The organism is Stygiolobus azoricus (genome assembly GCF_009729035.1).
Lineage (GTDB): Archaea > Thermoproteota > Thermoprotei_A > Sulfolobales > Sulfolobaceae > Stygiolobus > Stygiolobus azoricus.
Map to the genome: position 1 here is coordinate 173,015 of NZ_CP045483.1, position 113,047 is coordinate 286,061.

Below are 113,047 nucleotides of genomic sequence, written 5' to 3' on the forward strand. Positions count from 1 at the left end.
AAAGTTAGAAAAAACAATAGAGGAAACCAAAAAGCAAATAGAGGACTATGAGAAAAAAGCTGAAGAGCTAAGAAGCATTGCACAAATTATAGTGGATAACTATGAGACTGTTAACTCCCTTCTTAGTCAGTCGGGTAAGCGAAATCCCTTCAAGACCACCATTAATGGAATGGAAGTGGAACTGGATCCTAGTCTCTCGGTATATAAGAATTCTTCTAAATACTTCGATATGGCTAAGGAGTACGTGGAAAAAGCTAAGAAAGCAAGGGAAGTTTTAGAGGATTTACAAAGAAAGATGCGAGATCTGGAAAATCAAATCCTTGAAAGGAAGGAAGAGATAATTGTAGCCTCAAGAAAGAAGGAATGGTACGAAAAATACCATTGGACTATAACAAGGAATGGTTTTCTAGTAATTGCCGGAAGAGACGTTGACCAGAACGAAAGTATAGTCAGAAAACTGTTAGAGGACAAAGATATCTTCTTCCATTCTGACATTCAAGGAGCTGCTGCCACTGTTCTGAAAACGAGTGGTAAAGAGCCCAAAGAGGAGGACTTACTTGATGCTGCCACAATTTCGGCTTGCTACTCTAAAGCCTGGAAAGCTGGTATGGCTGCCATAGACGTTTTTTGGGTATACGGAGAACAAGTTAGCAAGACCCCACCAAGTGGTGAGTACCTTAAGAAAGGATCCTTCATGATCTACGGTAAAAAGAACTATATAAAGAACGTTAAATTACAACTCGCTATAGGCTTGATAAAGAGCGAAGAAGGTTTAAAAGTTATGACGGGTAGCATCGATAATGTATCTTCGAAGACGGACACTTACGTTGTAATTTCTCCAGGCGAGGACGATCCCTCTAAACTAGCTGATAAGATAATAAAGTACTTCTATGAAAAGTTCGGTATTAAAGGTCTTAGAGCTTTAAAAGAGGACATTATCAGGGAAATACCTGGTAAGTCAAGGCTTCTTATGAAAAAAATTAAAGCATGAAGATATAATATTTATTGTTACCAGTTATGCCTTCTTTAACATTAGCCGAGCGAGCCTCTCTTGTAGGCCCCTTAGATTATAAAATTCTCAAAACCATTTATTCTCTTCATAGGAACCACGAGTGGATTATGACATCAGAGTTGGTAGAGGAAACAGGGTTAAGGTTAAACGAACTCCAGCCAGTTTTGCTAAGACTGTATAACCTCAGGTTACTCTCAAAACAGATAATAAGTGGTGAGTACAGTTACAGAATTACTTTTACAGCTTTAGATATATTAGCAATAAAGAAACTTTACGTGGAGAAAGTCCTTAAGAACCTTGGGATAGTAATAGGGGTCGGAAAAGAGAGCGAAGTGTACGTAGGTTATAACTTTAACGACGAACCGCTTATAGTCAAATTCCACAGGGTCGGTAAGAGAAGTTACAAGAACATCAGAAAGATCCGGAACATCCAAAAAGATAAAGACTGGACGGTAATTTCAGTAGAGAACGCAGAAAGGGAATACCAAGCCCTTGACTGCGTTAAGAAAAATTATGGTTATGTTCCACAACCTTACGGAAAAGCTTATAACGCCGTGGCTATGGAACTAGTGGAAGGCAGAGAGTTATACAAGAGTGAATTGACAAACCCAGAAGAAATATTAGATCAGATACTGTCGACAATTAGAATAGCGTATAATGAATGTAAAATGATTCATGGCGACTTAAGTGAATATAATGTACTTGTAAAGGACGGAACAGCTTACGTAATCGATTGGCCGCAATGGTCAAGCCCCGAGAATGAGGACTTACTCATAAGAGATATAGATCATATTCTTGCATATTTTTATAAGAAGTATGAAATAGATAAAGATGTAGATGCTGTCATAGATTATATAAAGGGGAAACCATGAAGGTAATGGGAATTGATATTGAGCCAGGCCAAAGCCCGTCTTCCTTGAAACCCCCCACATATTCTGTGATTATCATAAATGAAAAAGGTGAAGTAGAATACAAGGCAGAATCATCTCCTCTCACAAAAATATTAAGGTTAGCTTGGGAATTAAGACCAGATAAAATAGCAGTAGATAATGTTTATGAGCTAGCACCAGACGAGAAAAAACTTGTTAAAATCTTATCACTTTTACCGGACAAACTAGAAGTTATACAAGTTACTTACGTCAACAACACGTTTAAAGATATCAGAGACGTAGCAAGAGAGGCTGGACTCGAAGTTCAAGGAAAACCAACACCGTTAAGAACAGCTTATCTAGCAGCTGTTCTAGCCCTAAAGGGTATAGGGACTCCCATTAGGATTAGGGAGAATAAGACGAAGATTATAATTTCCAGAGGCAGGGCTGTAGGACCCGGAGGGATGAGCAGTAATAGATATAAAAGAAACTTAAGGGGGCTCATTCTCAGAGTAGCTAAAAGAATTAAAGAACAACTAGATGCACACGGGTTTGATTACGATTATTCAATAAAGAGAAGCAAAAACGGAATAGAAAAAGCTGTATTTACGGTGTATTCGCCCAGAGAGAGTTTATACGGGATCGTAAGGAAAATGAAGGGCCACGACCTAAGAGTTGAGATAAAGCCAGTTTATAAATCAAAAATCGAGTTTGGAGACACAAAAAAGGAAACTAAGCCCGTCATAGTAGGCATAGACCCCGGGATAGAAGTGGGGATATCAATAATAGATTTGCACGGAAACCCCTTGTTTATGACGTCTAGGAGAAACATAGACAGAGAAGACGTAATAGACATTATAAGAAAATACGGAAAGCCCGTTTTAATAGCAACTGATGTAAATCCGGTGCCCGACAGTGTAAAGAAAATTTCAGCAGTGCTAAACTCTAAGTTGTTTGTCCCAGACAGAAGACTCAGCATGGATGAGAAGATGTTAATTGTCGATAAATTCTCTACTCAACACGGATTGAAAATCGACGACCCACACGTAAGGGATTCCCTAGCGGCTGCTTTGAAGGCATATTATGAGATATCCCACAAGCTAAATCAGGCTAGAGGATTACTAAGGAGAATGGATATAGACGTAGATGAGGATCGGGTACTGGAATGTATTATTGAAGGTAAAACTATGGATGAGTGTGTAGAAAAAGAAATTGAAAAAGAGATAGAATTCACGAAAAACGAAATCTCTCAACCTAATTTTACTCCGCATCAAACTAACTACTACACCAAAGTGAACTCTCTTGAGGAAGAGAATATGCAATTAAAGAGAGATATTGAAAGACTTAAAAGAAAGATCAGGGAAATGACATTTCAGAATGTATTATTACAGAAAAGGATTGATGAAATCAAAACAATGTACAATAAGGAACTTCAAAAGGAAAGAAAGATTTACGAGTTGAAGCTGGAGATAGAGAACTATATCAAACTTATAAATACCATGAGAAATCAGATAGAAGAAAAAGAAAAAGAAATCAAGAGTTTACTCGAGATAATAGAAGGTTTAATTAACTCTAGATTACTAGTGGTAAGTTCTGATCAATTACCTCCTTACATAGAGGTAGATACTAATGAAAAAAGAGTATACTTTCATAGTCAACAAGTAGATAATTCTATAGTGAAGTTATTTTTAGGGGATAAAGTAATCGTTGAAAAAGAGACACTAAGAGATTTGGAAATACTTAATAAGGAAAAGTTACTCGCAGAGAGTGAAAAACTTGACCTAAAGAGAATCCTTGAAGACTATAGGAGAAATCGTTTCAGAACAAAGTGACTTTACCCTCTAATATCAGATCGGAGATCTTGACAATATTGCCAAGCATTTCATCAGTGATCCCTTCGATCTCTCTCTTCATATTATCGTTAATTTTACCGTCCTCAGTCATAACCTGAACGTTAGCTATTAGAGGGTCGTCTATAGGTCTTCCTATTTGACCTAACACTTCTACTTGGACACTCTTTACACCTTTTACCTCTTGAGATACTTTCTGTGCAATTAGGTTCGCAACGATGTTGTAAAGTTTGCCTACGTGATTCACGGGGTTCTTTCCTGCAGTAGCTTCCAAAGACATAGGACGCATGGGCGTTATTAATCCGGTAGCCCTGTTTCCTCTTCCCGTCATTCCATCATCTCCGTGCTCCGCTGAAGTCCCAGTCACGGTGAGATATACTATACCTCTATCTATCTTATCACCAGTGTTTATGTTCACTTTCACATCATAATTAGGAACTAACTTTGCTGCCAAATCTAGAATTTGATTCTTAGCTTCTTCTTTAACGTTTATATACTGATTTATGTCTTCTACAAGTTGGCTTATAACTGCCATAGCCACGGTTAATTCTATCCTATTGCCTTTTCTTAATCCCATCACCTTTATGTCTTCTCCTATCTCAGGGATCTTAGCTTTAATTTCCTTAGAGTTCAACAGTCTTTCAGTATTGAATACTAGATTTTCCAGTTTAGAATAAGGTGCAAATCCAACTCCAAAACTTGTATCATTAGATAAAGGCACTTTCTTACTAGCTTCGAATATCCCAACTAGATCCGTAGAACCTTTCCCTATTTTGTAATCAACTACTACATGTTTTTCTGGGTCTAGATATCTGAAGTGATCTTTAATCCATTCCTTAACACTTTCAATTATAATTGTTCCTACTGGTATACTCTCTGTTCCGTGCTCCGTCTTGACTTCAGTAGTTGCTCTACCTGATACTACAATGTATATAGGATGAAGAACTTCTCCGCCCTTAAACTTAGGTGCTGCTTGACCGCCTACGAGCAAAGTCTTATCTAAATTGTGATGTAAAATTACTCCGTAGTTCTTGAGGTAATAAAGAGAAAGTTTTCTGCTGGCTTCCTCTGATGCCGAATCCGCTATGTAGTCCGGATGACCTACTCCTTTTCTTTCTACTAATTCTACATCTAAAGAGTCTATATCAGCCCAGTGGCTTAATTGAACGTTTATGTTCCTCATTATACCTTATCCTCACACCAAATAGCTTATAAATTTACTTTTCCTTTCCCATTATCACTTCGTAGTCAACACTGATAAAGAGAATGTTACTACCTCTGATTAAAACTCTACCATATTTTGCAACAGGGTCTGATGTACCTTCTTTAGTCTCTATACAGTCCCTTAATACTAGGTTCATGGTACCGTCACTCTGTTCCAATCTACCGATATATTCAGAACCGTTCTTCAATTTCACTAATACAACTTTATTCATAGCTGTTTTTAGACTCTTTAACGGATTTTCCATCTTCGCTTGCACGATAAGTCTCCTCAATTTGAAATTGTGTTACTAGCTAATATAAAAGGGTTCTCATCTCTTTTACCTTACGTTTTTTAAGGGAAATGATGTCAAGATTAATAATGTGGAATTAATAATCTCAGAACCTGAAGAAATTGTAAAGATATCAAAGACATTAAGCGTAATGGCAAGAATAAATATACTAAAACTTACAAGCGAGAAGCCGTTAGATATAACTGAATTAAGCGAAATACTGCACATGAGTAAGGGGAATATAAGTAATCATGTTGCTGAGCTAGAAAATGCCGGCCTTGTGGAAGTTAAATATGAAAACGGGGTTAAAGGAATAAGAAAAATCGTGAAACCTAAATACCAAAAAATAACTATAATTTTACTCGATGCCAGCACTAGCCTTGAGAAAACTAACGAAAACGGGTGAAGGTGCTAACGGTCTACTTCTGTATTCAGGATGCCCTTGTAGTCCGACGAAGAACTTATGATCCTTAAGCTCGATCATCTCCACCAGACCGTTTTCACTGATTCCCGAAATAACCATCCCGTTCTTTTGGAGTTCGTCTACATATTCAGGGTTGACTTCGTATCTATGCCTATGTCTTTCATAAGCGACTGTTGAACCGTAAATCTTGTTGGCTAACGACCCTTCCTTAATTATAACCTTCTGTAATCCTAATCTCATCGTTCCACCAACTTGCACCACTTTCTTTTGTTCATCTAGAAGAGTTATCACCGGATAAGGTGTTTTAGGATCGACCTCTGTAGTGTGAGCCCCCTTCAAACCCATTATATTCCTAGCGAACTCCACTACAGCTAATTGCATCCCATAGCATATTCCCAAAAACGGAATGTTATTCTCTCTTGCAACCCTTATAGCAGATATCTTACCTTCCACTCCCCTCGCTCCAAAGCCTGGCAATACTATTATACCGTTAACCTTCTTAAGTTTCTCCAGTTCTTGTGGATAACTTTCTAGATCGGTGGATTCTATCCATAATAATACAGGCTTTAACTTCAGTTTAGCCGCGGCGTGATATATTGCCTCCTTTATGCTTATGTAACTGTCTTTCAATTTCGTATACTTACCGACAAGAGCTATTGTGACCTCTCTCTTACCCTCTTTAAGGTCTGAGATGAACTTCTTCCAATCTTCCAGATTGGGCTGACTATCTTTAAGCTGAAGTTTCTCTAGAATTCTACTTGGTACTCCTTGATTCTCGAGTATTAGGGGTACTTCATACGTCATGGAAACATCGTAGTTAGAGAAAATATTTTCGGGTCTTACATTTGTAAATAGTGCGATCTTTTTCCTAGTTTCTTCGTCTAATGGTACTACAGACCTTGCAACTATAATATCTGGTTGTATTCCTATCCTGCGTAATTCTTGTACACTGTGCTGAAGTGGTTTCGTTTTGAGCTCCTCTGTGGCTCTCAAATATTCTACGAGAGCTACGTGTACAAATACTACGTTATGTTCAGCCTCCTCAATTTTCAACTGCCTAACTGCCTCAAGAAAAGGCAGACTCTCTATATCACCTACAGTACCTCCTATCTCTACTATTGCGACTTCCGCATTAGCCTTTTCAGCAGCTTTCCTTATCATCGATTTTATCTCGTCCGTAACGTGCGGGATTATCTGAACTGTCTGACCTAAGTATTTTCCCTCTCTTTCCTTTCTGATAACCTCGAAATAAACCTTGCCTGCAGTTATGTTGTTGTATTTGCTCATATTTATTCCGACAAACCTTTCATAATGCCCTAAATCTAGGTCAGTCTCTGCTCCATCATCAGTTACGAATACTTCACCGTGCATATATGGGTTCATAGTACCTGCATCTACATTCAGATATGGATCGACCTTTACTAACGTGACATTATATCCTCTGGCCTTTAGTAGAAGCCCTATAGAGGCTGACACCGTACCCTTACCAACGCTTGACAGAACGCCTCCGGTGACTATAATAAACTTCGTCAAACGGAAATCACAGCTAATATTCTACAAACACCAGTTTTAAAGCTCATTTGTCTTATTTCTAATGGGTAATCTATACGGGGAATAATATGGAATTACTTGAAAAACTAAAAAATTCTAGATTTTTACAAGTAGCATTAGATTTTTTAAAAATAGATGATGCCTTAAAAGTAGCATTAGATGCGATAAAAGGAGGGACAGATATATTAGAGTGTGGAACTCCACTACTAAAGGCTGAAGGTATTACTGCGCTTAAAAAACTTAATGAAATCGGTAAAGGGAAAATCGTTCTAGCGGATACTAAGACAGCAGATGCTGGTGATGTTGAAGCTGAAATAGCTAGGTTGGGAGGCGCAAAAATAATGACTGTCCTCGGAATTATGGATGATGCTACAATAGAGAGTGCAGTGAAGAAAGCTCATGAATACGGTATCTTAGTGCAAGCAGACTTAATAAACGTTAAGAACGTTAGGGACAGAGCTCAGGAACTCAAGAAACTAGGTGTGGATATAATAGGACTACACGTTGGTTTAGACGTACAAAAGAAAAGGGGCATTAGTGTTTCAGACCTTAAAAAAGAGATCAAAGAGGTATCGGAATTGGGAGTAGTAGTTTCAGTAGCTGGAGGCTTAAATAAGGATAGGATACAAGAGTTGCTTGACTTACCGATTAACATCTTTGTTGTAGGTGCAGCAATAACCAGAGCAAGCAATCCTTATAACGTGACATTAGATATAGTTAAGATAATAAGGCAGAAGTGATAGTATTAGAAGAGGAGAATTATATGTCTCAGCCTGGCGGTCAGACAAAGTCTAAGGACGTAAAGCTTGTGACGAAGCAAGTAATAACTCCTGACGTTCTTAAAGAAGACAAAAGAAAGATCAAACTATTATACATTATTAAGGTTTTAGGTGGTGCATCGGAGAAGGCTCTAGTTACTGCATTAAATGAAATGAAGGAGAAAGGGTTAGATTTAGGATATCAGTTCAACGTCATTGGCGGAAACATTTTCAGTCCTATGGTTAAAGAAGATATTACTTCTTTATTATACTTAGGATATGTAGAGAACGATCCAGTCAGCAAGAAGTTAAAAATTACCAATAATGGACTAGAGTTTCTAGACAATCAAACTATAGAGGAAGATTTCAAGAATAACCTTAACCAATTAATAAATGATATAAAACTTAAGGTTCAAGCGATAGATGAAGAAAATAGATTAAAGAATAGAAGAAATAATAGAAGATACTAAACCGAAATTCTACCTTATTTATTTTTTGTTTTTAATTCACCTTTGTTAAAGGATATTAAAATAATAGATAGATATTTCACATCGTCATAAAGCTTCCTCTTCTGCCAGTCTGCTGTTGGTTCTCGTCACTCAGTGGTCTGTTCCATATAAGTGGGTCTAGCTTTCCTTCTTTGCTTAACTTAATTACTAAGTCTCTAAACTCACTTGTATGCCTTATGTCCAGTTCGAGAAGCGTTTCTAAAAGCTTCCATGTAGTCTTCATTACATCCTCTAACATCTCCTTAGGCATATGCCTTATAATTTGCGGATCTTGTAACCATTGATCGAAGGCTTTTATAGTCCTCATTATATGTTGGAATGCTACTCTAGTGGCTAATATTAAGTCAAGTCTGTCAATATCACCTGACTCATATTTTTTCTCCATTTCTTTCACGGTATTCAATAAATTCTTTTGCATCTTAATCCATTCGTCAAGATTTGAGAGATATCCGTTTTCCAAACGGCTACACCAATATTACTTATGTTACTACAAATTAATAAGCATATGTCAAATACTCTCTTTAATGTTATAAGGTAGACCTTCCAACAAGATTTCTCTAGGAATTTTATCCTTATATTTCTTTAAAAATTCTACATCTTCACTTTCTCTTCTTAACTTATCTGGTAACATCCTCGGTATTTCGTCAATAACTGGATACCATCTCTTACATTGAGGACAGTAAAGAATCCCATCAACGATCTCTTTCTTGAAACACTCCTCACAAGGAAGTTCTTCCTTAGCATCCTTAACGTTAACTTTCTTATATGCACAATATATTTCGCACAAGGGCTTTTTCTCATCTCCTAAATTTCTCTCAACTTGTTTCTCAGAAAAAACGTAGTACGTAAGAGGAAAATGTTTACAAATAGGACAAGCTAAAAGGTCTAACAGCCTATACTTCATCCGCTTTCAACTATACTCTTTAACTCTTGAGCTAAATTATTTGCTTTTTCCTCATCTTTAGCCTCTACTAGAATCCTTATTATAGGCTCTGTACCGCTCTTCCTTACTAAGAACCAGTAATCGTTTGTTATCACCTTAACACCGTCAATAGTCAACACCTTTCCTTTTCCATGGTATATTGAGATTAACTTAGAATAGAGGGCGTTAACATCATATCCAGGCTTTAACTCCACTTTAGTCTTTACTAAGTAGTACTTAGGCAATCTATCAAAGAGTTCGGCTGAACTAACGTTCTCCTCAGCCATCAGCTCTAGCATTAACGCGAAACTCATAGCACCGTCTCTAACGTACTGATGAGGAGGATACATAAAGCCGCCGTTCTCCTCAAATCCGGCTAAAGCCTTCTCATCCTGGACTCTATGTGCAATATCTACACTACCTACCTTAGTCCATATTACTTCAATCCCGAACTTAGATAGATATTCCTCAACAAGACTGGAACTAGAAACAGCTGTAACTACCTTATTACTGGCTCTAGGATTCTTAACGTGAGCCCAATACGAGAGTAGAGCCGCGCTCCTATCTCCCCACTGTATCCTACCTTCTGAGTCAATAAATATAGCCCTATCAGCATCACCGTCATGAGTTACGGTTAAGTCTGTCTTCAACGTTTTAGCTACGTTTGCCGTCTCCTTTAATGAATCAAATGTAGGCTCAGGTTGTCTAGCCGGAAACAACGGGTCAATATTACCGTTCAGAGTGTATATTTTACAGCCTAATCCTCTGGCAACTAAAGGAGTAGAAAGTCCTCCTACACTGTTAGCAGAGTCGATGAGAACCGTGTAGTGCTTTTTAGCTACTTTTTCTGTATCAACATGGCTAAGGACTCCCTTTACGTAAATATCTATGACTCTATCCTCTCTCTTAACCTCGTTAGTTAAAGCACTCCATTCTTGCGTGTTGAACCTCTCACTGAAGTATATTTCTTCTATTTCATTCTCCTTCTCTCTTCTTACTTCAATACCATCACGATCTATAACCTTTATTCCATTATAGGGAGCCGGATTATGGCTCGCAGTTATTATTACTCCACCGTCGTATCCTAAGGTCTTAACAGCGTATTGTAGTGCAGGAGTTGCTGCCATTCCACCATCATAAACTTGGACACCTACACTAAGTAACCCAGCTTCCACAACCCTCATTAACATGTCTCCGCCAGCTCTTGCATCCCTTCCTATGAGAATTTTGCTTCCCTTACCAAAATAAGTACCTATAGCCTTAGCTAATCTAAGCGCTAATTCAGGTGTTAGCTCCTTGTTAACTATTCCTCTGACTCCATCAGTACCAAATAACTTACCCATAGTAAAAGTTTCCCTTAATTTTATTTTAATTTTGTCATAACAACTTGAGCCGATAAGATGTAAAGAATGTGAATAAATTTCTAAGCAAAGCTGTCAGGTAGGACATGAACCAGTTGGATATGCCATATTTATTACGTTTTGAATCATATCCGAGGCTTGAATTATCTGAGGGAAGCTATCAAGATTCTGACAGATGTACTGAGGTGAATAACCTTCTAAAGTAGTAGGATTTATTATAGGAGTGTCTACGATGTAAGTCCCATTAGGACCTGATATCAAGATAGCGAAATTTAGGTGAGGGGGTTTACATATAATGCTGCTGGCTTACTGTAATTGCTTACTGTAACGTTGACTTCGTAGTGTATTATAATACTTGCTACTTGAGTCGCATTAGGAACTCCCATAGCTTCCAGCTCTTCTGTCAGTATTTGCTCTCCTTCAGGTATTAAATCGTTGGTAGGAATTGGAGTGCCATTATATGAAGCATTAAGATACTCGTTATAAACATAAGCTACGTAAAACTCTAACTCTCCTTGTGGCTTAAATCCAGTGAATATCAGACCGGGTATATTAGCAGGAGAATGATCGGGATCTGAATAATGAAATTCGAACGATACATTACCATATAACATTATATATCGCCCACGATGCAGCAGCTCCTACCGGGCAACCATACCAAGATTGTACAACAACAATTACCTTACCTGGTGGTGCATAGTCCTGATCATTAACCTTCACGAACGTTCCTGCGGGGATAGTATTTTGTAAGAGAGACAACTTTGACGCTAGAGTTAATGAAGAAGATATATTGTTACTGAAGTGCGATAATACAAGAACTCCACCTATTATTATTACCAAAACTAATAATCCAGTTAATATTTTTTATTCATCGATACTATCAATGAATATGGTTTTATAAATGTTACTATAAATTAATTTTATAATGAAATTATATTGAAGAACAGTTTCAACTCAAATACTTATTGACCCTGTTTGGAGAGTGTATTAGTTGTGGAAATAGTAGATATTAACGTACATCTAGGGCTTAAACTCTATCCCACCAGTGCAGAATATCCTTTACGTAACTTTGTCTTAAATCCTGCATATAAATACGGTTGTGAGTGTTGCGTAGATGGGTTCTATCAACAGTATATGAAATATCCTAACAAACCTAGGCTGGGAATTTATAACGTACGGTGCAGAATTCCTCCTCAAGTCGAGATTTATAGACAGATCGAGAGAGGGACTTTAGGCTTAATACTTAACCCTATAAACCACTCCTTTAGCTTAAAAGATGAAAGAGTCCTTGAAGTAATCAAGATTGTGGAAAAGGAAGACCTACCCCTTCTCGTATATACGGGTAGGGGTTACGGCAATCCCTGTCACTTAAAACCATATTTGTCACGAGTACCTTATCTTATTCTCATACATTCTGGATATCCTAATTACATCAAAGAAGCTATGGAACTAGCAAAAGAAGAAAAAGTGTTTTTCGAAATTTCTACGGTACCTCCTGAGATAAGTATCGTTTTTAAAGGCAAAAGAATTTACGGCAGTAACTACCCTTATACACCTATTGACTTAAAGACAATTGGATTTACATAGGCTGGACGAGAAGGAAAAGAGTCTATATGCCAAGAAAATTTTCAAGATCTAATTAGACTACTCGTGATTAAAAGCCAACCTCTCACCTTATCTGATACAATTTATGTCTTATCTCTTTAAGCTGCCACTATAGTAGAAAAAATACATTACTTTAACAGAATCTAAACATATATACTACTCTCTAGAATGTTATATATATGGGAATTCCGTTCTTCGGACAACAACCATCATTTGGTTCTGCACTTTGTGGGGCTGAATCCTTTTTCATAACAATAGAAGTCTTTCTATATTCATTTATCAATTAATTTCGTGAAGAGGATGATGAGAACTAAGGAGGTTTACCAACCCGATGGGGGCAATGCCCCAAGGGTTAGAGAGATAAGCGGAGATGTGAGCCCAGTGCCGTTGGGCTCGAAGGAGACCCATGACCCACCTGGTAGGTGGTTGAGGGCTAAGTCCCTACACTTGATCATGAACATAAAATGATTGAAATGAGGGTGTAGGGGCAAACGGGTCTTAGGGATATCCCCCTAAAATGGGGCTCGGGCCGGGACTTGAACCCGGGACCTACGGGTCCACAGCCCGTCGCTCTAACCAGGCTGAGCTACCCGAGCCACTTTGTGTCCCAGCCAATTAGAGTTTAACGAGTTGTAGAATTTAAACTTAAAGCTGAATAACATTCCATAAACTACGTTATGACAAGGAGAACAATTTTCCAACGTTATATAGAATGAATCTAAAAAGACTCAATTATTTCTACCCTTTCTTTTCATATATTCCTCTTTTATCTTGTCTAATAAAATTCTTGCTATTACGCTCTTGTAATCCTTACCTAACTTCTCGATCTTGTCGTTACTGATAATGATGACTTCATTGAACTCAGACGAGAAAGCTATATCTTTTCTACTAGCGTTATTCGCAACGATCATATCGAATTTATGCCTTTCTTTCTTTAACTTAGCTTTCTCTATTAATTCTTCGTCATCCTTAGCAGTTTCTGCCGCAAAACCCACTAAGAACACATCGTATTTCCTAATCGTTGAAGAGATCTTAGGAGTTTTTTCCAATTTTATCTCCGGAACTACAGTATGACTGTCAATCTTGCTTTCTGCAGTGCTCACCGGTCTGAAGTCCGCAGGGGCACCTGCTAGGATTACTATATCGTAACCCTCCTTGACTAATTTTTCCACTTCCTCTGCCATCTCCGACGTTGTAGTTACTGGTATAGTCCTAACATACGGTTTATGATGCGTAGACAAAGGCCCGTGGACTAATACTACGTCAGCTCCCCTGAAGTAAGCCTCGTTAGCTATATCAACTCCCATAGTCCCGCTACTGGGGTTTGAGATAAATCTCACCGGGTCAAAGAACTCTCTGGTCGGTCCAGCGGTAACTACAATTCTAAAACTTGTCAAGTCTTTACCCCTAAGCATATAAGTGACTATATACTGAGTTAGATATTCTACTTCTGGGTAGTGTGCTAAGTCCTTGATTATCATAGGTTCTATTACTTCTACACCGAATGATTTCAGCTTTTCCAAATTGTCCCTTAACTGAGGGGAATGATACATTGGTAAGTGCATTGCTGGGACTATTACTACCTTCTTCTTCATTCCTATGAAGTTCAGAGCCGTAAGTGTTACTGAAGTGTCCACTATCCCGTTAGCAATTTTTGAGATTGTGTTAGCCGTTGCAGGGGCTATAATAAATGCGTCGAAGTCCTCTGCCAACTCTACGTGTTCCAGTTCACCACCTATTTGTGTTATAACATCATTACCTGTGGCCCAATGGAACATAGTAGGTGAGATAAGCTTACTCGCATCTTCGCTCATTATCACCTTTACTTCGGCTCCCCTTCTCATTAAGCTCCTAGCCAGATCTAGAGACTTATAAATTGATACACTTCCGGTAACGCCAAGCAAAAGCTTCTTACCTTTAAGTTCTTCCGATATCTCTCCGATAATCTTCTTGGATGGGTGTACCATTAAGTGTCAGACATAAATTTAAACTACGGATAAAAACCTTATATTATGGAGTTTGCCGAAACGAAGAAATACGGAGCTTTTATAGTTAGATTGGCAAGAATGACAGATATAGACCAGATTGTAAAGATCAACAGACTCACCCTCCCAGAAAATTACCCATACTACTTCTTCGTAGAACATTTAAAGGAATACGGTGGTGCGTTTTATGTTGCCGACATAAACGGAGAAGTAGTAGGATATATCATGCCCAGAATAGAGTGGGGATTTAGCAACGTTAAGCAGATACCTACCTTAGTCAGGAAGGGTCACGTAGTTTCAGTAGCGGTATTGGAAAAATTCAGGAAAATGGGAATCGGTACGGCGCTCTTACAGAACTCCATGAAGGCCATGAAGGATGTATACGAGGCTGAAGAGGTCTATTTAGAAGTGAGGGTGACAAACGCGCCAGCAATTTCGCTTTATAAAAAACTAGGGTTTTCCGAAGTAAAGGTGTTAAAGCACTATTATGCAGATGGAGAAGACGCTTATTTAATGGCTCGCCCTCTCTAGCTCTACTGAATTATTAGACGAATCGAAAATTAGATAATAACCTTCTTCCAGACTACCTGCTGAATATACTCTTGTTTTTACTACATTATACTCCTTCTGAGATCGTAAATGACCGTGAATAAGTAGTTCTGGGGATTCTGAGAGTATTTTCCCCAGAATCACTTGTGAACCGTAGGATGTCCTAGGTTGGAAGTGGGTTATAACAATCTTAGTAGAGAAGTCTATAGATAAATTTCCAAAGGTTTTAGTGATCAGCTTGTTCTTCTGCCTCAGGTACTTTTGAGTTGTTACGTTATCCATTTCACCGAGTATTCCGTAATAGTTAGATATGTACTGAGGGCATTCTACATCTCCTAAGCCTATTATGTAATCTACACTTAACAAATTAAGGAACTCTATCACATCCCCTTTGCATGGAGTTAAAGTAATTAACGCCATTTTTGCCATACCACTCACCTAGTTTGAAAAAAGCAATCCCCACAGCCACTATATCTGCTGTAGAGCCCGGGTTATATCCATTTTCCAAAAGGAACCTATCTAGTTCATTTATTAATTTCGGATTTTCTAAAGCTTCACATGACATTTTAGAAACTGTTATAGCAACCCTTCCCCCATGCTTTCTCCATATTAGCCCGTCAGGGACTTGACATAGGACTGATAGAAAACCTTCGAGTACACCTTTTTCCATTCCCAGTTTTTCGATCTTATCGACAACTAACCTAGAGTACTTATAATCTTCGAGCATATTTTTGACTGCACTATCTGAGGATGAGTGTAGTAAGACTTCGTAAAGGGAGACTTTTCCTATAGTTCTATAGTCGAAACCGCTGTCTATCTTGCCCAAGTAACTTAATCCTAATATTTGCAACGACTTTGAGAAATAAATGGAGTCATTCTCGTCTAAACTCCTGATGGTTACCGAGGCTTTTTTTAGCGTCTCATCTAGGGATCTGGAAATAGAGGAATAAGCTATAGGGATCATTTGGATAAACGTGCCTAAAATAGCGAAATTTACTCCCAATTCCATACTTTTTAGTACAGCCTTGTATAAAGAATCAAACAAAGGTTTCTCTCTCCTAAGTCCCCGTTTACACAATTCTTTATAATACTCCTTAGATACTAGTGCAGAAAGTACTAAGTCCTTAAAGCTTACAGATTTAATGTCCCTCCGTCTCGACGCATTACCAGGTTTATCATAAAATGCTTCTTCTACAGTAGACGAAGAAAGGATGAAAGAGATAGAGTTACAAAATTCTTCTAATGTACCCAGGGACATCCCTATCACCTACAACTATGATGGGTTTTTCACATTCAACTAGCATCCCCTTAGCTTCAATTTTCCTCGATTTAAAGAGGAGTGTGGAGTATATCCCCTCGTAAGACACTAAAATTTCTGGTTTCAGTCCCACTTCTCCTGAGACCACGTTGACGTTGTGCAAAATAACTTTAGACGGGTAAAATAGTACGTCACAACTCCCCTTTTCAATCTCAGCCGTTATTGTAATCTCCCCCTTTCTTTTGCATACTTCTTTACAAGGCCTCTCCGGTCTTGGATCCACAAAGAGGATAGAGAATTTTATTCCTTTTATAGCCCCCCGAGTCCTTTTATCATATAATTGCTTAGAAAAGTCTAAAGTTAGCCCGTAATTACGTGAGGTCTCAACGATCCAATCTCTATCTTCCTCAAATCCCTCAAAGTTATTCATAACATACAGAGCGTCTTCACAACCATATATTACTATATCGAGGTCCGAGTTTTCATGGTTGATCCCCGCTAAAAAGCTCCCCGTTATTCCTAATTGCCTTACTCCTAAGGCTGTATAAAGTTCGAGAAATGAGATTTCATGTTTAGAACCAGACGTGTGTTTAATTAATTCTAACGCTTTTTCTTCTGGTTTCAAATGCTTTGAAACATTGGAAAGTCTTAATACAGGGAAAGTTACACCGTAGCATGGTTCCATGAGGAACTCTTGACTTAGTTTAAGCATGTTATTTACACCGTAATATTTCAGCACTCTTTCGTATCCTTTCCATAATCCCTTTCCCGTATAGACGTACTTTATCATGGCATAGATATAACCGTAAGGGTTTACATTAGAGAATACTAAGTATATGTTTCTCTCCTTGTCCACTACAATGTCTTTATCAAGGAAATAATCTCTTCCCATCCTTTCAACCTCACGTAATCTATTGGTGTGCCTGAGCTTTCGAGGAAGTCAACATAATCTCTGAATATCCCTCCGAATAAAGAATTAGCTATATATGCCGAACCTACAGCAGACTCCTTAAATTTGAAGTTATGCTTAATTCCGAAAGGTACTTCCCACTTTTTACTACCAGATATTATGATCGGTATGTTATAATGAGCAGAATACCACTCCGAGAGTATTTGTAAGAGTTTTAATCCCAAAGCCCAATTTCCTCGAGTATATATAGTTTCTTTGCTTATCTTTGAGTATTTGCATAATAAGTAAGCCACTTCACCATCTAGGAAACCAGCCGAGTTTAATCCAGGCAATATGCTTCCTCCTAACCCGTCTATAACTCTCCCGTCAATTATTACTAGAAATGACGAAAAAGAAGAACCTACTTCAACTAAGACAAAACTATCGTACATGGTTCTATAGAAGAAAGCTGAAGCAACTTTATCAGCAGTCCCCATGTCTACGAGGTTAATTTTCTTGCTCTCATCTACGCTCTTCAACTCTATAACTCCAGGTACGGTAAAGGCGTTATGTAATAACTTAGCTGAAATTATAAAATTTCGTAGAGGACCTTCAATCTCAGGGTCTTTTAGGGTCATGAGGAAAATGTCTTTATCAGTGATTTCTGAAACCCTCTTAAACGGCAACCCGTGTCCTGAAGGTAGTGCTACTCCATAAGGTCTAAGGTCGGATATAGCTTTGACCAGAGTACTTGATGCTTTACTGACTAGCTCTGTAGGAAAGGAGAAAAACTTTATTATCCTCCCCATTTCGTCGACAAAGGCGAATTCATACGTCCTACTACCGGGGTCAACTCCAGCAAAAATCATTTCGTAACCCTTACAACCGTACCATCCCTCTTAACCTTTAAACTTACATTAAATATCTTAGCTAAGGATTCAGTTACATTTGCGAAATATATAGCACTCTTTTCGTTTTTAAAAGAGTAGGTAAAAGAGTTTTCATCATCAGTAGAAGAGTCTTTATCATTCGGTGCTATTGGTAGGAGTTTCCCATCAATGAAGCTCACCAATATATTCAGAATACTAATAATGTCGTATTTCTTTACCTCTAAATAAGTCCCCAAAATAGCTGCGAGAGTTTCTGGTGGTACATCGGAATTAATCCGTAAGACTTCACCTTGTTTTAATACATTATAAAGTTCTAACTCAGTTAAGAATAAAGATATATTTACCCCAGAATTTATTAACCTAATATAAATTGTTATTGCCTCATTTGTAGCATCGTAAATAGTCTTTCCACTTTTATTACAGTATTTCCTAATTTTATCATATAACTCATCATCCATAAAACACGGTTTTCTTCCCATATGTATACAAATGTATATCCATTAATATAAACGTTATATATCATAATAGTTATGATCACCTAAATAATTATAGAAAATTTTATACTTTGCTCTAAAAATTGTTGACCTTCAACTTTAAATCCTAAACGTGTGAAGAAATTCCTCAGGATCTCACCAATTCTTATCGTAAGGTCTTTAGTTGACCCTTGTATCATAACTGCTACAGAGAATCTATTTTCGTTAAGATTTCCTTGATCCTTATTAACTATTATTAGGGAAGAGATATCCATTAGTATGGGGGTTTTATCAAGCAAATTTCGAATATCAGCCTCAGTTATTATATCTTTTTGCATAATCAGTTCTTTAATACTATCAGCATATTCTGACGTAACGATGTCATACCATGAGAAAATTTCATCAATCATATTCTTGTCTAATTTACTGAAAACTGATAGTGGAACACGTAAGTATCCTTGTCTATTCTTTTTAGTTATATAAGCAAATAATAGGTAATTCGCAAGGTACTCTACGATATCTATATCGCGGGTGGCCTTAAAAGAGTATGTTGTTTGCTTAACAATATTACTGAGGTAAAGAGTACGTACCTCCACTTCCTTTCTGCTTTTACCATCAAGTGAAGTATATTTCAGATTAAGTTGTAAACGTATGAGTTCTTCCATCTCGTCTAAGGAACGTAGGGCATCTTTGTAAATGGATGTGAGTACCTTCTCGTCATCTTTCTTAGGCTTATTATTTTTCTTCGCCACGTTATCATGAATTAACGGTTTTTAGTATTAAAACATTTTCGTTAACTGCTTATATTTTTCAACAGATTGAATAATAGCTTTAATATATTTATTATAAGATCTCGTTTGTTTGATCAGGTGTAGATCTATTACTATTCTTATCTTAGTAAGTAGATAAATAGTTCTTCAGTGGCTGCCCACAGTAAATGTCACTCGTCCATTCGGCTCTTTGTCATCATAAGTAGCGGGGAAGGTAGCGGCGCCAGGATTTGAACCTGGGATCTCGGGGTGTCTCAGGTTGAGACCCTATGAGCCCCGCGGGATACCTGGCTACCCTACGCCGCTACTATTTCCCCGCTAATATCTCTTTCATGTGATATGTAATTAAAGCTTTCTATGAAGTAATACGATGAAAACTACAAAAATTTGAAATAACGCCGGGGGCGGGATTTGAACCCGCGTGCCTCAGAGAGGCAGTAGGTCGCACGCCTCTGAACGCTGGAAATGGTCTCGAGCCTACCCCCTTGGTCCGCTCGGGCACCCCGGCATTTATTACTTTTGTGTATGAACTTAAAAGTTGTACGGTAGGGTAAAAATTGTAAATTCTTTTTAGAAAATTAAACAGATATGGGAAAGTTAACACAATTCATGCTGGTACTGCTATGGGCTCTTTTTCCGTAGATACCCTTTTTTCGTTCTCAAGTTTAACCCTAATGTGCTTAGGTATGCTGAAGATCATCTCGTGAGTCTCACCGTCATAGAACTTCAGTTCGCCATTAATCTTCTCTTTTATCAGCTCGTCAACTTGCTCAGCAGTGAGCGAGGAAGGACTGCGATAATCCGAAGCATATACGAATCCCCATAGGCTGTCAAATCCTGGTATATAAACTATGGAAGCACTGACGTACTTAAACACGTTTCTCAACGTGTTATAAATAGCCGAGAACGTGTCCAAACTAAATGAAGGAGAAGTAGCTTGAGTCACTAAACCTCCATTTTCCTTTAGAATTCCCTTTACTTGTTTGTAAAACTCCACAGTGTAAAGGAGCTGAGAAGGAGAATCCTTAATTGGGTCCGTAAGGTCTAAAATGACGGCGTCAAACTTCTGATTTGTCTCTTTCACGAATTTATAACCATCTCCTATAATTAGTTTGCTCTTTGGATTGTCAAAACTACCTTGGTGCCATTCGTGAAGATACTTTTTGGCAAAGTCTATTACTACGGGATCAATATCCACCATCACAGCACTATTTACACTTTTATGCTTCAAAACTTCTCTAAGTGTAGCCCCCTCCCCCCCACCTAATATTAATACCTCTTTAGGGTTATCTAGAGTTATTAAAAGAGGGTGAACTAAAGTCTCGTGGTAAATGTACTCGTCTGAAACAGTAGACTGTACTTTACCGTCAATTATCAGGCTTTTTCCGAACCTGAAAAGCTCTACCAAGAGAACTCTCTGGAACTCGCTCCTTTCCTCCGCGATAACCCTCTTTATAGCGTGAGCGTGATACTCATAAGGAGTTTGCCATTCTATGTGCCAGTGCCATTCATACATTATACTAATCTCACTCCGTTTACCTTCTTGTTTTGCCAACTATATCTCCTGATTTTCTTAGTCTTCCCGAAGCCGCAAGCTGCACAGTATCCTTTTCTGGCGTTAAACGAGTTTCTACCGCATCTTCTGCATCTAATATGAGTAGCTCCTTTATTCATCTTACCGAATGAGGGTGTACCTTTCATTACCTTTCACAATCTGATTAACTAACTTGTTTATAACTTTATTTGCTTAGCTTTAAAAACTAGTAGCTCAACTAATTTTAGATACTCAATGTTTAAAGACAAAGATTTTGTCTATATTGACTACGTAGCAAAGATAAAAGATACTGGAGAAATATTCGATACAACTATTGAAGAGGAAGCTAAAAAAGCTAATATTTATGATAATGAAAAAATTTACAAACCAAAACTCGTGATTCTGGGTGAAGGAGCTGTAATAAAAGGTCTTGAGGATGCCCTATACCAAATGAGTGTGGGAGAAGAAAAAGAAATAGAAATACCACCGGAAAAAGCTTACGGTGAGAGAGATCCAAATAAAGTAAAAACGATGTCATTAGGGGAGTTGAGGAAACAAGGTATTAGACCTTATCCTAACATGATGTTAAGGATGAGTAACGGGAGTATCGCCGTAGTAAAAAGTGTCACTGGAGGTAGAGTTGTCCTAGACTATAATCATCCGCTAGCTGGAAGGACATTAATATACAAGATAAAGGTCGTAAAAGTAGCGGAAACAGAACTAGATAAAGTAAAAGCACTTTTGGAAAGATACTTCGGTAGCTCTAACGTAGACAAGTTTACTGTCGAGATAAGTAATGATAAGAAAGAAGTTAAGATAACTGTTCCCAAGGAACTTTACTTAGTGGAGGATCTGCAGTCAAGGATTTACGTTACTGCAAAGGATATAATAACCTACGTATTGCCTGACGCTAACGTGTTATTCATAGAGACCTTTAACAAATCTAACTTCAGCTAATTACACCAGTTTCCTTAGCAATTTTTTCAGCCGAACTCCAACTTAACCCTCTGTCTCCCAGAATAGTGTATCTCTCAGGTCTTATGCTATGAGCGATTGTTAATGCCTTTATAACACCTTCATCAGGGATTCCTATTTCTTTGGCTTTAGTAGGTAAGCCTACTCTTTTCATAGCTCTTTTAATCTTCCTCCAGTTGATTCCATGAACGTAAGCCATTAGAATAGTCCCTATAGCAACTAACTCGCCGTGGAGACCCTTTCCTGGGTATAACATCTCTATCGCATGAGCGAATAAGTGCTCAGAACCACTTGCAGGTCTAGTACTACCTGCCATCCCCATGGCTACTCCGCTACTTATAAGTGCTTCAACTAGGACTCTAACACCAGCCCTTATATCCTTGTTAAGGAGCTTCGTGCAGGACAGCGCATGCTTTGCAGATAGTAAAGCTAAAGAGGCAGTATAATCACCGTAATATTCTCCGGTAATCTTGGAAGATAATTTCCAATCCCTTACTGCAATGAATTTACCAAGAGTATCTCCTACTCCTGCGTTTATGAGCCTTCTAGGAGCTGATGAAAGTACTTGAATATCAGCTATGATACTCAAAGGTCCTTTTGCCTTAACTGATATGGGCTTCCCTAACCCTTTTATTGAAGCAAAAGGTGAAGTTATGCCATCGTGAGATGGGGCTGTAGGTATACTAATGAATTCTTTATCTATCCTAAATGCAACGTATTTGGCGACGTCTATTACACTACCCCCACCAATACCTATTATAGTATTAGCCTTGAACTGCTTTGCAAATTCACCTACTCTATTCACTTCCTCTATGTCAGCACTTTGGACTTCTATCACTTCATGCTTAAAATCTCCTATTGACTCGAGAAGTTTTGACGCTGCACTTTTCCTAACTATAGGACCTGTAACTATTAGAAAGGGATCGGATAGATTTAGAGAAGTCAAATATTCCCTAACGTTTAAAATAACGTCATTGCCTATATAAACTCTCTTCGGTAGATCAATTACATGTTCTTTACTTTCCACAATTGTACATAACAAGAATTTAAATATTAAAAGTTGCTATACATGAGCTTGTAAGTCTACTTCTTTAGAGTTGGTGAATACTGTGAGTTCAGTTAGATTAAATATAATATCAGCAATATATGGAAATCTACCTAAAGAAGTCAACATAACAAAAATCGAGTTCGAGGGGCCTGAGATCGCAGTCTACGTAAGGAACCCTTCAGTGCTTGCTGATAAAGGTGAAATAGTAAAGAAGATAGCTAAAGATATAAAGAAAAGAATAGTTATCAAAGCTGATGAAAAAGCTAGAAAAGATAAGAAAGAAACAGAAGAAATTATAAGGAATTTAGTACCGAAAGAAGCTGAAATTGTGAACATAAAGTTTGATGACGAGTTAGGTGAAGTTTTAATAAAGGCAAAGAAGCCTGGACTCGTAATAGGAAAAGGAGGAACACTTCAGAACAAAATCTTTTATGAAACTTATTGGAGACCTGTTATTGTCAGGGAACCTCCAATAAAATCTAGGACTATAGACAGTATCCTCACCCATATATACAACGAAACCGAATACCACGCAAAAATCCTGAAAGTTTTTGGAGAAAGAATACACAGGGAGTTGTTGTTCAAAGATAGATACGTTAGAATAACTGCATTAGGCGGATTTTACGAAGTAGGTAGATCAGCAGTTTTAGTAGAGACTCCTGAAAGCAAAATCCTATTGGACGTGGGACTAAACCCTAGTGTTACGGGAGGAGAGAAGTTCTACCCGAGGATTGATATTGACCAAGTGAGGTTGGAGGATATTGATGCCGTAGTGGTAACTCATGCTCACTTAGATCATTGTGGAATGGTTCCTCTCCTATTCAAGTACGGCTATAATGGGCCAGTGTACACTACTGCGCCTACAAGGGATATAATGGCTTTAATGCAATTAGACGCATTAGACGTGGCTGAGAAGGAAGGTAGACCAACGCCCTACACTGCTAAGGAAGTAAGAAAGGAACTACTCCACACGATAACTTTAGATTACGAGGAAGTAACAGACATAGCCCCAGACGTTAAGCTTACGTTCTACAACGCTGGACATATCATAGGTTCAGCTATGGCTCATCTACACATAGGAGAAGGGACGCATAACATAGTTTATACTGGTGACTTCAAATATGCAAAGACTAAATTACTTGATAAAGCTAATGACGAGTTTTTAAGAGTAGACACTATGATAATGGAAACAACTTACGGTGCACAAGAACAAGAAGGAAGGGAAGAGGCGGAAGAGAAGTTAATCAACATAATAAATGGCACGTTAAATAGGGGTGGTAGAGTGCTAATTCCAGTTCTGGCGGTAGGTAGAGGGCAAGAGATAATGTTAGTGTTGAATGAGGCGATGAAAAACAAGAAGATACCAGAGGTACCAATATACGTTACTGGATTAGTTGACGAGATCACAGCAATACATAATGCATATCCTGAAATGTTAAGCAGAGAAGTCAGGGAGGCAATACTTTACAAAGATGAAAACCCTTTCACATCTGAGTTCTTCCATAGGATAGAAGGATTTAGAGAAGATATTGCCCAAGGAGAACCTTCAATAATTTTAGCTACTTCTGGAATGCTAAACGGCGGTCCTGCAGTAGAGTTTTTCAAAACTATGGCACCAGACAGTAAGAACTCAATAATCTTCGTAAGTTATCAGGCTGAAGGAACCTTAGGTAGAAAGGTTAGAGATGGGGTAAAAGAAATTCAGATTATAGATAGAGATGGAAGAGTAGAAAATATAAGGATAGAGATGGAAGTAAATCATGTTGAAGGATTTTCAGGGCACTCTGACAGAAGGCAACTCTTGTACTACTTACGTAACTTAAGTGCTAAGCCTAGGAATCTAGTACTAAATCACGGCGAACCTAATGCTATAGAATCTTTCAGAAGACAAGTTGAGAGAGAAAAAGAAAAACTAGGGCTAAGAGGCACGAAAATATATACGCCACAGATCTTAGACAGCTTACGATTAGTGTAGACTATCCTAATTGTTTTAAACTTTAACTTCCAAGATATACGCTAGAATATGGTTCTTAGAAACGAAAAGGCTAATTTTGACTTTTCTTTATCATTACGTCTAATAAATTTCCTTAATACGTTGAGAATACAGAATAATGTACCCAGCGTGAGGTATGCAAATACCGGTTTCGCCCACTTTAGATCAGCCTATATGGTAAAGACGAGAGTTTTCAGCCATTATGACGTAACTGGAATAGCCCCTCAGCTTTTCTTTACGACTCTAGGCAATTATTACTACATGGAAGAATCGATTGGATACGCATGGTCTAATACACCTCTTTCTTATTCATCAACTGTCCAAATTAGTGAAAAGTTACTTTACGATATGGTATATAATGACGCAGATGAAGGATGGTTCCATAGAGATACTTTGCTCGATCCTTGTTTTAACTATGCAGATATTTCTGTATCTTTTAACTTTAATGAGATATATCTAGACGTAGCAATGATAAATGCAAGAGTTGATTGGATTTCTACACCGAAAATAAGTAACGGAATTTTTTCTTTAAAAGGTAGGTTAACGGACGATAACTTCATTCCAAAGCAATTAATCATTTATAGGGACGAGATAAAACCTGATCGTATCAATGAACACAGTTATTCCTTAGGAGAGCCAGTTGCTGGAGTAATACCTAAGCCCCACTATTATAAAGGCATTGAGACAATAAGACCTTATAAGTGGAGAATGGATTCAAGTATTATCGAAGTAGAGTTCCCGCTTAAATTTTTCACGAGGGGAGTATATACGATTCTACTTTACGCTGAGGATAAGAGAAAAATCCATTGGAGCCCATATACTAAGAGAAAGATTGGAGAGTGCGGGATTATGATGTATTCCTTTCTTGTAAAGTAGATATGGGCCCGCTGGGACTTGAACCCAGGATTTCCGCCGCTCTAACCCTAGGTCGTCAGGGCGGCGTCCTAACCAGGCTAGACGACGGGCCCATTATAAAAATAAAAAGTACTCGCTTAAAAGATTAAGGCTTAAACTATTTTAGGAAAAAGTAGAAAAGGGGAAAGTAAAGGCTTATGCCTAATACATCCTAGATTTTACTCTTCTGACCTTAACGATTCCTTTCTCCACTGTTTTATTTCTGCTATTGCTTCTTTTCCTTCCATATATTTCATTCTTATTTTTCCTTTTTCGAATAAGGCATTTATATACCTTATATCGCCGTCATCCCATCTATCATACTCTATAAGCCTACCTAAGTTGAACCTTTTGGATATGTTTCTTAGCATCCTGATCTCATAATCTCTTAAGGAATCGTCTCTCTCTGGTGTTATAAATGCAAAAAGCTTTCTCACATGGTTTTGATCAATTATGTCTTATTAAGTTTTAGGTTCATTTTCCTTGTAAGATTAAACTTTTACGGTGGACTTAAAGTAAAAAAAGTGTCAACAGTGATTGTATACAATTTTCTTTTTTGAAATTATTTTAAATTATTTGGAAAAATACGTCATACTTAAATAGTCAGGGGAGTTTTGATAACCGTGGCTTACTGGATAATCCCCGTACAAGAAGACTTTTGGGAGACAATTTTCTCAACAAACATTTATGGTTACAATAAGGAGAACATCAAACAGTACGTGAAAAAGGACGACGGGATAATATTTTACGTGAATAAATACTACGCAAAGAAATACGGGGGGAAATTTGTAGGGATTTATAAGGTTGTATCAGACTGGTTTGTGGATAACACTATATTGTTTCCTGAAGAAAAAATAAAAAATAAACCAATTTATATTTATAGAATAAAATTGGAAAAAATTATAGTAGGTGAGTGTGCATCCAAGGACATTATTGAAAAAGTACACTTCATCGAAGACAAATATCAGTTTTCCAAGTATCTCAGAAATGTTCCAGCCAACCTTAAGAGACCCGTACCTTTCATAGACGTTCAATTAATAGAGCAATGCCTTAGGGAATCAATATTCATATAACCGATATGAAGTTCTTAATCGCGTTAATTAACTCCTTGACTAGTCTTTCGAGGAGAAAGTTATAGATGAAGATTATCAAGTACTTCAATCTCATTAGTATTAGAATATTCCTTGATATTTTAATGTGGTGTTGAATATACGCCCTTAATTTCTCTCCTACAGCTTCTATATACATTTCTTTTAGAAAGTATAAGAACCTCTTGATTACTAATCGCAATTCTTTGTCATTCTTACAATAAGCTATCTCCTTGAGGTAACTCTCATAAGTTTTCCTAACAATAGTGTAGTCAATAACGTCTTTCATGTTATATATATTATTTCGATAATATAATAAAAGACATGAGGTCGGAACATTTACCTAGTTAACAGTATTCCCTATAAAGGATAGGATATTTTACCTTCTAGTAACATATTATTACCCATGAACTTAATAAAAAACAAAAAACTACTTATGCATGTAGGACCCGTAGACATATACGAAGAAGTTCTTTATGCGGGTCTAAAAAATAACGTAGGCTTCACCTCGGAAGAGTTTGTAAATGTATTTAGGGATTCTCTGAAAGGACTAAGGTACTTATTCCAAGTAGACGACACATACCAACCTTTCATAATACCTGGTGGTGGCACGTCTGCTATGGAAAGCGTTACGTCATTTTTAACAAAAGGAGATAAAATACTAGTAGTGTCAAACGGAGTTTTCGGAGACAGATGGATAAACATATTCAAAAAGTACCCAGTAGAAGTAGATTATCTCAAAGCCGAAGCAGGAGATTATGTTTCAATAGACTCTGTAAAGGAAAAGGTAAAGCAAAAACATTACAAGCTTATTACGTTTACCCACGTGGAGACAAGTACTGGTGTAAGACATCCAATAAAGGAAAGTGTCAAAGAGATAAAGGACTACGTAGATATAGTAGTAGTAGACGGCGTGTCAAGCGTAGGTGCAGAAGAAGTAAAAGCTAAGGATTGGGATGTTGACATCTATTTAACGGCTAGTCAGAAAGCGATAGGAGCTCCCCCAGGTTTAGGTCTTTTAGTAATCTCGGAAAACGCCATGAAACACTTGAGAGAAGATAATATAGCTGGTTATTACCTTGACCTGAAGAATTGGTTACCAGTGATGAGGAGCATGGAGGAAGGTAAAGCGGCTTACTTCTCTACACTTCCAGTCCATACTGTTTTCATGCTTAATGAAGCACTGAAGTTAATACAAGATGAAGGAATAGAGAACAGAGTAAAAAGACACGAGAAAGTAGCAGGGGCTATAAGGACTGGTATTGAAGGGATGGGATTAGAAATAGTAGCAAAGAGACCAGAAGCCTATAGTAACACAGTGACTGGAGTGATGTTAAGGAAAGCTAAAGCACAAGATGTTCTTTCTGAAATCGTAAAAGAGGGAGTAGAAATAGCCCCAGGGGTACATCCGTCATTACAAGGTAAATACGTTAGAATAGGTCACATGGGCTGGGTTACCCCTAACGATGCAATAATTACCATATCTGCATTAGAGAGAACCCTTAAAAGATTAGGAGAAGACATCAGAGTAGGCGAAGGAGTGAGGGCAGCACAATCTTATTTAACATAGTCTGGATAGATTATCCATATGGACTTATATGAGGCAATTAAAAAGAGGAGGGATGTAAGAAGTTACTACATTAAAGATAAGCCCATACCAGACCATGTTTTGGCTAAAATTTTGTTAGCCGCTCATTATGCACCTTCGGTAGGTTTTTCTCAACCCTGGAACTTCATAGTGATAAAAGATATAGAGACAAGAAAGAGGATAAAGGAATTAGTAGAAGTTGAGAGAGAAAGATTTAGAAACTTATTACCTGAAGACAGGAAAAAGATTTTTGACAAAATAAAGATTGAGGCGATACTAGATACCCCTATCAACTTAGCAGTAACATGCGATCCAACACGATTTGCTCCCTATGTCTTAGGCAGAATGACGATGCCCGAACTCTGCCAGTATAGCACTGTTCTAGCCATAGAAAATCTGTGGCTTGCAGCTACTGCAGAAGGCATAGGTGTAGGATGGGTAAGCTTTTTCAAAAAGGAAGATGTAAAGAGGATTCTTTCGATCCCAGAACACGTTGATTTAGTAGCTTATTTAACGTTAGGTTATGTAGAAAAGTTCCCTGAGAGACCAGAACTTGAAGAAAAAGGTTGGCTTAATAGACTACCGTTAGAAGAACTAGTTTACATAGACACCTTTGGCAAAAAACCCGATGAGAGTTTCATAAATGTCTTAAGAAATTCAAAATTTTAGTTCCTAGAGTAGACACTACAAGATACTCTACAAAAAACACACTAAGTATATAAAGCAATAAGAACGGTGTTGAAATCGCAAGTGAAAAAACCTTCTCGCCATAGATATCTTTAATTGCATATAGTCCTATCTTAACGTCAATAATTGTTAAAAACAGAGAGAGTAAGCCGAAAATAATTTTATTCATTAAGGAAAAAATATATTTACTAAAAGATAAGGATTTTTGTTTCGTTCTAGTTCGTAGATCTAGCAGTCTTTAAGAACGAAAGTATTCCACCAGATTTTAATATCTCTAGAGGCATCCCAGTTATACCTTTCCCCTTTAGTGTAATGTTGTCATTGACTATTATTTCCCCAGTCTCCACATTTACCTTAACGTAATCACCTTGATTTATCTTCTTAGTAGCGTCAGGAAGTATTATTACTGGAAGACCGTTATTGATAGCATTTCTGAAGAATATTCTAGCAAAAGATTCAGCAATTACAGCCCTTACCCCGGCCGCCTTCAAAGCAATAGCAGCTTGTTCCCTAGAGGAGCCCATTCCAAAAACTTTACCCGCAACTAGTATAACTCCCTGAGATGCTTTCTTGTAGAACTCAGGATCTAAAGGCTCCATCGCATGTTGTGCTAGATATTGTGGGTCAGTGTACTTCAAGTGTCTAGCTGGAATAATAATGTCAGTGTCTATCTTATCTCCGAATTTTAGAACCTTTCCTTCTACTATCATGAGAATCGCCTCGGGTCAGTTATTTTACCCTCAACAGCAGTAGCTGCAGCTACAGCTGGTCCAGCTAGATATACCTTTGAGTCTGGGCTTCCCATCCTACCTTTGAAGTTTCTTGAACTCGTTGACACCATCACCTCACCCGGTCCAGCGACTCCAAAGTGTCCTCCCAAACATGGGCCACATGTCCCGTAAGTCACTACACATCCAGCTTGGACTAGAGTATCAATATAGCCTAATTCCATAGCCTTCTTGAACAAATCATAAGAAGCAGGGATAGCTATACACCTTGTCTTGACCCTTCTACCCTTCATTATCTTAGCTGCCATTTCAAAATCACTAAGTCTACCGTTGGTACATGAACCGATGTACACCTGATCCACTTCTAATCCCTCTACTTCGCCTACGGTCTTTACATTATCTACACTGTGAGGAGCAGCAACTAATGGCTCTAACTTCGAAAGGTCTATCGTATACTCGTCCTTATACTTAGCCCCACTATCAGGCTGAATAACTGGAGGCTCATAGCCCCTCATAGTCTTAATATAGTTCACTGTCTCGGAGTCTGGAACAAACATCAGAGCATCTGCATTCATTTCTATTCCCATGTTTGATACAGTTGCTCTAAAGTCCATTGGGAATGCTGAAGGCTCTTTTACAAACACCTCTATAGCCATACCGTTGAAGTAATCCGCCTTAAAATCTCCAAGTATTTTCAGTGCTACGTCTTTACCGTTTATCCATTTGTTAGGTTTACTTTCTAATGTAATCTTAAACGGTTCAGGAACCACTACCCATGTCTTCCCAGTTATCACTGCAGCAGCTACATCACTTGCACCTAATCCTTGTGCGAAAGCCCCTACTGCTCCAGAAGTTGTAGTGTGACTATCTGCTGCTACTATTACATAACCGGGGTTTGCATACCTCTCCAACAATAGCTGATGTAATATACCAACGTTTATATCATGAAAGTTCGGTATTGACAAGTTCTTTACAAAATGTCTTATTTGATCTTGAATTTCTGCACTTCTGACATCAGGCGGTGGAGCTAAGTGATCAAACGCTATTACTATCTTACTCTTATCGAACACTTTTAACATTCCGGCTTTCTCCATGACCTCTATTACGTGGTAACCTGTTAGATCGTGAAACGCCGCTATATCCACTTTGATTTCTGTAACGTCACCAGGAGACACGTTTTTCCCGGCAGCTCTGCTCAAAATTTTTTCAGTTAATGTTTGAGACATCGGGTAGATAAGTTAGAAAGGGTAAAAATAAATATTTATACCGTTGATGGTTTCCATTTCGAACTATTTAGTGAGCACTTTTTCCAAATTATTGCTCTTTTTAGCTATTAAGTAGGATACTCCTATTCCGGCAAAATATAAAGCGGAAAGGATTATACCTATAATTGTCTCTATGAGCCCACCCGTAGTACCCGGTGATATTATCCATGCTATTATAAAGGAAATCATAACACCCCATCTCCAGTTTTGTAACCAAGTCTTAGGTTTCACTAAACCTAACTTTGTCATTCCAGCCATCACTAATGGTAACTCAAATGCTATACCAGTAGCCGTCATGAGCAGTAAAATCGTTGAGACTATCGACTTAAAGCTAAGTGTTGGGTCAATATTTAACGCTATATCATACCTATAGACAAAGAGGAACATAAAGGGAATAATTATAAAATACGCGAATGCAGAACCTGCCGCAAAAAGGAGTACAGCGGGAATTATAGTCATCCTGATGAATTTTTTCTCGCGCTCGTATAGAGCTGGAGCTACGAAAGCCCAAAACTCCCTAGCAATAAACGGGGAGGCTGAAAATAAAGCTAGATAAGCCGCTACTGATAGACCAGAAAACATAGGATCCAAGGTATTTATAACTATGGGTTTTAGCCCGACCGGTAATTCCCTGTCTATAAAATCCCTAACAAATATCACTGCTATACTATGATATAGTGAAGGATAAAGAATCGGAACTGTAAAAGAACCTACTTTTATGAATGTAATTCCAAACATAAAGTACAGCATGAAGAAAAAAGCCAAAATCATAATTATTCTTTTAATCCTAGTGGCTAATTCCTTAATGTGCTCCAGTAAGGGTAACTCCTTGTCTTGAGTCTGTCTCTGATAGCTCATTTATTAACACCACCTTGTTGCTTTTTAAGCCTTTCAATTTCCTCTTCTAATTCCCTTATTCTTTCTTCCAAGATCTTTACTCTTATATCTTTAGCTGCGTCGTTAAAAGTAGTCGACGTCTCCCTAAAGGCTCTAGAAGTTACTTGAGTAGTCTCTCTTACTATTTCATCAGTAGAGTTTGTCACATCCTCTAATTCTCTCCTAAGTTCACTCACTAATTCACTCTGTTTTCTCTTGAGCTCGTTATACCCTCTAATAGCAGATTTTATAGCGGATAAGGAATTCTTATCACCTGAAAAAAGGAGGAGACCGACCAATACCAAAACCAAAAAATCATCTATTGAATTAATCATACCCCCCACCTTTAGGGGATTCAGCTATTCTGCTGCCTTTGCTGCTTTTTGAGCTCCTCTAACTGTTTCTGTAGCTCTTCAATCTTTCTCTGTAGTTCTGCTTCTTTAGAAGACTGAGGCTGTTGGAAATTCTGGTTTTGAGCTTGTTGCATTTGCATTAACTCCATTTCGGCTTCCATCTTACCCTTCTTGAATTCGCCAGTTGCCCTACCTAAAGACCTAAAGATCTCAGGGATTTTACTTGCGCCAGCGAACAATATTACGGCTACGATGATTAGTATTATTAAGTCACTAGGAGCTAGCCCTACCATATTTTATCACTATTAAATTTTTGTATTTCAAACTAATAAACTTTCACTTAGCTTAAAATAAATAGCAAACGAAATTATGATAAAGTAAGCATATTTTAACTAGTTATTTGATAAATACTATTTCAGAGATTTAAGCATTAGTAGTAGCAAATGTTATGCTTATTCATAATTATACTTAATTTACTTGTATAATGTAAAAATACATAATTAGATTTAATTACTAGAATTAATATAACTATAGTTCTTTTTAAAAGATACAGATAACTTCTAGAACTAAATAGTCTTATATCCCTATATATTTCATTAAATTTATAAAAACTTCTAGTTTGTTTTTGGGATATCTTTTACGCCCATCTAAATTACCTAAATATAATCTCTCTAAATTAAGAGTAAAATTTTTAAATGGTTAAAAGACCTTTGCCTTAGGTGGTCAGATGGAAGAATCTTAGAGACGATAGACCTTGGGTATGCTTACGTTGAGGGCAACTTCGTGATAAGACATGTTAACATGGAAATGCGCGATCATGAACTAGTTGCCATCGTTGGCCCCTCTGGAATAGGAAAATCAACCTTGTTGCGAATTCTGGGAGGATTCGTTCAACCAAAAGAGGGAGAAGTGAGATTATTAGGGAAGAGAGTTCTTCAACCTTCTCCTAAGATAGCGCTTATCCATCAATCGATAGCTACATTCCCTTGGATGACAGCCCTTGATAATGTTAGGCTCGGGTTAAAGTATAGAAAACTCCCTAAAGAGGAGGAAATAAGGATCGCTAAAAAGATGCTTGAGTTGGTTGGATTATCAGGATTTGAGAACTTCTATCCTAAACAAATGAGCGGAGGAATGAGGCAAAGAATAGCCATAGCTAGAGCATTAGCTGCTGAACCTCTAGTCCTTCTTATGGACGAACCTTTCTCTCACTTAGATGAGTTGACAGCTGAGGGTCTTAGGCAAGAGGTTTACCAAATGCTGTTTAGTGAAGATTCTCCATTGAAGACGGTAGTATTAGTATCTCACAACTTATTCGAAGTTGTAGAGCTGGCGGATAGAGTTTATGTCTTAAACGGTATACCCGCCACTGTAGTCGGTGATATAAAAATTAACTTACCAAGACCGAGGGATCCACACGACCCCAAATTCCAAGAGTACGTAGATACTCTTTACAAGTTATTGAGCCCAACCCTTAAAAAGAAATTAACAGATGGAAAAGGTGAGATTATTTGACCGACTTTCTCTCCATACTTCCTACTCTTATTTTAGCTTCGTTGACATCTATAGGAAGAGTGTGGATAACTATTCTATTTTCCATAGTTAGTGGGTGGTTTCTAGCATGGGCTTCTATTAAGAGCAAGGTTTTTGAAAACACTTATATTAGCTTAAGTGAAGTTTTCGAGTCAGTACCGGTCTTTAGTTTCCTACCTATAGTATTTATCTTCTTCGTTTACGATATTGGCGGTAGCTTAGGTATAGAATTAGCTGTACTCTTCTTAGTGTTCACAGCAACAGTATGGAATATCTGGATGGGCATTTATCAGGCTTTTAAGACAGTTCCTCATGACTTAATAGAAGTCGCCGAAAATTATAAACTAGGTTTTTGGGGGAAGATGCTAAAGCTTTACATTCCATATTCTATTCCGCGGATAGCTTCTGAGCTAATGTCGAGTTTTTCTGATGGCTTATTCTACATAACCGTAAGTGAGGTTTTTAGTGTAGGTACTAGAAATTTTGAAGTTTTCGGCATAGGTTCAGTCATAGCTAATTTAACCCAAGAAGGAAACTACCTAGGAGCTTTAGAAGGTGTAGCTGTAATCGGAATCTTTGTAGCTGTAATAACATACTTACTCAGGGAATTTGCAAAGTATAGCGTTTCTAAATACGGTTTAGACACAGAGATGATTGTTAGAAAGAAAGGGAGGCTTAATATAAGAAGTTCTTTAAGGGTTACAAACAGTTTGCCAACTTTCACTAAAATTGCAAGAGTATTTCCTACTTTAGACAAACTCAGGAGAAGTTCCACTGAAGACTATTACGAGGAGCCACATAAAAGAGAAAAATTATGGAAAATTGTAGGTGGGACTATAGCCGTAGTATTGCTAGTCTTAATTATATACGGTGCTGTCGGAATTATAATATCCGTACCCTCTACCGAATGGGCTCAGCTAATTTCTTCAATACCAGTGGATTTAGTCGCTATAGGTGTCGATTACCTGAGAGTAGGAATAATAACTGGAGTTTCCTTTTTACTTGCTGTATTTCTAGGTTATTATCTAGCTACTCACGAGAGAGTTGAGAAAGTAGTAATTCCAGTGATCCAGTCCTTTGCTGCATTACCTGCCCCTGCTTATTTCCCCCTAGTTTATCTAGTTACTTTACCGCTTGTTCACGAAGTCTTTGGACCTTTCACCAATGAGTTTTATGTGCTATTTATCGGCTTTATATCTACGTTTTATTACGTATTTTACAGTTTCTGGCTAGGGGTAAAGAACATGCCTACACAGTATTGGGAAATTATGAAAAACTACCAGTTAGGTTTCTTTGAGAAGATGAGAAGTATAGTACTCCCGAGCACATTACCTTACATAGTTACCGGTTTGTCAAGCACCATAAATAGTGCATGGGGTGGTTTAGCAATAGCAGAATTCTGGCCTAACATAATAAATGGACATAACTTATACGTTAGAACCGGGATGATGAGGGACATAGTCTATTACACAAATGTGGGAGACATAGCAGACGCAGCATGGCTTTCCTTTCTCTTCGGAATAATAGTAGTATTATACTCAATACTATTTACTAGAAAACTTATGGACTTATCTAGGCAAAAGTATGTAGCAGAAGAAGGAATATACTTAGCTTAAACCCCTTTTTCTCAGCTTTACCTCGAACAGTTGCTTATGAATTTATTATACTCGACTTATATTTTGAAAAAGATGATGTGGAATCCGGGAACTGAGTATGATGACAAAGCGCGAGCTCTGAACTTTTCTTTTTTTAAATTTACACGAAACAATTTGTAAAGTTAAAACCTTTTAAACCCCTAAAACAATAATGTTATGACTTAAAATGCCACCATTCAATAAAGTTCTCGTAGCAAACAGAGGAGAAATAGCAGTAAGAGTAATGAAGGCGATTAAAGAGATGGGAATGAAAGCCGTTGCTGTATACTCTGAAGCTGATAAATACGCTTTACATGTGAAGTATGCTGATGAAGCTTATTATATTGGTCCTGCTCCTGCGTTACAGAGCTACCTGAACATTCAGGCAATTATCGACGCTGCTGAAAAAGCGCATGCAGATGCTGTCCACCCTGGTTACGGATTCTTATCAGAAAACGCTGACTTCGCGGAAGCAGTAGTAAAAGCAGGCATGACATGGATAGGACCCTCGGTAGAAGCAATGAGATCGATAAAGAGTAAGTTAGACGGAAAGAGAATAGCTAAAATGGCAGGAGTTCCCGTTTCACCCGGTTCCGACGGGCCATTAGAAAACCTAGATGAAGCCCTGAAACTAGCGGAAAAAATAGGTTACCCAATTATGGTAAAGGCTGCATTCGGAGGAGGAGGTACTGGTATAACTAGAGTAGATAATCCAGAGCAATTACAAGAGGTCTGGGAGAGGAATAAAAGATTAGCACATCAAGCTTTCGGTAAAACTGATCTATATATTGAAAAAGCAGCTGTTAATCCGAGGCACATAGAATTCCAGTTAATTGGAGATAGGCATGGAAATTACGTAGTAGCATGGGAGAGGGAATGCACTATCCAGAGAAGAAACCAGAAGTTAATAGAAGAAGCACCTTCTCCAGTTCTGAAAATGGAAGACAGAGAGAGAATGTTCGAACCCATTATCAAGTTCGGACAAATTATAAAGTATCACACTTTGGGTACATTTGAAACTGTATTCTCTGAAACAACTAGAGAATTCTACTTCTTAGAATTGAACAAAAGACTACAAGTAGAGCACCCAGTAACTGAATTGATATTCAGAATAGACCTTGTAAAGTTGCAGATAAATCTCGCAGCTGATGGTTATTTACCTTTTACGCAGGAGGAATTAAATAAGAGATACAGAGGACATGCTATAGAATATAGAATAAATGCTGAGGATCCTATAAATGACTTCACCGGTAGCTCTGGATATGTAACTTACTACAAGGAGCCATCAGGCCCTGGAGTAAGGGTAGATAGTGGTATAACTGCTGGTAGCTACGTGCCACCGTATTATGATTCTTTAGTTTCTAAATTAATCGTTTATGGTGAGAACAGAGAATATGCAATACAAGCTGGTATAAGAGCATTAAATGACTATAAGATTGGAGGAATTAAGACCGTTATCGAGTTATACAAGTGGATATCCAGAGATGAGGACTTCTTAAAAGGAAAATTCACAACAGCATACATTTCAGAGAAAGGAGAACAATTTGTTAAATACCTGAAGGCTAAGGAAGATATGAAGGCTGCATTAGCAGCATCAATTTATGAGAGAGGCTATATGAAGAAAGCAACAATATCTACACACCAGCAGCAAAATACAACAAGAAGATCCTCCGGATGGAAGACCTACGGTATTGCAGCTCAGTCTTCTTATAGGGTGATGTGGTAATGAAAATACTCAGAGTATTTTCGGATTTAGGCGATGTAAATACTATGACTTACGAGCAAAAAGGCAACAAAGACAAGATAAAGACTGAGATAGGAGAATACGAAATAGAGTACGTAGGTCCTGGGTGGAGAGAAGGTGAGTTATTATTCAAAGTTAACGGAGAGATCCATAGAGTACACTTTGACAACGGGTTTATCATAATAGATGATGAGACACTCTTCAAGATCGACAGAATATCAGAGAGTACCGTTGAGGAAGGAAAGTCTTTAGAAGAACTAATAAAAGGAAAAGAGGGCGAAATACTCTCGCCAATGCAGGGAAGAATAGTTCAAGTAAGAGTAAAAGAGGGCGACGTGGTAAACAAAGGACAACCGTTATTATCTATTGAAGCTATGAAGAGTGAAACAGTTATTTCAGCTCCAGTTTCAGGAACTGTACAAAAGATAATGATAAAGCCGGGACAGGGTGTAAAGAAAGGAGACTTATTATTAATAATTAAGTAATAAGATTTTTTCAAATATTTAAAATGTATAAAAATTTAAAACTCAGTATGGGAAATATATAACCAGTAGGTGAGGAGAACTATGTCAGCTGAAAAATCCGCATATGAAAAATTATTAGATGAATTAAGGCAAAGAAAAGAAAAAGCGTATAAAGGAGGAGGAGACGAAAGGATAAAGGCACAACACTCTAAAGGTAAACTAACGGCAAGGGAAAGGCTTGCACTATTATTTGACGAAGGCTCGTTTAACGAGATTATGACGTTCGCCACTACAAGAGCTACAGAGTTCGGGCTTGATAAAGAAAGATATTATGGTGACGGTGTGGTAACCGGTTGGGGTAAGGTAGACGGAAGGACTGTCTTTGCTTACGCTCAAGACTTTACAGAAATCGGCGGAACCTTAGGGGAAATGCACGCTGCAAAGATAGGAAAGATTTATGAATTAGCACTTAAGGTAGGTGCACCAGTAGTAGGAATTAATGACTCAGGTGGTGCTAGAATTCAAGAAGGAGCAATGGCACTAGAAGGATATGGTCTTGTATTCAAGAATAATGTAATGGCCTCTGGAGTAATTCCACAGATAACTATTATGGCTGGACCAGCTGCAGGAGGTGCAGTGTATTCCCCAGCACTTACCGACTTCATTATCATGATCAAAGGAGACGCTTACTATATGTTCGTAACTGGTCCAGAGATCACTAAAGTAGTATTAGGTGAAGAAGTTACCTTCCAAGACTTAGGTGGAGCTGTTGTTCATGCTAGTAAATCCGGTGTAGTGCACTTTATGGTTGATAGTGAACAAGAAGCAATAAACACGGCGAAGAAATTGTTATCTTACTTACCTTCAAACAATATGGAAGAACCACCTTACATGGACACTGGTGACCAAGTGGACAGAGATGTTAGCGGAGTAGATCAAATAATTCCAGATGACCCAGCAAAACCGTATAACATGAAAGAAATAATAAGTAGAATAGTTGATAACGGCGAGTTCTTAGAAGTTCACAAACACTGGGCTAGGAATATAATAGTAGGATTCGCTAGGATCGGTGGAAACGTAGTGGGAATCGTAGCTAATAACCCAGAAGAGTTCGGAGGTTCAATCGATATTGATGCAGCTGATAAGGCTGCAAGGTTCATCAGGTTCTGTGACGCGTTTAACATACCATTGATAAGCTTAGTAGACACACCAGGTTACGTTCCTGGGACAGACCAAGAGTATAAGGGAATAATTAGACATGGTGCTAAGATGTTATATGCCTTTGCTGAGGCTACTGTACCCAAGATAACAATGATTGTAAGGAAATCTTATGGTGGAGCCCATATAGCCATGAGCATTAAGAGCTTAGGTGCTGACCTAGTTTACGCATGGCCAACGGCAGAAATTGCTGTAACCGGACCGGAGGGTGCCGTAAGGATCTTATATAAGAGAGAGATTCAACAAGCAAGTAACCCAGACGACTTCATAAAGCAGAAGATAGCTGAATATAGGAAGTTGTTCGCCAACCCATACTGGGCAGCTGAGAAGGGATTGGTTGACGATGTAATTGAACCCAAAGACACTAGGAGAGTTATAGCCGCTGCTCTTGAAATGTTGAGGAATAAGAGAGAATATAGATATCCTAAGAAGCACGGTAATATTCCACTATGATATAACATAAATTATTTTCTTTTTTCTCGATCCTTACCTCCCTTCCTAATGCTTTGATCAATAAAATTAACTTCTTTAATGTTTCACAATCTCCGCTAAATTGCCTCTCTCCGTTCAAAAATCTAAGTAATAGCTCTTGCAGCTTCTCTGACAATCTTTTCACCTAATTTCGGTCCTAACAATTGTTTCACTTTCTCGGGATTCATTATTATCTCCTCCGGTGTCTTTATCCCATGAGAATAGAGTAATCTAGCTCTCACTCTTCCTATTCCCGGGACCTTAACTAAGGGAATTAATTCCTCTTTTACCCCGTCCTTAACTCTCATGTGGAGTTTTTCCAATACCTCTTTATGTTCCTCCAGACCAAGTACTGAGGCCACATGGAAGCCACTATAAGTGAGCCAATCCATAGTGTCAACAATTGCTCTTAAGTCCCCGGAACCTATTCCATATCTACCTAAGATAGTATCTTCATCTACTTCCTCTATCCAATCCCTCATAATGAACGCAACTTTAAGGGAGGAAAGATAGTTCGATAGTTCATACTCGTCGTAAGGTTCTTCTATGAATAGTTCGCAGTCTAGCTCGTCCAATAGGACGTCCTCTTCAGCCTTAGTTATACTTACTAAGGGACCGTCTGGAGTATATGCAAGCATATGGAAATAGGCTAGTTCGCACCCTTTTCCATTTCGGGTAAGTACATCCTTTATCGTTACGGCTGTGAACGTGTTAAGATATAAATCAGAAATTCTCCTGCCAAACTTGGTTAAAGTTAAGTACTCACCCTCTTGAGCAATAAACTCGTTATCAAGTAACCAGTTTAAAGCTTGCTTAAAATATTTCTTTGCCAGCTCCTTCGGAAGTAAAGTGTCTTGTATGTATTCGGTCAAAGTCCTTTCGGTCACATCTTCTTCAGAAGAGATTATACTCAGGATAAAGGAATAGAATGCACTTTCTGATCCCAATTTTGACTCTAGAGGCTCGACATCTGAGTTCAGATACCTCTGCATAACCTTATCTACTTCACTTTTCGTCCTCACAACCACCACAGACTCTCCGTATTCGTCAAAACCGGGTCTACCTGCTCTTCCGCTCATCTGTTTATACTCCATCACTGGAATATATTCCGTGAAACCTATGACCTTCCTATTAAACCTGTGTATATCACCTATAACTACGGCCCTCGCAGGTAAATTAACACCGGCAGCAAGTGTCGGGGTAGCTACTATGACTTTGATGATCCTATCTCTAAATGCGTTCTCAATTATATCGCGTAATCCCTTCGACAATCCTGCATGGTGATATGCTACTCCTTTAAGTATTAGGTTATAAAGTGCCTCTTTTTCATTGCTTCCTCCGTCTTCTACTTCCTTAATACTCTCTGCTACTTCATGAAGTTTTTTATCGTTCAATTTTACAAAATTCATGAATTGTGAGATCTTAACTGCGGTAGCCTCTGCATACTTCCTAGAAGACCTAAATACTAAGACTTGACCGTCCTTAGAGATCACGTCTAGGGTGAATGCTACAATAGGGCATTCACCGTATACCTTTCTCGACGTTCCGTCCTTATACATTACTACAAAGTCCTTCTTTTTATTACCAGCATATAGCACACCTTCCTTTAAAGGTACTGGTCTCCAGTTGGTAGCTACTACATCTGCCTTTAGCCACTCAGCAATCTGTTTATAGTTCCCGATAGTCGCACTCAGAGCTAAAATTGTCCCTTTTCTTTTAGCTCTTACCGCTACACTTTCAACTACCGGTCCCCTTTCAGGGTCATTCATATAGTGGAACTCATCTAATACAAAATAATCTACTTCCTTAATCCAAGGAGAGTTATGCCTCCATAGGGAATCTAACTTCTCATAGGTCGCAACTATAATATCATAATCCTTTAACCAGTAGTCATCAGTGTCATAATCCCCACTGGTCATTGCTACTTTCAGCCCTAACTGTTCCCAGTCCTTAAAAGTAACATATTTTTCGTTAGTTAGAGCTCTGAGAGGTGTGGCATAGACTGCTTTTCCCCCTTTGTTTATGAGATGACTTACCATACCAAGTTCAGCCATCAGAGTTTTACCAGAAGCTGTAGGAGAAACAATAAGTAAGGGTTTATCATCTAATAAACCTTTTTGAACTGCCTCTGTCTGTGGGGGATTAAGTTTTTGAATCCCTCTTTTTTTGAGGATATCCTTAATTTTCTCATTAATAGGCAATGAATCAACATTTATACACATCATTTTTAAAATGTAAATATTATAGTTGAAAGCCTTTTTAAGAATTTATCCTCATCCCTAAATGAGGATCTTGCGTAGTTAGATTATTAACCAAAATCTATCACTATAAAAAGATTACTAGCCCTTTTTACTAGGAAAGACTTTTCTAAATGAAAGGAAATGAGATTTGTGATTCCTATGAATGGCGTTAAAAAACTAGATGAAATTACATACGAACTTGAATTCAATAGTGTTAAGACGATCTCCTTTAAACTGGATGAGGAATTTCTCAGAGAAATAGACGAAATGGTTAAAGTAATGGGTTATAGTAATAGAAGTGACTTAATTAGAGACGCAATAATAGCATATATTAAGGAGCTAGAAAGAAAGGATGGTAGTGAGTAGTTCGAACTTACTTGAATATTTTATATTTCTCATTGGTTTAATCTCCTCATTTTTAGTTGGTGGAAATAACTCTGCAATAGCATTAGGAATACTAGTATCAACTAACGTGTTAAGGAGGAGATTATCCTACCTAATTAATGCTATTTCATTGTTCTCAGGAGCGTCGATCGGTAGCATTACTATGGAATCCAGTATTTACGGTTTAGTAAGTTCACAGAACTTTTTACTTTTGGAAATAGCACTCTCTGCTATTCTTTTTTCCTCTACGGTCACGTTTTACTACCTTAATAAAATAGGAATCCCGGCATCATTAAGCCAGATGATTTACCCTTCGTTAGCCAGTGTAGTGCTCATAGCAAGAGGTACAATAGGATTTGACTGGGGTAAATTCGATTTCACTGTATTGTCATGGATTCTTTCACCTTTAGTCGCCATAGCTACATCACTTTCTATGTATTTCTTTCTAAGGAAATTCTTAAAGAGCAAAAGAAATTTTATCAGAGAAATTAGGTATTATAAATACGGTCTAATAATTTCATCTATTTTTACTTCTTTCGTAACGGGGGCTAATGCAATAGGAATAATTATATCTGCTGGACTACTCAGCGAGCCATTCTATATTACGGCACCAATTTACGCTACTGCAGCAAGCTTAGGAATTTATTTAAGTTCGAGAAAGGCTGTAATAACGGTAGGCTTTAGAATAACAAGGCTCGGGTATACTGCAGCTTCTTCAGCACTTATAGGAAGTGACATAATATCTGAGGTATTTACCATTTTTGGTGTCCCCATATCAATAACGCAGACAATTATGGGTGGAATAATAGGATTGAGTTTGAGAAGCTTTGGATATGACGTTCAAAAGCAGTTGAAACAAATTGCGAAAGGATGGGTCGTTTCCCCCATGTTGGCAATGATTGTGAGCCTTGCGACTTATGGGATTTTAAGGAGCATATTAGGACTTTAACGTAGCATAGAGGACTTCAATACTTAATGTAGCGTCTTCCATGAAGTCAAGAATGTCATCCAAGAAGAATATTACATCCCTCATCTGAAGGATAGTGATAAGGTCTATGTCTTTCTCCATTGAATATAGTCTTGAAATGAGCATATCCTTTAGCTCATCACCACTCCTCTCTAACATTTGTATCTCTTTCCCTACTTTTAGCGCTTCATTAATGTCATTGGATAGTTTAGATAACATATCCTCCAGCCTCGCTGATGCCTCATCTATCGTAGACAAATAAGATAATATACTCTCCCTCAAGTTAATGAGGCATTTCTCCGCTGGTTTTCTAGAAGATACAGCCCTCGCAGCGTCTTTTATTGCAGCACTGGTTTGATATAGTGCCTGAGTTAGCATTACCATAGCTTCCTTAAAATCTGGTAAAAACGCTCCACCATATATAATGGATAATGTTTCCTCTCTAGACATTGCTATCCTTTCGGTTACCGTCTTGATCTTAACTATATTTGAATTCACGGTATCTTCTTCATTATTTAAAACTCCAACGAATAATTGCCTAAGACTATCACAAGCTACTTTCAGGTCCTCGCCAATTTTCACCAGTTTAATGAAGAGTTCCTCCTCTTTATTCAGTTTAAACTTAATCATTTAAGTTATCTCCTTACACGAAGGTTAAAAACCTACTCTAAAAACGTTTATGTTACACCATCACCTACTATCTATAGGAATATATTTCCTGCCTATTTCACCCTTATAGTACGCTTTAGGTCTTATTATCTTGTTATCTTTCACGTACTCTAATATATGTGCTATCCATCCAGTAACCCTAGCCGACGCAAAAACCGTCGGGAAGAACTCTGGCTCGAAGCCTAGTGCATAAAATACGATGCTAGAGTAGAAGTCTACATTAGGGTATATGCCTTTTGGTCCTAAATGCTTAATTCCTATCTCCTCTACCTTCTCGGCTATCTCATAAAGTCTCTTAATCTCTCCTCCCTTTTTTTCAGCTAACAGTTTTGCATAGGCCTTCAATATTCTAGCCCTCGGATCATAGGTCTTGTAAACTCTATGACCAAAACCCATTATCCTTTGTTTATTAGCCAGTCTATTAAGAATGTATTTCTCTACATTTTCTATATATCCTATTTCCTTGAACATCTTGAGGGCTTCATAATTTGCACCCCCGTGTAATGGACCTTTTAACGCTGATATGCCTGCTATAATAGATGAGTATATGTCGGAAAGCGTGGATGCTACTACCAAGGAAGCAAAAGTGGACGCATTCATTTCATGATCTATATGGAGAATCATGGCAACGTCCATTGCCTTATATTCCTCTTCACTAGGTTTTGTTCCATTAACCATGTAGAGGAAATTTGCTGCATGTGAAAGGCTTGTGTCTGGTTCTACAGGCTCTAAATCCCTCCTTAATCTGATATAGTAAGAAATTATAGTAGGAAATTTAGATATTAGGTTAATTATACTCTGTTCTGAAACATTGTAAGTATGAGTATTTTCCTCGAGCCCCATAATACTGACTGCTGTTCTCAGTACGTCCATGGGATCAGCATTCTTTTTTACGCTTTTTAAAAATTCTTTAACCCTATCTGAAATACCCCTCGATTCCCTCAAAGACTTAACGAAATTTTCGTACTCATATATGTTAGGTAGCTTCCCGTAAAGTATAAGGTAACTAGTTTCTTCAAAATTGGAAAATTCAGCCAAGTCGTAAATAGAATATCCTCTATAATAAAGTCTACCTAGTTCACCGTCTATATAAGTTATTTCCGTCTCTTTAACATAAACGTCCTCAAGACCCTTCTTTATCTCCATGTTTAGCCAACTCCTTTAATTTACTCAAAGCAAACTCTTTATCTTTCTTCTCCACTTTTATCTTTTCTATAATATCTTCTAAGGTGTAAATTACTTCATAAGCTACCTTCCTATTCACGGGAAAAGGTATGCCGTCCTTACCTCCTATGGCATATGCATATTTAAACGGATCATAAGGATAATTAACAGGGTCCTCGTAAGACGGTGGTTCATTGTAGATTAAGTCAGCTACAAGATACAATGCCCTAGCCGTAGAAGGGCCTATACCATTCAATAATGCCTCCTCTAGGTTTATTGGGTTAGACTCATAGACCTTATTCAACACTTCCTTGACCCTTCTCAAGTCATTAGGTTTCATGTAGATTAACTTTACTTTAGGAGATATTTTCACATTAAACGCTTGAGAGAACAGTGCAGTCTGACCTTTAAGCAGGTTCTGTGCCATTTCTATCTGAGATATTACTTTAGTCGGATTCTCTTTCACTAAATCGAGTAGTAGTTTACGCGTATTCTCTCTATCACCTTTTACACTATCTATGGCTACATCCTGCCTTATCCCGGCTATACCTTGATGAGGTTCCACCGTAAATTTTCTTGTATAAAACCAATGATATCTTCTAGCATATCTTGTCTTAAGATTCATGCCCTGTTGTATTATCGCCCATTTACCACTCTTAGTAACTAACACAGAATGATGATATAATGTGTGACCGTCTTGAACTAATACGCTATCTACTTTAGCAACTAGCCTACTAGCCCTTTCCAGTTCCCCGACATCCGCATCGATCTTTTTATCTAGAACCTTTAATTCATCTGGGACTTTAAGCGCTTTTTTACCTTTTCCTCCTAATACAGCAATGCCTTCATCGTCGATGTTTACTACTTCCTTTAATATTCCCAAAGTTACAGTTGTTGATCCAGAAGAGTCCCAATCCATACCTATTACGTTATTAAATGCTTGAAACCATAAGGGATTTGACAACCTTTCTAATACTTTTTCTTCTCCCCATTCTATAATCATAACGTCTATAATCGCTTTTGATAGTCTCTTCATTATAGAGGCTAACCAAGGAGGAACTTTGCCCTCATGGAGGGGTAAATCAGCTATACCTTCTAATCTCACAATACTTTTCTAATTGCTAGAGATAAATATAAATTGATGTTGATAGCTGCAACGGCTGATCTCCATTCACCCAAATATCTAACTCAGTTCTTTGCGTCTTTCAGCAAAATTAGAGAGGCAGAGATTTCGCTATTTTTACTAGCTGGAGATCTGGCAGAACAAGGGGAATATAGACACTTTACTCCGATTTACGAAGTCCTAAAGAAGTATAAGACTGTTGCTGTTTTCGGAAATGAGGATTTTACAGACAAGAGAGAATATTATAAGAAGTTTTTTAGTGAAATAATATGGTTAGAGGAACAATCTACAACCGTAGAGATACAAGGGTTAAAAATCGTTATAGTAGGTAGTGAAGGTATCCTAGAGAAACCTACAAAATGGCAGATGCTTCACGGGGTAGATGAAAGAATTTATCAAGAGAGGAAAGAAAAGATAGAAAAATTACTTTGCGAAAGCAAAGGAGATTTGAAGATCCTCCTTACCCATTACGCACCAACTTTTCGAACAGTTTTCGGTGAAAAGAAATCAATCTACCCTAATCTTGGATATCAGATACTAGAAACAACGGAATGTCTACCAGATCTAGCTATACACGGACATGCACACTACGCCAAAGTAGTTTATGGAGAAGTGAGAAAAACTAAAGTCTACAACGTGGCATTTCCAGCAAATAAAAAAATATTATTAATAAATTTAGACTCTTTGATCAGGAGGTAGCTCTTCGTATTTCTTGAAGAATAAGTACCAAGCCTTGGCATTAGGTAGCTTCATTCTCATTTCAGCTTCGTCAAATACAGTAGGTGGAGGTACAATTACATCTTGTCCAGGTTGCCAGTTTGCCGGTAGTACGACTTTTGCCTTATAGTTTACTATTGCTGCCTTAGTTATCCTCAGTAACTCATCAATGTTTCTACCATATTCCATCGGGTATTGAGCTACAAACCTGATTATACCGTCAGGCGAAGCTAGCACTACAATCCTTATAGTCTGGCCTGATGCCTCGTCTAACGCATCTAACATTCTTGCAAACTTCTTATCAGGGTCAGCAATTACTGGGAAGGGTACTTTTACACCGTACCTCTGCTCTATATCCATTAACCACTGTATGTGTGAATAAACACTATCAACGCTTAATCCAATTAATTCTACACCTAGTTTCTTAAACTCTTCATACTTCTGAGAGAAGGCTACAAACTCAGTAGTACATACTGGCGTAAAGTCAGCGGGATGTGCAAATAAGAATAACCACTTTCCTTTGCCGAATACATCTTTATAGAAGTCTATTGGACCTTTAGTGGTTAGAACTTGTGTATCAGGGAACTTCTGATATAGTTTGACCATTTTAGAATCACTATGATCTCAAAACGTTTTGACTTTTTAAAGTATTTCTAATCAAAAGTAAAACGAAAAATCTTTTATTTTAAAAGGAGACATAATCATTTTCACAATTTTCTTCACATAGTTACGTTCTTCTTACCTTCATAAGATATAAGACCAGTCTCAGTTACGACTTTTTTAACTATTTCAGAGGCCCAATTTAACAACGGGCCCCTAATTCCTAGCCTATGAAGGAGAAACCTCCAGAATGGAGCTTTAAGACCTGCACCAGCTGCTAGTATGTGACCACCGCCACCTAGTTTTTCGGCAAACCTCCTCACGTCTATACTGTTACTTCTAAATGATATTGCCTTTCCGTTCACTGATGCGTAAACTATTGCACTGTATCGGTTCATCAAGAATTGGGAGGCATAACTAATATCCGGTGGGCCTCTCCATCTCACAGCCACTACTATGTTCTTTCCGTTGATATTCAGAACTCTGATGTATTTATGTAAGTTCTCGTAACCCTTTAACTCCTTGTCTATTTGATCGAGCAAAATCTTTTCAAATTCATCATCCCATAGAACTCCATTGTAAAACTTATTGATTAAGTACTCCTTCCACTTATAGTCTTTATTATACTCCACAACACGCCTTAATTTTTCACCCATGGGATCATCATGAAGCCAGATGTCTACTGAACAATCAGCACTAGCTAACTTTCTTGAGAACTCATCTTGCGGATTCAGATTCTTATTTACTACTCCCGCACCACATGTAGACAAATCGTGATACACTTTAACTCCTGATTCTTGTAACTTCCTCTTCCACTCCTCCTTCCACACATGGTGATCGAACCACTCTATTTCTGCTCCTTGACTTATTAATTTCTTTAAGTTCTCAATCACATTGTCTAAAGTAGATGCGTTTAAACCTATATCAGCTATCATAATTTTATAAACTCCTCTTAATTCCAAGCTCTTTAATAAATTATGAATCTTAGTAGGTTCTGTAAAAAACACTTTTTTCGGTAAAGAGTTAACAGCCCTAGCGTATATCGCAGCCGACGCAGTTCCATCAAAATCGTTATGCACGATAGCGTAATAATCCATGTCTCATCATTCGTTACTTTCTAGTAATAAATTTTATCCCTTCCGAGGTAGAAATCTTTCCTTTATACAGAAAATCTACTTGCCTTAATGAGGCATAGTAATCAAAATCTGTTAAAGCTGAAATACCATCCTTTGCTACAACCACGTTATACCACCTTAAAGCCGCGCTACCAGCCGTGTGAAGCACACAGATATTAGCTACTGTTCCGGTCATAATTACGTTCTTAATCCCCTTCACTCTCAATATGTAATCTAACGGGGTCTCGAAAAACGCGTCGTATCTGTATTTCTTTATTAGGAAATCGTCTTTCTCAGGCTTTAACTCGTCTACGATTTCAGCACCCCAAGTTCCTGCAACAGCGTGTTCTCCCCAAATTTTGAATTCCGGATCATCCTTCATATGCCAATCCTGAGTAAAAATAACGTAAGCCCCTTCACTTCTCGCTTTTTGTATCAATCTTTTAATAGCAGGAATTGTAGCTTCTGCCGTAGGTACGTATAACTTCCCTTCCTTTCTCACGAAATCGTTTTGCATATCAACTATTACCAGAGCAGTAGTAGAAGGATCTAATTCGAGTTCTTTCTCTTCGGGAATATCGGGAGTTTCTACGGTGACTTTCATAATTAAAAGTTTATCTGTTAACTTTTTAACCTTTTATAAAAGCAAATTTCACCTTTTTCCCTTTGCCTCTTTAGAAATTTTATCAGCCAACTTAAGTGCTTCAGGATAACCAAGTCTGGATAACGTGATCACGTCGACTAAATCTACCTTATTACCTATGCTAAAATAGTATTTCCCTCGTTTCACACCAACTTTTTCTCCGTTAACAACTATGTAAGTTTCTTCACCTTCTCTAACCTCTTCTCCGAACAACCTCGATTTAGCTACACCTATTGTCGGAATATTCAGTAAAACACCTATGACTGTAGCTATTCCGCTCCTTCTGGGATGGGCTAGCCCGTGACCATCAACTAGCGTTAGTTGACATTGGTCTTGGTATTTTTCGAGAGCTTTCATCATTAGTGGAGCCTCTCTCATGAATAAAAACGTAGGAATATAGGGAAAGTTTACCTCACCAGCGAAGACGTAATGCTCGTATTTATTGCCGTCAAAGTAAACTGCTACTGCATAGCCTATATTACCTTTGTATGCTATGTCTAAAGCACATATGCTTTTCACATTTTCTACTCCTAAGTGTGTTATACTTACATTCTTAGCAACTAAATTCTGAAACTTTACTAAGAAATTTAAAAGTGGGTCTTCCACTTACCCTTCGACCTTTCCACTTTTAATACAAAAAGCTCTTGCTCATAAGTTTGGACTGCACCAGGTTTATATCGCCTTACTTCATCTATAGCAGATTCTGCATCTAGGCCTTCAGATAAAACTAAGTAACTTGCTATCACAGTTCCAGTCCTTCCCATACCGCCTACGCAATGAACTAGATTGCCGTTTCCTTGTTTAAGCCAATTATAAATTCTGATAAACTGCTCCATAGTAGGAGGATGACCATCTGGTATCCTAATATGATAGTACTCAAAACCTAGTTCTTTTAAAGTTTCATAATAATAGTCTACGTTGCCCCATGCCTCTTCTATTTCCCAATCCTCGGGCAAAATTAGAACTCTTTTTACACCTCTTTGCCTCCACTCTTCTAACTCATCCCGGGTATAAGGTATAGGGGATCCGCCTATTATACCCTTTCTAACCCAATACACTCATCATCACGCTCTGCAGATCCGCTGTTCTTCATCCAATATTTATATGGTGGGCTGTCCCTATAAATCCGTCTATAAAAAATAACGAACATCGAATTTTTCAATACTCACACTAAAGCCGATTTGATTTAACATATATTCATAAATTTTGGAAAGCTCATAGTAGTTCATGTGCTAGAAGGGATTGAAATAGAAGAGGGAAAAGAAAGGGAGGACTTTGCAGGATTTAAAATAAAACCTAAGATTATTGCTTACCCAAAAAGTGAAGATGAAGTGGTAAGAATAGTTAATTACGCTAGGGATAACAAAATCCCTATTGTGACTTATGGTGCAGGGACAAGCCTTGCTGGTCACCTACAATGTGAGGGATGTATCTTAGTAGACATGAAACGTATGGACAAGATCTTAGAAATTAACGAGATAGACTGGTATGTTAGAGTCCAACCTGCAGTAAATCTCGAGAGACTCAATGTAGAACTTAACAAAAAAGGATTTTTCTTCCCACCAGACCCAGCAAGTTACTTTCTTTGCTCAGTTGGCGGGGCTACTGCTAATGCTTCAGGTGGAATGAGAGGGGTAAAATACGGAACTTTCAGAGACTGGGTATTAGCATTAAGGGTAGTTTTACCTAACGGAAAGGTTGTGAAAATTGGAGAACCCCTAAGGAAAAACAGAGGAGGATATGACCTTCTACACTTGTTCGTAGGCAGTGAAGGAACATTGGGAATAATAACCGAGATTTGGCTGAGGATAATACCTTTACCTCAAAGGAAAAGTTACACACTACTAGTTTATGTAAATGATGTAGAGGAAGCTGGGAAATTAATTTTTAACATAAGAAAGAAAGGGATCCTTCCTGAAATAGCCGAATATATTGATGACCAAGTAGTGAGAGCTCTAAATAGGCAGTTAAATGCGGGACTTGATGAGAGCGGAGGAGGTGCTTTCATCATTTCAGTTGAAGAAGACTATTTGCAAAAACTTCTAGATCTTCTAGCGGGTAAAAAATACATAATAACCGAGGGAGATGAAGCAGAGAAAATATATTCAATCAGGGCACAATCGGCAATAGCACTTAAAGCAGAAGCAAAACTAATGTATGTAGAGGACATAGTAGTACCAGTCTCCCGTTTAATTGATGCTATAAAGAGAATAAAAGAGATCGAAAAGAAGTACAACATAAGAATGCCAGTAATAGCCCATATAGGCGACGGTAATTTACATCCTAACATAATTCTAGACGACCCGGTAAAAGCTCAAGAGATCTTTGAAGAAGTCGCTAAGATAGCGATAGAGCTAGGAGGTTCCGTATCGGGAGAACATGGTATAGGAGTTCAGAAGGCTAAGGTACTGGCTGAGCAACTTATTGCACATAACGGTAAAGAGGTTTTAAAAATAATGAAGGGAATAAAGGATTTAATAGACCCCTACCATATCATGAACCCCGACAAATTTGTTGAATTAGCTTACAAACTGAGTGAGAAAAATGAGGGTTCTATTTCCAGGTAGATTTCAGCCCTTTCATCTAGGGCATATGGCTGCTATCCAATGGTTATTGAATAAGTACGATAAAGTAATTATCCTTATAGGAAGTGGCCAAGAGAGCCATTCGATTTATAATCCCTTCACAGCTGGGGAGAGACTTATAATGATAAGAGAGAGCCTAAAGGAGTACGACGTAGATTTTCGAAAGGTTATTCTGTTCCCTATAATGGAATCCTTTACAAACAAGAACTGGATAAGAATAGTAGAAATGTACTCACCACCGTTTGATGTGATAGTAAGTGGAAACCCTTTAGTATACACAGTGGCAAAAGAAGCCGGATATCTAACAGATCAAGTGCCAATATTTAATAGAGAGATATACAATGCTACTAGAATAAGAAAGTTGATGTTAGAAAACGATCCGAAATGGGGAGAGCTAGTACCGAAGAGCGTCTATAAGTTCATTAAGGAAATCGGTGGCGATGAGAGAATTAGAGAAGTCACTAAGAGTGATTACTGTTAGCTAAATTAACTTCTTGTCTGACACACCTTCACCTTTGCCGAAAACCTTCTCGAAAACACCACCATTGCTCTTTATCTTAACTGTATGCCCCGGACTAGTACCGGGAAGAACCTCAAAATTCTTTACAACACCCTCTCTAATAATTAACAAGTCTAGTGATTGTCCTTCTTGAATATTCGCTCCTTTCACACCGTTCACTGCAATTATCTCATCCCCTGGGAATAGACCAGCATTATCTGCAGGTGAACCATCCTCAACAAAAGTAATCTTATTTCCTTCTAGCCTTATACCAATGTAAGGTTTACCTCGATCCACAAACTCAACTTCAACATATTTCGAAAGGTGCTTAAAGATAGGAGGATCCCTCTTATATACTAGTTCATCGAGGAAATCAACCCCATACTCTTCTGCAACGTTTCTTATATCATTATAGGTATAACCGGTCTCTTTAAACCTCAAGTAGAGAGCCTTAAACACTGAATAAATGTCGTAATGGTTATCACTGTTTTCTCTTATTTTCAAGTCCATGAGTAGACCTACTACGAACCCAAGGTCATAATACGAAACGCCTATATTGAGGAAATTATCGTCACGTTTATAAAGCTTTATCCACGTTAGTTTTGATGACTCTGCCAAGCTCATCCTCTTTATTCCAGGATAGGTCAAGTTCGAGAGGATATTCGAAATAGACTTTAGACCTTGTTGTGTGTCAATTACCTTACTCAGCACAAGAGACAAGAATGCTAGGTAGTCGGTAACTCCTTCAGCAAACCACAGTAGTTCCGTATAATTTTCCCTCTCATAGTCAATACGCATTAATTCTCTAGGTTTTAGCCTCTTAACATTCCACTTATGCACATATTCATGGGCAAACAACCACAGCAAATCCTCTCTGTTCCACGGTACAACAATTGCCGATGAGTTCTCGTGCTCAATACCGCCGAAGTTTACATCACTACGCCTGAAGAAGAATATGTAGTGTTGTTTGTCTTTGTTGTCAATTGATAAAGAGGAATCTAGAAAGTTAATGACTTTAGATAACTTTTCCAGCTCGTTGACGTTATTGACTGTGGAAATCGAGTGAAACTCAGTAACCTTAATCAGATTCAATTTAGGGGAGGCCTGAATAGGTGAGTCCGCAAACTCATCATAGTTCCTTGCACAATATGTAAATTTTCCAATTTCCTTCAAAGTAGTGTGAACTACCCAGTTATTAGGTAATTTTAAGCTTATACAATATTCTTCGTTTAAATCCTGATAGGGAAACACTGACACGGGATTTATAAATATATAATCTACCGTTGAAATAGTCTCTCTTTGATCTTTAGATATTGCTGAATAGACATACTCAAATTCGTCATCAACGAGAAAGTACTTGTTCTTGGAAACAAGGGAAGCTCCTCTTAGCATCACGACGTTCTTCTCTTGCTCTCTTATGAAGTAAGACCCTGGAACCCACGTAGGGAAAACTATCTGTTTCCCTGCTACTCCTTTTCCCTTTACATAAATATACTTATTTTTAGGTTCAACATTAAAGAACATCTGAACACCTTAAAACGGAAGCTGAATACCACCTTGTTGTCCACTGGGCAGATATGGGATTAGTGCTGAAGCGAGTTGTTCAGCCGTTAATGTATGCAACCATACCCGTCCAGGGCCAGTTATAGTGACAAAGAAAAGTCCTTCATGGGCAAAGAAAATAGACCTGAGTCCTCCGACAAGCTGGACAGAGTAAGGCATTCCTTCCTCAAATGCCATTAAGTGAGAAGCTTCAACTTGTATCGTTTCACCTGGTTGTAGATCCCTTACAATTAATCCGCCATAAGAGTGTAGGAACAAGTTGCCGAAACCGGTAAATCTTGCTAAGAAAAGTCCCTCTCCTCCTAATATTCCAGCCGTTAGTCTGGATAAAGTAGCATCGTAATTTACAGTGGTCTCAGCGGCTAAAAAGGAGTGGGACTCAGCAAGAATCCCTCTACCTTGTAACGGAATTTGGACTATTTTGCCGGGGAATATCCCCGACAGTACGACTTGTCCAGGGCCGTAGAACTCAGTTACAAAAAACGAACCACCAGTTAACGCCCTCTTGATTCCGGATAAAAGACCGCCTCTTAACTTTGTTTGCAGATTAACAATATTATCCTTCATTACCATATGCCCTGCATCGGCATATATTCCCTCACCTGGAGCTAAGTAGACCTTAAGGTACTGTAAATCATCTCCTTGGATCTCGTATTGTGGCATAAGAAAGATTATTTACAATAGTTATTAAAAATCTTCTAAATGGTTAGAGTAGCTATTTTAGGTGCGGGGAAGATCGGCACAGCAATTGCTAGGTCTATTAAGGATGAATTTGAAGTTATAGCAACGGCAAGAAACGAAACTACATTAAAAAAAGTCCAAGAACTTGGCATAAACTCAACGAGAAATAACTCGTACGCTGTAAGCCAGGCTGACGTAGTGATCATCAGTGTAAAACCTCAGCACTTTAAACCGTTACTCTCAGAAATAGACACTAATTCGTGGGAAGGAAAGAAAGTTATCTCGGTAATGGCAGGTGTGAGACTAGAAACGCTTTCAAGACTCCTTAGAGGAGCTAAAGTATTTAGAGCAATGCCTAACATTAATGCTGTTGTAGGCAAGGCTACTACAGCAATAACACCAGAAAAAGACGAGATCGTTGAGAAGATCTTTTCTTTGATAGGAAACGTATATTGGGTTCAGGAGGAATTGCTAGATGCATGGACAGCAATTATAGGAAGTGGTCCTGCTTTCTTAGCTGAAATTATAGACGCCTTTGCCCTCGGTGCAGTAGCTTGTGGTATGCCACGAGATCTTGCTTATAATGCTATTTTAGATATGGTTGAAGGGACAGTCACGATGCTTAAGAAATGTAAAACGCATCCAGTATTTCTCAGAGACCAAGTGACAACTCCTGCAGGCACTACTATACGTGGTCTTATGGTTATGGAAAGTGAGGGTGTCAAGTCTGCTATTATAAAAACTGTCGAATCAGCTTATCAGAGGGCTGTAACAATAGGTAAAGAAATCGATAGTTCTATTCAGTAACTGAAAATAAGTATAACTTCATATTAATTTTGAGTTAAACTCAAAAGCATTTTTTATAATTTAAAATTAATGGCCGAGATAAGAGAAATTAAAAAAGTAGAAAGAGAGAAAGCATCTATTCACAGCCATATATCAGGACTAGGACTAGACGAAAAGGGAAAACCTAAGTTTAAGGCTGACGGGCTAGTAGGTCAGATGGAAGCTAGAGAAGCAGCTGGAATAGTAGTCCAACTTATAAAACAAGGCAAAATGGCAGGAAAAGGCATCCTTTTTGTAGGCCCACCTGGTACTGGTAAAACAGCGTTGGCAATCGCAATAGCTAGAGAACTGGGTGAGGATACTCCGTTTACCATAATGAATGCATCAGAGATATACTCAACGGAGTTAAAGAAAACTGAGATTTTAACACAAGCAATAAGAAAATCTTTAGGTGTCAGGATTAAACAGAGGAGAACAGTATACGAGGGAGTTGTGAAGGATATAAAGCTCAAGGTAGCAAGGAGCAGACTGAACCCATATGCAGTAATGCCAAGAGAAGCCCAAATAACTTTGGCTACTAAGGATGACGAGAGAACTTTGAACGTCGGAGACGTGATAGCTGCTCAATTAATGAAAATGAATATAAGAAAGGGAGACGTGATATGGATTGACGCTGAAACTGGTGAGGTATCTAGAGTTGGTAGAGCTAAAGGAATAGAGAGTGAAAAGACTTATGATATAGATGTTATAAAGCAAGTAGAAGTACCGAGCGGTCAAGTGAAGAAGGAAAAAGATATCACCTTTACTGTAACTCTCCACGACTTAGACTTAAACATAGCTGCGCAAAGTATATCAATTACTGCTTTGTTTAGTTTCTTTACAGAGAGAGAAATAAACCAGGATATCAGAAAGCAAGTAGACAAGTTAGTAAAGGATATGGTAAGTAAAGGAGAAGCGGAACTGATTCCCGGAGTATTATTCATTGATGACGCACACATGTTAGACATTGAAGCCTTCTCATTCCTCACCAAAGCACTTGAATCCGATCTAGCCCCTATACTAATCCTTGCAACTAATAGAGGTATAACGAAGATAAGAGGAACAGATATAGAGTCTCCCCACGGAATGCCGCTCGATCTATTGGATAGATTATTAATTATACCCACGAGACCGTATAACCAAGACGAAATAAAAGAGATAATAAAGATACGCGCTGACGAAATAGATGTAAAACTTGACGAAAAAGCGTTAGAATTACTTACTAAACTAGGAGTTGAGAACAGCTTAAGATACTCAGTACAGTTACTCGAGCCATCACTAGTGATAGCTCAAAAGAAAGGAAGGGACATGGTAATGCCAGAGGACGTAGAAGAAGCATCCAAACTATTCAGTGATACAAAGAGAAGCGTAAACTATGTTAAGGAGTATGAGAATTTACTACTAAAATGATGAGTGAAGACGGAACCGACCAGTGAAGAATCGTTGCCGGACTGAACTATTTCTTTAAGCACTCTTCATAGAATCTTTTTTCTAGGACGTCTTTTAAAATTCTGAAAGTCATTCCCCATATCCTAAAACCATTAAAATAAAATTCGTCACTCCTAATTTCCAATTGCTCAGGATTTATCCAAATTGCCATATCTACCTCGTCCTTCTGGATCTGTGGAATAAATTCTTCATCTACACAACCTAAGTAGGCTCTCACTTTCATATCAGGAGCGTTATTAGGGAAATATATTCCTATGTCTTTAACTAATCTAGGCTTAATTCCCACTTCTTCGATACATTCTCTTAATGCAGTTTCATCACATGTTTCACTACCCTCCCTTCTCCCACCAGGGAATGCGATGTGACCGCTCCAAGGATCATTAGGCCTCTCTTTTCTCTTAATTACTAAAATCCTACCGTTGCGTGAAACAACGACGATTACAGCCGCTCTACACTCCATATTTAAGAGTTAGATACTCTGAAGTATATTCTCTTTTCCCATCTCGGATCTTTGAACGGATAGTCTTCTCTATAATGATTACCCCTACTTTCTGTCCTAATATCTGCGGCTAACGCCGTTAGATACGAGATCAAAATCTCTGGTCTACTTTTTGAGGGGTAGTATACTGAAGTAAGTTTTGACAATTTTTCGTGATTCCTAATTATCCCCAAGTTTTCCCAGTTTAACTTTCTTATTTCGTTTAATGTTAAGGTGTTATCTATTCCTTCATCTTCAACAAGTTTTAGAGTTTTCATTATTCCGTCTCCAGTTGTTATTCCCTCCCATTGAAGGTCAACATATTGTGGTAAATTAATTCCGAAGACTAGTCCTTCAAGGAGGGAGTTACTGGCCAGCCTATTAGCGCCGTGAAGACCGCTATCACTTACCTCGCCTATTGCGTAAAGGTTCTTCACACTGCTCTCTCCCCTAATATTCACTCTTATTCCTCCATCTACAAAATGAGCAGCGGGAGAAATAGGAATAAGATCTTTCTTAGGATCTCTTCCGTGTCTGGCTAGATAAGATGCTACTACTGGAAATTTTCTCTGAAAATCTTCTATACCCCTTAAATCCATGAAAACCTGGTGGCCCTTCAACATCTCGATATATATTGCCCTTGATAATATGTCTCTAGGAGCCAGTTCCCCTTTGGGATGGTAATTAAAAAGAAATCTCTCGCCCTTCTCGTTTACAACTTTAGCTCCTTCCCCTCTTAGCGTTTCGGTCATAAGGAAGGTCTCTCCGTCCAATTTTGTTACAGTAGGATGAAATTGAACAAACTCCATATCGCCCACTACAGCTCCTGCTTTAAAAGCCATAGCGATTCCTTCTCCGATATTTGTAGGTTGCGTAGATGTGAACTCAAATAAGTACGAATAACCACCAGTAGCCAAAACGACTTTATCTGCATCCTCTATAATTCCTCTCGTTTTTGTGACAAAACCTCTGACCTCTCCTTCTTTAACTATCAAATCTGTTACCATGTCTTCTACAACTGGAATCCCAAGAGAACGAGCTTTAGTTAGCAAAAACCTGAATATCTCCCCTCCAGTCTCATCAGTCTTATACATTACTCTACGCCTTGAATGACCTCCCTCTAGCCTCAGCCCTTTATCGAACTCAAATCCCCAAGACTGAAGAGTTTCGACAGCGTGTTTCCCTTCTTGTGTAACATATCTAACTGTTCTAATATCACAAAGTCCATCTCCCACTTTGATCGTATCTTCCGCATGCAATTCCGGGCTATCATCAACAGATACTGCTACAGCAACACCGCCTTTGGCTATTGGTGTTGACCCTCCGTCTACTTTCTTAGTAATTACCGTAACCTTATAACCCGCCATCTTCAACGATACAGCTGCGGAGAGACCTGCAATTCCGGAGCCTATAATATAGATCATTTAATATCGAACTTATGTTCTGATTATAAAAGCTTTAATCCTAAGGAGATAAATATTTGACTCGCAGTGAAAATAGCTGTAATTTACTTTGGAGGACAGTATAATCACCTTATAGTAAAAGACCTTAAATACCTCGGAGTTGAGGCAGTAGCCGTCACTCCTGACAAACCAGTGGAGTTCTTAAATAATTTCGATTGTATCATTTTCGGTGGAGGTCCTTATTCCGTAGTCACGGAATTAGATAAAATGGGTAACGCTAAAGAGTATGTACTAAAAACCACTTTACCTAAAATGGGTATATGCTTAGGACACCAGTTAATAGCAAAAGTTCTAGGAGGAGAAGTAAGCAAAGCTAAAAACCCAGAGTACGGCTTAGTTAACGTTATAATTGACGATGAAGATACGTTACTAAGAGGTTTAAAACCGTCTGTAAAGGCTTGGGAAAGTCATACAGACGAAGTTATATTACCGCCTAATGGGTTCAGAGTGATAGCACATAGTGAGAACGCTAAAGTACAAGCTATGGTGAATAACGATAATACAATTTTCGGGGTTCAGTTCCATCCTGAGGTTAAGCATACTGAAAAAGGGATTGAAGTATTTAAAAACTTCATCCAGGCATGTAAGAAATGATATTAGAAAAACTTATATCTAGAAGATTGTTAGAATTCCTAGAAGAAGATGTATTACCTGAGGACGTTACAAGTAAGGCCGTAAAAGGGGTTAAGTGTAGAGCTTATGTAGTAGCTAAAGAAGAAGGTTTGTTAGCAGGAAATAAGTTTCTTGTGCCGTTTTTAGAAGAAATACGATTAAAGGTTATAGAAGCTAAGCCAGACGGGTATTACTTCAAAAGAGGAGATAAATTACTTATTTTCGAAGGGGACGGAGAAGACATTCTAATGGTCGAGAGAACATTACTTAACTTACTTAGCAGACTTTCTGGGATAGCTACTACGACATCCTTAATGGTGAGGCTTGCAAGAACCGTTAACCCTAATGTTGTTATTGCCGGAACTAGGAAAACCACTCCCGGTTTAAGATTATTCGAAAAGTATGCTATAGAAGTTGGCGGCGGAGACCCTCATAGATACAATCTGTCCGACATGGTTTTGATAAAAGATAACCACATAGCATTACTAGGTGGAATAAGAAATGTTATAGAGAACGTTAGAAAATATGTAAGTTTCTCAAAGAAGATAGAGGTAGAAGTGACTAGTTTAAAAGAAGCTATAGAGGCATACGAAGCTAAAGCCGATATTATTCTCTTAGATAATATGACCCCAGATGAAGTAAGAGAGGTCGTTTCCCATCTAAAAGGAAAGTTATTAATAGAAGCCTCGGGAAGGATAACCCCTGACAATGTGGTGGAATACGCAAAAACTGGGGTAGATATAATCTCTAGTGGTTATATAACTCACAGTGTAAAGGCCATTGATCTTTCACTAGACGTAGAAAAACTAGACTAAATCTTGTATATCTTTTACCCCAGATTGTATATAACTCTGATCCAAATGGTTTATTAAGTATTGTGGATTCTCGTTTTGTATCAAAGACGGGTTTATTAAATAGCCTATTAGTATATACGTACCTTTATTCCCTGAAACTATAATAGTCGTAGGTATATGTGGAGGATTACCCATATACGCAGCAGATTGGAAGAATCCACCTTGTGCCCACTTGTCTACTACATATTCTTTAACTATTTGATAATATTGAGGTAAATATTGTTGTATCTGAGATAATCCGTATTTGACGTAGTTACTTACTTGCAAACCAGTTGCTGTAGCGTTAAGGTAACGGTTATAGAGATAAAGGAACTTAAAGTGAATTGATGAATTTGGCTGAAAACTTAGAAAGATAAGAGAGGGAGTATTAGGGTATACGTCGTTAGGGTCTGAATAAGAGAAATTGTAAAGGACTTTACCGTAATGGGAAATAAATGCATATAATACCCAACTATCTGCCGCTCCATAGGGGCAGCCGTACCACGAAATAAAGACAATACATGCTAAGGCATTGTTAGCTAAATCTGAATCACTAACTTTGATAAATGTGTCTAAAGGTATTTCAAATGGGTAAAGTAAGTAGGGAAGCAATAAAATTATTACAAAAATTAAAACTATTGAAAGTGTAATAAACCTTCTATTCACTTTTACCACATCTAATACCTTGTTTATAAAAATTTACTTCTTCTTGATACATAACCTTTTACTCAGTCCCTCACATTCGTGATTAATATGTGTATAGAGGAATTTGAAAATGATTAACTTTTAACAAAAAGCTTGATAGTTCCTTATTTCTGCTCAATCTTGCTTAATCTTTCACTGCCATTGCATCTCTGAGTTATTCTTAGCCTCAGGAGGTGGGAGTTCTATCTTTGCCACATACTCGTGAAGGAGTTATACTCTCTTTATAGACTCGTTAAATAACTCGGGATCAAAGTTAACTTCAAACTCCTCCATTTCAAAATTACTTCTATCTATATAGAGAAGAATACCTTTAGCCCCAGGGTACGCTTTCAAATATAAGTTTAATTGAGCTTTGTGCTCTAATTTCGGAATAAAATTCTAATGCCAGCTAATTAATATATTCTAAAAAATTAGATATAGAAAAAACAAATTATTCAAGTGAACTTAGTTAACCTAAAAGCTAGGTCTTTTTTGAATTAGTGTATTTTATTTGGAATAATATACAATTATAAACTATTTTCATATCTACTTAAAACCTTTTATTTCCACCATTATTACATCAAACAATGCTTGGTAAAATCGGAAAGAAAATTTTTGACGAGGTAATTTATCCACATCTTGGTGAAAGGCACAAAGAAGTAATAATACCACCCATGAATGGTGTTGATACTGGAGCAATTGAACTTGAAGGTAATAAAGTCATGGTGGTAAAGACTGATCCAGTTTTTATCGTGCCACAATTTGGTTTCAGAAAGGCTGCATGGTTTGCCGTTCATATTCTAGCGAGTGATGTTATGACTTCTGGTATTCCTCCTAAATATGCTATGATTGACCTTAACTTACCTCCTTCTATGACAGATGACGAACTGAAGGATATGTGGATCGGAATTCATGAGGCGTTAAAAGAGATAGGTGTTATGGTTGTAGCCGGGCATACGGGAAGATATGAAGGAGTGTCTTTCCCTATGCTAGGCGGTTTCACTATGATAGGAATTGGAGACAAAGAGAAGCTAGGAATGCCATCAAAAGTGAAAGAAGGCGATTTAATTATAGTGACAAAAGGTCCAGCTATTGAAGCTACCGGTCTCTTAACTAACCTCTACCCAGAGTATTTTAGGCAAAGATTACCTCCAGACATCTTTAAAGAAGCCTTGGACATGTATTGGCAAATGTCTTGTTGGAAGGACGGACTAATTGCAAGTAAAATAGGAATTCACTTAATGCACGACGCAACAGAAGGAGGTCTATGGAACGCCCTCGTTGAAGTATCCGAAGTAACTGGTAAAAAGCTGGAAATATTTGAGGATAAACTGTTCATTAACCGTGCTGTCAAAGCAGTTACGACTTTAGTAGGTATAGACCCATTCATCTCAATTAGCGAGGGTACGATGATAATAATAACTGACAAGGTGGAAATAAGGGATGCCTTAATTAAAGAAGGCATACAAGCTGAAATAGTTGGAAGAGTGGAGAAGGGTGAAGGGGTCTACGTAGGTCAAAAGAGAATAGAGAAACCTTCAGAAGACCCCTTTTGGGAAGCTTTCTTTAGACTTCAAAAACAATCAGCATGACATTAGGGAGCCAACACTTATTAACAGTGTTATACATAGCACCGTAAGGATTACATAAATTCCTGATTTAAGATTAGTACATTATTTATAATTATGATTCCTGTTAGCGTGATGACAACTGGTTTAGGCACTGTGTCCTTTAGTGTTAAAGGGGTATATAATAAAGAAAACCTTAGCAAATTTAGCGAAGTATTGCGACCTGTTGTAACATGGAACTTGACTTATAAGTGCAACTTAAAATGCATTCATTGCTATATCGACGCCTCAAATGATAAACAAGACACTTTAAGTACTGAGGAAGCTTTGAATTTGATAGACCAGTTTGCTGAGCTAAAAATCCCTCTGATAATATTGAGTGGTGGAGAACCGTTAATGCGAAGGGATTTCTTTAAACTAACTTCATACGCTAGAGCGAAGGGATTGAGATTAGCCCTATCAACTAACGGCACGTTAATTACTAAAGATGTTGCCAGAAAGTTAAAAGAACTTAACTTTTCTTATATAGGTATAAGCCTTGACAGCGATAGTGCAGAATTTCATGATAAATTTAGGGGAGTTGACGGAGCCTTTAACATGACAATAAATGGCATTAAAAATTCTGTGGAAGTTGGTCTTAACGTAGGTTTAAGGTTTACAATTTCCTCGTTAAACATAGATAGATTAGATGGTTACATTGAACTTGCACTGAAGCTCGGAGTAAAGAGAATTACATTTTACCACTTATCAGCAAGCGGTCGCGGAAAGGGATTAGTCAATTTAATGTATACACCAGAACAATATGAGAAGTTCATTAACAAACTCATTGAGTACTCGATCAAGCTCAAAGGTGTTATAGAGATAGAAACTACATTAGCACCTTTTGATGGAATTTTCATCGCAAAGAAGTTGGCTAGAAATGAAGAGGAGTTTCAACAATACCTTAAGTTTGTAGAAAATTCAGGTGGATGTGGTAGAAAGATGATATCGATATATCCAAATGGAGACGTTTATCCATGCCAGTTTATTGATTTCGTAAAATTAGGAAACGTTAAGACTCAAAGGCTTAGTGAAATAATCGCTTCTATTCCTGACGTGTTCATTAACACCGAAAAATATCTCAAGGAAGGAAAATGTGCTGAGTGTGAATTTAAGAAATATTGTAAAGGTGGAGATAGGGCAAGAGCCTATTACTGGTATGGAAATATTTTCGGGAGTGACCCATTATGCCCTTTGAAAAGTCTCCACATTTAATTTTCTGGGAAGTAACTAAAGCTTGCCCGCTGGCATGCAAACACTGTAGAGCTAACTCAATTAGTTCCCCTTTACCTGATGAGTTGAGTACAGAAGAAGGAAAGAAACTACTAGAGGAGATCGCTGAGTTTGGTAAAGTAGTTATTGTATTTACGGGAGGTGACCCATTATTACGGAAAGATATATTCGAACTTTTAACCTACGCCAAATCTTTAGGATTAGTTACGTCAATAGCACCTGCCCCCTCCCAGCTCTTAAGCTCTGAGACAATAGAGAAGCTGAGAGGTTTAGTATCATACATGTCCATAAGCCTTGATGGTGCACAACCACGAACTCACGACTGGCTGAGAGGTTTAGGGAGTTATAAATATGCAATCAAGGGAATTGAGACAGCATTGAGATACGGAATTAATATTCAAGTGAATACGCTAGTTTGGAAAAGGAATTACGAGGAATTACCCGAGATTGTTAAGTTATTAAAAGATTTAAAAGTTAAAGTGTGGGAAGTGTTCTTTCTTATTCCGGTAGGTAGAGGGACAGCAGAGCTCGATATTCCACGCGAACGTTATAGAGAAGTAATTGAATTCCTTGTGGAAGTAACCAGATATGACCTTATTGTAAGGACAGTAGAGGCACCATTCTTTAGGAGAGCTAAATTAGAATACTCAGAGGATATTGAAACTACGAATCCTTTGATAATAAAGCTGAGAAAAATGCTTGGTGAACCTATGAAAGGTGTTGACAAAAGTGTGATTCCAACTAGAGACGGAAGCGGGGTGTTATTTATCTCATATAATGGTGACATATACCCTAGCGGATTTTTACCGATAAGGTTAGGTAATGTGAGAACTGATAATATTGTAAAGATTTACAGAGAATCAGAACTATTAAACATGATCAAAACAGGAAAACTTAAGGGAAAATGCGGAACTTGTAACTACAATGAGATATGCGGAGGTAGTAGGGCTAGGGCATATGCAGTATATAACGACCCATTAGCTGAGGATCCTGCATGTTATTACTAAAAATTAATAATCATCGTGTGTATGATGATGGTGCTCGTCGTGTGTAGGCTTATCAGTCTCTGACAACTCTTTCTTCAGCAACTTTTCAAGTGCTTCCTCGACCTTAAGACCTGGAGCTAAATATATCTTTGCCTTTCCTTTTAACAATCTGACACCAGGAGGGCCTATTTCAGAAACAATAACAGCATTGACACCTTTATCTAAAGCCGATTTTAACATATGCAATCCGCGAGCTGCTGTAGCCCTTAATGCTGGATTCTCGTACTTTTCAACTAACGTAAATTTGTCTCCTTCAAGTTGATAGATCATAACCTCTAATCCTTCACCGGGACCATCCACAAATCCATTTGTAACGGGTATTGCTACTTTCATTACTATCAATTTCGATATTCGTGTAAAAACTTAAAAAATTAACTATTAAAGTTAAGAGAAAAATTAAATAAAAACTTTAGAATAATACTGATTGATAGTCTGGTTCTATTTTAACATTTATTACATTTATCTTATTAGGATCAGCGTTAAATAGTGCGTCCTTTAGATCTGTGATCCCAACAACCGTAATTGCTTTAAGCGAACTTTCTAGAATCTCGTCATAGTTTTCATTACGAGGCGTTTTAGAAATTGTAGGTATGTCGGAAGAAGTTACATCGAGAGTCGTTGAACCGTTGTCGTTCATAACTAGTAATATTCCTCTTGCCTTATTCAATCTAGAACTTAATACACCTAGATTTGATATCACACCTTCAATATCGGTCACGGCAATCGTATTAGGATCGTTAGAACGAATTATACCTCCTACTGCTATATTGCGTTCTAATAATGACTCACTCGTTATCCATGTGTAAGGTTTCTCTATAGGTAACCTTACGAAGTCTAGTGTTGGAGCTGATAAGTCCACAAAAACTTTTGAGAACTGATACTGTTGTACAACTCTAACTACGTCATAAGGCCATAAACCGCTATGAGAGTTTAATATATGAATCTTTCTATAGGTTTTAATCTTCTCTTTTGATCCTCTCTTAACTGCCTCTTTAACCTTAGCTTTTATTAGTGTAAGAAGTTCCTTAAGGAATAGTCCCGTATCTGCAACAAGAGGAACATGAGCCATGAAAACTTTACCGATATCTTCACCATCTATATTATTATGTACTAGGTATCCTTTAACCTTCATAGACCAGCCGGCTGTAGCTAATTGTGTGAACCTAGTACCTAGTGCTAATATTACGTCTGCCTCCTCTAATAGCTTAGCTCCTTCATTGGTCGCGAAAAGACCTAATCCTTCCCCTGCATATAAGGGGTGAGAAGCCGGAATAGCCCCCTTAGACCTAAACGTTGTGATAACTGGGATATCTAATAATTCCGCTAACTCTAGGAGTTCTTTTGTAGCTCCTGAAGCAAGCACTCCATAACCAGCTATAATTACTGGAGTCTTAGAGTTTCCTAATAATTCACTTATCTTGGCTACTGTGTTTTTATCCGGAGTTCTCTTTTCGGGCTTCTGCTCAGCTGGCGATAATGGATAGGCCTTAAGCCTGAAGAGATCTTCAGCTATTTCTATGTATACTGGCCTGTTCCTATTACTTAGGGCTTCTTTATACCCCTTTTCTACAGTTACTGTTATTTCTTCAATACTTACAACCCTCTCTCTTAACTTAGTAATGGGCGCTAAGGCTGATGATACATCGTCAGGTGTTCTCAGTTCTCCTATCCTACTCCTACCCGTGTCTCTGTAAGACCTTATGGTAGATATTATAAGTAGGGGCTGAGAGTCCATGAAAGCTTGAGCTACTATATCAGTAGCCTCTAGCACTCTATTCCCCGGAGCAACAAGGGCTGTCCCTACTGTGTTAAACTCTCTAGAATATGAATCAGCCATTAAAATTGCTTCCCTAGCTGAAGAAGTTATATTAGTATTAATTTCGTATTGCTTTAATCTTTCTAATATAAAGTCTGGAACGCTATAAGGAACAAAAACATCCTTAATGCCGAGTTCCTTTATAACGTAAGCTAATGCTTCGTCTCCTTTCATTTCCTTTCCTACGGTCTCTTCTTTCCTTTTTGGTTGGCTCACAATATACTACGGCTTACAAAAGTATAAATTTTTTAAAAGCCGGGGGCGGGACTCGAACCCGCGAAAATAGCGGGTGACGGCTATAAATCTCTGCGGCCCGCCGCCTTAACCGCTCGGCCACCCCGGCATTCAAATTAGGATATGTCATAAAAGTATTTTAAGGTTATTGTGATGATTGATTAACGTGAGATTTTGATAGCGTTTTCGAAAGTCGGAGAAGTTCTTAAAGAAATCAAGGAACTTACTGACTTCGTAATAATCGGGGATACTGTAGTTGATTTAGAATTAGGTAGAAAAGGTACTGAAAGTGACATAGACTTATTTATTCTTTCAGTTAGTGTTTTTATAGACGAGGATAAAATAAGGGAATTCGCATTTGATCATGGTTGGGACTTTGGAAAAACACCTATTGACACTCCCAGATTAATAATAGGTGTTGATGATGAGCAACTCCAGGTAGATATGTATGAAAATGTTCAAGACTTCTTTGTACCACAAGACATTATAGAAAATGCACAAGAAAGAAAAATTGGTAACGAGTATTTCAAAGTGATTAGAATAGAAGACTATATTTTACTTAAGGCAAACGCGTTCAGAGAAGAAGACGAGGATGAACTCAAGACTTTAGTATACTTAATAGGAAGTGGAAAAATAGAAATAGATAAAAATTACTTAAAATCACACATTCAGTCTTTCCAAGAAAATGCAAAAAGTATCGAGGATAGACTTAAAAGTATTGGTATTAAGGTCTAACCTTTCTTGGCTGGTAACTCTTTCTTCTTCGGCCTTAGATTTTTACTATGACATCTCCTGCATTTTGTTGCCCTAATTGAGTTTAGAGCTCCACATTCTCTACACACTTTCTTTAAAAATACTCTTTGTTGTACTATTTGTAGCTTCACGGGATCGGTGAGTGGCATTTTTAACCCCAATTCACATATATCAAACGGTTCAAAAAACTTTGTGTTAGAGGCGGAGTTGAATTAAGATGAAGATACCGTTAGACTATATTTGTGTTAAAAGCGGTCTTTTGTGTAACCGTTGCCAATCTATGATTGATCGTGGAGAGGTAGAAAGTTTTGAAGTAGAAGTAATGAAAATTTTATTAGATTTAGAAGAGACACAATTCAAAGAGCTAAAAGATACTACCTACCATAAGGCGTTTAAGTTAAACAACCTACTTATTCTGATAGTAACTAGCGGACCATCTATGACTTACCAAAAGTGGATAAAAGTTGCTAAGATCCTTCAGGATAAACTTGGCGTAAAAGTGAGAATTTTAGAGAAGAGTAATAATATAAAATCTACAGCAAGCCAACTTTTAACACCTGCGAGAGTTCTAGGAGTTAACACTGTATGGTTACCAGACGGAACCGTACAGTACGTTGTGAGAGTCTCAAAATATGAGAAGAAGTTTTTACCAGCTGACGAAACTTCCCTAGAAGCTGCACTATCAAAGATTCATTCAATACCAGTTAGAATAAGGGTGGAATAAAAATTGCTTAAGAACTATTATAATAACCAAATATTACCAGAGTTAGAGGGTAAGGAAGTTATAGTTGCTGGCTGGGTTCATAACATAAGGGACTTAGGGGGTAAAAAGTTCCTAATACTTAGAGATGCTACCGGAATAGGGCAAGTCGTGGTTGATAAGGACAGTCCGGCGTTTAAAGTAGCTAACGAATTAACTCAGGAAAGCGTAGTGAGGATTAAGGGAAAAGTGAAAGCCGACAAGAGAGCACCTAGAGGTGCTGAAATTCACGCTGAAGATATAGAGATTTTAAGTTTAGCAAAAGTGCCCCTGCCTCTTGACGTAAGCGGAAAGGTAAAGGCTGATATTGACACGAGACTTAGAGAAAGAGTATTAGACCTAAGAAGACCTGAAATGACTGCTGTAGTAAAAATTCAATCAGTAGTGTTAAGGACTTTTAGAGAAACTTTATATAATGAGGGTTTTGTTGAGATCTTTACCCCAAAGATTATAGCTGCAGCCACAGAAGGAGGAGCCCAGCTCTTTCCAGTGATATATTTTGGCAAGGAAGCTTTCTTGGCTCAAAGCCCCCAGTTATATAAGGAACTTATGGCGGGAGTAGTGGAGAAAGTTTTTGAAATCGGACCAGCATGGAGAGCTGAAGAGTCGGACACCCCATATCATTTAGCCGAATTTATAAGTATGGACGTTGAGATGGCGTTTGCTGATTACAATGACGTTATGAATTTAATCGAAAAATTAATCTATAATATAACTCAAAGAGTAAGTGAAGACTGTAAGGAGGAATTAAAACTACTAAATTACACTCCGCCTACCGTAAAACTTCCTATAAAAAGAATTCCATATAAAGAGGCTATAGAGATACTTCAAAGTAAAGGATTAAACATTAAGTTTGGGGATGATATAGGAACCCCCGAATTGAGAATATTGAATGAAGTAATTAAGGAAGAGTTATACTTCATAACCGATTGGCCTACTATGGCTAGACCCTTCTATACTAAGGTTAAGGATAATGAACCTGAGGTAAGCGAAAGTTTCGATCTTATATATAAATGGTTAGAAATAGCTTCAGGCAGTACTAGGAATCATCGGAGAGAGATACTAGAGGAAGCTCTCAAAAAGAGAGGATTAAGACCAGAGAGTTTTGAGTTCTTCCTTAGATGGTTCGACTACGGAATGCCACCTCACGCTGGATTTGGAATGGGATTTGCCAGGCTTATGGTTATGCTAACCGGAATACAAAATGTTAAGGAGATAGTACTATTTCCGAGAGACAAAAAACGCCTAACGCCTTAAGTAAAGTTCCTAGGATCACCTCTGCTTATTTCTCTAATTACTATCGTAGCATACATACCCCGATCCAAGGAAAACGAGATTTTTTTACTTTCGTTCTTAAGCTCAACCTTAACGTTTCTGAGCCTCATAAAAGCTTGTCTTTTTAAATCTCTCAAATTAACTTTAATTTCTGGAATATTAAAAGAATAACCTACTATACCTTCTTCAATAGCTATTTGCCTAATTAAGGGATCCATGAGCTCAACGAACTTCTTCGGAACAGTAAGAATCACGTTATCAGATTCTCTCCCTCTCAATTTATCCGCCATTAAAGAAAGATACTTGTTAAATAGATAAGATTGGTAAGCTTCAACGAAAAATCTTAGAGGGGTCTTAACCCTTTTAATTGCAGACAAACAGTCTTCCCCTCTAATTAGAGCTTTCAGTACTTCCCTTTCATCCCTGAACTTTTTAGGAAAAAGTTGGAGAGCTTTTTCATAGTCTCCTTTTTCATATGCTAATCTTGCCTCCTTTATTATCTCATGCTCCAAATCAAAAGGATGACCAATCAACCAATTAATTGCATCGCACCATTGTCTTAGAAATAAGTATTTCCCGACCAAGTGCGTATTAGGTCTTCTTGTGCCGAACCTTTGATAACCTATATAAGCAAATAGATATTTCACATTGCTCACAGTTGTCAATCTCTTGATGAGTTCATTTTCGTTATCACTAACTAATTCTAACTCAAAAATATTACCCGTGTGGTTAAATTTTTCGTCTGAAAAACCAAGAAAATTTATCTCTAACTTTTCCTCCTTGTAATTGTCTATTTCTGGTTTACCTGAAAAGTAGATTATCTGTTGTGTTATTGCGTTAGTATCCTTTATTCCAATATAATTAGGTTTTCTACCAGTTAGTCTAGTTATTTTATCGATAACAGTGAAATGATCTATTCCGATCTTCTTTAATAGATATACAGCATATTTACCCTTGTCCTTTCCTCTCCACTCAGTTGCGGGTTTATACGAAATTTCTTCGACTACAATAAATCCATCCGGTCTGGGTATTTTAACGTTTAACGGAGCCCATTCTTCGTTTATGTAGTATTTCTCGAGTCCTAAAGAGAGATCTATCAAAGGAGGTGTTACAGTAATTTTAAGTCACCCGTTATTTTATCTATAATCTCTGAAGGAGCAGGCCCTATACCTACACATGTAATAGTGCCAGGCTCTAATTGAGTCTTACCTGCATCCTGAATTACAACTGTAGGCAAATTGTAATCTTGTGCTAGTTTGGACCTTTTTAGTAATTCTTCAAGACTGTTAACCTTAACCACAATCTTGGGTTGTCCTTCAGATAGCCATTCTTCGAGCCATTCCCTCCAACTATCTTTTCCTTTTTTTAATATATCCACAACTAAAGAAACCGCAGCATGAGCTACTTGTGCGGCAGTTTTTCCTTTTCCCATTTCAATATCTGTCCTCACTATTATAACCATTTTAATTGGCATAAGCAAAGAGAGAATTTATAAGGTTATTAAAAAGTATTGTAAGCAATGAGTATTTCCTTTAGGTTAAGCTTAAAAGAGGAAATAGAACCTCCAGTATGCTCAAGTTGCGGAAAGATAATACATCCCAGAGAGAAAGGCGTAGAATTTCTGTGCCCTAACTGCGGAGAAGTAATTATAAGAAGGTGTTATGAATGCAGAAAGCAAGGCGTCACTTACGTTTGCCCAAAGTGTGGATTTGAAGGTCCTTGAGGTGTAAGAGGAATGGCAGATGTGTTAGTTATTTTGAAGGTATATCCTGATAGTGACGAAGTAAACCTTGACAATTTAACACAACAGATAAACAGTAAATTACCACAAGGATATAAACTAGTTAGAAAAGAGACGGAGCCAATAGCATACGGTCTAAAGGCATTAGTAGTATATATACAAATGCCAGAAAATACGGAAGGAGGTACGGAATCCTTAGAGGACATAGTTAACGGAATAGAAGGAGTAAGTCACGCCGAAGTAGTGCAAGTAACGCGTCTAGGTTTTTAAGTATTTCCTTTTTAATTAACTAAATAATAGTTGATGCTTAAGCTCTTATACCTCATTTTTTATATTACTTAATGGGATTGCGTTGAGTAGTGCTGAATTTACTCCTTCGAAGAAGGAGATTATCTTGAGAGTTGTTGAGGCTAAGCAAAAAGACGTTGGAAGGGGAAAAGTAAGGATAGACATTGATCTATTATCACAAATAGGCGTTAGCCCCGGAGAAGTAGTCGAGATCGAAGGGCAGAGAAAGACTGCCGCAATAGCATGGCCTTTGGCCCCAGAGGATACATTGAATGAGGAAGACAAATACATCATAAGAATGGATGGTATAACGAGAAAGAACGCAGGAGTCGCAATAGGTGACAAAGTAATAGTAAGAAAGGCTAGTCCGAAGGTTGCAACAAGTGTCAGGCTAGCTCCTTCAAATTTTTCTATTACGGTTGATCCAGGTTTCATTTCTTATGTTAAGAAAAAACTTAAGGACACCCCCCTAGTTGAAGGTGACACAGTTTTAATACCAGTATTAGGGCAAGCCATTCCATTTAGTGTTATCCAAGTAAGGCCACAAGGTGTGGTAATAGTATCTGACGAGACCAGTATAACGATATCAGAAAAACCGTTCGAACAAGCGAAGTATCCGAGAGTTACTTATGAAGATATAGGAGGGATGAAACATATAATTCAGAAAATAAGGGAGCTCGTTGAGTTACCATTAAGGCATCCGGAACTATTTAAGAGACTAGGTATTGAACCGCCTAAGGGTATTTTACTGTACGGCCCACCTGGAGTAGGTAAAACACTTTTAGCAAAAGCAGTAGCTAATGAAACTGAAGCCTACTTCACATCAATAAATGGACCTGAAATAATGAGTAAGTTCTACGGTGAAAGCGAGCAAAGACTTAGGGAAATATTTGAAGATGCAAAGAAACACGCTCCAGCAATAATATTCATAGACGAGATTGACGCGATCGCGCCGAAGAGAGACGAAGTAATAGGAGAAGTGGAAAGAAGGGTAGTGGCACAATTACTCACGCTGATGGATGGTCTTGAAAATAGGGGCAATGTTATAGTTATAGCTGCAACTAACAGACCTAATGCGATAGACCCTGCTCTAAGGAGACCCGGTAGATTCGATAGAGAATTAGAGATCCCCTTACCAGATAAGCAAGGTAGACTAGAAATATTACAGATACATACGAGGAGTATGCCGTTATCTAAAGATGTCGATCTACAGAAATTAGCCGATATGACCCACGGATATACCGGAGCAGACTTATCAGCATTAGTGAGAGAAGCTGCTATGAACGCCCTAAGAAGATATTTGCAAATGATAGATTTAAGCCAAGATAAGATCCCGCCTGAAATCTTAGAAAAAATGGAAGTTAATATGGACGATTTCCTTAAGGCATTTAAAGATATAGTGCCTAGTGGTCTGAGAGAGATATATGTTGAAGTACCAGAGGTTCACTGGGACGATATAGGAGGGTTAGAAGATGTAAAAGAAGAATTGAGAGAGGTAGTAGAATACCCATTAAAGTATAGAGAGGCATACGAGAATGTAGGTATTGAACCGCCTAAGGGTATTCTTTTATTTGGCCCACCTGGGACTGGTAAAACAATGCTGGCAAAAGCAGTAGCAACAGAAAGTGGTGCAAACTTCATAGCAGTAAGAGGACCAGAAGTACTATCAAAATGGGTAGGAGAAAGCGAAAAAGCAATAAGAGAAATATTCAGAAAAGCAAGACAAGCAGCACCAACAGTAATATTCTTCGACGAAATAGACGCAATAGCACCAATGAGAGGAGTATCAGTAGATAGTGGTGTTACTGAAAGAATAGTCAACCAGCTATTAGCTGAAATGGACGGAATAGAGAAACTTGAGAATGTTGTTGTTATTGCTGCTACTAATAGGCCTGATATCTTAGACCCTGCACTACTAAGACCAGGTAGATTCGACAGACTAATCTACGTACCACCACCAGACAAAAAAGCAAGACTAGAAATACTAAAAGTACACACAAAAAACGTACCACTAGCAGAAGACGTAACATTAGAAGAGATAGCCGAAAAGACAGAAGGATATACCGGAGCAGACTTATCAGCATTAGTGAGAGAAGCTACTTTAAGAGCTATCAGGGAACAGATGTCTGATTGTATGAAAAAGGCTGATGATAACTGTAAGAGAGGAGATAGTGAGTGCAGAGAAAAGATTATAAAAGAATGTATGAGTGGAAAAGGAGCTTTAGTAGAAAGAAAGCATTTCGACTTTGCACTCAGAAAAGTGAGACCGTCAGTGACACAAGATATGGTGCAATTCTATCAGAACTGGGTAGATAAAGCCAGACAACAATTACCTAGAGCTAATGTAAAGCCAAGTACTTTCACGTGAAATATATGTGGAGGGAAATCCCTTTACATTATGTAGTTCTTGAAAGATTACGAAAACATAATGGACCAGTGACAGATGAAGACTTATACGAAGAAGTAAAAAAGTCTACAGACTATGAAGTACCTTTTTCTGATTTTCTTAAAGCACTTATGAAGCTTGAGATGAGAGGTTATGTTACGGTAACACTAATAAAAGAGAATGTTAGAATGATCACTTATATAGGTGATAAAGAATAGGTGTAGACTTATCCGAGTTAGTAGAGGATATAAAGAGAGAGCTCAGCTTTGGAGAGTTGAAGGGTAAAAAAATAAGTATTGACGCGTATAATGCTCTTTACCAATTCCTCGCAGCTATTAGACAACCAGACGGAACACCTTTAATGGACTCACAAGGTAGAGTCACAAGTCACTTAAACGGAATTTTTTATAGAACTATAAGTATTTTAGAAGAAGGAGTCATTCCAGTTTACGTCTTTGATGGAAAGCCCCCTGAGCAAAAAAGCGAAGAACTGGAGAGAAGGAGAAAAATAAAAGAAGAGGCTGAGAAGAAACTAGACCAGTTAAAGAAAGAAGGAAGCACTGAAGCAAGAGAGTTAAAGAAGTATTCTCAGATGTCTATAAGGTTGACTAACGAAATGGCCGGAGAGAGTAAGAAACTCTTAGAACTGATGGGTATCCCTACAATACAAGCTCCGAGCGAAGGCGAGGCTGAAGCTGCTTATGTTAATTCTTTGGGTCTCACATGGGCAACTGGAAGCCAAGATTACGATTCTCTGCTTTTTGGAGCTACACGTTTAGTTAGAAACCTAACTATAACTGGGAAAAGAAAACTACCTAAAAAAGACGTGTACGTAGAAATTAGGCCAGAACTCATTGAGCTTTCAGATCTACTTAAGAAGTTAGGAATAACCAGAGAGCAGTTAATTGACATTGCCATACTGATAGGTACAGATTACGATCCTGATGGAGTCAAGGGCATAGGTATAAAGACAGCATATAGAATTATTAAAAAGTATGGTAAGATAGAAAATGCTGTAGAAAAAGGTGAAATACCTAAGCAAAAAATCACATTTAACGTTGAGGAAATTAGATCTCTATTTTTAAATCCAAAAGTAGAAAAGCCGAATACAGACTTGGAATTGAAAGATTGTGACGAGAAAGGAATCGAGGAACTTCTCATTAAGCAGCACGACTTTAGTGAAGAAAGAGTAAAGAACGCTATAGAAAGATTGAAGAAGGCTAAAAGAGAGGCTAAAGGTGCTGAGAGGCAAAAAGGACTCGATCAATGGTTTTGATTAATGACCATAATTTAACGCATTATTTTCACTCTCTAAGTACGCTTTATCTTCATGTTCTCTTTTTGTTGAAGGTTATGCGGGGGGTGGGACTTGAACCCACGCAGGCCTACGCCAGCGGAGCATACTGCTCTAAATGAGTCTCAGTCCGCCCCCTTTGACCTTGCTCGGGCACCCCCGCACTTACATTATTAACCGATATACAATTAAAAGTTTACGATAATAGGTATTTTTATGTATTTCAGATCTTTGATTTTTTAGCTGGGTTTAAATGTTCCTACCTCCTCTGGTTCCTCATACCATTTAACTCTCCTTCCTATCTTAGCTCTCATTTTCCATTTAACGGACTTAGGCTCTTCATCAATTACTTTCCTAAGTTTATCAAGTTTATCAGCGATGCATTTTGGAGGGTTAAATTCCCTGAGTAGTCTATCTATGTTATCTGTAACGGTAGTATAAAATCCCCAATCATCAGATAAAACTTTACTAATATATTTAACATCTATTGTATTTTCATCATCCTTATCTCCAAGCTGTAGGTCATAAAGCAAAGCGAAAATATCCTTGACGTCGTTTTCTGTCATTTTAACTATTTGAAGCTTAGTTAATAGTAGATCTGAGGGTGGAATCGTAATCTTCATAATACCAAGTCTGTCCTTAAATGCCATTTTATGGCACATCTCAAATTCATCTAGAAATACATCAACATTAGAATTAAGCTCGGGATCATAAAAGATTAGTCTCCTATCTCCGTGTAATGCGTTAAATCTTTTGTTACTTTCCATTCCAAAATTCTCAAGTAATTCTGTTATTTTCTTGCTCTGTTTTGAGAGACCGAAAAAATCAATATCTTTATAATTTCTAGGGAATTTTTCAGCTCCTTTAGGTGCGAGTATAGCTACAGCAGCTCCTCCTATTAATCTCAATAGAATTTCTCGTTTATTTGCCTCCTCTACTATGGTTAGTCCTCTTTGTAATAATTTTTCTTTAGTTATGTTACCTATCTTACTCCACCTTCCCATCTTATTATAAGTTTAATCTTATTTATATCCGTTATACTTCTTCTTCGAACTTTTATTAACAACTGCGTAAGCCAGACCATAGGGCAACCCGAGCACTAAACTCAAACCTGGAATTAAATTAAGAAAATACTTTTTAGGTGATTTGTAATATTTCAGTCCAAATGCTATTACAGGCAAATATAGAAATAAGATTAAAGGAGATGTAAATAATGAAATTATTGGAATTACATAATAGCTTCCGTAATATGTATAACCAGTTAACATTTGAAATTGTGTTAAACCGTCAAGTACTAACATCATATCATATTTTGATCTCCACAAATTTTTTCTTGCTTCCTTTAGTGAGGACATTAAATTCTCCCTAGCGTGAACCTTATTAAGGTGCAGACACCTACCTTTAGTTGGCTTAACGATATATCCTTCTTTTTTAAGCTTAGCATATAGCCAGACATCTTCGTCTCTTTCATATCTCTCGTCAAAGTAACCTATTCTTTTAATTACATCTAAATTAAGTGCCGAACATCCTAGATTGGGGTTTTCTTCAAGAGAATCTGATTCAACTTCTATTTCCTTTTCATCATAAGCATAGTGCATCCAAGTAAACGTAACACCGTTCTTAAGGTTTTCAATCATTCTCGGAAGTGCTTTTTCAGATGGTATTACATCACTATCCAACATTACAACGTAGCTTTCATTGGCTAACTTAAGCATTTCATTTCTTAATCTAGCCATGTTTACTTTTTTGAATCTCTTTGCAGTTACATGATTAACATTATATTGAGAAATAACTTTAGCTAGATCCTCTCTTTCGGAGTTATCGTAAATTATGATCTTGTAATTCAGACTATTAGCCAATGCGGAAACTTTTTTTAGAACAGCGTCCAGCCAATCAGCTCTGTCTCCCGGACCAACAGGTATAATTATTTCAACCACGAGTTTAGACTAAATTGAGTGGGATTAAAAGTATAGCCGTAATAGCTCACGGTTACTCCAATGAAAAATTCTCGGGAGAGGGAAAAGTGTATCATGAAGTGATCAGGGCTCTACAAGACTCCAATTTAGGTAAAATACAGTTGGTAACTTTCTCTAAACCTAAGAGACATTTACCTTTCGAGGTCAAATATGTTGTTCCTTTTAGGATCACGAAATTTGACAAATATCAACGTCTTCTAACCCTATGGAAAGCTAGAAACCTAACCCCTTCGATCTTCGTTAACCTCAGTGGTACGCTGTTAAAGTTATCAGACATAGCACCTCACTTAGCTTATTCTGCGGCACCAGCGTTCACAACACCCAGCAAGTATTCATCTTCTACATTTTGGCGATTGTACCTTTACCCATTCGAAAAATATGTGAAAGCTCACCTGGATAAGAACGCTATTATAATATCTAACTCTCACTATTCTGCGAGAAAAATCGAGAGCTTAGGATTAAATGTAAGGACTGTAATTTATCCTCCCGTAGATGTTGAGGAGTTCATCACAAATAAACTTGATTCCAATAGGGAAGAAGCTATAATAACTGTAGCTAGGATAGAGAGAGGTAAAATGTTAGAAAATACTATAAATATAGCTAGATTAACTAAATTGAAAACGTATATAGTTGGTTCTTTAAGTGATAAAAATTACTTAGGAAAATTAAAGGAGATTTCTAAGGGTCTTGAGGTAGAATTCCTTACTGACCTTCCTAAGAGAGAACTGGTGTCGCTAATGCAAAGGGTGTCTGTGTATTTCCATCCTACTGTAGGAGAGCACTTTGGTATACCGATTGTTGAGGCAATGGCTTCAGGGACGATCCCGATAGTTCCTTCTGAAAGTGGAGCTTCGGAAATTTTACCTAAAGACTTAAGCTATAGTTCATTAGAAGAGGCTGCAGAAAAGGTTAAAAAGTACGTCAAAGGATGGAATAGTCTTAGAAAAGAACTCATAGAAAAATCAATGTCTTTTTCCTCTTCCAATTTTAGAACCAAAATTATTTCGATAATATCTGAAATAATAAAATAAGTTATGCGGGGGGTGGGACTTGAACCCACGCAGGCCTACGCCATCGGGGTACTTACCTTTGGGGTCCTAAGCCCGACCCCTTTGACCTTGCTCGGGCACCCCCGCACTTAATGAAATCGAGTATTCAGGTAAAAAACTTTATGCGAAAAAATTAGTCTTTAACCGTCTCCAACATAGACACAATGTTCCAGATAGAGATTCGAGTATGAGTAGGCATGTTAGGATCCTGACTTATTTCTTCCAAAATTCCTATTGCATTAGCTGCCCTAACAGCGGGGCTCAACGTCTGATCTTGTAAGTTCCTTATTGCGTCAGTTGCTGCTCGCCTAATATTCCTTGGTACTCCAGTATCATTCACAATTTTTTGAAGCATAACTATTGCCTGTTTTATCTTAGCCTCGTTGTCGTAAAGTGATGCCATTGAAATCTCACCGATTCAATTATTAGTACTTATGGTTTTTTAGTTTATTACCCATTTTATATTATTGGTTAGTATGACAACCACAGATTCAGTAAAGAAAGCTGCTGACCTCCTGAGACAAGGAGCCACAATGTTAGATATGGCATGCCCTTTATGTCATATGCCTTTATTTAGGCTTAAAAACGGAGATATTGTATGCCCAACTCACGGAAAGGTTTATGTAGTAGAGAACGAGGAGGAAGAAAAGAAAATTACTGGTGCTATAACATTAGATAAACTGGAAAACACTCTATATAAGGGAATAGAATTTCTAGACCAACGGCTTAACAAAGATCCTCTTGATATTGATACTATAAATCAGGTGATAAGATATTTAGAAGCTATTGAAAGAATAAATAGAATTAAAGGGTTAATAAATAAGAATAAATGATTGAATATACTTCTTCGACTACGTCATTTAACGACTTCTCCGCGTTAACTATTACTATGTTTTTCTCTTTTCTAGCAAGCTCAAGATATTTCTCCCTTACTATTGTAAGACTTTCTATTTTTTCCTTAAAATTGAATTTATCGTTTTTCTGAATTCTTTGCAACGCTTTGTTAGGAGAGATGTCCAAAAGGATTGTGAGAACTGGTTTTGGAAACTTTGAATTTACAGTTTCTATCCAGTTCTCCTCTATACCTAGGGCTGACTGATATGCAATAGAGGAGTAAATATATCTGTCCATAAGAATAACGTCAGGATTCTGATTTATTAACTCTCGTAAATGATATGCCCTATCCGCAGCGAACAGTAACGTCAATGCGATTGGATCTTCCCAACCACTCTTCTCTATAAGACTTGTGATCTCATTAGTAAAAGGTTCCTTCGTGAGAACTATGTTCTTACCACTAAACCGGTTTTTCAACCTCTGATAAACCATATTTGCTACTGTTGTCTTACCTGAGCCATCTATCCCTTCGAACGATATTATTCTAAGCATTTTCTCACCCTTACTCTACTCTCGGTAAAGCTTTCGTTTAACCTAAATTCCCCTAATATCACCCCATCGAAATTTTCCACTGGTGTAAGAATTTCGACAATACTTAAATCCTCTTTTATATCTTTAATTAAACCAGCTCCTACTGTTTTCCCTTTATACGTTAGGCCCAAATAAAGTCCTAAGAGTTCAGTTCTGTCAACGTATAGCCCTTCACAAGGTTTTTCATCTATTAATTGTACATACTGGTTCCATACCCTTATTAGGTTCTTAGAAATAGGTGTTCCGACAACTGTTCTCATATCGATCACATTTACTTTAGCGTTACTGAAATAATCTCTGTATTTCCTTGATCTATATTCTCTTCTCTTATTTCTGCTCCGATCTACGTTAAGCGGAAAAGGCTTTAATAACTTGGCCTTTCTTAGTAAGTCTCTGGGCATATCTTTAATTATACTTTGATCGAACACGAGAATGTAATCTGGATCTATTGTATAAATTAGTTCAAGCTTATGCCTATAAGCGTGAAACCCATTAACCCATCCATCGCTATCTATGACTACGTTGTCTGAATTGATTTCCTTAAGTGCAAGTAGTACTAGAAATATATGTAATCTCGGATTTGTTGATGGTGTTATATTTCCAAAAAATTGAATACCATCTATTCTACGTTGTGAAAGAAATAACTTTTTAGAAACATCCTTAGAATATGCAATGAAAGCTGGTAAAAATATTGAAGATTGTCCAACATCGGAATCTATTATAGGACTTTCATACAAATTTACTAGAAAATTAGAAAAATAAGTTTTTCCAGAATTTTCATCACCTAACACTATTATTTTTCCTCCAGATAATTCCTTCGCAACATTATACCATCCTAATGTTTTATATGACTGAATAATCTTACAGTTACTTTCTATCTCCGAGTTAATTAAAGATGTTACAGTAAAGTAATTATCCGAGTTTATATCTAGCTTATCTCCTGCCCCTAACTCTATCCCTGATATTATTATTTTGCCATCTTTCACGTAAAGACCACAAGGACCTTGTATAACTACATCATAATCCGGTATTATTTTCATAAAGCTGACCTAAGTGCTATGATATAAGCCGCCCTAACATCTCTGTCTTTTATTTTGACAAACGGATTTCCAGGGGTGCTACTTTTAGACTCATTAACAATCTTAGCTTGTTCGAATTTAATCTTTACGATTCTGTAGACTAATTCACCTATTTTGTTACCTCCGCCTATTCCGATCTTAAGAGACTTATGAGGATAAGTTTGTATAATTTCCGATAATTGTTCGTTTACATCTATTACATTGGCGGTTCTACTTTCTATTAGTTCACCATCCCCTATCACTGCAATGGACAATTTATCCTTGTTAGTGTCTATTCCAATAAGTAGCTCATTAAAATATTGCTTACCCTTTATTTCACATAAAATTCTACCTAATAATACGTTCAATGGCACGAAATTAATATCTTCATCCTTAATTACTATTTCTCCGTCATCTGAGATCTTTATTCCCCTCTCTTTGAATACTCTTACTAAATCTCGATATTTCCTAGCATCAGATACCTTTATTGCAACTTTTTTTACCACAATTATTTAATTAATTCAGAGGAATTTAAAGATTTGAAGATTAGCGATTATATTTTCCAGAAGGGAAATATTATTTCAATGTACGGGGAGGCTGGTACTGGTAAGACTATTATAGGAATACATGTATCCTTAGAATTAGGAAATAGCCTTTATATTTCAACTAAGGACTCAAGCTACAAAGCAAGAGTGGAAAAATTAAAGGGAAGACCTGATGTTTATTTCACTCACGCCCCTACTCAGCCTGAAATGATCTCAGCAATATTAAAAGCTTCTCAGATGGGTTTACAATTAATTGTCATTGACCCCGTAAACTATCTGTATAAAATATCTAGGAGAAAAAAGGATTTAGAATTACCACTAATTTTATGTCAAAGGTTTAGTAAAAATGGGATTAATAGAAATAATAAAGTGTTATTATTATGGGATGTTTCAGGAAATAACAGAGTAGCGGGTGAATTGTTTATGAGGAGGTTTTCTGACGAAGTACTGAGGATAACTAAAGGTGAAATCATTGGTAACTTGAGGGTTTGTAAATTTAGGATATTGGACTCAGGTGTTTTAGGGTGCTTATAGCCGCATTACTAATAGGAATTGTATATTATTTACCCGCACTAGCTGCGAACGGTAGTGCACCATTCGTTAAAAATGGTACACCTATAGACTTTAGGAAAAAACTTAATGATGGTAGGAGGATTTTAGGAGATGGAAAAACCTTTGAAGGTTTACTATTAGCAGTTACTTTTGGTACAACTGTCGGGGCAATTATCTCCAGATTTTTAGGTAATGAATGGATATTTATTGCATTTTTTGAAAGCTTAGCTGCAATGATAGGGGATATGATAGGTGCTTTTATAAAGAGAAGGCTCGGAATGGAAAGAGGACAGAGAGCTCCGTTATTAGACCAACTTGATTTCTTTGTATTTTCGACCTTAGCCTTAGTCTTAATGCATGTGAAGATTCAGATTGTTCAAATCTTATTTATAGGAATATTAGTAATATTTCTTCACTTATTTACCAACTACGTTGCTTTTCGATTAAAAATAAAAAGTGTCCCGTGGTAATTATTAATCATGCCAAAAAGAGGGAGTGAAAAAACTTATTCCGCAATTAATAATGCTTATGTATTAATAATATTAATCGTTCTCATGGGAATTACTATATTGGGAGCGATAGCTTTCCCATATTATATTTCCCCAATAACCTACTCTAATGGAGGGGCTCCTCAGGCTGGAGGTATCGCTGTTCTTGCCGCGATTATAATTATGGGTGCTATTGCAGGTGTTTATTTCTTAGAAAACAGAAATTATGAACTTGGTGGAATCCTTTTAATAATGTCACTACTTATTATAGCAGTTTACGTATGGGTATCATACGGTTCTAATGCAATTAAATTTATATTTAACATCTAACAGTGTGAAATATGATTGTCAATGGAACCAATAAAAATTACACTCTCTAGTGGTAGGGAAATTATAATTGATGAAAACGCCGTTAAGATTCTTAATGAATATGTTAGAACACAAATGACACTGGAACAATTAGCAAAGAAATTAAATCTTACTGGATGGGAAGAAGCATACGATCTAATAAAACAGCTCCCATCTCATATAATGTGGACTCCTATATCTATCCTTAATAAAATGAGTAATTCCACAAAAGGAGGCTAAAATCTAACCTGTTTTTAAATCAAACTTTTCTATAGCACTCAGGTCTTGATTCATATATTAAGCCCTGCTTTCTCATATCCGTAATTAGTTTTTCTATGCTTTGTTTGTCTATGCCGATACTTTCACCTTCTTTAATTATATCTTTAAACTTAGCACACTCATTAATGGACAGCGTATCAATTATTTCGAGGATTTTAGCCATTTTCTCTCTTGCACTCTTAGGCTTACCAGTCATTATAGTGTCTATGTCAATTTTACCTGACTCCACATCTAATCCGACGTTTTCTAAGAAGATTCTCATAATATTAATAGCCCTCTCAGCGTCTTCTTTAGTTACCTCGCTTTTTAACGCCATTTTAGCATAAGCCTCGGATATTCTTATTAACGCTTCTAACTGACGGGGTGTAATCATAATCGGAGAATCTACGCTTTCTACACTTTTACGTCTCATCTCTACGAAGAAATCTTGCAATAATTTTTTCGCCTCTTCACTTAGCTTTGGTGAGACGTTCTTCCTAGCATAGGCTATATATTTCTTTAATAAGTCTATATCGATTACACTTTGTGTATTATTTCTGTTTCCATGAACATTCAGAATATGTGATGCTAGATATACATCGGATTCCCCAGGGTTATCAATCAAGATAAATATCAGGTCGAACCTTGAGAGTATCGTAGGAGGTAGATTAATGTTCTCCGCTATTCCTCTTTCCTTTATGTATCTTCCTAATTTAGGGTTACCTGCAGCAATAACCGTAGCTCTCGCATTTAGCTTTGCTACAATACCAGCTTTAGCGATTGAGACGGTTTGTTGTTCCATAGCCTCATGAATAGCTACTCTGTCATCATCTCTCATTTTGTCTATCTCGTCAATTACGGCAATTCCTCCATCCGCTAAGACTAAAGCACCTGCCTCTAAGTAAAAATCTCCGCTGTTTTTATCTCTGGTTACGGTCGCTGTTAATCCCGCTGCTGTAGAACCTTTGCCGGTAGTGTAAACTGCTCTGGGTGCGACTCTTGATGCAAACTGTAATATCTGTGACTTAGCTGTACCCGGATCTCCTATAATTAAAACATGAATATCGCCTCTTATTCTAGTTCCGTCATTTAATATTTTACTAACACCTCCAAATAACGCAAGGGCTATTGCTTCTTTTATTTCCCAATGACCATATATAGATGGTGCTATTGAGAATATTATTTTCTCCCTTATCCATGGATCCTTAGCTAACTCCTTAATTTTCTTTTCATCTTCTTCGGATATTTTAACCTCGTCTAGTACTTTTTGAGATATCTCGATGCTATTAACTTTAAGGTAGAAATCGAATACGGACCTACTTCCTCTTTTTATTTGTGAATCTTTCTTAATCTCTAAAATTCCTACAATCTTCACCCTATCACCTGGTCTTGCTACGTCCACTAAATCGTCTTCAAACACAACTTCCAATTGTCTTGGTAATTGCCCAGGTGGTATTTCTTCTGGCCTTTCTTGTACTACTGCTTTCTGATAATCAATGAAAGTTGATTTGTCTTCAATTAATCTAAATTGCCCAGCTTTACCACATACTGGACATGTGGAAGGTAATTCTATTATTTCACCCATATCGTCATCAGGCCATGAAAATTCTTGCATACAATCAGGGCTTATATGCTGATAAACCGCCTTGCTAAGTCGCTCCTTCACTGGTGTAGACTTTACTAAGATCCCTTCTATCGCGATAAGTTTGCCAATATCATTACTTCTTATTTTCCTTAGTTCTACGACTCTAGGTATATTTATTACTCTAAGGTGAATATTTGATATTTCGTATTGAAATTGTGGATCTTTTTCTATAATGTAATCATAAATTTTTCTTTCAAGAATTGGAATGATCTCTTTGGGAGAAGTTATTAAGAGAGTGGCCAGTTCTTGATTGAAAGAGAATAAGTCTGCAAAATTTACATAGAAGCTTTTCTTTCTATAAGCTATTATTTCATTAATTTGATTTAAATAGGATTTACCTCTGTTGTCCTTAAAGGTAGTAATAAATTCTATGAATAATTCCCCATAGTCAACTTGTTTAGCTTCCAATTATATCACCTATTCCGCGTTCAATTACACTCTTTATTGTTTTATACACTAAAAATTCTTCATTAGTCATTCTATCAATCAAACTTTCATCTGAAATATTGAGAAATGCTAACTGCATAATTTTCCTGATTCTGATAGAGACTATCTCATTTACCACTTGGTCTAATTTTCTAAGTAGCTCTAGTGCTTGTAAATCATTTTTTCCTTTTAATTCATCCCTTAAAAGTTGAACTCGATGATAAAAATCCTTAGGAAGAGCTGAAAGAGATGCTGGGGTATTTATTGTTTGCTTCTCTTGGAATAGGATTCTGCCGAGTTCATCAATAGTAATCACATCAGTTATTTTAACAACGTTTCTCTTTTGTAATACTATACCTAACCACGTAGATACCTCATCTTCACTACCTTTTGATAGCACAATTTCTTCAAACCCATTGTCATATGGACCCCAATCATCTAATACTAAGACCTTTTTTTTAGTAAGCATCATAACCCTATTAATAGCTTTTATCTTAGTAGTAATCACAAGTTAAGGTTTGTATAGTAGTGTTTAAAAGGTATACTATTGTGAACCCAGTTCTTTTAGTAACTGCTAGAAAGAACAAGGAAAATAAATGTATTATCGAGATCATGAATAGAATACTAATTAGAGATATAAATGTTAAGATTGAAGAAGTAGTAAAAAATGTGTTTTTAGTGTACTCTAGCTTATCCCCAATGAAGGCATATGGACTTTTATTTTCTGCTCGTCCATCATGTATTGCTAAAGTATATCCAATTCATTTCATGATTCCGAGTACCCAAGAGGAAGAAATTATTCGAAAGACTATTGAAAACGCTAAAAAAATTGTGAAGACTTCGTTTTACGTAGATTGCCACAAGAGGGGAATTGAAGTAAATTGTAGACAAATTGAGATAGGTATAGGGTTAGGTCTAAAGGGTTATGCTAAAGTTAATTTTAAGAAACCGGATTTTGTAGTTGTCATTAACGTTATTCCTAATATAGCTACAGTCTCGTATGTTAAAAATACTTTCGGTTAACTCTCTCAGTTATGAAATATATAGTATTACTCGAAAATTAGATTTAGGTGAAAGTTTTGGTTGACATCAAAGACTTGATTGAAAATACCATTGAAGGTAGTACAGTGTTTAATAATCTATCAGTTCTTAATCCAGAACACATTCCTGCGAACTTACCCCACAGAGAGACGCAAATAAAAGAGCTTACTGTTTCGTTTAAAGATCTTATATTAAACCCTGGAGGAACTTCTATAAGGACAGTAATAGTAGGTAGAACCGGTACTGGAAAGACTGTAACCACCAAGAAATTCGGTAAGGAACTTCAAGATATTGCAAATAAAAAAGGGATAAGGTTATTCTACGTTCACGTTAATTGCCATAGGCAAAGAACTCTTTACCTTATGCTAATGGAGATAGCTCAGAGTCTAAGGTTACCATTACCTAACAGAGGCCTTTCCTCGCAAGAAACTTTCAAGTTAATTTACGACTACTTAGAGAGGAAAAATATACATCTACTATTAACCTTAGATGAATTTGACTATTTCATTAGTACATCTCCCGTAGAAGATATATATTTCTTGGTAAGGATATATGACGAATTAAATGTAAACGTAAAAAGACTTCACTATATTTTTATAGTTAGAGAACTGACAAGCCTTTCAAGTCTTGATAAGAGCATTAAAGACCATATAATTAAGAACGTTATAGAGTTTCCGCCTTATAGTTCTTTCCAACTTTATGATATATTACAAGACAGAATAGTTAATGAAAAAGCATTTAAACAGAACACAGTTACTGACGAAGCAGTCAAGTTCATTTCTGACATTCATGGAGCGGACAAAGGAGGAAGTGGAAACGCAAGACTTGCAATAGAAACATTGGAATTAGCTGGAAGAATAGCTGACGCCGAAAGTTCGCCTATAATAACAATTGAGCATGCAAAAAAAGCTAACTCAAAAATTAACCCAGAAATAAGCATTATCACAGATACGATAAGAGACTTAGACTTACATTACCTACTTTTGCTAAAAGCAATCTCGTCTTTACATAAAAAATACGAAGAAGACTTCTTCTCTATGGGAAAAGTAGAAGAAGAGTACAGAAATATAAGCTCTTTATTAGGTGAAGAACCAAGAAGACATACACAGTTATTCGAATATATTAGGAGGCTAAAGCTAATGGGACTAATAATAACTCGACACAGTGGTAAAGGAATGAGAGGAAGAACTACACTTATATCCTTACCAGTTCCAGTCTCAGTAGAGTTAGAAAACCTTCTGGATCAGGAAATAAAAAGGAGGTTACAGAAATCACAAGTGAACTCCTAAATGCAGAAATTATAAGAATACTCCTTGTCCTATTCAAGGAAGAAGAAATAAGTATAAGTAAGCTGTATAAAAAAACAAGAATTAATTATAAAAAATTAGAAAAAGATTTGGAATTACTTGAAGACAAACACATCGTTGATATAATAAAGGGTGATAAGTCTAAAATAATTAGGCTAAACTACTCAAACCCTAAAGTGATAATATTAAAAAACTTGTTTGAGGAATTGGAAAATATATGACAGAAGCAAAAATAGTAGACATTTCTAAGAAAGACGTAATCTTAAGGGAAGCTATAGCAGAGGGTTTTATAAAACTTAAGAAAGAGACGCTTTCTCTAATAAGAGAGAGTAAAGTGGAAAAGGGAGACGTAATCAATACCGCTAAAGTTGCAGGCTTTCTAGCTGCTAAGAAGACTTCTGAATTAATCCCTATGTGTCATCCTATTCCGCTAGAATTTGTAGATATCGACATAAAGATTGAAGACGAAGGACTAAGAGTAATTACAACCGTAAAAGCTCACTATAAGACTGGGGTAGAAATGGAAGCTCTTACAGCTACCTCGATAGCATTATTAACTATATGGGATATGGTCAAGAAATATGAAAAAGATTCTCAAGGCCAATACCCAGAAACTCAGATATCTTATATCAGGGTTATTAGAAAGACTAAGATCTACGACGATAATACCTCCTAGTCCCTGTTTTACCCGCTCTTGATCCTGAAGCCTCACTTTCTTCACTAGGTTTCTCGCCCGATAAAGTCGAGATAATCTTCTTTTCTCCCTCTGTAAGTTCTAGTTCTTTATCTATTTTATCCTTATACTTCTTATAATATTGAACTAAATAAGGTAAGATTCCTTCTAATGTTTTTGTTGAAGAATTGTGTAAATGATTTGATATCTTTCTAAGTAGGTTATCTAGATACTCTCTGTTTTCCTTGCTTTTAGCTAATAACTGGATATATTGTGGAAACTGATACTTAACCCATTTAGCCTTATAAGTAGGTTTCTTCTTTTCTAAAGATGCAAAAGCTACTCCAGGACCCATCAAATCAAAAACATAAGATAAAAGATCCCATTCACCTTTCTTAGCTCTACTTAAAAATATAGACGCTCTACTAAGAGCGTCATAAGCTCTCCATATGTCTTCTAAAGCCTCATACTGTAAAGGAATGTTTTCATCTAACCATCTCATGAGGAGCTCATAATCAATTTGAGTACTAGTGGCGGCGTTCTTAGCTTGCCAATAATATTTAGCCCAAAATATATCTCTAAGTGCTTCAAAGGGATCAAGTTCTCTATCCTTCTTCCTTACTAATTCTTTTACAGTTTCAGCTGTTACTTTACCGTAACCTTCAGCTACTCCTTGTAACATATTTATTGCGTATCTTGCATCTCCTTCACTTTGTTCTACGATGTAGTCTAGTGCATCATCACTACATTGAATTTTTTCCGCGTCACAAATCTTTTTTAAAATCCTCCTCATGGGATACTTAGTAAGCCTCTTCAGCTCAATCATCTTTACAGCGTTCCTAAGAGGCCTTAGTGACGGATCCCACGGATCATTAGCAGTTAGAATTATAGGATATTTTGTCTTTTGAATTAACTCTAAAATCGCATCTATTGCGCCCGCATCTTCTCTAGAATTAATTCCGTCAACCTCATCCAAAAGTATAAGCTTACCTCTTACACCGAATAAAGAACCAGTAATGGCTGCTTGTTCGGCTATACTTCTTATTTGCATGATGTTTCTTGTATCACTTGCATTCATTTCTATTAATTCTAGTTTGTAATCTCTAGCTAAGGCTTCTGCTATTGTTGTTTTACCTACACCTGGAGGTCCATAAAGTAAGATAGCTTTCGAAGTGGGGTTTTTACTGTTTAACCAACTTTCGATCCATTCCTTAATTTCCTTCTTCACATCATCCTGATTCTCTATATCTTGCAAAGATTTAGGTCTATATTTTAAAAACCACTGTAAGGGCAATTATGAACCACCGTACTTCTGAGCATATAACGCCAATTTAGCAAGAAACGCAGTCAGTTGGATTTCATCGTCTGCTCCCTCTATAATTCTAAATTCTACCTCACCAGCATAATCCACTAGGACAACCTTTAACTCGTCAGGTATGTTTATTTCATTACCAGTTAGCTCTCTGTGAATCTGCTTAATGATGTCCTCTCCAGATAGACCATAATTAACTATCAAGTTCCTTAGTTTCTCTCTAGCTTGCATGAACTTTCCTTGTAAAGCTAAATTTAACATTTCCCTAACTTCCTTAGGCTGTGCTAATCCCAAAACTTTATACACAGCTTCTACAGTTACTTTTCCGTAAGCAGATGCAGCTTGAAGAATATTTATAGATTTTCTCATATCACCAAGAGTAATATCATAGATAGTCTCTAAAGCCTTCTGTTCAACGTCTACTTTCTCGTTCTTCGCTATGTACATTAGCCTGCTTACTACGTCCTCTTTTTTCAATGGATAAAATCTAAATAAAGCTGTTCGTGACTGTATTGGTTCAATTATTTTGCTCAAATAATTACATGCTAGTATAAACCTAGTAGTTTCTGTATATAATTCCATTGTTCTTCTTAGCGCTTGTTGGGCGTCTGCAGTCATATTATCCGCCTCATCAAGTAACACAACCTTAAATGGTATTTCCCCGGCTACAATAGTTCTAGCGAATTCCTTTACCTTATTTCTTATAACATCAATACCTCTTTCATCACTTGCGTTAAGTTCTAAGAAGTATTGCCTATAATTATCACCATATAGATCATGAACAAGAGCTAATGCAGCTGTGGTTTTTCCAGTCCCAGGTGGGCCAGAGAATAACAAGTGTGGCATGTTTTTTTCTTTTACGAATTTCTTTAATCTCTCTATTATATCTTTTTGATTTACTATTTCATCTAATGTTCTAGGTCTATATTTTTCTGCCCAAAGTACTTCTTCCTCTTGCATTTACTTCACCTTCTTTTATACTTGCCCATTATAACCCCTTTATCAATTATGTGTCCTTCCATCATACTTTTTAATTCATCAGCAGTAACTCCGTGCTTCTCGGGTAGCTCTACATCTAAAGCGTAAACGTTGAAGTAATATCTATGTGGAGGATGCGTCTTGGGCGGACATGGACCTCCATATCCAACACGACCAAAATCATTTATCCCTTGGATCATGGAAGAAAGCTTTGTCGCTTTTGGTATGTTCTTAGGTAATTTATTATCCTTAATATTATAAATCACCCAATGTATAAAAGTCCCTCCTGGAGCATCTGGATCTTCCACTATTATAGCGTAACTTTTTGCACCAGTTACATTATCCCATTCTAGATCAGGAGAAATATCAGAGCCGTCACAAGTATATTCTTGAGGAATAATATCTTCATTTTTAAATGAACTACTTTTAACGTTCATAAAGAGAATTACAAGTGCAAAAATAAAACACTAACTCTGCTTCTTGTTTAAGTAAAATTCTTGCTCCTGATGCCCTTGCTTAGTTATTTTTGTAACAATTACACCAGTACCGGTGTAAGGATCTCTTTTTAACGACGAGAATATAGCCCTTTTAGCCAGTTCAGCTGCTTCATCTAAAGTAAGATCTGGTCTATAACTATCTTCTATAACACCAATGGCCTCTACGGAGCCAGATCCCGTAGCCGTATAATCTTCTTCTGTGAAATCGCCTAGATAGTCGAGATTATATAGCCTAGGCTTCTCGTCAACCCCTCCTATAAGTATTTGAACTAAGTACGGAAAATACTTAGACGTTGATAGTAAGGTAGCTAAGTATGTAGCTAAAGCCTTAACAGTAATAGGCCTAACACCCGTTATTTTATTGTAATGGTACATATTTTTCAATATATTGTAAATATATTGTAAGTCAGCTACACTTCCAGCTGTTGTAATTCCAATATTGTCAGATATATATAAGACCTTCCTAACGTACTTATGTGCAACATAAAAACCTGCGCTAGCCCTTCTATCTGCAGCTAGGACAACCCCATTTCTAGTCTTTATACCTACTGTTGTAGTTCCTTTCAAGATTTTGTTATGAATATCGATATTCTGAGGCAATCTACTCATTTCACAAAACCCTAATTTTATTCACCTATCAGTTACTAATAAATCCAACAATGCCTAAAATACGTTCAGCGATATCAAGCACTACGCCGTCTTCATAAGGTAAACCGCTAATCATTAAACCTATAGGTAATCCATTAATTCTTTCAACTGGTATAGATATTGATGGAGCTCCCACAACGTTAAAGATTTCCGTATTACTAACCAAAATATCCCTATATTCTAGTTCTCGTCCTACTACGTCCGATATCTTAGGTGCAGAAGTTTTCGTGGTAGGCGAGATCAAAACATCAACCTTGTTAAACATTTTAATATATTCTTCTATTATAATCCTTCTTATTCTCATAGCATCAACATACTCATACCCGGGAATTAAACTTCCCATCTCCAATAATTTTTTGACATCATCAAAATATCTATTCTTATTCTGATTAAACCAGTTCTTGTGATAAGAATAAGCTTCTGAGAGAGCTATCACTTTCCTCACATAAGGAGAATATTTTCTAACGATTTGACTATCAATATCGACTATGTCATAATAACTGGATAATTTATTTATAAAATTAAGAAGAGATTTAGATGCTTGATCTTCTCCAAATAGAAACATACCCAATTTGGGTTTTCTCTTGGCTTGATATGTAAAAGGTAGTTTATCCTCAACTACTGAATCTAAAACCTTATAGAGAACTTTCATATCTCTAACTAGAAAACCTATAGTATCAAAAGTCCAACTAAAGGGAATAACCCCGTCAGTCGGAATTAAGCCAGTTGTAGGCTTATACCCTATAACACCACAAAGGGATGCCGGAATTCTGATAGACCCACCCGTATCTGTCCCTACGCCTACGTCAGCTAAACCTAACGCTACAGCTACCGCAGAACCACCACTAGATCCTCCTGAAATTCTTTCAGGATCTATAGGGTTTTTAGCAGGGCCTATGACCGATGATGTGTTAGTTGCTCCCATAGCAAATTCATGTGTGTTTGACTTCCCTACTATTTCTCCTCCTTCATCTAAAATTTTCTGTGTTATTGAAGCGTTTTTTGTAGGTATATGTTTAAAAAACCTTGAACCTGCAGTAGTAGGTAATCCTTGAACATTTATTATATCCTTTATTGCAAATTTAAGCCCGCTTAGTTTACCTCTCTCCTTACCCTTGACCCTTTGGAGTGTAATAAAGATATTGTACTTTGAATTTAAGCTTTCTAAACTCATCTTTGGTCACACAAAATAACGGTTCTGGGAGTTCGATCTCACTATTATTCTCCATAATATACACTTAATAGTTTCCGCTGTGATATTTTAAAATTTTATCTTGAAAATTTATTGTTTATTATTCACTTATTAATTTTTATTTCATTACAGTTAATAAATTAATCTACATGTAGTAGCTAAATATTTATATTGTTTGTACAACTTAAACTTATCATGAGGGCTATTGTTGTTCCAGGTCCGAAACAAGGTTACAAGTTACAAGAGGTACCAGATCCTAAACCCGACAAAGACGAAGTAGTAATAAGAGTCGATAGAGCTGCATTATGTTATAGAGATCTACTCCAACTTCAAGGATTCTACCCGAGAATGAAGTACCCAGTAGTTCTAGGGCACGAAGTGGTAGGAACCATAGAAGAGAAAGGAGAAAATATAAAGGGATTCGAAGTTGGTGACAAAGTAATTTCTCTTCTATATGCTCCTGATGGTACATGCGAATATTGTAGAATAGGAGAGGAGGCTTATTGCCACCATAGGTTAGGATACTCAGAGGAACTAGACGGATTTTTCGCAGAAAAGGCTAAAATAAAAGTAACGAGTCTAGTAAAAGTACCTAAAAGCGTTAGTGACGAAAACGCTGTGCTAGTACCTTGCGTTACTGGAATGATATATAGGGGAATCAGAAGGGCTGGTGGCATAAGGAATGGAGAATATGTATTAGTAACTGGAGCCAGCGGCGGAGTAGGCATTCATGCAATCCAAGTGGCTAAGGCTCTAGGGGCTAAGGTAATCGGTGTTACAACATCTGAGGAAAAAGCGAAGATAATAAAACAATATGCAGACTACATAATTGTAGGAACAAAATTCGCAGATGAAGCTAAAAAAATAGGCGATGTAACGTTAGTAATAGATACAGTAGGAACTCCAACTTTTGATGAAAGCTTGAAGTCGCTTTGGATGGGTGGTAGAATAGTCCAAATAGGAAACGTAGATCCAACACAATCCTATAATCTAAGATTAGGTTACGTAATTCTAAAGGATATAAAAATAGTAGGACATGCGTCTGCAACTAAATACGATGCAGAGCAAACTCTGAAATTAGCCGCTGAAGATAAGATTAAGCCAGTTATAGCAGGTACGGTCTCGTTAGAGGAGATCGATAAAGGATATCAGATGATAAAAGATAAAAACAAAATCGGTAAAGTACTAGTAAAACCATAAATGGTATTATAGTATAATCTACAATGTGGAGATAAAATTTTCATCAATTAAAGTACCGTCTAGCTTAATCCCTCATGAAAAGAAGGAGTTCGATCAGACTAAACAGATTTCAGAATATATTTATGAAGCGATCCGCAATTTGGATACGATTAATTTAGATATAGATGAAAAAATACTTTTTATCTATTCTATATTCACAAGTAAATTAGTAGATAACGTCCTCGAGAATTCATATTCTTACCTTTATGGGCTTAAAGGCTACAAGTATTTGTCTGGCGATATATCCATAGTACTAAGTGAGACTCTCACATTTGCTACTCTACATACATTATATGATGTAAAGATCGAAAATATATTGCCTTTTAGAACTGTGAAATATTTAGGGACAATAGCGGATGCCCTTATAGATCTTGAAAAAGAATCGAAATTAGCAAAAGAACTAGAGACGGAGAGTGGACTATTATTTATAAATATTAGAGCAGCTGTAAGCCCTAGGTTTTACTATGTAGTAGACAAAATTTGGAAAAGTATACTCAACTTAGAATTGGTCAGATATCCAGATAATTATGGCTTAATATCATTGTTAACTAGAGATAAAGAAACTCTAAAAGAATCTTTCATATTCATTACACCACAGTAAGAGTGAGAGAAATGAATTGCAAAAATCTAAATAGGGCTATAGTAATGTTATGGGTAGGAGATTCAGAGAAAGCCAAGGAAGACGCAAAGGAGTGTATGAATTCATTAAAGGAAGAAATCAACAATTTAAGAAGCCTAATTAAAGAAGCTAAAATGGAAGCTGAAAATGAGTATTTACTACCTAAAACACTTAGAGAAAAGAGATTGAATCCCGAAGATTTGATTAAGGTAGCAATGTACGAATTATCTAGAAGAATATATCTTTTTAGTGGTAATACTAAAAGCAAGGAAAGATCAGGAATTATATATCTATGGCTAGATTTAGGAGTCAAAAAGATACTTAGAGGTTATTGTGAGGATTGTTATGGATATATAAGTACGTTACTAGGCAGCGGATTCGTAGTGATGGTAGATGGTGTAATCTATGCGGAATTTTTAGGTACTGATGAAAATAAAGCTGTGGAATCCGTATTAGAGGCAATTAAAGGACATAGAAAGAACAAATAAGAGAATAGCTTTAATAGAATACTTTTAGTTATTCGAACATATTATCTTAGAATGGAGAAAATTATGTTAGAAAAGGGTACTGTAATAGCGTTTACTTTTTATACTTTCTTTTATGTTTGTTTTTTGCTGGGCCCGTAGCTCAGCCAGGTAGAGCGGCGGGCTCTTAACGAAAAGAGCCAGGTAGAGGGAGATACCCGTAGGTCCCGGGTTCAAATCCCGGCGGGCCCGCGCTATTTATTTTCTACTTAAAAATATTATGAAGCCCACATATGCCAAGTAGCCGAATATGACTAAAATTATTCCAAAATTTATGATTTTTATAAAAATAGGTGAAATATTAAACCCGCCTAAGTTTATTTTAAACCCTAGAAAAATAACCAAAAATGATAAGAATATAATAGATAGAGAAAATACAAATAGAAACAGGCCTAGCATCTTTATTTTAAGTTTATAACTTATATCCATAGATCAGATCCCTCACTGCTAATCTAACTGCTTGAGCTGATGAATAATTAGGCTTCCATCCTAACTGCTTTATCTTACTAATGTCAAGTAGCATAAATCTGACATCGCCAACCCAGCCTCTACCCTCTCCTTTATCTACATATTCGTGCACTGGAGTCAGATTCATCTCCTCTTCTACTATTTTTGCAATTTCGTCCACAGTTATCCAATCTTCATTACCTACATTAAATACATCGTATAGACCATTAAATTTTTTTTCTAGGGTTAGAAATGCGTCTATTACATCAGTTATATATATGTAACTTTTTCTCTGCTTACCATTCCCCAATATTTCTAATTTATATGGATTTTTTCTTAATTTTTCTACAAAATCCCTTATAACACCATGAGATACTCTACCTCCTGTTACATTCGCCAATCTAATAGATACACCTTTTATTCCGTAGACTCTAGAATAATATTCAAGCAAATGCTCTCCTAAAAGTTTGAATACACCGTAATTAGAAATAGGCTTTAGTTCCGTATTTTCAGGTGTAGGTATTTTGCCTGTCTCTCCATAAACTGTGGATGAAGAGGCAAATATTAATAAACTAACGTCATTTCGCCTTGCCATTTCGAGCACGTTAAATGTTGCAATTACATCTCTACTAAAATGCTCGTAAGAATTAATCATAGACGTCCTAACATCTGGATTTGCAGCTAAATGGTAAAGTATGCTTCCAGCTGGTATTTTTAAACTAGAAATTGAACTATCTCTTAAATCAATTTTAAGATACTTAGCCTTCTTATTCACATAATTACCATTGGAAAAGTCATCAATTACCACGATGTCGTTATATAATTTCGTTAACGCATCTACCAAATGGCTGCCTATATATCCCGCTCCACCGGTAATTACATAACTCATTTTAGTAGCTAATCTAAGATTTAGCGTATTTATATAAATTAATCTTACTTGATTATTTTGAAAATAAATAGCGCGGGCCCGCCGGGATTTGAACCCGGGACCTACGGGTCGCTTCCCGCGACCCACGGTTAAAAGCCCGCCGCTCTACCTGGCTGAGCTACGGGCCCAGCAAAAAACAAACATAAAAGAAAGTATAAAAGATTTACTTGAACTACTGATGTAAAATTCTACGGAAAAATATTTTGACACTTAAAACAATGTTCAATATTGTTTTACAATTTTTCAAATGTTTATTTTAATTTATTGATTTCATCAAATATTAGCTTAATTAATTTATATTTTCCATATTTTTTCTTTACCATAATTAAGCCTGCTATACCTGATGTGGGATGTATCTTATCTTGAAAAATTTCCGGCTCTAATTCTAACCTTTTTGCTATCTCATAAATAGTATTAAGATCTATTTTTTTATTAGATAGTTTTCCTATTTTTCTACCTTTTCTTCTGCTTGGAGCTTGAAAATAAGCCAACCATATTGCTACTTTCTCGCCTTCATAATCTCTTAAACTCATTCTTTAATTAACACCGCATTTATAACTCCGTCTTGTCCAGGCCTAGAAGTCACTTTAGCTTTCCCGAGCTCTGTTTGTATTATGCTACCTTTTACAATTATCCCTCTTCTGGCATATTCTCTATTGGCAGGGGTTTGTATCACGTTTAAGATCTTTGCTTTCTTGACTTTTTTAGTCTGAGGATCAAGTATATTAACATAAGACACATATGCTAACCTGACTTTAATGTTTCCTCCCATCACCCTTTCTTTTACTCTTACATCCTTATCGCTTAACTTAGTTTCTGTTGGAGGTGAACCTAGTTCAAATTTCCTCTTGTCTCTATGCTTATGCTTTAGCCCGCCAGTTATCTTTCGAAGATCATTGCCTTGGAAATATCCCATGTGTTGACTTATTAAAATATGTCAAATATAAAGTTTAAGCTCCGAAATTCCTCTTCCTTCTTTGATACGATCTAATTGCCCTCCATAGATCAATCTTCCTAAAGTCAGGCCAATAGGCTTCAACGAAAAATAGTTCAGAGTAAGCAATATGCCATAATAAGAAATTACTTATCCTAATCTCACCTGAGGATCGTATAACTAAATCAATATCATCTAACTCACTGTCATATAAATAATTCTTAAAGGTCTCTTCGTTTATATGTTCTGAGTTTATTTTTCCAAGCTTACTGTCTTCTAAGATCTTTTTTACTGCATCTAAGATCTCTTGTCGACCACCATAACATATTGCCAAGGTTAGCTTCCGTTTATTATATGTTTCCGTTCTTTTTCTTAGTTCGTTTATTAAATCTTTAATTTCTTGTGGTGTTTTCTCTAATTTTCCTATAGCTCTTACCTTTACTTCATACTTATATATAATGTCTCCTTCAAGTAATTCTTCTAGGCCAGCTTTTATATATTTAAATATAATAGAAAGTTCAAGATTACTTCGCTTGTCACAGTTTTCTGTAGATAAAGCGAAAACAGTGATATTTTTAACACCCATATCTAATAACCATATAAGTACTTCCCTAAGTTTTTTGTAACCATTTTCATATGCATCATTAATTGAAAGACTGTTTGTTCTCGCCCATCTTCTGTTTCCATCTGGTATTATACCGACGTTGTTTGGAAAGGGGCCGTTTTTTATCTCTTTCCACAGTACATATTCATATATTTTATAAATTGGTAAAAGTAGAAAATTTTTCAATCTTTCTTTGAGCATAATTCTTCTATCGCTGATACATAAGTATTTATTGATATAAATATTTCTTCCAAAGATATACGCTCTTGATCAGTATGCTCAAGTCTTGAGTCACCTGGACCGTAATCAACAATCTGATTCGAAATTGTATACAAGATGTTCATGTCACTGGTACCGTATTTCCTTACTAATGAAGGCTTAAGCCCTTGTTTTATTAACCCTCTCATAATCATTTTGACTAAATCTGAATTAATATCGACTTTTACAGGGGGAACATCTTCTACCACTGCGACCTCACAGTCTTTATATACATCTTTAAGATTAAGTATAATCTCTTGCTTTGAGGATTTTACTGAATACCTAATGTCGAAATGAATCAGCCCACTAGATGGACTTTTATTAATATATTCACCTGCTGTAAATATAGTTGGTATAATAGAAGGAGTATCGTAAGATTTAGGAAACTTAGTTACTTGTAATAGTCTATTTGCCATGTCTACTATTAGGTTAGAGCTAGCAGAAGAAGAGTGTTCTGATACTCCCTTACACTTTATATCTACATGCAGAACTCCTCTGTATTCCACAACAATTCCAGTAGTGTTAGATGGCTCACCCACTATAATATAATCGTATTTTTTACCACTGTTAACTAGCTCTCTAGCCCCCTTACTTTTATTCTCTTCGTCAGACAATGCGGTGAAGCTTACATTATATCCTTTTTCGTTTAATATATATGTAGCTAACAGCATTGCCACCAAAGGACCCTTATCGTCTACTGCTCCCCTACCGTATATTACTTGGTTTTCCTCTTTAGGTTCAATAAAGCCGGGAACTGTATCTATATGAGACACCAATAAAATCTTAGAACTCTCACTACCTAAGTAATAAGATTTAGAAGGAGTAAACTTTAAATTTAAATTTAGCTCTTGTGAAGCTTTCTCAAAGAAGGAAAGAGCGTTGTCCTCTTTCCCAGAAGGGGTATATATACTTAATAATTCAAGGAGATACTCTTTGGCTTTCTGTTTTAAGTAATCCTTGCCTAATTGCATTTGCAGCTTCCTCCATATCCTCTTGAGTAATCATATAAGGTGGTAATAATCTAATTACTGTAGCTCCTGCTTTTAATACTAATACTCCGCTCTCTTGTGCTACTTTTAAAGTGATGGATGGTGGAAACCTTGTGTCTATACCAATCATAAGTCCTTTTCCCCTAATCTCTCTAACTGACTTTAAATCTCCCAACTTATCTCTTAGGATTTTCATAAACAACTCTCCTTTGTGATATGCTTGTTCATGAACTTTCTCTTCATGTAATACTTTACTTGCCGCAGTTACAGCAGCCATTGCCATAGGATTTCCTCCGTAAGTACTTCCGTGATCACCTTCCTCTAGCTTATTAGCAATCCAATCTGGTAGAAATAACGCGCTAACCGGAAATCCACCACCAATTGCCTTACCTGCTGTAACGAGATCTGGTGTTATGCCGTAATGTTGATAAGCCCATATTTTCCCTGTTCTACCGAAACCAGCCTGTACTTCATCTACAATTAATAAGGCTCCAACTTTTTCAGTGGTTTCTCTTAAGGCTTTCATGAATTCTTCCTTTGCAGGAATAACCCCGCTCTCTCCTTGAACAGGCTCTACTATAACTGCAGCCGTATTGTTATCTATTTTTGACAAGTCGTTAATGTCGTTAAAATTTAGAAACTCTACTGGTGAAACTAATGGTTCAAAAGGTTCTCTATACCTCTTGTTCCAAGTAACAGAAAGAGCACCTGACGTCCTTCCGTGAAAGGCGTTCTTAAACGCAACTATCTTTTTCCTTCCAGTTATCTTTCTTGCAGTCTTTAATGCGGCTTCGACAGCTTCTGTACCACTGTTAAGTAGTATAACGTTATCCATAGCACTGGGTTTCACTTTATCTAAAGCATCAAGCATCTCGTCTCTAATTGGTGTTGAAAAAGAATTAGATAAGGTGATTATCTCATTCATTTGCCTTTGTAAATAATGGATCACAGTTTTGTTTCTATGTCCAAGAAATGCTACTCCTATTCCAGTATGCATATCTATATATCTTTTACCATACTCATCCCAAACGTATTGACCTTCTCCTTTAACTATTTTTAATCCTCTATCTCCGTATAATTGTATTAATTTCATTTTCTCACCCATTCCGATATTTTCTTAATTAAGTATTGTGATACATTGAAGTTATTTACACGAACCGTATTTTTATATTCTGGAACACCGTTTACCTCGTTGACGATATATCCTCTTTCTTTATCTTCAAAAATATCTATGCCGAGGAAAAACCCACCTATCACTTCCTTTACCTTTAGTGCTAAATCTTGTAATTCGTCATCGATTTTTAGAGGTTCAGCTCTAGCTCCTAAGGCCGTGTTTGTCTTCCAATTTTTCTCGTTTACCCTATATATTCCTACGGGAGCTTCATCTCCTATTACGAAGATTCTAATATCCCTATTAGGTTTATTGACAAATTCTTGAACGAAGTATGCATAACGGTATTGTGAAGTAGTATATTCTTGGTATTCTAATAAACTCATAAGAATATCTTTTTCATTTGCTTTGGCAATCATTCTACCCCAGCTTCCTTCTATCGGCTTAATGACGACTGGGTATCCGAGTTTATCAGCTAGTTCAAGTGTTTTTTCTCTAGAAAAACTTACAAAGGTCCTTGGAACGTTTATACCATGTTTATTTAGTAAGGCTAGTGTGTAGAGCTTGTTCTCGCACCTAATTAATGTAGTTGAATCGTTAACTACTTTGTAATTATATCCCTCAAAGATTAAGGATGTAAGTAAAGCTCTAGAATGACTAGTGTTTCTCTGAATTATAACGTCTGTATCAAGATTTAAACTAGATGAAACACCAAAGAAAGAATAAAAATCCTTAGTAAAAAGAGGGATTGTATTATGCCCTAATTTTTTCGCTTCCTCTATTAAGTTTTTCTCTTCCCATCTTAATAGATCATATGATACTCCTAAAATCACTCTCCCCAATCCTCTCCTACTTGCTCAGCCAGTCTTACTGATAGCCTACCGTTATCGTTAAATACCTCTAATTGCGCACCGCACTCATGCTCTATTATTTCTCCAGGCAATGCATCATCTGGTATTTCAACTGGATTACCGCATATGGGACATTTTGCGGTTACCATTTGTGATCAAGCTATTCCATATGAGTTAGAAGTTGATAAGTTTTTATGATAATAACCGGTTTTAAATTAAAACCAAACACGTAATACAATTGTGCTAGTCGTACTTAAAACTCCTTGCAAACTTCTTATCTCATCTATAGTCTTATTTATTGCTGAGATGTTGTTTCCTCTTACTAGTGCAAGAATATCATAGTCTCCAGTAGTTTCATAAACGGTTTCTACTCCAGAGATTTTAACAATCTTTTTAGATATTTCTGGTGTTGGAATTTGAGGCGCTGTCTTTACCATAACTATAGCCCTAATCTCGTTGTCTAGCTCATAATCTATAGTAAACCTCTTTATAATTCCAGCCTTAATTAGTCTCTCTATTCTCTTCCTAGCTGCAGCTTCACTTATTTTTAGTTCTCTAGCTATACTTGTATAAGATGTCCTTGAATTTTTCCTTAATATTTCTAGGATTTTTATATCATTCTGGTCTATTTCTACCATCACTCGATCACCGTACCCTTACCGTTAAGTGCATTATTTATTGCATCTTTCACTAATCCATTTGAAATTATAACTTTTTTAACGCCTTTTTCTACCGCTTCAGCACTCATAAGTAGTTTTCTATTCATACCCGGTCCAATCTTCATTGCTAACTCTTTAGCTTCAGCAATTGATAAATGTGAAATCACGCTATTATTAACTAATACTCCATCTACATCGGTTAAGACTATTAAGCTGTCAGCTTTTAGAGAGCTAGCTAAACCAAAAGCCATTTGATCTCCGTCTACGTTTAAAAGAGTGTTTTCTTGAGGGTCATATGCTAATGGAGAGAAAACTATCAAATTAAATGTACTAAATAGGGAATTAATTACTACTGTATTTACTTCTTTGATTTTACCAGTGTACCCACCTTCTATTATCCTTTTTCTACCTCTCTCATCAAGAATTATAATTTTCTTCTTTCTCTCTGCTATTACTGACCTACCGTCAGCGCCAGTAATTCCTATCGAAGGAATATAAGAAGAAACTTTTGAAACTACTTGTCTAGAAATAAGGCTCATTACCATTATAAACACTTCTAATTCCTCTTTAGTAGTATATCTACTTCTTATTCCCTCAGGTGAAGTCACAAATTTAGGTTCTATACCCAACTTCTTAGAAAGCTCAGTAACCTGATCTCCGCCTCCATGAACAAAAATTAACTTCGAATCCTTTTTAGACGTAACGTAACTTATTATACTTTCTATTAATCCATCAAAGTTATTTTTAATTACTCTGCCTCCTGCTTTTACTACAATCATTTTACGCAGGCCTCAGAGGAGGCAGTTTAAGTCCCTCTGTTTCATCAAAACCTTGAGATATATTAAAGGCTTGAACTGCTTGTCCAGCGGCTCCTTTCATTAAATTATCAATAGCGGAGAACATCGTAATCCTATTAATCCTTTCTTCTATTGCAAAGCCTACATCTGCATAATTACTACCAATAACATATTTTGTATCTGGGTAAGGATGTATATTACCTCTAATAATTCTGATAAACTTTCTATTCTTGTAGAAATCTACAACTTTCTTCCAAAATTCGAGTTCTGGTACTGATGTAGATAACCATCCATGAACAGATGCAAATGCTCCTCTTACACTACTAACTGCATGAGGAATTAAACTAACCTTAACTTCTCTCTTTGCCAAAATGCTCAACTCTTGCTCGGCTTCAGCTGCATGCCTATGTCCATCGGCATCATATGGTCTTATTGCATTTTGCCTTTCAGGATGATGACTTCCTTCTGTAGGCTTTGCTCCTCCTTCACTACTAGATACCTTTACGTCGCTAACTAACTTGTATATATCTAATAACCCAGAAGATACTAAAGGTGCAGCTGCCAAGATAGTGGCAGTTGCATTACAACCCGGAGAAGCTATTAGCTTTGCACCTTTCAATTCCTCGTAATGAAGTTCTGGAATTCCGTAAACTGATTTTTTGAGGAGATCTGGATAAGGATGCTCATATCCATACCATAGTTTATATTTTTCTGGGTCTTTTAATCTAAAATCTGCACTTAAATCCACTACTTGCAGACCCATTTCTAGTAATTTAGGAACATATTCCAAGGATACCTTATGGGGTAGAGCAAGGAAAACTGTGTCAGCCTTATCACCTATCCTATCCCAAGAAAATTGTGAAAAGTTCATGGAATAAAATCCTCTCAGATTAGGATGAACTAGTGATATGGGCTTTCCTGCATATTCCCTAGACGTTACATATGTTACTTCTACTTTAGGATGAACTGCAAGAAGTCTTAATAATTCCCCACCTGTATACCCAGACCCGCCAATAACTGCTACTCTTATCATCTACTACTGAAAGAGTAGAATGAATTATAAATATTTCGATTACCAAAAAGAAATCGTGAGTACTAACACTGACGAGCTTAAGAAATTTCTTGAGGCTAAAATTGCTGAATTGAAAAAGGAATTAGAATATTATGAGTATTTGTACAGTATTCTAGAAGCTGAAGGGTATAAGAGCATAATAAAGGGAAACAAAGGGACAGCTGATGTTATAAAAAATAGTAGGGGGGAAATAATAGCAGAGATATACTATACTCCACCATTAATGAGGATTCTCTTCAGAGGAAAAATACTAATGAAGAAAACGTATTCTAACGTAATAAATAGAATGTTAGAAATTGAAAAAAATAGAAGTAAAATTGAATACGAAGTATCCTTAGACAAGGATGAACTAAGGGAAATCATTATCAATAATGTTAAGGATGAACTAACGTATAACAAGATAAAGGCTGGATTACAATCAATACTAGAGAGGATAAGTCTTTAGATCGGTAAAGTCAGCTAGCGAAGGTATCAAGCTTTACTACTAACGGTCTCGGATCTCCTATAAATCTTATTACACCCTCTCCTCTTCCTAAGAAGCTTAACTCTCTGTAAATCTCTTCATCACTAAGATTAGCGAATCTCTTCACCTCAGACCAAAATTTCTTATCACCGTTATTCATAAAGACCAATAATCCGCTATTTTCTAAAAAAATATCTGATAATTCGCCCAAGTCGTAAAGATTTTGTGTAGCCATCATTAGAATTATACCATAACCTCTACCCCTCTTTATAATATCAGCGACCAGTGAGTAGTCCTCGCTCTCAGACCTTAGTATCGTCCAGGCTTCATCTATTACTAGTGAAATTTTGAATTTATCATCAGCTATATTATACTTGTTAATAATCTTAACTAGTATAGAATATATTACGAATCTTTTTAGTTCTTCAGACTTTATTAATGATAAATCGATAACGTAAACACCCTCTTCAATCTTGTCCACTAAAGACTCATCTGAACTTTCGATGTCTACTGACTTTATTTTATTCACGATCTTTGATAGGTAAATCTTGACTTCTTCTGTCACGTCAAGTTGATTTATCTGCTCGATAACGCTATTCCATGTTGGTTCTTGAAATCTACTGAAAGCTTCCGTAATCACCTTATACAGTATTGATGAGGAATACTTGTCCATTCTAAATGAATTACTAATTACATTTTCTAACAGAGAGACGTATATTCCTTGATTAATATTTTCGGAAATCTTCAGGAGATTTATACTATAAATTAATGGATTTAATATAACTGGTTTTATTCCTTTCCTTCTTAGCCTCAGCTTTATGTCATTTTTTACATCAAAGAAAACCACTGGAATATGATACCATGTATTGATTTTAACACCAGTCGAGATTAAGAATTCAGTCTTACCGGCACCGCTGGGCCCTATAACTAACACGTGAGGATTCATAGTTTTTTCCAAGTTCCAGAATACTGATCTAGCAGTTCCTATCTCTTTCCCCAAATAAATACCATCTGAGATTATCTGATAAGTCGGAGATTTCGGTATGGAGAAAACTGTGAAGTAGGGAATTTGAGTAGGAAATCCTACCTTTTCCTTCCTTCTAATGTAACCACTGGTAATAAAGTCCTCAACCTCGGAAGTTCTAGCCAGCCTTGCTTTTATACCTATACTTTCTAATCCCTTTCTGAGAAGAGTTGCTGATGCTAATGCTTTTTCCCTAGAAGGAGAAGTTACCACAAAATATATAATATACTGAAAAGGTGGCTCTCCTTCACTTATCTTCTTTATCATTTCTTGAATCATAAGTAACTCGTTTTTTACCTTTTCATTAGAAGGATCTGCTTCTGTTATCACTCGTAAATTTTGCGCTCGTCTAAATAAAGATTCTAGAAATTTATTCTTATCTATGCTTTTTTTCCTAAAGATTATGTCTACGTTATCTACTACGTCAAGAACTTTATGAAAAGATATTACTTTAGCTCTAAGTCCCTCATTTGATAGATCCCTATAGTCAAACGGTATATCGTCAACAATCACAAACGCTTTATATTCATCTTTACTTTCTAATATTCCGTCAATTATTCTATATTCATTTTCTATAATTTTTCTGTTAAATAATATAAAATCTTTAAATTTTTGAGCTAATATATCGATCTTTAGGAAATCAGGTCTTACTAAAATTACAGAAACTGCTGCTAAAATTAAAAATATAAAATTCCTAGAGATTATACCTAGAAATACTAGAAGAATCGGTATTATTAAGAGCTGCTTACTTTCCATGAATAATATAATAATAAAAGGGTGGCGAGACTAAAACGAAAGTATATACACTTATAGTTCGATATTTGCGTGAATTTGCCTCAGGTCTTCCTCTTTTTTACCTAACTTTACCATTAATTCTGCAACTACCCCATCTAAGAATACTTGAGTAGTATCTTCAAAAAGTGTTCCTAATGGTGCTAAAGGTTCCGTAATTCCAAGAATTTGCCTCGCAAAATAATCCTCATTGACAGAGTATTTAGTCCTACCTGGAACCTCTACTACAATATCTGAAATTTTAGCTATGGGACTGTCAGCGTAGCTTGTAATAGTGATCAGAACTGCCTTAGCTTCTTTTGCAGCTTCTGCAGCGGTTAGAATAAGTTTAGTTCTACCTGAACCAGAAATTGCTATAGCTATATCCTTTTCCCCGATAGCAGGGACTATAGTATCGCCCAAGACATACGCGTTATAACCGAGATGAAGAAGCCTCATGGCAAAAGCCCTGCCTACTAGCCCACTTCTGCCAGCTCCCATAACCAAAATTTTTCCATTCTTCTTATTATGATACATATCAACTAACGCATCAACCATTTTTTCTACTTGTTCGTGTTTTATCATTTGCGCGGAACGGATTATAAACTCTGCTATATCAAACATTGTTTTTATACTCATGGGGGCTTGAAGAAGAGATGAGGATGAGGACAAATTATTTCTCCAAATAGACTATTGTGCACAATCACTTTAAAACATTACTTCCGTCAAATGACAGATATTATTTATTTGTAAATGTTAAAACTAATTATACATGTCATCTACAACCAGGTGGATTCCTAAATGGAAAACAATCCAGCTTTCGATAGAAAATAAAACTGTTGACGTATGCTTCGACGAAATAAGTCAACTGTATGCTTGTCCTATATGCACACCGATATGTAAGAAAGGGGGAATACCAGATTATGGTGCATACTTCTTTACAGTAGACGACTTAAAGGATCACTTAGAAGCTCATAAAGAATCGTTGTGGAGTAAGAAGACAAGAAGAGTAGAAGAGGAAGAGGAAGAAGAAAAAGTGAGAGTAGAAGAGGAAGAGGAAGAAGATGAAAATCAAGACTAAAATAGCAATTATAGGGAGCTTTACAATAGATCTTCTAGCAAACAAAGGAGAGCAGTTAGGAGGGCCTCCTCTCTATTCAGGATTTGCTATATACATGCTAGGAGGACAACCTATAGTATATTCCATGATAGAAAAAAGGTATGAGCTCTTTTTACCCTCCTTCCTATCAAAATATAGATTAGAATATGTAAATTCAATCCCAACATTTGAACTCATATATGACCAAATTGGAACTAGAAGATTAATTCTAAGAAAGAAAAATAATAAAAATTTAGATATTAGTACAATAAATTGTAGTGATATAGATGGAATTATTATAAATCCAGTATGCAAAGAACTGAATAACTTACCTAAAATCACTAAACCAATAGCAATAGATATTCAAGGATTTGTAAGACTATGCGAACCTGATAAAGAAGTTAGAATAATCCAGCACGACATATCGTCATTATTTACAAAATCTAAAAACTTAGCAGTACTTCATGCTAATTATCAGGAAATAGGTGGTTCGAAAGTAGATTTGCATAAATTATACGATATGGGATTTAACGAAATATTAATATCTTATGACGAAGATGGATTCATTCTACACTCTAAAGGCTTAACGGTTAATTATAAGCCATCGAAAATTGGAGAGTATAAAGTGGGGACTGGAGATATACTATTAGCAAGTTACTTTATATTAAGACTAAACGGAACCCCAATATACAAGGCAGTCGAGGTTTCTGGAAAATTTGTAGAATGGTTCAGCAGTGAAGGATATCGTTTATTGTTTCACAGATAGTAAAATTACGCCACTTACCTAATCTTCCACAAAAATGTATATCTTCTTTTTCTTCCTTCAATTTTTCGTCTTGATCACGCTCAAGTATTGCATCCTTTATAACCCTGTACCTAAAACTTATAATATCCTCTTTTTTAAGTATGTTCTTTCTCTTCAAATCTCCATAAACTCTATCCCATGAAGGAATCTTCATAGAAAACGGAATTAGAACATAAACTATATCATAAGAGTTATTCATCCAACTAGCCAAAATCACATGAGAAAACGTCACACCTTTATCTCCATCAACTATTACGGTGTTCTCTGCTCTATCACTTTTGTTAACAAAGAATACTGCCTCTAAGAATCCTATACTCCTACCCTTTTTAATGTTAAGTAAGTAAGAAGGCACTGTAACATATATTTCATCTGCTTTTATCACTTCACCATTACTTAAAATTACCCTCTTACCTCCCTTGTACATGAATGTTGTAGAAAGCCTTACTCTAGTTGTTTTAGATAAACTATCTAAAACTAACCTTAAATTATCTATATAATACATTTTTTCATTAAATACTAACCATTCAGGGAGGTTTGAAACACCTAATTTTTCTAATAGGTAATTCTCTTTCCTTGAAATAACGTTTAACTCAACCTCCTTGTAGCTAAATTGGCTAAATAGATCACACTTACGAGCAGTTAATGGTGGATAAAGAGGAATAGAGAATTCCCCTATGTCCTCGTAAGAGAAAATTCCTCCAACCTTATTTTGAGACTCTATAACCATACTGTCTTTTTTACTTGAAGCTAAAAGTAGACCCGCTATTCCTCCTCCTAAGATTAAATTCACATGCTATACTAAGGCTCCAGATGATAAAATTCTATCCCATCTAACCTTGAAAATTTCACTATTACGATCATTTCTGTTATCCTCTCCATCCACTACTTTTCTTATCAGATCATTAATATCGTCACCAGGTAGTACCTTGATCTTTCTTCCGTTATATTCTAGTTCAGTATAATCACTCAGCAAGTCATACTCGAATGTGAAAAAGATATTATGAGATTTCAAATACTCCATTATTTCCTTGCTTATCGTTATTTCGTCATTATTACTTACTACAATCTTAAGCATGTCACTTTTATCATTATAACTGATTATACTTATAAGGATTGTAAAGGGGTAATATCAAGTGAAATCATTTTTAGGTTCAACAATACTCCAAGGCGGAGGGATAGTAGCATATACTACATCGGCCCAAGAAGCTCAAAAGTTAAAGGAAGAATTTAAAACTATTTTCAAAGAGTTTTCGATAAGAATACTGGATTTAAGCAAAACTGAAGAAAGGCTTATAGCCATAAATCTTGACCCAGACATAGCAGATTTTAAGGAAGGGTTTGTAGTCGCGATAGGTATATAAAGCAAAGCGCATAATTTTTAGTGGGCCCGTAGTCTAGCCTGGTTAGGACGCCGCCCTCACAAGTATATGCTGAGAACGGCGGAGGTCCCGAGTTCAAATCTCGGCGGGCCCATTTCACAGTATAACCTTCCAACTATAACCACTGTTTTATATTACTAGCCGAGATAAGATTTGACACATAATCGTTAACTTCCATACTTAAGTGTAATAGTATCACTTGATAAATACGACCAAGAATGTTTTGACTTTTACGAAGTAAGTAATTATTACCATCGCATGAATAAACAAGCTTCTACTGCAAAGATTAACGAAACACTATTATCTATAAACATGTCAAAAACCGTAGGTTTCCTATAAGTATCGAAAGAGAAATTACCTAATAAAAACGATAAATTATAATTAAATCCTTAAGAAAGAACGCCGGGGGCGGGATTTGAACCCGCGCGTGGTTGCCCACACTGGCTCTCCAGGCCAGCCCCTTAGTCCGCTCGGGCACCCCGGCACGCTATTATTATGATATGAAGAAGCCGTATATAAAATAAATTGTTAATAAGAAATCTTCTCCCCTTTTATATAAGTTGAATCTCAATATATACGTCATCAGGAACTCTTACTCTCATTAACTGTCTCATTACTCTTTCATCTGCTGTTATATCAATAATCCTTTTATGTATTTTCATTTCCCAATGTTCCCATTTTTTCTTTCCTTCCCCGTGAGGCAATCTCATAATAGGAACTTCCATTCTAGTAGTAGGCAAAGGTATCGGACCTCTAATCTGTATTCCAGTTTTTTGTGCCATCGTTTTTATTTGGTTAACTACGAAATTCAAGTTATCAATATTTGTACTCCATAATCTTATTCGCGCCTTCGAGGGCATGAAAATTCACCAAAATATAAAAAACCTCATTTAATATCTATCTTTTTAGGTTTAACATCAGTTATTACTCCTACTCCTACTGTCTTACCCATATCTCTCATTGCGAACCTTCCTAGTGCTGGGAACTCTCTGAACTTTTCTACACATAGATCCTTAATCGGGGTAAATTTAACTATTGCAGAATCTCCTGCCTTTATGAACTGCGGATTCTTCTCTGCTTCTTTACCTGTCTTCGGGTCTATCCTAGACATAATCTCACTTACCCTACATGCCACACTGGCGGTGTGAACATGTACTACAGGTGTATAACCGACACTAACCGCAGTAGGATGCCATATTACGATTATCTGTGCAGTGAACTCCTCCGCGACGGTGGGCGGATTCTGTAAACTACCTACCACATCTCCTCTCTTAATGTCTTTCTTCTCTACACCTCTCACGTTAAATCCTATGTTATCACCAGGCTCAGCTTTTTCAATTTTCGTATGATGCGTTTCGATAGATCTTACTTCACCTACCTTACCAGCAGGCATGAATACGACTTTGTCACCGACTTTTAGTACACCACTTTCTACTCTACCTACCGGCACTACACCTACACCAGAAATTGAATATACCTCCTGAATCGGTATCCTGAGAGGTTTGTCAACCGGTTTAGGAGGTACTTCTAACTGATCTAATAATTCCTCTAGAGTAGGACCATTATACCAAGGCATATGAGATGATTTCTGAGTTACGTTCTCACCTGCTGGAGCTACCACTGGAACGAATTTTACCTTAGACATATCAAATCCAAAGCTCTTCATGAACTTAGTTACAGTGTCTACTACCTCTTTGTATCTCTTTTCGTCATACGGGGGATCAGTCAAGTCCATCTTGTTTACTGCTACAATCATCTGGTTAATTCCCATTGTTTTCGCTAGAATTATATGTTCTCTAGTTTGACCCTCAGCGCTCATTCCAGCTTCAAATTCACCTTTCTTAGCTGAAACTACAATTATAGCTGCGTCAGCTTGGCTAGCACCAGTGATCATGTTCTTCACGAAGTCTCTATGACCTGGAGCATCAATTACTGTGAAGAAATACTTTCTGGTCTCAAACCTCATAAAAGTTAAATTAATTGTTACACCTCTTTCTCTCTCTTCCTTTAGTCTATCTAGTAGGAATGCATACTTTTCTGATTCTTTTCCTAATTTCTTAGCTGCTTCTTCAGCCTCTTTTACAGTTTTCTCATCTATGAAACCTCTGTCCATTAAAAGCCTGCCTATTAGTGTGCTTTTACCGTGGTCTACGTGTCCTATAACGATTAAGTTAAGGTGGGGCTTTTGTGACATGTCGTTTACCTCTTACACATTAATACCAGGGTGAACATTAAAAATTTAGCTATACTATTACCTTGAGCTTAACGCGATTCTCTCTATTTCTTCTTTTTTCCTAATTGCAAAGCTCTTGGGGTCATTATTGGCTGCAGCAATAATTTCCTCCGCAAGTGCCTCTTCAATAGGCTTAGGATTGTTAAATGAAGCATCTTTAGCTCCAGTAACTATATGTCTCAAAGCAAGGTCAATTCTTCTTTGTGGGGAAACGTCTACAGCTACATAGTAAACTATACCACCGTACATTATACGCGTTACTTCTTCTCTAGGTGCTGTGTTTTCTATCGCTCTCACAAGGACCTGTATGGGATTTTGACCTGTCTTTACTGCAATTATGTCTAAAGTCGTCTTCACTATATTGTAAGCAAGCATCTTTTTACCTTTATTTCTACCCGGCCTCATGAGGTTATTTATCAACCTTTCTACTATCGGTAACTTAGCCTTACCGAACCTTCTATGTTCATGTCTTCCTCCAGTGTGCGGTAAATAAACTGGCATTAAGTTAATGTACTTCTTTAGACTCGGGTCTCTAACTTCTACTTTAGTATCCCACTTACCAAAGACCTTTATATCCAAATTTGAAACTTCATACGCCATAGTGGTCTCCTTCAAATTATTTCTTATTTCCTTAAATCTATTTATGAAGGGTTTAATAGAGTTTGTGTATCTATTATTTATTAATGCAAGCAGACACTGATGAGAATTTAATAAGAGTCAAAAGAGTTGATGCATTCTTCTATCCTCTTCACGCAATTCCTACTATGGTGTTATATTTAGAAGATAGTAGAGAATTTAAGATGTTTTATATACCACCTGAGATAGTAATTCTCGTGAATAAACTTCAAGGTAAAAACGAATATGAAGGAATTACTGGAAACGATAATAGGGAGAGTCTATATGATATATTATATGATATAATCTCTTTCTCTACCGATATAAAGGAAAATTTAAAGAAAATTGTTAACAGGGTAATCATAGATGATATAATAAAGGAAAGTGGAGTATACGTTGCTACAGTCGAGTTCAAGTTCGACGGTGTAATAATAGAGAAAAAATTAATACCAAGTCATGCTGTACTATTGGCTTTGCTTTGCGACAAACCAATATTCGTAAAGAAACAGTTGGTTGAAGAGCAGGAAGCTGAGGAAAAGAAAAGAGGTTCAGATGTGGAATAATTTTTATCTTTCTTTTTAGGATTTGTAAAATTTATTTTATAATACCAAAATAATGTCAAAAATTCATATTTTGTAAGCTAAAAATTCATTATTACCTTACTGGCTTTTGTTTCTTTCCTTTATATAACGCATCCAGAGAGACTCCATTAACCATAATGACCTTATATCTAACACCTGGTAGATCACCCATTGATCTCCCTAGCGTTCCACCGATACCAGCAATTACTACTTCATCGTGTTCATCAATGAAGTTTACCCCACCGTCTCCTGGAACGAATGCCGTGACTATTCTACCGTTTTTAACTAACTGCACTCTAACAGCTTTTCTAACGGCAGAATTAGGTTGCCTTGACTCTATACCAACTTTCTCTAGAACTATTCCTCTCGCCATAGGCGCTCCTTCTAACGGATCGTACTTCTCTTTTAGTTTAAGCATTCTTCTCTTGAAAGACCTCTGATGCCACCTAAACTTCAATCTTTTTAACTTAAGCTTTCTTGCAGCAAATAACCCTTTAGGAGACTTACTTCCTGCCACATCTTTCACCTTTATACTACAACAACTGAATCAATATCCATATACCTTTTTAATATTAACTTAGCCCTTTCGACATTCCTACCACTTTTACCAATTGCTAAACCTTTATCTTGCGCTTCTAC

132 protein-coding genes, 11 tRNA genes and 1 pseudogene (2 of these 144 cut by a window edge) are annotated in these 113,047 nt (G+C 37.0%); 59 read left to right on the forward strand and 85 right to left on the reverse strand.

What is annotated here, in order from left to right:
* The 3 genes in view from D1868_RS00945 to D1868_RS00955 are tightly spaced (at most 26 nt apart) and all read left to right on the forward strand, a layout consistent with a single transcriptional unit that may run on beyond the window.
* A protein-coding gene (locus D1868_RS00945) for an Rqc2 family fibronectin-binding protein (protein WP_231112410.1) crosses the window boundary here: on the forward strand, positions 1-991 show its 3' portion. Its footprint begins 800 nt before the window's first position; 991 of the gene's 1,791 nt are visible here — the last part of the coding sequence; its start codon lies beyond the left edge, outside the window; its stop codon occupies positions 989-991.
* Positions 992-1,017: 26 nt separating this feature from the next.
* Positions 1,018-1,884, forward strand: a complete 867-nt coding sequence (locus D1868_RS00950; RefSeq protein ID WP_156004925.1) for an RIO1 family regulatory kinase/ATPase domain-containing protein — start codon at positions 1,018-1,020, stop codon at positions 1,882-1,884.
* Entirely contained in the window at positions 1,881-3,713 is a 1,833-nt protein-coding gene (locus tag D1868_RS00955) for a DUF460 domain-containing protein (RefSeq protein ID WP_156004926.1), read from the forward strand. The genes D1868_RS00950 and D1868_RS00955 overlap by 4 nt, the downstream gene beginning before the upstream one ends.
* Here the strand turns inward: D1868_RS00955 and D1868_RS00960 are convergent.
* Complete coding sequence (locus tag D1868_RS00960; RefSeq protein ID WP_196770287.1) at positions 3,700-4,917, reverse strand: methionine adenosyltransferase; 1,218 nt, start codon at positions 4,915-4,917, stop codon at positions 3,700-3,702. The two genes, D1868_RS00955 and D1868_RS00960, sit on opposite strands and share 14 nt — an antisense overlap.
* 31 nt (positions 4,918-4,948) lie before the next feature.
* On the reverse strand, positions 4,949-5,212 hold the full coding sequence (locus D1868_RS00965) for a U6 snRNA-associated Sm-like protein LSm6 (protein WP_156004928.1): 264 nt from the start codon (positions 5,210-5,212) through the stop codon (positions 4,949-4,951).
* Between the two features lie 103 nt (positions 5,213-5,315).
* On the opposite strand from D1868_RS00965, the gene D1868_RS00970 reads away from it, so the two are divergent.
* Positions 5,316-5,630: an ArsR/SmtB family transcription factor gene (locus D1868_RS00970; RefSeq protein WP_156004929.1), complete on the forward strand. Its 315-nt coding sequence runs from the start codon at positions 5,316-5,318 to the stop codon at positions 5,628-5,630.
* Here the strand turns inward: D1868_RS00970 and D1868_RS00975 are convergent.
* The gene (locus D1868_RS00975; protein ID WP_156004930.1) at positions 5,583-7,181 is read right to left on the reverse strand and encodes a CTP synthase; all 1,599 of its coding nucleotides are present in this window, start codon (positions 7,179-7,181) and stop codon (positions 5,583-5,585) included. The two genes, D1868_RS00970 and D1868_RS00975, sit on opposite strands and share 48 nt — an antisense overlap.
* Positions 7,182-7,267: 86 nt before the next feature.
* Between D1868_RS00975 and D1868_RS00980 the strand changes: the two genes are divergently transcribed.
* Together D1868_RS00980 and D1868_RS00985 are read left to right on the forward strand one after the other, a co-directional pair.
* Complete coding sequence (locus D1868_RS00980; RefSeq protein ID WP_156004931.1) at positions 7,268-7,939, forward strand: orotidine 5'-phosphate decarboxylase / HUMPS family protein; 672 nt, start codon at positions 7,268-7,270, stop codon at positions 7,937-7,939.
* A 23-nt stretch (positions 7,940-7,962) separates the two neighbouring features.
* On the forward strand, positions 7,963-8,427 hold the full coding sequence (locus tag D1868_RS00985) for a hypothetical protein (protein WP_156004932.1): 465 nt from the start codon (positions 7,963-7,965) through the stop codon (positions 8,425-8,427).
* 76 nt (positions 8,428-8,503) lie between these two features.
* Here the strand turns inward: D1868_RS00985 and D1868_RS00990 are convergent, their stop codons facing one another.
* From D1868_RS00990 to D1868_RS11285, 4 genes and pseudogenes are all read right to left on the reverse strand, one after another.
* On the reverse strand, positions 8,504-8,926 hold the full coding sequence (locus D1868_RS00990) for a DUF2153 domain-containing protein (protein ID WP_156004933.1): 423 nt from the start codon (positions 8,924-8,926) through the stop codon (positions 8,504-8,506).
* Positions 8,927-8,974: 48 nt separating this feature from the next.
* Positions 8,975-9,370 carry a Trm112 family protein gene (locus tag D1868_RS00995; RefSeq protein ID WP_156004934.1) on the reverse strand — a complete coding sequence of 132 codons (396 nt, stop codon included), beginning with the start codon at positions 9,368-9,370 and terminating at the stop codon, positions 8,975-8,977.
* Positions 9,367-10,731 carry a phosphoglucosamine mutase gene (gene glmM, locus D1868_RS01000; RefSeq protein WP_156004935.1) on the reverse strand — a complete coding sequence of 455 codons (1,365 nt, stop codon included), beginning with the start codon at positions 10,729-10,731 and terminating at the stop codon, positions 9,367-9,369. The genes D1868_RS00995 and glmM overlap by 4 nt, the downstream gene beginning before the upstream one ends.
* Positions 10,732-10,824: 93 nt before the next feature.
* A pseudogene (locus tag D1868_RS11285) lies at positions 10,825-11,469 on the reverse strand (DUF929 domain-containing protein).
* A gap of 273 nt (positions 11,470-11,742) precedes the next feature.
* On the opposite strand from D1868_RS11285, the gene D1868_RS01020 reads away from it, so the two are divergent.
* Together D1868_RS01020 and D1868_RS10890 are read left to right on the forward strand one after the other, a co-directional pair.
* Entirely contained in the window at positions 11,743-12,336 is a 594-nt protein-coding gene (locus D1868_RS01020) for an amidohydrolase family protein (protein ID WP_156004939.1), read from the forward strand.
* A 321-nt stretch (positions 12,337-12,657) separates the two neighbouring features.
* Positions 12,658-12,822: a hypothetical protein gene (locus D1868_RS10890; RefSeq protein ID WP_196770318.1), complete on the forward strand. Its 165-nt coding sequence runs from the start codon at positions 12,658-12,660 to the stop codon at positions 12,820-12,822.
* Positions 12,823-12,872: 50 nt separating this feature from the next.
* On the opposite strand, the gene D1868_RS01025 is transcribed toward D1868_RS10890, so the two are convergent.
* A tRNA-His gene (locus D1868_RS01025) sits at positions 12,873-12,950 on the reverse strand.
* Between the two features lie 132 nt (positions 12,951-13,082).
* Complete coding sequence (gene coaBC, locus D1868_RS01030) at positions 13,083-14,321, reverse strand: bifunctional phosphopantothenoylcysteine decarboxylase/phosphopantothenate--cysteine ligase CoaBC (RefSeq protein ID WP_156004940.1); 1,239 nt, start codon at positions 14,319-14,321, stop codon at positions 13,083-13,085.
* Between the two features lie 45 nt (positions 14,322-14,366).
* On the opposite strand from coaBC, the gene rimI reads away from it, so the two are divergent.
* Positions 14,367-14,870, forward strand: a complete 504-nt coding sequence (gene rimI / locus D1868_RS01035; protein ID WP_156004941.1) for a ribosomal protein S18-alanine N-acetyltransferase — start codon at positions 14,367-14,369, stop codon at positions 14,868-14,870.
* Here rimI and D1868_RS01040 read toward each other — a convergent pair.
* From D1868_RS01040 to D1868_RS01085, 10 genes are all read right to left on the reverse strand, one after another.
* Positions 14,850-15,317, reverse strand: coding sequence for a hypothetical protein (locus tag D1868_RS01040; RefSeq protein ID WP_231112411.1), 468 nt, complete (start codon positions 15,315-15,317; stop codon positions 14,850-14,852). The genes rimI and D1868_RS01040 overlap by 21 nt on opposite strands.
* Entirely contained in the window at positions 15,256-16,146 is an 891-nt protein-coding gene (locus tag D1868_RS01045) for a triphosphoribosyl-dephospho-CoA synthase (RefSeq protein ID WP_156004942.1), read from the reverse strand. The genes D1868_RS01040 and D1868_RS01045 overlap by 62 nt, the downstream gene beginning before the upstream one ends.
* Positions 16,115-17,038 (reverse strand): nucleotidyltransferase domain-containing protein, encoded by a 924-nt coding sequence (locus D1868_RS01050; RefSeq protein WP_156004943.1) that lies wholly within the window; start codon positions 17,036-17,038, stop codon positions 16,115-16,117. The genes D1868_RS01045 and D1868_RS01050 overlap by 32 nt, the downstream gene beginning before the upstream one ends.
* Entirely contained in the window at positions 17,002-17,904 is a 903-nt protein-coding gene (locus D1868_RS01055) for a DUF1464 family protein (protein ID WP_156004944.1), read from the reverse strand. The genes D1868_RS01050 and D1868_RS01055 overlap by 37 nt, the downstream gene beginning before the upstream one ends.
* Positions 17,901-18,383, reverse strand: coding sequence for a hypothetical protein (locus D1868_RS01060; RefSeq protein ID WP_156004945.1), 483 nt, complete (start codon positions 18,381-18,383; stop codon positions 17,901-17,903). The genes D1868_RS01055 and D1868_RS01060 overlap by 4 nt, the downstream gene beginning before the upstream one ends.
* 80 nt (positions 18,384-18,463) lie before the next feature.
* A complete protein-coding gene (locus tag D1868_RS01065) occupies positions 18,464-19,150 on the reverse strand; it encodes a hypothetical protein (protein ID WP_156004946.1) in 687 nt (228 codons plus the stop codon).
* A 233-nt stretch (positions 19,151-19,383) separates the two neighbouring features.
* Positions 19,384-19,474: transfer RNA gene (locus D1868_RS01070), tRNA-Met, on the reverse strand.
* A 90-nt stretch (positions 19,475-19,564) separates the two neighbouring features.
* Positions 19,565-19,676, reverse strand: a tRNA-Ser gene (locus tag D1868_RS01075).
* A gap of 99 nt (positions 19,677-19,775) precedes the next feature.
* The gene (speE, locus tag D1868_RS01080; RefSeq protein WP_156004947.1) at positions 19,776-20,684 is read right to left on the reverse strand and encodes a polyamine aminopropyltransferase; all 909 of its coding nucleotides are present in this window, start codon (positions 20,682-20,684) and stop codon (positions 19,776-19,778) included.
* Positions 20,684-20,869 carry a 50S ribosomal protein L37e gene (locus tag D1868_RS01085; RefSeq protein ID WP_156004948.1) on the reverse strand — a complete coding sequence of 62 codons (186 nt, stop codon included), beginning with the start codon at positions 20,867-20,869 and terminating at the stop codon, positions 20,684-20,686. Before D1868_RS01085 ends, speE begins: the two co-directional genes overlap by 1 nt.
* A gap of 88 nt (positions 20,870-20,957) precedes the next feature.
* On the opposite strand from D1868_RS01085, the gene D1868_RS01090 reads away from it, so the two are divergent.
* On the forward strand, positions 20,958-21,659 hold the full coding sequence (locus D1868_RS01090; RefSeq protein ID WP_156004949.1) for a peptidylprolyl isomerase: 702 nt from the start codon (positions 20,958-20,960) through the stop codon (positions 21,657-21,659).
* Here the strand turns inward: D1868_RS01090 and D1868_RS01095 are convergent.
* A complete protein-coding gene (locus D1868_RS01095; protein ID WP_156004950.1) occupies positions 21,652-22,704 on the reverse strand; it encodes an NAD(P)-dependent glycerol-1-phosphate dehydrogenase in 1,053 nt (350 codons plus the stop codon). The two genes, D1868_RS01090 and D1868_RS01095, sit on opposite strands and share 8 nt — an antisense overlap.
* An 82-nt stretch (positions 22,705-22,786) precedes the next feature.
* Between D1868_RS01095 and D1868_RS01100 the strand changes: the two genes are divergently transcribed.
* Together D1868_RS01100 and D1868_RS01105 are read left to right on the forward strand one after the other, a co-directional pair.
* On the forward strand, positions 22,787-24,700 hold the full coding sequence (locus D1868_RS01100; RefSeq protein ID WP_420824477.1) for a beta-CASP ribonuclease aCPSF1: 1,914 nt from the start codon (positions 22,787-22,789) through the stop codon (positions 24,698-24,700).
* A gap of 48 nt (positions 24,701-24,748) precedes the next feature.
* Positions 24,749-25,594: a CAP domain-containing protein gene (locus D1868_RS01105; protein ID WP_156004952.1), complete on the forward strand. Its 846-nt coding sequence runs from the start codon at positions 24,749-24,751 to the stop codon at positions 25,592-25,594.
* Between the two features lie 3 nt (positions 25,595-25,597).
* Here the strand turns inward: D1868_RS01105 and D1868_RS01110 are convergent.
* Positions 25,598-25,686, reverse strand: a tRNA-Val gene (locus D1868_RS01110).
* A 105-nt stretch (positions 25,687-25,791) separates the two neighbouring features.
* The gene (locus tag D1868_RS01115) at positions 25,792-26,049 is read right to left on the reverse strand and encodes a hypothetical protein (protein ID WP_231112412.1); all 258 of its coding nucleotides are present in this window, start codon (positions 26,047-26,049) and stop codon (positions 25,792-25,794) included.
* Positions 26,050-26,235: 186 nt separating this feature from the next.
* Between D1868_RS01115 and D1868_RS01120 the strand changes: the two genes are divergently transcribed.
* Positions 26,236-26,685, forward strand: a complete 450-nt coding sequence (locus D1868_RS01120; RefSeq protein WP_156004954.1) for an EVE domain-containing protein — start codon at positions 26,236-26,238, stop codon at positions 26,683-26,685.
* On the opposite strand, the gene D1868_RS01125 is transcribed toward D1868_RS01120, so the two are convergent.
* On the reverse strand, positions 26,678-26,989 hold the full coding sequence (locus tag D1868_RS01125; protein WP_156004955.1) for a hypothetical protein: 312 nt from the start codon (positions 26,987-26,989) through the stop codon (positions 26,678-26,680). The genes D1868_RS01120 and D1868_RS01125 overlap by 8 nt on opposite strands.
* Before the next feature lie 117 nt (positions 26,990-27,106).
* Here D1868_RS01125 and D1868_RS01130 point away from each other — a divergent pair, with 117 nt between their 5' ends.
* Entirely contained in the window at positions 27,107-28,270 is a 1,164-nt protein-coding gene (locus D1868_RS01130; protein WP_231112413.1) for a pyridoxal-phosphate-dependent aminotransferase family protein, read from the forward strand.
* Positions 28,271-28,288: 18 nt separating this feature from the next.
* Positions 28,289-28,957 (forward strand): 5,6-dimethylbenzimidazole synthase, encoded by a 669-nt coding sequence (bluB, locus tag D1868_RS01135; protein ID WP_156004956.1) that lies wholly within the window; start codon positions 28,289-28,291, stop codon positions 28,955-28,957.
* Between the two features lie 233 nt (positions 28,958-29,190).
* Here bluB and D1868_RS01140 read toward each other — a convergent pair whose 3' ends face one another.
* From D1868_RS01140 to tatA, 5 genes are all read right to left on the reverse strand, one after another.
* Positions 29,191-29,685: a 3-isopropylmalate dehydratase small subunit gene (locus D1868_RS01140; protein WP_156004957.1), complete on the reverse strand. Its 495-nt coding sequence runs from the start codon at positions 29,683-29,685 to the stop codon at positions 29,191-29,193.
* Positions 29,682-30,929: a 3-isopropylmalate dehydratase large subunit gene (locus tag D1868_RS01145; RefSeq protein WP_156004958.1), complete on the reverse strand. Its 1,248-nt coding sequence runs from the start codon at positions 30,927-30,929 to the stop codon at positions 29,682-29,684. Before D1868_RS01145 ends, D1868_RS01140 begins: the two co-directional genes overlap by 4 nt.
* Before the next feature lie 63 nt (positions 30,930-30,992).
* On the reverse strand, positions 30,993-31,826 hold the full coding sequence (gene tatC, locus D1868_RS01150) for a twin-arginine translocase subunit TatC (RefSeq protein ID WP_156004959.1): 834 nt from the start codon (positions 31,824-31,826) through the stop codon (positions 30,993-30,995).
* Positions 31,823-32,179: a hypothetical protein gene (locus D1868_RS01155; RefSeq protein WP_156004960.1), complete on the reverse strand. Its 357-nt coding sequence runs from the start codon at positions 32,177-32,179 to the stop codon at positions 31,823-31,825. The genes tatC and D1868_RS01155 overlap by 4 nt, the downstream gene beginning before the upstream one ends.
* A 20-nt stretch (positions 32,180-32,199) precedes the next feature.
* Positions 32,200-32,490, reverse strand: coding sequence for a twin-arginine translocase TatA/TatE family subunit (tatA, locus tag D1868_RS01160; RefSeq protein ID WP_156004961.1), 291 nt, complete (start codon positions 32,488-32,490; stop codon positions 32,200-32,202).
* Positions 32,491-32,998: 508 nt separating this feature from the next.
* Here tatA and D1868_RS01165 point away from each other — a divergent pair.
* From D1868_RS01165 to D1868_RS01185, 5 genes are all read left to right on the forward strand, one after another.
* Positions 32,999-33,712 carry an ABC transporter ATP-binding protein gene (locus D1868_RS01165; protein WP_156007905.1) on the forward strand — a complete coding sequence of 238 codons (714 nt, stop codon included), beginning with the start codon at positions 32,999-33,001 and terminating at the stop codon, positions 33,710-33,712.
* Positions 33,709-35,346 (forward strand): ABC transporter permease subunit, encoded by a 1,638-nt coding sequence (locus D1868_RS01170; protein WP_156004962.1) that lies wholly within the window; start codon positions 33,709-33,711, stop codon positions 35,344-35,346. Before D1868_RS01165 ends, D1868_RS01170 begins: the two co-directional genes overlap by 4 nt.
* A 205-nt stretch (positions 35,347-35,551) precedes the next feature.
* Entirely contained in the window at positions 35,552-37,090 is a 1,539-nt protein-coding gene (locus tag D1868_RS01175) for an acetyl-CoA carboxylase biotin carboxylase subunit (protein WP_156004963.1), read from the forward strand.
* Positions 37,090-37,593: a biotin/lipoyl-containing protein gene (locus D1868_RS01180; protein ID WP_156004964.1), complete on the forward strand. Its 504-nt coding sequence runs from the start codon at positions 37,090-37,092 to the stop codon at positions 37,591-37,593. The genes D1868_RS01175 and D1868_RS01180 overlap by 1 nt, the downstream gene beginning before the upstream one ends.
* 81 nt (positions 37,594-37,674) lie before the next feature.
* On the forward strand, positions 37,675-39,243 hold the full coding sequence (locus tag D1868_RS01185; protein WP_156004965.1) for an acyl-CoA carboxylase subunit beta: 1,569 nt from the start codon (positions 37,675-37,677) through the stop codon (positions 39,241-39,243).
* A gap of 122 nt (positions 39,244-39,365) precedes the next feature.
* Here the strand turns inward: D1868_RS01185 and hel308 are convergent, their stop codons facing one another.
* Positions 39,366-41,486 (reverse strand): ATP-dependent DNA helicase Hel308, encoded by a 2,121-nt coding sequence (gene hel308, locus D1868_RS01190; protein WP_156004966.1) that lies wholly within the window; start codon positions 41,484-41,486, stop codon positions 39,366-39,368.
* A 156-nt stretch (positions 41,487-41,642) separates the two neighbouring features.
* Here hel308 and D1868_RS01195 point away from each other — a divergent pair, with 156 nt between their 5' ends.
* Positions 41,643-41,867 carry a ribbon-helix-helix domain-containing protein gene (locus D1868_RS01195; RefSeq protein WP_231112414.1) on the forward strand — a complete coding sequence of 75 codons (225 nt, stop codon included), beginning with the start codon at positions 41,643-41,645 and terminating at the stop codon, positions 41,865-41,867.
* Positions 41,854-42,834, forward strand: a complete 981-nt coding sequence (locus D1868_RS01200) for an inorganic phosphate transporter (protein WP_156004967.1) — start codon at positions 41,854-41,856, stop codon at positions 42,832-42,834. Before D1868_RS01195 ends, D1868_RS01200 begins: the two co-directional genes overlap by 14 nt.
* On the opposite strand, the gene D1868_RS01205 is transcribed toward D1868_RS01200, so the two are convergent.
* Genes D1868_RS01205 through D1868_RS01215 form a run of 3 tightly spaced genes read right to left on the reverse strand, consistent with a single transcriptional unit; the run spans position 42,823 to position 45,790 of the window.
* Positions 42,823-43,482 (reverse strand): DUF47 domain-containing protein, encoded by a 660-nt coding sequence (locus D1868_RS01205; protein ID WP_156004968.1) that lies wholly within the window; start codon positions 43,480-43,482, stop codon positions 42,823-42,825. The two genes, D1868_RS01200 and D1868_RS01205, sit on opposite strands and share 12 nt — an antisense overlap.
* A 60-nt stretch (positions 43,483-43,542) precedes the next feature.
* Positions 43,543-44,667: a citrate synthase/methylcitrate synthase gene (locus tag D1868_RS01210; protein WP_156004969.1), complete on the reverse strand. Its 1,125-nt coding sequence runs from the start codon at positions 44,665-44,667 to the stop codon at positions 43,543-43,545.
* A complete protein-coding gene (locus D1868_RS01215) occupies positions 44,645-45,790 on the reverse strand; it encodes a DUF763 domain-containing protein (protein ID WP_156004970.1) in 1,146 nt (381 codons plus the stop codon). Before D1868_RS01215 ends, D1868_RS01210 begins: the two co-directional genes overlap by 23 nt.
* 36 nt (positions 45,791-45,826) lie before the next feature.
* Here D1868_RS01215 and D1868_RS01220 point away from each other — a divergent pair, with 36 nt between their 5' ends.
* Positions 45,827-46,507, forward strand: coding sequence for a metallophosphoesterase family protein (locus D1868_RS01220; protein ID WP_156004971.1), 681 nt, complete (start codon positions 45,827-45,829; stop codon positions 46,505-46,507).
* Here D1868_RS01220 and D1868_RS01225 read toward each other — a convergent pair.
* The 5 genes from D1868_RS01225 to D1868_RS01245 all read right to left on the reverse strand — a co-directional run bounded on the left by D1868_RS01225 (position 46,484) and on the right by D1868_RS01245 (position 49,941).
* Positions 46,484-47,131, reverse strand: a complete 648-nt coding sequence (locus tag D1868_RS01225; protein WP_156004972.1) for a peroxiredoxin — start codon at positions 47,129-47,131, stop codon at positions 46,484-46,486. The genes D1868_RS01220 and D1868_RS01225 overlap by 24 nt on opposite strands.
* Before the next feature lie 113 nt (positions 47,132-47,244).
* Positions 47,245-48,222, reverse strand: a complete 978-nt coding sequence (locus D1868_RS01230; protein ID WP_156004973.1) for a DHH family phosphoesterase — start codon at positions 48,220-48,222, stop codon at positions 47,245-47,247.
* A 13-nt stretch (positions 48,223-48,235) separates the two neighbouring features.
* On the reverse strand, positions 48,236-48,844 hold the full coding sequence (locus tag D1868_RS01235; RefSeq protein ID WP_156004974.1) for a cysteine hydrolase family protein: 609 nt from the start codon (positions 48,842-48,844) through the stop codon (positions 48,236-48,238).
* Between the two features lie 48 nt (positions 48,845-48,892).
* The gene (locus D1868_RS01240) at positions 48,893-49,489 is read right to left on the reverse strand and encodes an endonuclease V (protein ID WP_156004975.1); all 597 of its coding nucleotides are present in this window, start codon (positions 49,487-49,489) and stop codon (positions 48,893-48,895) included.
* Positions 49,471-49,941, reverse strand: coding sequence for a phosphatase domain-containing protein (locus D1868_RS01245; RefSeq protein ID WP_156004976.1), 471 nt, complete (start codon positions 49,939-49,941; stop codon positions 49,471-49,473). The genes D1868_RS01240 and D1868_RS01245 overlap by 19 nt, the downstream gene beginning before the upstream one ends.
* Before the next feature lie 171 nt (positions 49,942-50,112).
* On the opposite strand from D1868_RS01245, the gene D1868_RS01250 reads away from it, so the two are divergent.
* Both D1868_RS01250 and D1868_RS01255 read left to right on the forward strand, forming a co-directional pair.
* Entirely contained in the window at positions 50,113-51,450 is a 1,338-nt protein-coding gene (locus tag D1868_RS01250) for an FAD-binding oxidoreductase (RefSeq protein WP_156004977.1), read from the forward strand.
* Positions 51,428-51,949 (forward strand): nicotinamide-nucleotide adenylyltransferase, encoded by a 522-nt coding sequence (locus D1868_RS01255; RefSeq protein ID WP_156004978.1) that lies wholly within the window; start codon positions 51,428-51,430, stop codon positions 51,947-51,949. Before D1868_RS01250 ends, D1868_RS01255 begins: the two co-directional genes overlap by 23 nt.
* On the opposite strand, the gene D1868_RS01260 is transcribed toward D1868_RS01255, so the two are convergent.
* Positions 51,950-53,491 (reverse strand): M61 family metallopeptidase, encoded by a 1,542-nt coding sequence (locus tag D1868_RS01260; RefSeq protein ID WP_156004979.1) that lies wholly within the window; start codon positions 53,489-53,491, stop codon positions 51,950-51,952.
* A 9-nt stretch (positions 53,492-53,500) separates the two neighbouring features.
* Positions 53,501-54,193 (reverse strand): TIGR00266 family protein, encoded by a 693-nt coding sequence (locus D1868_RS01265; RefSeq protein WP_156004980.1) that lies wholly within the window; start codon positions 54,191-54,193, stop codon positions 53,501-53,503.
* Between the two features lie 39 nt (positions 54,194-54,232).
* On the opposite strand from D1868_RS01265, the gene proC reads away from it, so the two are divergent.
* Together proC and D1868_RS01275 are read left to right on the forward strand one after the other, a co-directional pair.
* Positions 54,233-55,018: a pyrroline-5-carboxylate reductase gene (gene proC, locus D1868_RS01270; protein ID WP_156004981.1), complete on the forward strand. Its 786-nt coding sequence runs from the start codon at positions 54,233-54,235 to the stop codon at positions 55,016-55,018.
* Between the two features lie 69 nt (positions 55,019-55,087).
* A complete protein-coding gene (locus tag D1868_RS01275) occupies positions 55,088-56,446 on the forward strand; it encodes a RuvB-like helicase (RefSeq protein WP_156004982.1) in 1,359 nt (452 codons plus the stop codon).
* A 46-nt stretch (positions 56,447-56,492) separates the two neighbouring features.
* Here the strand turns inward: D1868_RS01275 and D1868_RS01280 are convergent, their stop codons facing one another.
* Positions 56,493-56,945, reverse strand: coding sequence for an NUDIX hydrolase (locus D1868_RS01280; protein WP_156004983.1), 453 nt, complete (start codon positions 56,943-56,945; stop codon positions 56,493-56,495).
* Positions 56,946-56,947: 2 nt separating this feature from the next.
* Positions 56,948-58,387: an L-aspartate oxidase gene (locus D1868_RS01285; protein ID WP_156004984.1), complete on the reverse strand. Its 1,440-nt coding sequence runs from the start codon at positions 58,385-58,387 to the stop codon at positions 56,948-56,950.
* A gap of 66 nt (positions 58,388-58,453) precedes the next feature.
* Between D1868_RS01285 and D1868_RS01290 the strand changes: the two genes are divergently transcribed.
* Positions 58,454-59,020, forward strand: a complete 567-nt coding sequence (locus tag D1868_RS01290; protein ID WP_156004985.1) for a GMP synthase subunit A — start codon at positions 58,454-58,456, stop codon at positions 59,018-59,020.
* Positions 59,020-59,853: a carboxylating nicotinate-nucleotide diphosphorylase gene (gene nadC / locus D1868_RS01295; RefSeq protein WP_156007907.1), complete on the forward strand. Its 834-nt coding sequence runs from the start codon at positions 59,020-59,022 to the stop codon at positions 59,851-59,853. The genes D1868_RS01290 and nadC overlap by 1 nt, the downstream gene beginning before the upstream one ends.
* Here nadC and D1868_RS01300 read toward each other — a convergent pair.
* A complete protein-coding gene (locus tag D1868_RS01300; protein ID WP_231112415.1) occupies positions 59,845-60,537 on the reverse strand; it encodes a DUF929 domain-containing protein in 693 nt (230 codons plus the stop codon). The genes nadC and D1868_RS01300 overlap by 9 nt on opposite strands.
* A 605-nt stretch (positions 60,538-61,142) precedes the next feature.
* Between D1868_RS01300 and D1868_RS01305 the strand changes: the two genes are divergently transcribed.
* The 3 genes from D1868_RS01305 to D1868_RS01315 all read left to right on the forward strand — a co-directional run bounded on the left by D1868_RS01305 (position 61,143) and on the right by D1868_RS01315 (position 64,402).
* Complete coding sequence (locus tag D1868_RS01305; protein ID WP_156004987.1) at positions 61,143-62,147, forward strand: AIR synthase family protein; 1,005 nt, start codon at positions 61,143-61,145, stop codon at positions 62,145-62,147.
* A gap of 93 nt (positions 62,148-62,240) precedes the next feature.
* Positions 62,241-63,377 (forward strand): radical SAM/SPASM domain-containing protein, encoded by a 1,137-nt coding sequence (locus D1868_RS01310; protein ID WP_156004988.1) that lies wholly within the window; start codon positions 62,241-62,243, stop codon positions 63,375-63,377.
* Positions 63,350-64,402: a TIGR04053 family radical SAM/SPASM domain-containing protein gene (locus D1868_RS01315; protein ID WP_156004989.1), complete on the forward strand. Its 1,053-nt coding sequence runs from the start codon at positions 63,350-63,352 to the stop codon at positions 64,400-64,402. The genes D1868_RS01310 and D1868_RS01315 overlap by 28 nt, the downstream gene beginning before the upstream one ends.
* 3 nt (positions 64,403-64,405) lie before the next feature.
* Here D1868_RS01315 and D1868_RS01320 read toward each other — a convergent pair whose 3' ends face one another.
* The 3 genes from D1868_RS01320 to D1868_RS01330 all read right to left on the reverse strand — a co-directional run bounded on the left by D1868_RS01320 (position 64,406) and on the right by D1868_RS01330 (position 66,600).
* Positions 64,406-64,774 carry a NifB/NifX family molybdenum-iron cluster-binding protein gene (locus tag D1868_RS01320; protein WP_156004990.1) on the reverse strand — a complete coding sequence of 123 codons (369 nt, stop codon included), beginning with the start codon at positions 64,772-64,774 and terminating at the stop codon, positions 64,406-64,408.
* A gap of 76 nt (positions 64,775-64,850) precedes the next feature.
* Positions 64,851-66,473, reverse strand: coding sequence for a thiamine pyrophosphate-binding protein (locus tag D1868_RS01325; protein WP_156004991.1), 1,623 nt, complete (start codon positions 66,471-66,473; stop codon positions 64,851-64,853).
* Positions 66,474-66,510: 37 nt separating this feature from the next.
* Positions 66,511-66,600: transfer RNA gene (locus tag D1868_RS01330), tRNA-Cys, on the reverse strand.
* A 65-nt stretch (positions 66,601-66,665) separates the two neighbouring features.
* Between D1868_RS01330 and D1868_RS01335 the strand changes: the two genes are divergently transcribed.
* Positions 66,666-67,226 (forward strand): nucleotidyltransferase, encoded by a 561-nt coding sequence (locus tag D1868_RS01335; RefSeq protein ID WP_156004992.1) that lies wholly within the window; start codon positions 66,666-66,668, stop codon positions 67,224-67,226.
* Here D1868_RS01335 and D1868_RS01340 read toward each other — a convergent pair.
* Positions 67,223-67,393 (reverse strand): 50S ribosomal protein L40e, encoded by a 171-nt coding sequence (locus D1868_RS01340; RefSeq protein WP_156004993.1) that lies wholly within the window; start codon positions 67,391-67,393, stop codon positions 67,223-67,225. The genes D1868_RS01335 and D1868_RS01340 overlap by 4 nt on opposite strands.
* Positions 67,394-67,461: 68 nt before the next feature.
* Here D1868_RS01340 and D1868_RS01345 point away from each other — a divergent pair, with 68 nt between their 5' ends.
* Together D1868_RS01345 and aspS are read left to right on the forward strand one after the other, a co-directional pair.
* The gene (locus tag D1868_RS01345; RefSeq protein WP_156004994.1) at positions 67,462-67,968 is read left to right on the forward strand and encodes a transcription elongation factor NusA; all 507 of its coding nucleotides are present in this window, start codon (positions 67,462-67,464) and stop codon (positions 67,966-67,968) included.
* Positions 67,969-67,971: 3 nt separating this feature from the next.
* Positions 67,972-69,261 carry an aspartate--tRNA(Asn) ligase gene (gene aspS, locus D1868_RS01350; protein ID WP_156004995.1) on the forward strand — a complete coding sequence of 430 codons (1,290 nt, stop codon included), beginning with the start codon at positions 67,972-67,974 and terminating at the stop codon, positions 69,259-69,261.
* Here the strand turns inward: aspS and truD are convergent.
* Both truD and pth2 read right to left on the reverse strand, forming a co-directional pair.
* The gene (gene truD / locus D1868_RS01355; protein WP_156004996.1) at positions 69,258-70,379 is read right to left on the reverse strand and encodes a tRNA pseudouridine(13) synthase TruD; all 1,122 of its coding nucleotides are present in this window, start codon (positions 70,377-70,379) and stop codon (positions 69,258-69,260) included. The two genes, aspS and truD, sit on opposite strands and share 4 nt — an antisense overlap.
* Positions 70,380-70,387: 8 nt before the next feature.
* Positions 70,388-70,753, reverse strand: coding sequence for a peptidyl-tRNA hydrolase Pth2 (gene pth2 / locus D1868_RS01360; protein ID WP_156004997.1), 366 nt, complete (start codon positions 70,751-70,753; stop codon positions 70,388-70,390).
* Positions 70,754-70,804: 51 nt separating this feature from the next.
* Here pth2 and D1868_RS01365 point away from each other — a divergent pair, with 51 nt between their 5' ends.
* The 5 genes from D1868_RS01365 to fen all read left to right on the forward strand — a co-directional run bounded on the left by D1868_RS01365 (position 70,805) and on the right by fen (position 74,970).
* Positions 70,805-71,002, forward strand: a complete 198-nt coding sequence (locus tag D1868_RS01365; protein WP_156007908.1) for a zinc finger domain-containing protein — start codon at positions 70,805-70,807, stop codon at positions 71,000-71,002.
* Between the two features lie 12 nt (positions 71,003-71,014).
* Positions 71,015-71,290, forward strand: a complete 276-nt coding sequence (locus D1868_RS01370; protein WP_156004998.1) for an elongation factor 1-beta — start codon at positions 71,015-71,017, stop codon at positions 71,288-71,290.
* Positions 71,291-71,372: 82 nt separating this feature from the next.
* Complete coding sequence (locus D1868_RS01375) at positions 71,373-73,676, forward strand: CDC48 family AAA ATPase (protein ID WP_420824478.1); 2,304 nt, start codon at positions 71,373-71,375, stop codon at positions 73,674-73,676.
* A 5-nt stretch (positions 73,677-73,681) separates the two neighbouring features.
* Positions 73,682-73,912 (forward strand): hypothetical protein, encoded by a 231-nt coding sequence (locus D1868_RS01380; protein ID WP_156005000.1) that lies wholly within the window; start codon positions 73,682-73,684, stop codon positions 73,910-73,912.
* Positions 73,909-74,970 (forward strand): flap endonuclease-1, encoded by a 1,062-nt coding sequence (fen, locus tag D1868_RS01385; RefSeq protein WP_156005001.1) that lies wholly within the window; start codon positions 73,909-73,911, stop codon positions 74,968-74,970. Before D1868_RS01380 ends, fen begins: the two co-directional genes overlap by 4 nt.
* A 78-nt stretch (positions 74,971-75,048) precedes the next feature.
* Here the strand turns inward: fen and D1868_RS01390 are convergent.
* The 3 genes from D1868_RS01390 to D1868_RS01400 form a co-directional block, all read right to left on the reverse strand.
* Positions 75,049-75,151 (reverse strand) — tRNA-Leu (locus D1868_RS01390).
* A 76-nt stretch (positions 75,152-75,227) separates the two neighbouring features.
* Positions 75,228-75,992 carry a hypothetical protein gene (locus D1868_RS01395; protein ID WP_156005002.1) on the reverse strand — a complete coding sequence of 255 codons (765 nt, stop codon included), beginning with the start codon at positions 75,990-75,992 and terminating at the stop codon, positions 75,228-75,230.
* Positions 75,993-76,010: 18 nt separating this feature from the next.
* A complete protein-coding gene (locus D1868_RS01400; RefSeq protein ID WP_156005003.1) occupies positions 76,011-76,925 on the reverse strand; it encodes a glycosyltransferase family 2 protein in 915 nt (304 codons plus the stop codon).
* A gap of 14 nt (positions 76,926-76,939) precedes the next feature.
* On the opposite strand from D1868_RS01400, the gene D1868_RS01405 reads away from it, so the two are divergent.
* The gene (locus D1868_RS01405; RefSeq protein WP_156005004.1) at positions 76,940-77,995 is read left to right on the forward strand and encodes a glycosyltransferase family 4 protein; all 1,056 of its coding nucleotides are present in this window, start codon (positions 76,940-76,942) and stop codon (positions 77,993-77,995) included.
* Positions 77,996-77,999: 4 nt separating this feature from the next.
* Here the strand turns inward: D1868_RS01405 and D1868_RS01410 are convergent.
* Positions 78,000-78,100: transfer RNA gene (locus tag D1868_RS01410), tRNA-Leu, on the reverse strand.
* 46 nt (positions 78,101-78,146) lie between these two features.
* Positions 78,147-78,416, reverse strand: coding sequence for a stationary phase-response protein (locus D1868_RS01415; protein ID WP_156005005.1), 270 nt, complete (start codon positions 78,414-78,416; stop codon positions 78,147-78,149).
* 73 nt (positions 78,417-78,489) lie between these two features.
* Here D1868_RS01415 and D1868_RS01420 point away from each other — a divergent pair, with 73 nt between their 5' ends.
* Positions 78,490-78,846, forward strand: coding sequence for an Sjogren's syndrome/scleroderma autoantigen 1 family protein (locus D1868_RS01420; protein WP_156005006.1), 357 nt, complete (start codon positions 78,490-78,492; stop codon positions 78,844-78,846).
* On the opposite strand, the gene tmk is transcribed toward D1868_RS01420, so the two are convergent.
* The 3 genes from tmk to D1868_RS01435 are packed head-to-tail and all read right to left on the reverse strand — an operon-like array spanning position 78,818 to position 81,002.
* Entirely contained in the window at positions 78,818-79,399 is a 582-nt protein-coding gene (tmk, locus tag D1868_RS01425; RefSeq protein WP_156005007.1) for a dTMP kinase, read from the reverse strand. The genes D1868_RS01420 and tmk overlap by 29 nt on opposite strands.
* Positions 79,387-80,478: a Clp1/GlmU family protein gene (locus D1868_RS01430; protein WP_156005008.1), complete on the reverse strand. Its 1,092-nt coding sequence runs from the start codon at positions 80,476-80,478 to the stop codon at positions 79,387-79,389. Before D1868_RS01430 ends, tmk begins: the two co-directional genes overlap by 13 nt.
* Entirely contained in the window at positions 80,475-81,002 is a 528-nt protein-coding gene (locus D1868_RS01435; protein WP_156005009.1) for a hypothetical protein, read from the reverse strand. Before D1868_RS01435 ends, D1868_RS01430 begins: the two co-directional genes overlap by 4 nt.
* A gap of 33 nt (positions 81,003-81,035) precedes the next feature.
* Between D1868_RS01435 and D1868_RS01440 the strand changes: the two genes are divergently transcribed.
* Genes D1868_RS01440 through D1868_RS01455 form a run of 4 tightly spaced genes read left to right on the forward strand, consistent with a single transcriptional unit; the run spans position 81,036 to position 82,669 of the window.
* On the forward strand, positions 81,036-81,575 hold the full coding sequence (locus tag D1868_RS01440) for an ATP-binding protein (protein ID WP_231112419.1): 540 nt from the start codon (positions 81,036-81,038) through the stop codon (positions 81,573-81,575).
* Positions 81,566-82,063, forward strand: coding sequence for a CDP-2,3-bis-(O-geranylgeranyl)-sn-glycerol synthase (locus tag D1868_RS01445; RefSeq protein WP_156005010.1), 498 nt, complete (start codon positions 81,566-81,568; stop codon positions 82,061-82,063). The genes D1868_RS01440 and D1868_RS01445 overlap by 10 nt, the downstream gene beginning before the upstream one ends.
* A gap of 9 nt (positions 82,064-82,072) precedes the next feature.
* Positions 82,073-82,411: a hypothetical protein gene (locus D1868_RS01450; protein ID WP_156005011.1), complete on the forward strand. Its 339-nt coding sequence runs from the start codon at positions 82,073-82,075 to the stop codon at positions 82,409-82,411.
* A gap of 21 nt (positions 82,412-82,432) precedes the next feature.
* Entirely contained in the window at positions 82,433-82,669 is a 237-nt protein-coding gene (locus D1868_RS01455; protein ID WP_156007910.1) for a hypothetical protein, read from the forward strand.
* 19 nt (positions 82,670-82,688) lie between these two features.
* Here the strand turns inward: D1868_RS01455 and mcm are convergent, their stop codons facing one another.
* Positions 82,689-84,740 (reverse strand): minichromosome maintenance protein MCM, encoded by a 2,052-nt coding sequence (gene mcm, locus D1868_RS01460; RefSeq protein WP_156005012.1) that lies wholly within the window; start codon positions 84,738-84,740, stop codon positions 82,689-82,691.
* Positions 84,730-85,266, reverse strand: a complete 537-nt coding sequence (gins23, locus tag D1868_RS01465; RefSeq protein ID WP_231112420.1) for a DNA replication protein Gins23 — start codon at positions 85,264-85,266, stop codon at positions 84,730-84,732. The genes mcm and gins23 overlap by 11 nt, the downstream gene beginning before the upstream one ends.
* Positions 85,267-85,286: 20 nt before the next feature.
* Here gins23 and D1868_RS01470 point away from each other — a divergent pair, with 20 nt between their 5' ends.
* The 3 genes from D1868_RS01470 (at position 85,287) to moaC (ending at position 87,782) form a co-directional block, all read left to right on the forward strand.
* Positions 85,287-85,781 carry a THUMP domain-containing protein gene (locus tag D1868_RS01470; RefSeq protein ID WP_231112421.1) on the forward strand — a complete coding sequence of 165 codons (495 nt, stop codon included), beginning with the start codon at positions 85,287-85,289 and terminating at the stop codon, positions 85,779-85,781.
* 56 nt (positions 85,782-85,837) lie between these two features.
* Complete coding sequence (locus D1868_RS01475; protein WP_196770255.1) at positions 85,838-87,088, forward strand: ORC1-type DNA replication protein; 1,251 nt, start codon at positions 85,838-85,840, stop codon at positions 87,086-87,088.
* 235 nt (positions 87,089-87,323) lie between these two features.
* Entirely contained in the window at positions 87,324-87,782 is a 459-nt protein-coding gene (moaC, locus tag D1868_RS01480; RefSeq protein ID WP_156005014.1) for a cyclic pyranopterin monophosphate synthase MoaC, read from the forward strand.
* Here moaC and D1868_RS01485 read toward each other — a convergent pair.
* The 5 genes from D1868_RS01485 to D1868_RS01505 are packed head-to-tail and all read right to left on the reverse strand — an operon-like array spanning position 87,754 to position 92,388.
* Positions 87,754-89,073, reverse strand: a complete 1,320-nt coding sequence (locus D1868_RS01485; RefSeq protein ID WP_156005015.1) for a replication factor C large subunit — start codon at positions 89,071-89,073, stop codon at positions 87,754-87,756. The genes moaC and D1868_RS01485 overlap by 29 nt on opposite strands.
* The gene (locus tag D1868_RS01490) at positions 89,074-90,051 is read right to left on the reverse strand and encodes a replication factor C small subunit (protein ID WP_156005016.1); all 978 of its coding nucleotides are present in this window, start codon (positions 90,049-90,051) and stop codon (positions 89,074-89,076) included. It lies immediately after the preceding gene.
* 5 nt (positions 90,052-90,056) lie between these two features.
* Positions 90,057-90,506, reverse strand: a complete 450-nt coding sequence (locus tag D1868_RS01495) for a YbhB/YbcL family Raf kinase inhibitor-like protein (protein WP_156005017.1) — start codon at positions 90,504-90,506, stop codon at positions 90,057-90,059.
* A 30-nt stretch (positions 90,507-90,536) separates the two neighbouring features.
* Positions 90,537-91,154 (reverse strand): archaeal proteasome endopeptidase complex subunit beta, encoded by a 618-nt coding sequence (gene psmB / locus D1868_RS01500; RefSeq protein ID WP_196770289.1) that lies wholly within the window; start codon positions 91,152-91,154, stop codon positions 90,537-90,539.
* Between the two features lie 49 nt (positions 91,155-91,203).
* On the reverse strand, positions 91,204-92,388 hold the full coding sequence (locus D1868_RS01505; protein ID WP_156005019.1) for an amidase: 1,185 nt from the start codon (positions 92,386-92,388) through the stop codon (positions 91,204-91,206).
* Positions 92,389-92,601: 213 nt separating this feature from the next.
* Here D1868_RS01505 and D1868_RS01510 point away from each other — a divergent pair, with 213 nt between their 5' ends.
* The 4 genes from D1868_RS01510 to D1868_RS01525 all read left to right on the forward strand — a co-directional run bounded on the left by D1868_RS01510 (position 92,602) and on the right by D1868_RS01525 (position 94,980).
* Positions 92,602-93,606, forward strand: a complete 1,005-nt coding sequence (locus D1868_RS01510) for an acryloyl-coenzyme A reductase (protein WP_156005020.1) — start codon at positions 92,602-92,604, stop codon at positions 93,604-93,606.
* A 25-nt stretch (positions 93,607-93,631) separates the two neighbouring features.
* Positions 93,632-94,246, forward strand: coding sequence for a hypothetical protein (locus tag D1868_RS01515; RefSeq protein WP_156005021.1), 615 nt, complete (start codon positions 93,632-93,634; stop codon positions 94,244-94,246).
* An 11-nt stretch (positions 94,247-94,257) separates the two neighbouring features.
* Complete coding sequence (locus D1868_RS01520) at positions 94,258-94,752, forward strand: hypothetical protein (protein ID WP_156005022.1); 495 nt, start codon at positions 94,258-94,260, stop codon at positions 94,750-94,752.
* A 128-nt stretch (positions 94,753-94,880) separates the two neighbouring features.
* Positions 94,881-94,980: transfer RNA gene (locus D1868_RS01525), tRNA-Lys, on the forward strand.
* A gap of 220 nt (positions 94,981-95,200) precedes the next feature.
* Here D1868_RS01525 and D1868_RS01530 read toward each other — a convergent pair.
* The 12 genes from D1868_RS01530 to argC all read right to left on the reverse strand — a co-directional run bounded on the left by D1868_RS01530 (position 95,201) and on the right by argC (position 103,399).
* Positions 95,201-96,124, reverse strand: a complete 924-nt coding sequence (locus D1868_RS01530; RefSeq protein ID WP_156005023.1) for an NAD-dependent epimerase/dehydratase family protein — start codon at positions 96,122-96,124, stop codon at positions 95,201-95,203.
* A gap of 73 nt (positions 96,125-96,197) precedes the next feature.
* Positions 96,198-96,291: transfer RNA gene (locus D1868_RS01535), tRNA-Lys, on the reverse strand.
* Positions 96,292-96,414: 123 nt separating this feature from the next.
* The gene (locus tag D1868_RS01540; RefSeq protein ID WP_156005024.1) at positions 96,415-96,696 is read right to left on the reverse strand and encodes a signal recognition particle subunit SRP19/SEC65 family protein; all 282 of its coding nucleotides are present in this window, start codon (positions 96,694-96,696) and stop codon (positions 96,415-96,417) included.
* Positions 96,693-97,079 (reverse strand): 30S ribosomal protein S8e, encoded by a 387-nt coding sequence (locus tag D1868_RS01545; protein ID WP_156005025.1) that lies wholly within the window; start codon positions 97,077-97,079, stop codon positions 96,693-96,695. The genes D1868_RS01540 and D1868_RS01545 overlap by 4 nt, the downstream gene beginning before the upstream one ends.
* Before the next feature lie 34 nt (positions 97,080-97,113).
* Complete coding sequence (gene uppS / locus D1868_RS01550; protein WP_156005026.1) at positions 97,114-97,902, reverse strand: polyprenyl diphosphate synthase; 789 nt, start codon at positions 97,900-97,902, stop codon at positions 97,114-97,116.
* On the reverse strand, positions 97,884-98,930 hold the full coding sequence (locus D1868_RS01555) for an N-acetyl-lysine deacetylase (protein WP_156005027.1): 1,047 nt from the start codon (positions 98,928-98,930) through the stop codon (positions 97,884-97,886). The genes uppS and D1868_RS01555 overlap by 19 nt, the downstream gene beginning before the upstream one ends.
* Entirely contained in the window at positions 98,878-100,041 is a 1,164-nt protein-coding gene (lysJ, locus tag D1868_RS01560; protein ID WP_156005028.1) for a [LysW]-aminoadipate semialdehyde/glutamate semialdehyde transaminase, read from the reverse strand. Before lysJ ends, D1868_RS01555 begins: the two co-directional genes overlap by 53 nt.
* Positions 100,038-100,892, reverse strand: coding sequence for a lysine biosynthesis protein LysX (gene lysX, locus D1868_RS01565; RefSeq protein WP_156005029.1), 855 nt, complete (start codon positions 100,890-100,892; stop codon positions 100,038-100,040). Before lysX ends, lysJ begins: the two co-directional genes overlap by 4 nt.
* On the reverse strand, positions 100,889-101,059 hold the full coding sequence (gene lysW/argW / locus D1868_RS01570) for an alpha-aminoadipate/glutamate carrier protein LysW (RefSeq protein ID WP_156005030.1): 171 nt from the start codon (positions 101,057-101,059) through the stop codon (positions 100,889-100,891). The genes lysX and lysW/argW overlap by 4 nt, the downstream gene beginning before the upstream one ends.
* A 66-nt stretch (positions 101,060-101,125) precedes the next feature.
* Entirely contained in the window at positions 101,126-101,548 is a 423-nt protein-coding gene (gene lysM, locus D1868_RS01575; RefSeq protein WP_156005031.1) for an HTH-type transcriptional regulator LysM, read from the reverse strand.
* Positions 101,548-102,348: a [LysW]-aminoadipate/[LysW]-glutamate kinase gene (locus D1868_RS01580; protein WP_156005032.1), complete on the reverse strand. Its 801-nt coding sequence runs from the start codon at positions 102,346-102,348 to the stop codon at positions 101,548-101,550. Before D1868_RS01580 ends, lysM begins: the two co-directional genes overlap by 1 nt.
* A 1-nt stretch (position 102,349) precedes the next feature.
* Positions 102,350-103,399 carry an N-acetyl-gamma-glutamyl-phosphate reductase gene (gene argC, locus D1868_RS01585; protein WP_156005033.1) on the reverse strand — a complete coding sequence of 350 codons (1,050 nt, stop codon included), beginning with the start codon at positions 103,397-103,399 and terminating at the stop codon, positions 102,350-102,352.
* A 55-nt stretch (positions 103,400-103,454) separates the two neighbouring features.
* Between argC and D1868_RS01590 the strand changes: the two genes are divergently transcribed.
* A complete protein-coding gene (locus D1868_RS01590; protein WP_156005034.1) occupies positions 103,455-103,883 on the forward strand; it encodes a hypothetical protein in 429 nt (142 codons plus the stop codon).
* A 10-nt stretch (positions 103,884-103,893) separates the two neighbouring features.
* On the opposite strand, the gene cedB is transcribed toward D1868_RS01590, so the two are convergent.
* Positions 103,894-105,681, reverse strand: coding sequence for a DNA import protein CedB (cedB, locus tag D1868_RS01595; RefSeq protein WP_156005035.1), 1,788 nt, complete (start codon positions 105,679-105,681; stop codon positions 103,894-103,896).
* Between the two features lie 51 nt (positions 105,682-105,732).
* On the reverse strand, positions 105,733-106,335 hold the full coding sequence (hxlB, locus tag D1868_RS01600) for a 6-phospho-3-hexuloisomerase (protein ID WP_338055784.1): 603 nt from the start codon (positions 106,333-106,335) through the stop codon (positions 105,733-105,735).
* A gap of 133 nt (positions 106,336-106,468) precedes the next feature.
* On the opposite strand from hxlB, the gene D1868_RS01605 reads away from it, so the two are divergent.
* Together D1868_RS01605 and D1868_RS01610 are read left to right on the forward strand one after the other, a co-directional pair.
* Positions 106,469-106,777 carry a hypothetical protein gene (locus D1868_RS01605; protein ID WP_156005036.1) on the forward strand — a complete coding sequence of 103 codons (309 nt, stop codon included), beginning with the start codon at positions 106,469-106,471 and terminating at the stop codon, positions 106,775-106,777.
* Positions 106,761-107,561 carry a carbohydrate kinase family protein gene (locus D1868_RS01610; RefSeq protein ID WP_156005037.1) on the forward strand — a complete coding sequence of 267 codons (801 nt, stop codon included), beginning with the start codon at positions 106,761-106,763 and terminating at the stop codon, positions 107,559-107,561. The genes D1868_RS01605 and D1868_RS01610 overlap by 17 nt, the downstream gene beginning before the upstream one ends.
* Here the strand turns inward: D1868_RS01610 and D1868_RS01615 are convergent.
* Both D1868_RS01615 and D1868_RS01620 read right to left on the reverse strand, forming a co-directional pair.
* Positions 107,524-108,390, reverse strand: a complete 867-nt coding sequence (locus tag D1868_RS01615; RefSeq protein WP_156005038.1) for an NAD(P)/FAD-dependent oxidoreductase — start codon at positions 108,388-108,390, stop codon at positions 107,524-107,526. The two genes, D1868_RS01610 and D1868_RS01615, sit on opposite strands and share 38 nt — an antisense overlap.
* A 3-nt stretch (positions 108,391-108,393) precedes the next feature.
* On the reverse strand, positions 108,394-108,675 hold the full coding sequence (locus tag D1868_RS01620) for a hypothetical protein (protein ID WP_156005039.1): 282 nt from the start codon (positions 108,673-108,675) through the stop codon (positions 108,394-108,396).
* Positions 108,676-108,733: 58 nt separating this feature from the next.
* On the opposite strand from D1868_RS01620, the gene D1868_RS01625 reads away from it, so the two are divergent.
* Together D1868_RS01625 and D1868_RS01630 are read left to right on the forward strand one after the other, a co-directional pair.
* Positions 108,734-108,961: a hypothetical protein gene (locus tag D1868_RS01625; RefSeq protein ID WP_156005040.1), complete on the forward strand. Its 228-nt coding sequence runs from the start codon at positions 108,734-108,736 to the stop codon at positions 108,959-108,961.
* A gap of 22 nt (positions 108,962-108,983) precedes the next feature.
* Positions 108,984-109,073 (forward strand) — tRNA-Val (locus D1868_RS01630).
* 306 nt (positions 109,074-109,379) lie between these two features.
* On the opposite strand, the gene D1868_RS01635 is transcribed toward D1868_RS01630, so the two are convergent.
* The 4 genes from D1868_RS01635 to D1868_RS01650 form a co-directional block, all read right to left on the reverse strand.
* A tRNA-Ser gene (locus D1868_RS01635) sits at positions 109,380-109,463 on the reverse strand.
* Between the two features lie 67 nt (positions 109,464-109,530).
* The gene (rpsJ, locus tag D1868_RS01640; RefSeq protein ID WP_156005041.1) at positions 109,531-109,839 is read right to left on the reverse strand and encodes a 30S ribosomal protein S10; all 309 of its coding nucleotides are present in this window, start codon (positions 109,837-109,839) and stop codon (positions 109,531-109,533) included.
* Positions 109,840-109,865: 26 nt separating this feature from the next.
* A complete protein-coding gene (tuf, locus tag D1868_RS01645; RefSeq protein WP_156005042.1) occupies positions 109,866-111,173 on the reverse strand; it encodes a translation elongation factor EF-1 subunit alpha in 1,308 nt (435 codons plus the stop codon).
* Positions 111,174-111,230: 57 nt separating this feature from the next.
* Entirely contained in the window at positions 111,231-111,812 is a 582-nt protein-coding gene (locus D1868_RS01650) for a 30S ribosomal protein S7 (protein WP_156005043.1), read from the reverse strand.
* A gap of 83 nt (positions 111,813-111,895) precedes the next feature.
* Here D1868_RS01650 and D1868_RS01655 point away from each other — a divergent pair, with 83 nt between their 5' ends.
* Complete coding sequence (locus D1868_RS01655; protein ID WP_156005044.1) at positions 111,896-112,390, forward strand: bifunctional nuclease family protein; 495 nt, start codon at positions 111,896-111,898, stop codon at positions 112,388-112,390.
* A gap of 91 nt (positions 112,391-112,481) precedes the next feature.
* Here the strand turns inward: D1868_RS01655 and D1868_RS01660 are convergent, their stop codons facing one another.
* On the reverse strand, positions 112,482-112,925 hold the full coding sequence (locus D1868_RS01660; protein ID WP_156005045.1) for a 30S ribosomal protein S12: 444 nt from the start codon (positions 112,923-112,925) through the stop codon (positions 112,482-112,484).
* 11 nt (positions 112,926-112,936) lie between these two features.
* A protein-coding gene (locus D1868_RS01665) for a NusA-like transcription termination signal-binding factor (RefSeq protein ID WP_156005046.1) crosses the window boundary here: on the reverse strand, positions 112,937-113,047 show its end. 321 nt of this gene lie beyond the right edge of the window; the window shows 111 of its 432 coding nt (coding positions 322-432); its start codon lies beyond the right edge, outside the window — the gene reads right to left on this strand; it ends in the stop codon at positions 112,937-112,939.

What these genes read in the sequence shown, in the direction of transcription:
- D1868_RS00950 (WP_156004925.1), top strand. Translation starts at nt 1,018, where the DNA reads ATGCCTTCTTTAACATTAGCCGAGCGAGCCTCTCTTGTAGGCCCCTTA.
- D1868_RS00955 (WP_156004926.1), top strand. Translation starts at nt 1,881, where the DNA reads ATGAAGGTAATGGGAATTGATATTGAGCCAGGCCAAAGCCCGTCTTCC.
- D1868_RS00980 (WP_156004931.1), top strand. Translation starts at nt 7,268, where the DNA reads ATGGAATTACTTGAAAAACTAAAAAATTCTAGATTTTTACAAGTAGCA.
- D1868_RS00985 (WP_156004932.1), top strand. Translation starts at nt 7,963, where the DNA reads ATGTCTCAGCCTGGCGGTCAGACAAAGTCTAAGGACGTAAAGCTTGTG.
- D1868_RS00995 (WP_156004934.1), bottom strand. Translation starts at nt 9,370, where the DNA reads ATGAAGTATAGGCTGTTAGACCTTTTAGCTTGTCCTATTTGTAAACAT.
- glmM (WP_156004935.1), bottom strand. Translation starts at nt 10,731, where the DNA reads ATGGGTAAGTTATTTGGTACTGATGGAGTCAGAGGAATAGTTAACAAG.
- D1868_RS10890 (WP_196770318.1), top strand. Translation starts at nt 12,658, where the DNA reads ATGAGAACTAAGGAGGTTTACCAACCCGATGGGGGCAATGCCCCAAGG.
- coaBC (WP_156004940.1), bottom strand. Translation starts at nt 14,321, where the DNA reads ATGGTACACCCATCCAAGAAGATTATCGGAGAGATATCGGAAGAACTT.
- rimI (WP_156004941.1), top strand. Translation starts at nt 14,367, where the DNA reads ATGGAGTTTGCCGAAACGAAGAAATACGGAGCTTTTATAGTTAGATTG.
- D1868_RS01040 (WP_231112411.1), bottom strand. Translation starts at nt 15,317, where the DNA reads ATGGCAAAAATGGCGTTAATTACTTTAACTCCATGCAAAGGGGATGTG.
- D1868_RS01045 (WP_156004942.1), bottom strand. Translation starts at nt 16,146, where the DNA reads ATGTCCCTGGGTACATTAGAAGAATTTTGTAACTCTATCTCTTTCATC.
- D1868_RS01050 (WP_156004943.1), bottom strand. Translation starts at nt 17,038, where the DNA reads ATGGGAAGAGATTATTTCCTTGATAAAGACATTGTAGTGGACAAGGAG.
- D1868_RS01055 (WP_156004944.1), bottom strand. Translation starts at nt 17,904, where the DNA reads ATGATTTTTGCTGGAGTTGACCCCGGTAGTAGGACGTATGAATTCGCC.
- D1868_RS01060 (WP_156004945.1), bottom strand. Translation starts at nt 18,383, where the DNA reads ATGGATGATGAGTTATATGATAAAATTAGGAAATACTGTAATAAAAGT.
- speE (WP_156004947.1), bottom strand. Translation starts at nt 20,684, where the DNA reads ATGTATGAATGGCACTGGCACATAGAATGGCAAACTCCTTATGAGTAT.
- D1868_RS01085 (WP_156004948.1), bottom strand. Translation starts at nt 20,869, where the DNA reads ATGAAAGGTACACCCTCATTCGGTAAGATGAATAAAGGAGCTACTCAT.
- D1868_RS01090 (WP_156004949.1), top strand. Translation starts at nt 20,958, where the DNA reads ATGTTTAAAGACAAAGATTTTGTCTATATTGACTACGTAGCAAAGATA.
- D1868_RS01105 (WP_156004952.1), top strand. Translation starts at nt 24,749, where the DNA reads ATGGTTCTTAGAAACGAAAAGGCTAATTTTGACTTTTCTTTATCATTA.
- D1868_RS01125 (WP_156004955.1), bottom strand. Translation starts at nt 26,989, where the DNA reads ATGAAAGACGTTATTGACTACACTATTGTTAGGAAAACTTATGAGAGT.
- D1868_RS01130 (WP_231112413.1), top strand. Translation starts at nt 27,107, where the DNA reads ATGAACTTAATAAAAAACAAAAAACTACTTATGCATGTAGGACCCGTA.
- bluB (WP_156004956.1), top strand. Translation starts at nt 28,289, where the DNA reads ATGGACTTATATGAGGCAATTAAAAAGAGGAGGGATGTAAGAAGTTAC.
- D1868_RS01140 (WP_156004957.1), bottom strand. Translation starts at nt 29,685, where the DNA reads ATGATAGTAGAAGGAAAGGTTCTAAAATTCGGAGATAAGATAGACACT.
- D1868_RS01145 (WP_156004958.1), bottom strand. Translation starts at nt 30,929, where the DNA reads ATGTCTCAAACATTAACTGAAAAAATTTTGAGCAGAGCTGCCGGGAAA.
- tatC (WP_156004959.1), bottom strand. Translation starts at nt 31,826, where the DNA reads ATGAGCTATCAGAGACAGACTCAAGACAAGGAGTTACCCTTACTGGAG.
- D1868_RS01155 (WP_156004960.1), bottom strand. Translation starts at nt 32,179, where the DNA reads ATGATTAATTCAATAGATGATTTTTTGGTTTTGGTATTGGTCGGTCTC.
- tatA (WP_156004961.1), bottom strand. Translation starts at nt 32,490, where the DNA reads ATGGTAGGGCTAGCTCCTAGTGACTTAATAATACTAATCATCGTAGCC.
- D1868_RS01165 (WP_156007905.1), top strand. Translation starts at nt 32,999, where the DNA reads ATGGAAATGCGCGATCATGAACTAGTTGCCATCGTTGGCCCCTCTGGA.
- D1868_RS01175 (WP_156004963.1), top strand. Translation starts at nt 35,552, where the DNA reads ATGCCACCATTCAATAAAGTTCTCGTAGCAAACAGAGGAGAAATAGCA.
- D1868_RS01180 (WP_156004964.1), top strand. Translation starts at nt 37,090, where the DNA reads ATGAAAATACTCAGAGTATTTTCGGATTTAGGCGATGTAAATACTATG.
- D1868_RS01185 (WP_156004965.1), top strand. Translation starts at nt 37,675, where the DNA reads ATGTCAGCTGAAAAATCCGCATATGAAAAATTATTAGATGAATTAAGG.
- hel308 (WP_156004966.1), bottom strand. Translation starts at nt 41,486, where the DNA reads ATGATGTGTATAAATGTTGATTCATTGCCTATTAATGAGAAAATTAAG.
- D1868_RS01195 (WP_231112414.1), top strand. Translation starts at nt 41,643, where the DNA reads ATGAGATTTGTGATTCCTATGAATGGCGTTAAAAAACTAGATGAAATT.
- D1868_RS01200 (WP_156004967.1), top strand. Translation starts at nt 41,854, where the DNA reads ATGGTAGTGAGTAGTTCGAACTTACTTGAATATTTTATATTTCTCATT.
- D1868_RS01205 (WP_156004968.1), bottom strand. Translation starts at nt 43,482, where the DNA reads ATGATTAAGTTTAAACTGAATAAAGAGGAGGAACTCTTCATTAAACTG.
- D1868_RS01210 (WP_156004969.1), bottom strand. Translation starts at nt 44,667, where the DNA reads ATGGAGATAAAGAAGGGTCTTGAGGACGTTTATGTTAAAGAGACGGAA.
- D1868_RS01220 (WP_156004971.1), top strand. Translation starts at nt 45,827, where the DNA reads ATGTTGATAGCTGCAACGGCTGATCTCCATTCACCCAAATATCTAACT.
- D1868_RS01225 (WP_156004972.1), bottom strand. Translation starts at nt 47,131, where the DNA reads ATGGTCAAACTATATCAGAAGTTCCCTGATACACAAGTTCTAACCACT.
- D1868_RS01230 (WP_156004973.1), bottom strand. Translation starts at nt 48,222, where the DNA reads ATGGATTATTACGCTATCGTGCATAACGATTTTGATGGAACTGCGTCG.
- D1868_RS01235 (WP_156004974.1), bottom strand. Translation starts at nt 48,844, where the DNA reads ATGAAAGTCACCGTAGAAACTCCCGATATTCCCGAAGAGAAAGAACTC.
- D1868_RS01255 (WP_156004978.1), top strand. Translation starts at nt 51,428, where the DNA reads ATGAGGGTTCTATTTCCAGGTAGATTTCAGCCCTTTCATCTAGGGCAT.
- D1868_RS01260 (WP_156004979.1), bottom strand. Translation starts at nt 53,491, where the DNA reads ATGTTCTTTAATGTTGAACCTAAAAATAAGTATATTTATGTAAAGGGA.
- D1868_RS01265 (WP_156004980.1), bottom strand. Translation starts at nt 54,193, where the DNA reads ATGCCACAATACGAGATCCAAGGAGATGATTTACAGTACCTTAAGGTC.
- proC (WP_156004981.1), top strand. Translation starts at nt 54,233, where the DNA reads ATGGTTAGAGTAGCTATTTTAGGTGCGGGGAAGATCGGCACAGCAATT.
- D1868_RS01275 (WP_156004982.1), top strand. Translation starts at nt 55,088, where the DNA reads ATGGCCGAGATAAGAGAAATTAAAAAAGTAGAAAGAGAGAAAGCATCT.
- D1868_RS01280 (WP_156004983.1), bottom strand. Translation starts at nt 56,945, where the DNA reads ATGGAGTGTAGAGCGGCTGTAATCGTCGTTGTTTCACGCAACGGTAGG.
- D1868_RS01285 (WP_156004984.1), bottom strand. Translation starts at nt 58,387, where the DNA reads ATGATCTATATTATAGGCTCCGGAATTGCAGGTCTCTCCGCAGCTGTA.
- D1868_RS01305 (WP_156004987.1), top strand. Translation starts at nt 61,143, where the DNA reads ATGCTTGGTAAAATCGGAAAGAAAATTTTTGACGAGGTAATTTATCCA.
- D1868_RS01310 (WP_156004988.1), top strand. Translation starts at nt 62,241, where the DNA reads ATGATTCCTGTTAGCGTGATGACAACTGGTTTAGGCACTGTGTCCTTT.
- D1868_RS01315 (WP_156004989.1), top strand. Translation starts at nt 63,350, where the DNA reads ATGCCCTTTGAAAAGTCTCCACATTTAATTTTCTGGGAAGTAACTAAA.
- D1868_RS01320 (WP_156004990.1), bottom strand. Translation starts at nt 64,774, where the DNA reads ATGAAAGTAGCAATACCCGTTACAAATGGATTTGTGGATGGTCCCGGT.
- D1868_RS01340 (WP_156004993.1), bottom strand. Translation starts at nt 67,393, where the DNA reads ATGCCACTCACCGATCCCGTGAAGCTACAAATAGTACAACAAAGAGTA.
- D1868_RS01345 (WP_156004994.1), top strand. Translation starts at nt 67,462, where the DNA reads ATGAAGATACCGTTAGACTATATTTGTGTTAAAAGCGGTCTTTTGTGT.
- pth2 (WP_156004997.1), bottom strand. Translation starts at nt 70,753, where the DNA reads ATGCCAATTAAAATGGTTATAATAGTGAGGACAGATATTGAAATGGGA.
- D1868_RS01370 (WP_156004998.1), top strand. Translation starts at nt 71,015, where the DNA reads ATGGCAGATGTGTTAGTTATTTTGAAGGTATATCCTGATAGTGACGAA.
- D1868_RS01380 (WP_156005000.1), top strand. Translation starts at nt 73,682, where the DNA reads ATGTGGAGGGAAATCCCTTTACATTATGTAGTTCTTGAAAGATTACGA.
- D1868_RS01395 (WP_156005002.1), bottom strand. Translation starts at nt 75,992, where the DNA reads ATGGGAAGGTGGAGTAAGATAGGTAACATAACTAAAGAAAAATTATTA.
- D1868_RS01415 (WP_156005005.1), bottom strand. Translation starts at nt 78,416, where the DNA reads ATGGCATCACTTTACGACAACGAGGCTAAGATAAAACAGGCAATAGTT.
- D1868_RS01420 (WP_156005006.1), top strand. Translation starts at nt 78,490, where the DNA reads ATGACAACCACAGATTCAGTAAAGAAAGCTGCTGACCTCCTGAGACAA.
- tmk (WP_156005007.1), bottom strand. Translation starts at nt 79,399, where the DNA reads ATGCTTAGAATAATATCGTTCGAAGGGATAGATGGCTCAGGTAAGACA.
- D1868_RS01430 (WP_156005008.1), bottom strand. Translation starts at nt 80,478, where the DNA reads ATGAAAATAATACCGGATTATGATGTAGTTATACAAGGTCCTTGTGGT.
- D1868_RS01450 (WP_156005011.1), top strand. Translation starts at nt 82,073, where the DNA reads ATGCCAAAAAGAGGGAGTGAAAAAACTTATTCCGCAATTAATAATGCT.
- D1868_RS01455 (WP_156007910.1), top strand. Translation starts at nt 82,433, where the DNA reads ATGGAACCAATAAAAATTACACTCTCTAGTGGTAGGGAAATTATAATT.
- moaC (WP_156005014.1), top strand. Translation starts at nt 87,324, where the DNA reads ATGACAGAAGCAAAAATAGTAGACATTTCTAAGAAAGACGTAATCTTA.
- D1868_RS01490 (WP_156005016.1), bottom strand. Translation starts at nt 90,051, where the DNA reads ATGCAAGAGGAAGAAGTACTTTGGGCAGAAAAATATAGACCTAGAACA.
- D1868_RS01495 (WP_156005017.1), bottom strand. Translation starts at nt 90,506, where the DNA reads ATGAACGTTAAAAGTAGTTCATTTAAAAATGAAGATATTATTCCTCAA.
- D1868_RS01505 (WP_156005019.1), bottom strand. Translation starts at nt 92,388, where the DNA reads ATGAGTTTAGAAAGCTTAAATTCAAAGTACAATATCTTTATTACACTC.
- D1868_RS01510 (WP_156005020.1), top strand. Translation starts at nt 92,602, where the DNA reads ATGAGGGCTATTGTTGTTCCAGGTCCGAAACAAGGTTACAAGTTACAA.
- D1868_RS01520 (WP_156005022.1), top strand. Translation starts at nt 94,258, where the DNA reads ATGAATTGCAAAAATCTAAATAGGGCTATAGTAATGTTATGGGTAGGA.
- D1868_RS01530 (WP_156005023.1), bottom strand. Translation starts at nt 96,124, where the DNA reads ATGAGTTATGTAATTACCGGTGGAGCGGGATATATAGGCAGCCATTTG.
- D1868_RS01540 (WP_156005024.1), bottom strand. Translation starts at nt 96,696, where the DNA reads ATGAGTTTAAGAGATTATGAAGGCGAGAAAGTAGCAATATGGTTGGCT.
- D1868_RS01545 (WP_156005025.1), bottom strand. Translation starts at nt 97,079, where the DNA reads ATGGGATATTTCCAAGGCAATGATCTTCGAAAGATAACTGGCGGGCTA.
- uppS (WP_156005026.1), bottom strand. Translation starts at nt 97,902, where the DNA reads ATGCTCAAAGAAAGATTGAAAAATTTTCTACTTTTACCAATTTATAAA.
- D1868_RS01555 (WP_156005027.1), bottom strand. Translation starts at nt 98,930, where the DNA reads ATGCAATTAGGCAAGGATTACTTAAAACAGAAAGCCAAAGAGTATCTC.
- lysJ (WP_156005028.1), bottom strand. Translation starts at nt 100,041, where the DNA reads ATGAAATTAATACAATTATACGGAGATAGAGGATTAAAAATAGTTAAA.
- lysW/argW (WP_156005030.1), bottom strand. Translation starts at nt 101,059, where the DNA reads ATGGTAACCGCAAAATGTCCCATATGCGGTAATCCAGTTGAAATACCA.
- lysM (WP_156005031.1), bottom strand. Translation starts at nt 101,548, where the DNA reads ATGGTAGAAATAGACCAGAATGATATAAAAATCCTAGAAATATTAAGG.
- D1868_RS01580 (WP_156005032.1), bottom strand. Translation starts at nt 102,348, where the DNA reads ATGATTGTAGTAAAAGCAGGAGGCAGAGTAATTAAAAATAACTTTGAT.
- argC (WP_156005033.1), bottom strand. Translation starts at nt 103,399, where the DNA reads ATGATAAGAGTAGCAGTTATTGGCGGGTCTGGGTATACAGGTGGGGAA.
- cedB (WP_156005035.1), bottom strand. Translation starts at nt 105,681, where the DNA reads ATGGAAAGTAAGCAGCTCTTAATAATACCGATTCTTCTAGTATTTCTA.
- hxlB (WP_338055784.1), bottom strand. Translation starts at nt 106,335, where the DNA reads ATGAGTATAAAAACAATGTTTGATATAGCAGAGTTTATAATCCGTTCC.
- D1868_RS01605 (WP_156005036.1), top strand. Translation starts at nt 106,469, where the DNA reads ATGTCATCTACAACCAGGTGGATTCCTAAATGGAAAACAATCCAGCTT.
- D1868_RS01610 (WP_156005037.1), top strand. Translation starts at nt 106,761, where the DNA reads ATGAAAATCAAGACTAAAATAGCAATTATAGGGAGCTTTACAATAGAT.
- D1868_RS01620 (WP_156005039.1), bottom strand. Translation starts at nt 108,675, where the DNA reads ATGCTTAAGATTGTAGTAAGTAATAATGACGAAATAACGATAAGCAAG.
- rpsJ (WP_156005041.1), bottom strand. Translation starts at nt 109,839, where the DNA reads ATGCCCTCGAAGGCGCGAATAAGATTATGGAGTACAAATATTGATAAC.
- tuf (WP_156005042.1), bottom strand. Translation starts at nt 111,173, where the DNA reads ATGTCACAAAAGCCCCACCTTAACTTAATCGTTATAGGACACGTAGAC.
- D1868_RS01650 (WP_156005043.1), bottom strand. Translation starts at nt 111,812, where the DNA reads ATGGCGTATGAAGTTTCAAATTTGGATATAAAGGTCTTTGGTAAGTGG.
- D1868_RS01655 (WP_156005044.1), top strand. Translation starts at nt 111,896, where the DNA reads ATGCAAGCAGACACTGATGAGAATTTAATAAGAGTCAAAAGAGTTGAT.